Annotated in this window: 117 protein-coding genes, 1 tRNA gene, 1 pseudogene and 1 riboswitch (1 of these 120 only partly in view); of the genes and pseudogenes, 70 read left to right on the top strand and 49 right to left on the bottom strand. The window is 34.9% G+C overall.

The features are described from left to right. The 3 genes from TAGGR_RS10725 to TAGGR_RS08910 all read right to left on the bottom strand — a co-directional run. Positions 1-248: transposase (locus TAGGR_RS10725; protein WP_173636701.1), on the bottom strand; the 248-nt coding region annotated here is incomplete at its 3' end. A gap of 94 nt (positions 249-342) precedes the next feature. Beyond that, complete coding sequence (locus tag TAGGR_RS08905; RefSeq protein WP_059177019.1) at positions 343-1287, bottom strand: ketopantoate reductase family protein; 945 nt, start codon at positions 1285-1287, stop codon at positions 343-345. 12 nt (positions 1288-1299) lie between these two features. Further along, positions 1300-3507 carry a penicillin-binding protein 1A gene (locus TAGGR_RS08910; protein WP_059177020.1) on the bottom strand — a complete coding sequence of 736 codons (2208 nt, stop codon included), beginning with the start codon at positions 3505-3507 and terminating at the stop codon, positions 1300-1302. Positions 3508-3599: 92 nt separating this feature from the next. On the opposite strand from TAGGR_RS08910, the gene rd reads away from it, so the two are divergent. Both rd and TAGGR_RS08920 read left to right on the top strand, forming a co-directional pair. Next, a complete protein-coding gene (rd, locus tag TAGGR_RS08915) occupies positions 3600-3761 on the top strand; it encodes a rubredoxin (RefSeq protein ID WP_059177021.1) in 162 nt (53 codons plus the stop codon). 14 nt (positions 3762-3775) lie between these two features. Further along, positions 3776-4261, top strand: coding sequence for a ferritin family protein (locus tag TAGGR_RS08920; protein WP_059177022.1), 486 nt, complete (start codon positions 3776-3778; stop codon positions 4259-4261). 24 nt (positions 4262-4285) lie between these two features. On the opposite strand, the gene dapB is transcribed toward TAGGR_RS08920, so the two are convergent. Continuing rightward, complete coding sequence (dapB, locus tag TAGGR_RS08925; protein ID WP_059177023.1) at positions 4286-5089, bottom strand: 4-hydroxy-tetrahydrodipicolinate reductase; 804 nt, start codon at positions 5087-5089, stop codon at positions 4286-4288. Then, positions 5043-5261 carry a DNA gyrase inhibitor YacG gene (locus TAGGR_RS08930; protein ID WP_059177024.1) on the bottom strand — a complete coding sequence of 73 codons (219 nt, stop codon included), beginning with the start codon at positions 5259-5261 and terminating at the stop codon, positions 5043-5045. The genes dapB and TAGGR_RS08930 overlap by 47 nt, the downstream gene beginning before the upstream one ends. A 56-nt stretch (positions 5262-5317) precedes the next feature. Here TAGGR_RS08930 and TAGGR_RS08935 point away from each other — a divergent pair, with 56 nt between their 5' ends. From TAGGR_RS08935 to TAGGR_RS08965, 7 genes are all read left to right on the top strand, one after another. Further along, complete coding sequence (locus TAGGR_RS08935) at positions 5318-7072, top strand: adenosylcobalamin-dependent ribonucleoside-diphosphate reductase (RefSeq protein WP_059177256.1); 1755 nt, start codon at positions 5318-5320, stop codon at positions 7070-7072. Continuing rightward, positions 7069-7914, top strand: a complete 846-nt coding sequence (locus tag TAGGR_RS08940; protein WP_059177025.1) for an ABC transporter ATP-binding protein — start codon at positions 7069-7071, stop codon at positions 7912-7914. The genes TAGGR_RS08935 and TAGGR_RS08940 overlap by 4 nt, the downstream gene beginning before the upstream one ends. A 2-nt stretch (positions 7915-7916) precedes the next feature. After that, entirely contained in the window at positions 7917-8660 is a 744-nt protein-coding gene (locus tag TAGGR_RS08945; protein WP_059177026.1) for an ABC transporter permease, read from the top strand. Positions 8661-8701: 41 nt separating this feature from the next. Next, positions 8702-10405 carry a sensor histidine kinase gene (locus tag TAGGR_RS08950; protein WP_082673643.1) on the top strand — a complete coding sequence of 568 codons (1704 nt, stop codon included), beginning with the start codon at positions 8702-8704 and terminating at the stop codon, positions 10403-10405. Then, positions 10380-11153 carry a LytR/AlgR family response regulator transcription factor gene (locus tag TAGGR_RS08955; RefSeq protein WP_059177027.1) on the top strand — a complete coding sequence of 258 codons (774 nt, stop codon included), beginning with the start codon at positions 10380-10382 and terminating at the stop codon, positions 11151-11153. Before TAGGR_RS08950 ends, TAGGR_RS08955 begins: the two co-directional genes overlap by 26 nt. Before the next feature lie 126 nt (positions 11154-11279). Continuing rightward, positions 11280-13103, top strand: coding sequence for a carbon starvation CstA family protein (locus TAGGR_RS08960; protein WP_059177028.1), 1824 nt, complete (start codon positions 11280-11282; stop codon positions 13101-13103). A gap of 131 nt (positions 13104-13234) precedes the next feature. Next, the gene (locus tag TAGGR_RS08965) at positions 13235-13825 is read left to right on the top strand and encodes an NUDIX hydrolase (RefSeq protein WP_082673644.1); all 591 of its coding nucleotides are present in this window, start codon (positions 13235-13237) and stop codon (positions 13823-13825) included. Here TAGGR_RS08965 and ndk read toward each other — a convergent pair. The 6 genes from ndk to TAGGR_RS08995 all read right to left on the bottom strand — a co-directional run bounded on the left by ndk (position 13805) and on the right by TAGGR_RS08995 (position 18676). Then, on the bottom strand, positions 13805-14218 hold the full coding sequence (ndk, locus tag TAGGR_RS08970; RefSeq protein ID WP_059177258.1) for a nucleoside-diphosphate kinase: 414 nt from the start codon (positions 14216-14218) through the stop codon (positions 13805-13807). The two genes, TAGGR_RS08965 and ndk, sit on opposite strands and share 21 nt — an antisense overlap. Next, the gene (mdh, locus tag TAGGR_RS08975) at positions 14218-15156 is read right to left on the bottom strand and encodes a malate dehydrogenase (protein WP_059177029.1); all 939 of its coding nucleotides are present in this window, start codon (positions 15154-15156) and stop codon (positions 14218-14220) included. The genes ndk and mdh overlap by 1 nt, the downstream gene beginning before the upstream one ends. Continuing rightward, on the bottom strand, positions 15153-16070 hold the full coding sequence (fabD, locus tag TAGGR_RS08980) for an ACP S-malonyltransferase (protein ID WP_059177030.1): 918 nt from the start codon (positions 16068-16070) through the stop codon (positions 15153-15155). The genes mdh and fabD overlap by 4 nt, the downstream gene beginning before the upstream one ends. Further along, positions 16067-17278 (bottom strand): electron transfer flavoprotein subunit alpha, encoded by a 1212-nt coding sequence (locus TAGGR_RS08985; protein WP_059177031.1) that lies wholly within the window; start codon positions 17276-17278, stop codon positions 16067-16069. The genes fabD and TAGGR_RS08985 overlap by 4 nt, the downstream gene beginning before the upstream one ends. Then, positions 17269-18051, bottom strand: a complete 783-nt coding sequence (locus TAGGR_RS08990) for an electron transfer flavoprotein subunit beta/FixA family protein (protein ID WP_059177032.1) — start codon at positions 18049-18051, stop codon at positions 17269-17271. The genes TAGGR_RS08985 and TAGGR_RS08990 overlap by 10 nt, the downstream gene beginning before the upstream one ends. Before the next feature lie 88 nt (positions 18052-18139). Then, on the bottom strand, positions 18140-18676 hold the full coding sequence (locus TAGGR_RS08995) for a DUF996 domain-containing protein (RefSeq protein ID WP_059177033.1): 537 nt from the start codon (positions 18674-18676) through the stop codon (positions 18140-18142). A gap of 126 nt (positions 18677-18802) precedes the next feature. On the opposite strand from TAGGR_RS08995, the gene trpB reads away from it, so the two are divergent. From trpB to TAGGR_RS09060, 13 genes are all read left to right on the top strand, one after another. Continuing rightward, positions 18803-19987, top strand: a complete 1185-nt coding sequence (gene trpB, locus TAGGR_RS09000; protein ID WP_059177034.1) for a tryptophan synthase subunit beta — start codon at positions 18803-18805, stop codon at positions 19985-19987. Next, on the top strand, positions 19984-20760 hold the full coding sequence (gene trpA, locus TAGGR_RS09005; RefSeq protein ID WP_059177035.1) for a tryptophan synthase subunit alpha: 777 nt from the start codon (positions 19984-19986) through the stop codon (positions 20758-20760). Before trpB ends, trpA begins: the two co-directional genes overlap by 4 nt. After that, a complete protein-coding gene (gene accD / locus TAGGR_RS09010) occupies positions 20761-21690 on the top strand; it encodes an acetyl-CoA carboxylase, carboxyltransferase subunit beta (RefSeq protein ID WP_082673645.1) in 930 nt (309 codons plus the stop codon). A gap of 12 nt (positions 21691-21702) precedes the next feature. Continuing rightward, on the top strand, positions 21703-23010 hold the full coding sequence (locus TAGGR_RS09015) for a bifunctional folylpolyglutamate synthase/dihydrofolate synthase (RefSeq protein WP_059177036.1): 1308 nt from the start codon (positions 21703-21705) through the stop codon (positions 23008-23010). Beyond that, positions 23007-25100 carry an LPS-assembly protein LptD gene (locus TAGGR_RS09020; RefSeq protein ID WP_059177037.1) on the top strand — a complete coding sequence of 698 codons (2094 nt, stop codon included), beginning with the start codon at positions 23007-23009 and terminating at the stop codon, positions 25098-25100. The genes TAGGR_RS09015 and TAGGR_RS09020 overlap by 4 nt, the downstream gene beginning before the upstream one ends. Then, positions 25078-25977 carry a tRNA pseudouridine(55) synthase TruB gene (truB, locus tag TAGGR_RS09025; protein WP_059177038.1) on the top strand — a complete coding sequence of 300 codons (900 nt, stop codon included), beginning with the start codon at positions 25078-25080 and terminating at the stop codon, positions 25975-25977. The genes TAGGR_RS09020 and truB overlap by 23 nt, the downstream gene beginning before the upstream one ends. After that, positions 25974-27266 carry an adenylosuccinate lyase gene (gene purB, locus TAGGR_RS09030; protein WP_059177039.1) on the top strand — a complete coding sequence of 431 codons (1293 nt, stop codon included), beginning with the start codon at positions 25974-25976 and terminating at the stop codon, positions 27264-27266. Before truB ends, purB begins: the two co-directional genes overlap by 4 nt. 22 nt (positions 27267-27288) lie before the next feature. Continuing rightward, positions 27289-29385, top strand: coding sequence for an elongation factor G (gene fusA / locus TAGGR_RS09035; RefSeq protein ID WP_059177040.1), 2097 nt, complete (start codon positions 27289-27291; stop codon positions 29383-29385). 82 nt (positions 29386-29467) lie between these two features. Further along, positions 29468-30844: an argininosuccinate lyase gene (gene argH, locus TAGGR_RS09040; protein WP_059177041.1), complete on the top strand. Its 1377-nt coding sequence runs from the start codon at positions 29468-29470 to the stop codon at positions 30842-30844. After that, entirely contained in the window at positions 30841-31800 is a 960-nt protein-coding gene (locus tag TAGGR_RS09045) for a fibronectin type III domain-containing protein (protein ID WP_059177042.1), read from the top strand. Before argH ends, TAGGR_RS09045 begins: the two co-directional genes overlap by 4 nt. Next, positions 31793-32791, top strand: a complete 999-nt coding sequence (hypE, locus tag TAGGR_RS09050; RefSeq protein WP_082673646.1) for a hydrogenase expression/formation protein HypE — start codon at positions 31793-31795, stop codon at positions 32789-32791. Before TAGGR_RS09045 ends, hypE begins: the two co-directional genes overlap by 8 nt. Positions 32792-32811: 20 nt before the next feature. Beyond that, positions 32812-33765, top strand: coding sequence for a peptidylprolyl isomerase (locus tag TAGGR_RS09055; RefSeq protein ID WP_161936214.1), 954 nt, complete (start codon positions 32812-32814; stop codon positions 33763-33765). Positions 33766-33768: 3 nt separating this feature from the next. After that, positions 33769-34506 carry a pseudouridine synthase gene (locus TAGGR_RS09060; RefSeq protein WP_082673647.1) on the top strand — a complete coding sequence of 246 codons (738 nt, stop codon included), beginning with the start codon at positions 33769-33771 and terminating at the stop codon, positions 34504-34506. Here TAGGR_RS09060 and TAGGR_RS09065 read toward each other — a convergent pair. After that, positions 34487-34942, bottom strand: coding sequence for a RidA family protein (locus tag TAGGR_RS09065; protein ID WP_059177044.1), 456 nt, complete (start codon positions 34940-34942; stop codon positions 34487-34489). The two genes, TAGGR_RS09060 and TAGGR_RS09065, sit on opposite strands and share 20 nt — an antisense overlap. Before the next feature lie 17 nt (positions 34943-34959). Between TAGGR_RS09065 and truD the strand changes: the two genes are divergently transcribed. Together truD and TAGGR_RS09075 are read left to right on the top strand one after the other, a co-directional pair. Continuing rightward, on the top strand, positions 34960-36135 hold the full coding sequence (truD, locus tag TAGGR_RS09070; protein WP_059177045.1) for a tRNA pseudouridine(13) synthase TruD: 1176 nt from the start codon (positions 34960-34962) through the stop codon (positions 36133-36135). An 8-nt stretch (positions 36136-36143) separates the two neighbouring features. Beyond that, the gene (locus tag TAGGR_RS09075; protein WP_059177046.1) at positions 36144-36560 is read left to right on the top strand and encodes a DNA polymerase ligase N-terminal domain-containing protein; all 417 of its coding nucleotides are present in this window, start codon (positions 36144-36146) and stop codon (positions 36558-36560) included. On the opposite strand, the gene hslO is transcribed toward TAGGR_RS09075, so the two are convergent. The 17 genes from hslO to TAGGR_RS09160 form a co-directional block, all read right to left on the bottom strand. After that, complete coding sequence (gene hslO, locus TAGGR_RS09080; RefSeq protein ID WP_059177047.1) at positions 36547-37410, bottom strand: Hsp33 family molecular chaperone HslO; 864 nt, start codon at positions 37408-37410, stop codon at positions 36547-36549. The genes TAGGR_RS09075 and hslO overlap by 14 nt on opposite strands. Next, positions 37403-38185, bottom strand: a complete 783-nt coding sequence (locus TAGGR_RS09085) for an SAM hydrolase/SAM-dependent halogenase family protein (RefSeq protein ID WP_059177048.1) — start codon at positions 38183-38185, stop codon at positions 37403-37405. Before TAGGR_RS09085 ends, hslO begins: the two co-directional genes overlap by 8 nt. Beyond that, positions 38157-39071 carry a dihydroorotate dehydrogenase gene (locus TAGGR_RS09090; RefSeq protein WP_059177049.1) on the bottom strand — a complete coding sequence of 305 codons (915 nt, stop codon included), beginning with the start codon at positions 39069-39071 and terminating at the stop codon, positions 38157-38159. The genes TAGGR_RS09085 and TAGGR_RS09090 overlap by 29 nt, the downstream gene beginning before the upstream one ends. Next, positions 39068-39814 (bottom strand): dihydroorotate dehydrogenase electron transfer subunit, encoded by a 747-nt coding sequence (locus tag TAGGR_RS09095; protein ID WP_059177050.1) that lies wholly within the window; start codon positions 39812-39814, stop codon positions 39068-39070. Before TAGGR_RS09095 ends, TAGGR_RS09090 begins: the two co-directional genes overlap by 4 nt. Continuing rightward, positions 39807-40280 (bottom strand): transcription elongation factor GreA, encoded by a 474-nt coding sequence (greA, locus tag TAGGR_RS09100; RefSeq protein WP_059177051.1) that lies wholly within the window; start codon positions 40278-40280, stop codon positions 39807-39809. The genes TAGGR_RS09095 and greA overlap by 8 nt, the downstream gene beginning before the upstream one ends. A 95-nt stretch (positions 40281-40375) precedes the next feature. Beyond that, on the bottom strand, positions 40376-42079 hold the full coding sequence (locus TAGGR_RS09105) for a DUF2207 domain-containing protein (protein ID WP_059177052.1): 1704 nt from the start codon (positions 42077-42079) through the stop codon (positions 40376-40378). 9 nt (positions 42080-42088) lie between these two features. Further along, a complete protein-coding gene (locus TAGGR_RS09110) occupies positions 42089-42637 on the bottom strand; it encodes a LemA family protein (protein WP_059177053.1) in 549 nt (182 codons plus the stop codon). An 84-nt stretch (positions 42638-42721) separates the two neighbouring features. Further along, positions 42722-43072, bottom strand: coding sequence for a holo-ACP synthase (acpS, locus tag TAGGR_RS09115; protein ID WP_059177054.1), 351 nt, complete (start codon positions 43070-43072; stop codon positions 42722-42724). Continuing rightward, positions 43069-44088: a deoxyguanosinetriphosphate triphosphohydrolase gene (locus TAGGR_RS09120; protein WP_059177055.1), complete on the bottom strand. Its 1020-nt coding sequence runs from the start codon at positions 44086-44088 to the stop codon at positions 43069-43071. The genes acpS and TAGGR_RS09120 overlap by 4 nt, the downstream gene beginning before the upstream one ends. Positions 44089-44092: 4 nt before the next feature. Then, entirely contained in the window at positions 44093-45475 is a 1383-nt protein-coding gene (gene selA / locus TAGGR_RS09125) for an L-seryl-tRNA(Sec) selenium transferase (protein WP_059177261.1), read from the bottom strand. A 19-nt stretch (positions 45476-45494) separates the two neighbouring features. Beyond that, complete coding sequence (locus TAGGR_RS09130; RefSeq protein ID WP_059177056.1) at positions 45495-45806, bottom strand: phasin family protein; 312 nt, start codon at positions 45804-45806, stop codon at positions 45495-45497. A gap of 16 nt (positions 45807-45822) precedes the next feature. Further along, a complete protein-coding gene (alaS, locus tag TAGGR_RS09135) occupies positions 45823-48444 on the bottom strand; it encodes an alanine--tRNA ligase (protein WP_059177057.1) in 2622 nt (873 codons plus the stop codon). Between the two features lie 3 nt (positions 48445-48447). Continuing rightward, on the bottom strand, positions 48448-48783 hold the full coding sequence (locus TAGGR_RS09140) for a hypothetical protein (RefSeq protein ID WP_059177058.1): 336 nt from the start codon (positions 48781-48783) through the stop codon (positions 48448-48450). 2 nt (positions 48784-48785) lie between these two features. Then, a complete protein-coding gene (locus TAGGR_RS09145; protein WP_059177059.1) occupies positions 48786-49271 on the bottom strand; it encodes a regulatory protein RecX in 486 nt (161 codons plus the stop codon). Beyond that, positions 49252-50277, bottom strand: a complete 1026-nt coding sequence (gene recA / locus TAGGR_RS09150; RefSeq protein WP_059177060.1) for a recombinase RecA — start codon at positions 50275-50277, stop codon at positions 49252-49254. The genes TAGGR_RS09145 and recA overlap by 20 nt, the downstream gene beginning before the upstream one ends. 39 nt (positions 50278-50316) lie before the next feature. Further along, entirely contained in the window at positions 50317-50877 is a 561-nt protein-coding gene (gene thpR, locus TAGGR_RS09155; RefSeq protein ID WP_059177061.1) for an RNA 2',3'-cyclic phosphodiesterase, read from the bottom strand. Between the two features lie 6 nt (positions 50878-50883). After that, positions 50884-51318, bottom strand: a complete 435-nt coding sequence (locus TAGGR_RS09160; protein ID WP_059177062.1) for a phosphatidylglycerophosphatase A family protein — start codon at positions 51316-51318, stop codon at positions 50884-50886. Positions 51319-51440: 122 nt separating this feature from the next. On the opposite strand from TAGGR_RS09160, the gene TAGGR_RS09165 reads away from it, so the two are divergent. Then, complete coding sequence (locus TAGGR_RS09165) at positions 51441-51956, top strand: chemotaxis protein CheW (RefSeq protein WP_059177063.1); 516 nt, start codon at positions 51441-51443, stop codon at positions 51954-51956. On the opposite strand, the gene TAGGR_RS09170 is transcribed toward TAGGR_RS09165, so the two are convergent. The 7 genes from TAGGR_RS09170 to TAGGR_RS09200 all read right to left on the bottom strand — a co-directional run bounded on the left by TAGGR_RS09170 (position 51946) and on the right by TAGGR_RS09200 (position 57664). Beyond that, positions 51946-52371 carry a MamS/MamX family magnetosome protein gene (locus tag TAGGR_RS09170; RefSeq protein ID WP_161936215.1) on the bottom strand — a complete coding sequence of 142 codons (426 nt, stop codon included), beginning with the start codon at positions 52369-52371 and terminating at the stop codon, positions 51946-51948. The genes TAGGR_RS09165 and TAGGR_RS09170 overlap by 11 nt on opposite strands. 41 nt (positions 52372-52412) lie before the next feature. Then, positions 52413-52763, bottom strand: a complete 351-nt coding sequence (locus tag TAGGR_RS09175) for a Spy/CpxP family protein refolding chaperone (RefSeq protein ID WP_059177065.1) — start codon at positions 52761-52763, stop codon at positions 52413-52415. 52 nt (positions 52764-52815) lie between these two features. Further along, on the bottom strand, positions 52816-53199 hold the full coding sequence (locus TAGGR_RS09180; RefSeq protein ID WP_059177066.1) for a hypothetical protein: 384 nt from the start codon (positions 53197-53199) through the stop codon (positions 52816-52818). 133 nt (positions 53200-53332) lie between these two features. After that, positions 53333-54103, bottom strand: coding sequence for a 16S rRNA (adenine(1518)-N(6)/adenine(1519)-N(6))-dimethyltransferase RsmA (gene rsmA, locus TAGGR_RS09185; protein ID WP_059177067.1), 771 nt, complete (start codon positions 54101-54103; stop codon positions 53333-53335). After that, positions 54096-54734, bottom strand: a complete 639-nt coding sequence (locus tag TAGGR_RS09190; protein WP_059177068.1) for a hypothetical protein — start codon at positions 54732-54734, stop codon at positions 54096-54098. Before TAGGR_RS09190 ends, rsmA begins: the two co-directional genes overlap by 8 nt. Beyond that, positions 54706-56064, bottom strand: a complete 1359-nt coding sequence (gene radA / locus TAGGR_RS09195; protein WP_059177069.1) for a DNA repair protein RadA — start codon at positions 56062-56064, stop codon at positions 54706-54708. Before radA ends, TAGGR_RS09190 begins: the two co-directional genes overlap by 29 nt. A gap of 22 nt (positions 56065-56086) precedes the next feature. Continuing rightward, positions 56087-57664: an L-lactate permease gene (locus TAGGR_RS09200; RefSeq protein WP_059177070.1), complete on the bottom strand. Its 1578-nt coding sequence runs from the start codon at positions 57662-57664 to the stop codon at positions 56087-56089. A gap of 108 nt (positions 57665-57772) precedes the next feature. Here TAGGR_RS09200 and TAGGR_RS09205 point away from each other — a divergent pair, with 108 nt between their 5' ends. The 20 genes from TAGGR_RS09205 (at position 57773) to TAGGR_RS09300 (ending at position 77209) form a co-directional block, all read left to right on the top strand. Continuing rightward, positions 57773-58753: a DUF128 domain-containing protein gene (locus TAGGR_RS09205; RefSeq protein ID WP_059177071.1), complete on the top strand. Its 981-nt coding sequence runs from the start codon at positions 57773-57775 to the stop codon at positions 58751-58753. Then, positions 58753-61365: a CBS domain-containing protein gene (locus TAGGR_RS09210; RefSeq protein ID WP_059177072.1), complete on the top strand. Its 2613-nt coding sequence runs from the start codon at positions 58753-58755 to the stop codon at positions 61363-61365. The genes TAGGR_RS09205 and TAGGR_RS09210 overlap by 1 nt, the downstream gene beginning before the upstream one ends. A gap of 27 nt (positions 61366-61392) precedes the next feature. Beyond that, positions 61393-62460, top strand: coding sequence for a PD-(D/E)XK nuclease family protein (locus tag TAGGR_RS09215; RefSeq protein ID WP_059177073.1), 1068 nt, complete (start codon positions 61393-61395; stop codon positions 62458-62460). 83 nt (positions 62461-62543) lie between these two features. Beyond that, positions 62544-63374, top strand: a complete 831-nt coding sequence (gene aroE, locus TAGGR_RS09220) for a shikimate dehydrogenase (RefSeq protein WP_059177074.1) — start codon at positions 62544-62546, stop codon at positions 63372-63374. A 25-nt stretch (positions 63375-63399) separates the two neighbouring features. Continuing rightward, positions 63400-64335 (top strand): pilus assembly protein PilM, encoded by a 936-nt coding sequence (pilM, locus tag TAGGR_RS09225; protein WP_059177075.1) that lies wholly within the window; start codon positions 63400-63402, stop codon positions 64333-64335. Then, on the top strand, positions 64332-64886 hold the full coding sequence (locus TAGGR_RS09230) for a PilN domain-containing protein (RefSeq protein WP_059177076.1): 555 nt from the start codon (positions 64332-64334) through the stop codon (positions 64884-64886). Before pilM ends, TAGGR_RS09230 begins: the two co-directional genes overlap by 4 nt. A gap of 1 nt (position 64887) precedes the next feature. After that, a complete protein-coding gene (locus TAGGR_RS09235) occupies positions 64888-65475 on the top strand; it encodes a type IV pilus inner membrane component PilO (RefSeq protein ID WP_059177077.1) in 588 nt (195 codons plus the stop codon). After that, positions 65475-65954, top strand: coding sequence for a pilus assembly protein PilP (locus TAGGR_RS09240; RefSeq protein WP_059177078.1), 480 nt, complete (start codon positions 65475-65477; stop codon positions 65952-65954). The genes TAGGR_RS09235 and TAGGR_RS09240 overlap by 1 nt, the downstream gene beginning before the upstream one ends. After that, positions 65951-67903, top strand: coding sequence for a type IV pilus secretin PilQ (gene pilQ / locus TAGGR_RS09245; protein ID WP_059177079.1), 1953 nt, complete (start codon positions 65951-65953; stop codon positions 67901-67903). Before TAGGR_RS09240 ends, pilQ begins: the two co-directional genes overlap by 4 nt. Further along, positions 67903-68547, top strand: a complete 645-nt coding sequence (locus tag TAGGR_RS09250) for a response regulator transcription factor (protein WP_059177080.1) — start codon at positions 67903-67905, stop codon at positions 68545-68547. Before pilQ ends, TAGGR_RS09250 begins: the two co-directional genes overlap by 1 nt. Continuing rightward, entirely contained in the window at positions 68544-69353 is an 810-nt protein-coding gene (locus TAGGR_RS09255) for a histidine kinase (protein ID WP_059177081.1), read from the top strand. The genes TAGGR_RS09250 and TAGGR_RS09255 overlap by 4 nt, the downstream gene beginning before the upstream one ends. Positions 69354-69438: 85 nt before the next feature. Next, positions 69439-69864, top strand: coding sequence for a prepilin-type N-terminal cleavage/methylation domain-containing protein (locus tag TAGGR_RS11095; RefSeq protein ID WP_059177082.1), 426 nt, complete (start codon positions 69439-69441; stop codon positions 69862-69864). A 62-nt stretch (positions 69865-69926) separates the two neighbouring features. Continuing rightward, a complete protein-coding gene (locus TAGGR_RS09265; protein ID WP_059177083.1) occupies positions 69927-71822 on the top strand; it encodes a glycosyltransferase family 117 protein in 1896 nt (631 codons plus the stop codon). Next, a complete protein-coding gene (locus TAGGR_RS09270; protein ID WP_153000520.1) occupies positions 71809-72435 on the top strand; it encodes a hypothetical protein in 627 nt (208 codons plus the stop codon). The genes TAGGR_RS09265 and TAGGR_RS09270 overlap by 14 nt, the downstream gene beginning before the upstream one ends. A gap of 3 nt (positions 72436-72438) precedes the next feature. Further along, complete coding sequence (locus TAGGR_RS09275) at positions 72439-73470, top strand: glycosyltransferase family 9 protein (protein WP_059177085.1); 1032 nt, start codon at positions 72439-72441, stop codon at positions 73468-73470. Positions 73471-73498: 28 nt separating this feature from the next. Next, on the top strand, positions 73499-74230 hold the full coding sequence (locus TAGGR_RS09280) for a class I SAM-dependent methyltransferase (protein WP_059177086.1): 732 nt from the start codon (positions 73499-73501) through the stop codon (positions 74228-74230). Then, complete coding sequence (locus TAGGR_RS09285; protein ID WP_059177087.1) at positions 74227-75291, top strand: glycosyltransferase family 4 protein; 1065 nt, start codon at positions 74227-74229, stop codon at positions 75289-75291. The genes TAGGR_RS09280 and TAGGR_RS09285 overlap by 4 nt, the downstream gene beginning before the upstream one ends. A gap of 6 nt (positions 75292-75297) precedes the next feature. Next, positions 75298-75663, top strand: a complete 366-nt coding sequence (locus TAGGR_RS09290; RefSeq protein WP_059177088.1) for a nucleotidyltransferase domain-containing protein — start codon at positions 75298-75300, stop codon at positions 75661-75663. Further along, positions 75620-76036: a HEPN domain-containing protein gene (locus tag TAGGR_RS09295; protein WP_059177089.1), complete on the top strand. Its 417-nt coding sequence runs from the start codon at positions 75620-75622 to the stop codon at positions 76034-76036. The genes TAGGR_RS09290 and TAGGR_RS09295 overlap by 44 nt, the downstream gene beginning before the upstream one ends. Next, complete coding sequence (locus TAGGR_RS09300) at positions 76037-77209, top strand: oligosaccharide flippase family protein (protein ID WP_059177090.1); 1173 nt, start codon at positions 76037-76039, stop codon at positions 77207-77209. It abuts the gene before it with no gap. Positions 77210-77252: 43 nt separating this feature from the next. On the opposite strand, the pseudogene hepT reads toward TAGGR_RS09300, so the two are convergent. Both hepT and mntA read right to left on the bottom strand, forming a co-directional pair. Then, positions 77253-77675, bottom strand: a pseudogene (gene hepT, locus TAGGR_RS10960) (type VII toxin-antitoxin system HepT family RNase toxin). Then, on the bottom strand, positions 77659-78099 hold the full coding sequence (gene mntA, locus TAGGR_RS09310; protein WP_161936216.1) for a type VII toxin-antitoxin system MntA family adenylyltransferase antitoxin: 441 nt from the start codon (positions 78097-78099) through the stop codon (positions 77659-77661). The pseudogene hepT and the gene mntA overlap by 17 nt, the downstream one beginning before the upstream one ends. Before the next feature lie 138 nt (positions 78100-78237). Here mntA and TAGGR_RS09315 point away from each other — a divergent pair, with 138 nt between their 5' ends. From TAGGR_RS09315 to TAGGR_RS09405, 19 genes are all read left to right on the top strand, one after another. Beyond that, complete coding sequence (locus TAGGR_RS09315; protein WP_059177093.1) at positions 78238-78939, top strand: polyprenol monophosphomannose synthase; 702 nt, start codon at positions 78238-78240, stop codon at positions 78937-78939. A 2-nt stretch (positions 78940-78941) separates the two neighbouring features. Continuing rightward, positions 78942-79388 carry a YacP-like NYN domain-containing protein gene (locus tag TAGGR_RS09320; protein ID WP_059177094.1) on the top strand — a complete coding sequence of 149 codons (447 nt, stop codon included), beginning with the start codon at positions 78942-78944 and terminating at the stop codon, positions 79386-79388. A 74-nt stretch (positions 79389-79462) separates the two neighbouring features. Further along, on the top strand, positions 79463-80275 hold the full coding sequence (locus TAGGR_RS09325) for a phosphatase PAP2 family protein (RefSeq protein WP_161936217.1): 813 nt from the start codon (positions 79463-79465) through the stop codon (positions 80273-80275). Continuing rightward, positions 80250-80513, top strand: a complete 264-nt coding sequence (locus TAGGR_RS09330; protein WP_059177096.1) for a DUF167 domain-containing protein — start codon at positions 80250-80252, stop codon at positions 80511-80513. The genes TAGGR_RS09325 and TAGGR_RS09330 overlap by 26 nt, the downstream gene beginning before the upstream one ends. Beyond that, on the top strand, positions 80510-81361 hold the full coding sequence (locus TAGGR_RS09335; RefSeq protein ID WP_059177097.1) for a YicC/YloC family endoribonuclease: 852 nt from the start codon (positions 80510-80512) through the stop codon (positions 81359-81361). The genes TAGGR_RS09330 and TAGGR_RS09335 overlap by 4 nt, the downstream gene beginning before the upstream one ends. Then, entirely contained in the window at positions 81358-81618 is a 261-nt protein-coding gene (locus TAGGR_RS09340; protein ID WP_059177098.1) for a DUF370 domain-containing protein, read from the top strand. The genes TAGGR_RS09335 and TAGGR_RS09340 overlap by 4 nt, the downstream gene beginning before the upstream one ends. Then, on the top strand, positions 81584-82219 hold the full coding sequence (gmk, locus tag TAGGR_RS09345) for a guanylate kinase (RefSeq protein WP_236698934.1): 636 nt from the start codon (positions 81584-81586) through the stop codon (positions 82217-82219). Before TAGGR_RS09340 ends, gmk begins: the two co-directional genes overlap by 35 nt. 13 nt (positions 82220-82232) lie before the next feature. Beyond that, positions 82233-82649, top strand: a complete 417-nt coding sequence (gene rpoZ, locus TAGGR_RS09350) for a DNA-directed RNA polymerase subunit omega (protein WP_059177100.1) — start codon at positions 82233-82235, stop codon at positions 82647-82649. A gap of 6 nt (positions 82650-82655) precedes the next feature. Continuing rightward, positions 82656-83855 carry a bifunctional phosphopantothenoylcysteine decarboxylase/phosphopantothenate--cysteine ligase CoaBC gene (gene coaBC, locus TAGGR_RS09355; protein WP_059177101.1) on the top strand — a complete coding sequence of 400 codons (1200 nt, stop codon included), beginning with the start codon at positions 82656-82658 and terminating at the stop codon, positions 83853-83855. After that, positions 83845-84909: a M24 family metallopeptidase gene (locus TAGGR_RS09360; RefSeq protein ID WP_059177102.1), complete on the top strand. Its 1065-nt coding sequence runs from the start codon at positions 83845-83847 to the stop codon at positions 84907-84909. The genes coaBC and TAGGR_RS09360 overlap by 11 nt, the downstream gene beginning before the upstream one ends. A 10-nt stretch (positions 84910-84919) precedes the next feature. Continuing rightward, positions 84920-85483 carry an elongation factor P gene (efp, locus tag TAGGR_RS09365; RefSeq protein ID WP_059177103.1) on the top strand — a complete coding sequence of 188 codons (564 nt, stop codon included), beginning with the start codon at positions 84920-84922 and terminating at the stop codon, positions 85481-85483. Between the two features lie 3 nt (positions 85484-85486). Further along, positions 85487-85933, top strand: coding sequence for an acetyl-CoA carboxylase biotin carboxyl carrier protein (accB, locus tag TAGGR_RS09370; RefSeq protein WP_059177104.1), 447 nt, complete (start codon positions 85487-85489; stop codon positions 85931-85933). Next, on the top strand, positions 85933-87282 hold the full coding sequence (accC, locus tag TAGGR_RS09375) for an acetyl-CoA carboxylase biotin carboxylase subunit (protein WP_059177105.1): 1350 nt from the start codon (positions 85933-85935) through the stop codon (positions 87280-87282). The genes accB and accC overlap by 1 nt, the downstream gene beginning before the upstream one ends. A 66-nt stretch (positions 87283-87348) precedes the next feature. After that, entirely contained in the window at positions 87349-87903 is a 555-nt protein-coding gene (locus TAGGR_RS09380; RefSeq protein WP_059177106.1) for a DUF8082 domain-containing protein, read from the top strand. Then, positions 87904-89034 (top strand): cache domain-containing protein, encoded by a 1131-nt coding sequence (locus tag TAGGR_RS09385; protein WP_059177107.1) that lies wholly within the window; start codon positions 87904-87906, stop codon positions 89032-89034. It begins immediately after the preceding gene. Between the two features lie 14 nt (positions 89035-89048). Then, entirely contained in the window at positions 89049-90314 is a 1266-nt protein-coding gene (locus TAGGR_RS09390; protein WP_059177108.1) for a response regulator, read from the top strand. Positions 90315-90338: 24 nt separating this feature from the next. Continuing rightward, positions 90339-90704: a response regulator gene (locus TAGGR_RS09395; protein ID WP_059177109.1), complete on the top strand. Its 366-nt coding sequence runs from the start codon at positions 90339-90341 to the stop codon at positions 90702-90704. Continuing rightward, a complete protein-coding gene (locus TAGGR_RS09400) occupies positions 90689-91096 on the top strand; it encodes a chemotaxis protein CheW (RefSeq protein WP_059177110.1) in 408 nt (135 codons plus the stop codon). The genes TAGGR_RS09395 and TAGGR_RS09400 overlap by 16 nt, the downstream gene beginning before the upstream one ends. Beyond that, a complete protein-coding gene (locus tag TAGGR_RS09405; RefSeq protein WP_059177111.1) occupies positions 91089-93329 on the top strand; it encodes a hybrid sensor histidine kinase/response regulator in 2241 nt (746 codons plus the stop codon). Before TAGGR_RS09400 ends, TAGGR_RS09405 begins: the two co-directional genes overlap by 8 nt. On the opposite strand, the gene TAGGR_RS09410 is transcribed toward TAGGR_RS09405, so the two are convergent. The 11 genes from TAGGR_RS09410 to metE all read right to left on the bottom strand — a co-directional run bounded on the left by TAGGR_RS09410 (position 93326) and on the right by metE (position 107515). Next, positions 93326-94750 (bottom strand): methyl-accepting chemotaxis protein, encoded by a 1425-nt coding sequence (locus TAGGR_RS09410; RefSeq protein WP_059177112.1) that lies wholly within the window; start codon positions 94748-94750, stop codon positions 93326-93328. The two genes, TAGGR_RS09405 and TAGGR_RS09410, sit on opposite strands and share 4 nt — an antisense overlap. A gap of 127 nt (positions 94751-94877) precedes the next feature. Continuing rightward, complete coding sequence (locus tag TAGGR_RS09415) at positions 94878-96647, bottom strand: formate--tetrahydrofolate ligase (protein ID WP_059177113.1); 1770 nt, start codon at positions 96645-96647, stop codon at positions 94878-94880. 31 nt (positions 96648-96678) lie between these two features. After that, positions 96679-96861 carry a hypothetical protein gene (locus tag TAGGR_RS09420; RefSeq protein WP_059177114.1) on the bottom strand — a complete coding sequence of 61 codons (183 nt, stop codon included), beginning with the start codon at positions 96859-96861 and terminating at the stop codon, positions 96679-96681. 14 nt (positions 96862-96875) lie between these two features. Continuing rightward, complete coding sequence (locus TAGGR_RS09425; RefSeq protein ID WP_059177115.1) at positions 96876-97220, bottom strand: Mth938-like domain-containing protein; 345 nt, start codon at positions 97218-97220, stop codon at positions 96876-96878. Positions 97221-97242: 22 nt separating this feature from the next. Beyond that, positions 97243-97340: transfer RNA gene (locus TAGGR_RS09430), tRNA-Sec, on the bottom strand. A 12-nt stretch (positions 97341-97352) separates the two neighbouring features. Further along, complete coding sequence (locus tag TAGGR_RS09435) at positions 97353-97961, bottom strand: hypothetical protein (RefSeq protein ID WP_059177116.1); 609 nt, start codon at positions 97959-97961, stop codon at positions 97353-97355. A gap of 2 nt (positions 97962-97963) precedes the next feature. After that, positions 97964-98974: an anthranilate phosphoribosyltransferase gene (gene trpD, locus TAGGR_RS09440; protein WP_059177117.1), complete on the bottom strand. Its 1011-nt coding sequence runs from the start codon at positions 98972-98974 to the stop codon at positions 97964-97966. After that, positions 98971-99534 (bottom strand): anthranilate synthase component II, encoded by a 564-nt coding sequence (locus tag TAGGR_RS09445; RefSeq protein ID WP_059177118.1) that lies wholly within the window; start codon positions 99532-99534, stop codon positions 98971-98973. Before TAGGR_RS09445 ends, trpD begins: the two co-directional genes overlap by 4 nt. Beyond that, positions 99531-101021: an anthranilate synthase component I gene (gene trpE / locus TAGGR_RS09450; protein WP_059177119.1), complete on the bottom strand. Its 1491-nt coding sequence runs from the start codon at positions 101019-101021 to the stop codon at positions 99531-99533. The genes TAGGR_RS09445 and trpE overlap by 4 nt, the downstream gene beginning before the upstream one ends. Positions 101022-101067: 46 nt before the next feature. Next, positions 101068-105291: an anaerobic ribonucleoside-triphosphate reductase gene (gene nrdD / locus TAGGR_RS10835; RefSeq protein ID WP_201783845.1), complete on the bottom strand. Its 4224-nt coding sequence runs from the start codon at positions 105289-105291 to the stop codon at positions 101068-101070. After that, positions 105284-107515, bottom strand: coding sequence for a 5-methyltetrahydropteroyltriglutamate--homocysteine S-methyltransferase (gene metE, locus TAGGR_RS09460; protein WP_059177120.1), 2232 nt, complete (start codon positions 107513-107515; stop codon positions 105284-105286). Before metE ends, nrdD begins: the two co-directional genes overlap by 8 nt. A gap of 30 nt (positions 107516-107545) precedes the next feature. Next, positions 107546-107736, bottom strand: a riboswitch (cobalamin riboswitch). Positions 107737-107810: 74 nt separating this feature from the next. Between metE and TAGGR_RS09465 the strand changes: the two genes are divergently transcribed. The 6 genes from TAGGR_RS09465 to TAGGR_RS09490 form a co-directional block, all read left to right on the top strand. Then, positions 107811-108392 (top strand): TetR/AcrR family transcriptional regulator, encoded by a 582-nt coding sequence (locus TAGGR_RS09465; RefSeq protein ID WP_059177121.1) that lies wholly within the window; start codon positions 107811-107813, stop codon positions 108390-108392. Beyond that, positions 108389-109519 carry an efflux RND transporter periplasmic adaptor subunit gene (locus tag TAGGR_RS09470; protein WP_059177122.1) on the top strand — a complete coding sequence of 377 codons (1131 nt, stop codon included), beginning with the start codon at positions 108389-108391 and terminating at the stop codon, positions 109517-109519. The genes TAGGR_RS09465 and TAGGR_RS09470 overlap by 4 nt, the downstream gene beginning before the upstream one ends. Continuing rightward, positions 109516-112644, top strand: coding sequence for an efflux RND transporter permease subunit (locus TAGGR_RS09475; protein WP_059177123.1), 3129 nt, complete (start codon positions 109516-109518; stop codon positions 112642-112644). Before TAGGR_RS09470 ends, TAGGR_RS09475 begins: the two co-directional genes overlap by 4 nt. Further along, entirely contained in the window at positions 112641-114035 is a 1395-nt protein-coding gene (locus tag TAGGR_RS09480; protein ID WP_059177124.1) for an efflux transporter outer membrane subunit, read from the top strand. Before TAGGR_RS09475 ends, TAGGR_RS09480 begins: the two co-directional genes overlap by 4 nt. Position 114036: 1 nt before the next feature. After that, positions 114037-114978, top strand: coding sequence for a universal stress protein (locus TAGGR_RS09485; RefSeq protein WP_059177125.1), 942 nt, complete (start codon positions 114037-114039; stop codon positions 114976-114978). Between the two features lie 93 nt (positions 114979-115071). Further along, positions 115072-115343: the 5' portion of a pyridoxamine 5'-phosphate oxidase family protein gene (locus TAGGR_RS09490; protein WP_059177126.1), read on the top strand. Its footprint extends 172 nt past the window's final position; 272 of the gene's 444 nt are visible here — the first part of the coding sequence; it begins with the start codon at positions 115072-115074; its stop codon lies off the right edge, out of view.

The following is a 115343-nucleotide window of genomic DNA, read 5'->3' on the forward strand; positions in this document are numbered from 1 at the left end:
TTTCCATCTTTCAGGATTATGTATCTCTTCCAGTATCCATTCCTACGGTAAACTCTCTCTGGGGTTCTTTCATATTTTTGAGCCCCTGTAAGTGCTGTTATCTCCTCTTGTAATGCTAATTCAATAAACTTTTTCTTCATTAACTTCATTTTTTGTTCAAATTCTTCCCAGAAAGATTCATTAAAATTACTGTTGAATTCTTTCCATAAATCTGGTAATCTTAAATTAGTTAAAGGTTTTTCTTTCATGGATGTATTCCTCCTTTCTTTGTTTGATTTTTGGTTAATTTAATGGAGGATACACCCTCTTTTATTGCTCTGTCAATTTTACACATAAAAAATTTTACACTACCCTAAATAAATTTTCTTTTGCCTTCATAAGATTTGTTATGGTCTCATTTACAGGTACCGGGACATTACATTCTTTTGCAAGTTTCACTATTGCACCATTTAATGCATCTATCTCTGTTTTTTTCCCCTGTTTTATATCATAATACATTGAAGGAAAATGCTTTGCAGTTGGAGGTACAAGTCTTTCATAAAAATGCTGAAGATAATCTTTATAGTCATTCCAATTTAGCTTTATTTTCCTTATTTTTGCAACATTGAAGATTTCTTCAACAATTTTATTCATTATTTTCCTTGTTTCCTCATGCTCTGCCAGTGTACCGTAACTGCATTCAAGAATTGCGCCCAGAGGATTTAATGCAGAATTATAAAGAATTTTATCCCACAGTATTGCATACACATCCTGAGATACCCTCGTTGGAAGTCCTGAATCATTGAAAATTTTTGCAATTTCAATTAGTTTTTCTTCAGAGATTGCATTTTCAGGTTGTCCAATAATTATGTCATCGGCAATAACAGTTACCTCAGCAGTGCCAGGTTCAATAACTTTTGCACCAAAAATTACTCTTGACAGAATTACTTTTTCCTTTCCAAGAACAGAAGTTGCTGTCTCATAATTTCCATATCCATTTTGAGCAAGTAAAACTAAAGTATCCTTTCCAACTACAGGTTTAATCTGATTAATAACTGATTCAGTATCATAAGCTTTTACTGAGACAATTATAAGGTCTAAGTTTTCTTTAATTTGTTCAGTACTTGCAAAAATGCCGTCAATCTGAGCTTCTTTTTGTCCAAAAAGTCCTCTTATTCTCAATTTTCTGTCTTTAAAATAATCAATATATTTTTGTTTTGTTAATCCAAAGACATTATTCCCATGCGATTTAAGGCATGTAGCAAAAACTGTTCCTAATGCGCCAAGCCCAACAATAAGTATTTTCATTTTAAACTCCTCTTATCTTGGCATTATATTAATTGGTTGATTAGCAGAATCTTTCGATGATTCAGGATTTTTTGAACTTTCTTTAGATTCCTGAGCAGTTGATGGTGCAGTAAAATCCTGAACTTCTTTGTTAGCAAGAGCTTCTTTCATAAACTGAGCCCAAATAGGTGCTGACACCCTTCCACCTGCCTCTCCAGAGCCAAGACTTCTTCTCATATCATCATAACCAACCCAGACACCTGTAACAAGCTGCGGTGTATATCCTATGAACCAGGCATCTTTAAAATCATTGCTTGTTCCTGTTTTACCTGCCACGGGTCTTCCAATGTTTGCTCTTGTTCCTGTTCCATAAGTGACAACATCTTTAAGCATATCTGTAATAGTATATGCAACTTCTGATGAAACTGCTTCCTGTAGTTCAGGCTCATTCTGAAGCAAAATTTTACCTGAGTTATCGGTTACATATTTTATTGCGATTGGCTTAATTCTTTTACCTCCATTAGCAAATACAGCAAAGGCTGAGGTTAACTCTAAAGGAGACACACTGAGACTACCAAGTGCCAGAGTCAAATCTGCAGGCATTTCTGAGTTAATACCAGCTCTTCTGGCAAGATTAATTATTGAATCAACTCCAAGCATCTCAGCAAGTCTTACAGTGGGAACATTTCTTGAGAAAGCCAGCGCTCTTCTCAGGGTTATCTCTCCCCAGAATTCACCATCATAATTGGAAGGTGACCATTCTTTTAGTCCTGTTCTGTAGCTGATTGGCTCATCAAGGATGGTGTCTTCTGGCTTAAATCCCTTTTCTATGGCTGTGGCATAAACAAATGGTTTAAAGCTGCTTCCCGGTTGTCTGCGGGCATAGACTGCTCTGTTAAATTCTCCTCTCTGGAAACTGTATCCACCAACCATTGCTCTTATATATCCTGTTTGAGGCTCTACTGCAACCAGAGCTCCTTCTATCTCTGGCTCCTGCTCAAGGGAAAATTGAATTTCCTTTCCAATTGATTTGATTTTTACCATTATTATATCGCCTGGCTGTAAAATATCTGTAAGACGAAAATTTTTTATAACTTTAGCTTTTCCTGAAGAATCAACAACTTTACTTGCCCATAGAGCATCCTGCAAATTCAGTTTGCCCTTTATGCCTCTTGCCTTAACAATCGCCTGATTTGATGAAACCGATATAACAACTCCTTTTGCAATATCACCAACTGCTGGGCTAAAGGCAGTTTTATCCTCTTTTTCTTCATTATTTTTTATAGAAACCTTACCAATTGGACCTCTCCAGCCAATTCTTTTATCCACATCTCTAAGGCCTTCCTGTAGAGCCCTCTGAGCGGCCCTTTGAGCATTGGGATCAAGGGTTGTATAAACTTTTAAATTACCTTTGTAAATTTTTTCAATATCAAAATGTTCCTCAAGCTGTTTTCTTACATACTCAAGAAAATAGTTGTAATTTTCAGTTGAAATTCTCAATGAACTCAAATGAATGGGCTGTGAAGATGCTCTTTTTCTTTCCTGAGGAGTGATTAATTCTTCCTTTTCCATTCTTTCAAGCACTGTTTCCTGACGCTGTTTTGCTTTTACAAGATCATTGTATGGAGAATATGTATTTGGCGCTCTTATCAATCCTGCCAACAAGGCTGCTTCAGGCAATGTAATAGCATGAACTGATTTTCCGAAATATATTCTAGATGCCATCTCAACTCCATAAGCTCCGTGTCCAAAATATACATTGTTTAGATAGAGTTCAAGTATTTTTTCTTTGCTTAGTTCCTTTTCAATTTTCATTGCAAGATAGGCTTCTTTCAGTTTTCTTGATACGGTTTTCTCTGGAGTAAGAAACATTATTTTTGCCAGCTGTTGGGTTATTGTACTTCCACCTTCTTTAATACTCATATGTAAAATATCAGTAATTAATGCTCTTCCTATACCAATGTAGTCAATTCCTTTATGTTTCCAGAAGCGACTATCCTCAGTAGCAACTACTGCATCTATAAGATGTTTTGGAATTTGCTTTAGCGGAATATATATGCCTTTTTGAATTTTAAACTCTCCAATCAGAGTTCCATCCTCTGCGTAGACTTTGGTGCCCTGAGCAGGTTTTACCTTTTCAAAATCCTTTATTGATGGTATATCTCTAAATAAAGCAAATCCTGCACCTGCAAGAAATGCAAGCAGTATAATAACTGTAATTAAAATAAACTTAATTTTCATAAAAATTATTATAACATTGACTTTGACATATTAAAAAGATATAAATTAAAATAATTTTAAAATAATCATAATCTCAAAAAAAGGGGGAAGTCATGAAAAAGTACAAATGCAGTGTATGTGGCTATGTTTATGATCCTGCTCAGGGTGATCCTGACAATGGAGTTGCTGCAGGAACAGCTTTTGAAGATTTGCCAGATAGCTGGGTATGTCCAATTTGCGGTGCCACAAAAGATATGTTTGAACCAGAGGAATAGCTGAGGGGGATATTATGAAATCCGTTGAAATTGCCTTAAAGATGGAAACTGATGCGGTAAAGTTTTATACTGAAGCTGCAGAAAAAGTTTCACATCCTGTAGGCAAAAAAATGTTTCTTACTGTAGCAGAAGATGAAAAAAATCACATCAAAATGTTAGAAGAGGTTCTTAAGGGTCTTGAACTTACGATAAGAGAGGCTCATCCTATCAAAACAGTGAAAACAATCTTTGAAGAAATGAAAGACAAAATGATGGATAGGGTAAAAGCACTGTCCGATGAGCTTGAGGCTTTCAGAATTGCTATGGATATGGAAAAGGAAGGGATTGAATTTTACAAGAAAGTTATAAACGAAGTTACAACAGAAAAGGAAAAAAAGCTTTTTGAAAGACTAATATATGAAGAGGAACAGCATCATAAAATATTTGCAGAAACTTACAACTTCTTGAATGACACAGGAAATTGGTTTATGTGGAAAGAGTTTTCCATTGTGGAGGGATAAATTTGGGAGGGAATTCCCTCCCTTTTATTTAATTCCAAGAACATCTCCCATATCATAAAGACCTGCCGTTTTTCCATAAAGCCAAAGCACAGCTCTCAAGGCACCCCTCGCAAAAGTATCTCTACTTGATGCTTTATGAGTTATTTCAACTCGTTCTCCCAATCCACCAAAAATCACTGTATGCTCTCCAACAATATCTCCTGCTCTTACTGTCTGAATTCCTATTTCCTTTTTTGTTCTCTCACCAATTATTCCCTTTCTTGCATATACAGCAACCTCATCAAAATTTCTTCCCAATGCCTCGGCAATTACTTTAGCCATTTTTATTGCTGTTCCACTTGGTGCATCCTTTTTCATTCTATGATGAGCCTCAACAATTTCAACATCGTATTCATCTCCAAGAACTTTTGCTACATCTTTAAGAATTTTGAATAAAAGGTTTACGCCAATGCTCATATTTGGCGAAAAAACTATAGGGATTTCTTTTGCTGCCTCTTGAATAACAGCAATTTGTTCATTGCTAAATCCTGTTGTTCCAATAACTATTGATTTTTTATATTTTTTTACTACTTCAAGATGCTCTAGGGTTGCTTCTGGATTCGTAAAATGAATGACAACATCAGTATTATCAATGACTTTTTCAATATCATCAACTATTTTTACTCCCAATTCACCGATTCCTGCCACTACTCCAGCGTCTGAGCCTAATTTTGGATTATTTTTTGATTCCACTGCTCCAACAAGCTTTATCTCTGAATAATCCTTACTGAGGGCAATAATCCTACTGCCCATTCTTCCTGCTGCGCCACATACTGCTATTTTTATCATCTTCTTCCTCCTCTATGTTTATTTTTTCATCAACTTCTTCAACTTTTATGGAATACTGTTCATGAAACCAATTCCAAAGGTCAATAATCTTACAACTTTTTGAACAAAATGGTCTCCATGGATTATTTTCAAGAGTTGTTTCTTTACCACATACTGGGCATTTAATTTTCATGTCTAATTTTAATTATTCATACCATAAAGTTGCAACCCAATATGATAAACTATAATATGACTTTTACAGATAGAGCAAAAACAGTTCTTGAAATAAGATATCTTTTAAAAAATGAAAAAGGTGAAGTTGTTGAAACGCCTGATGAGATGTTTCAAAGGGTTGCTAATTATGTTGCCTCTGCTGAAGAACTCTATGGAGAAAATCCCTCTGAGTGGTCAGAAAAGTTTTATGAACTCACAAGTTCTTTAAGATTTCTTCCCAACTCCCCTGCTTTAATGAATGCAGGAAAGCCAAAGGCTCAGCTTGCAGCATGCTTTGTCCTTCCTATAGATGACTCTATTGAATCAATATTTAAAACATTAATGAATGCAGCTTTAATTCTTCAAAGTGGTGGTGGTACAGGATTTAATTTTTCCCGATTAAGACCAAAGGGAGATGTTGTTCGTTCAACAGGCGGGATTGCAAGCGGTCCTGTTTCATTTATGAAGATATTTGATAAGGCTTCAGACATAATCAAGCAGGGTGGTGCAAGAAGAGGTGCAAATATGGGTATTCTCAGAGTTGACCACCCTGATATTTTTGAGTTTATAAGAATTAAAAGAATAGAAACTCTCAGCAATTTCAATATATCTGTAGCTGTTACAGACTCTTTTATGGAAGCTCTATTCAGAGATGACTATTTTCCACTTGTAAATCCACGAAATGGTGAAGTAGTGAGAAAAGTAAAGGCAAAAGACATATTCAATGAAATTGTTGAGGCAGCATGGGAAACTGGAGACCCAGGAATAATTTTCATAGACACAATAAATAAACACAATCCAACTCCTCATATTGGTCAGATTGAAAGCACAAATCCCTGTGGAGAGCAGCCTCTTTTACCTTATGAAGCCTGTATTCTTGGCTCACTTAATCTATCAAAGTATGTAAAGGATGGTAGCATTGATTTTGAACTTTTAGGCAATGATATTAAGGTTGCGACAAGATTTCTTGATGATGCAATTGATGTTACCCATTATCCTGTGCCTGAGGTTGAAAAAATGCATAAGGGAAACAGAAAAATAGGGCTTGGAATAATGGGCTGGGCAGACTGTCTTGTAGAACTGGGGATTCCCTATAATCATAAAAAAGCCTTTGTCCTTGCTGAAAAACTCATGCATTTCATAAGTGAAAAATCCCATGAAGCATCGCATGAGCTTGCTCAGAAAAGAGGTGTTTTTCCAAATTTCAAGGGTTCTGTATGGGATAAAAAAGGAATACCTATGAGAAATGCCACCACAACAACAATTGCTCCAACAGGAACAATATCAATAATTGCTGACTGTTCAAGTGGAATTGAGCCTTACTTTTTACTTGCTTACAAACAGAGGATTCTTGATACAGAGTTTGAGATAGTAAACAGGTATCTTATAGAGATTGCTAAGAAAGAAGGCTTTTACAGTGAAGAGTTTATAGATAAACTAAGACAGAAGGGAACCCTGAGAGGAATAAATGGAATACCTTCAAGGATTAAAAGACTTTTTAAAACAGCCCTTGAAATCACTCCTGAGCAACATATTGAGATGCAGGCAGTATTTCAGAAATACACAGACAATGCTGTATCAAAAACCATAAATCTTCCTCAAAGGACAAAAAAAGAGGATGTTGAAAAAATATTTATTCTTGCCTATAAAAAAGGACTCAAGGGAATAACAATTTTCAGGTATGGCTCAAAAAGAGGAACACTTCTTAAGGTAAGCGATGCCCATCTTGCTGAGTGCTGTGAAATTAAAGGAAGAGTTCCAAGAGTAACAAAGCTTCACGATGCTGTATGATAAAGCTTGAGAATATCTCAAAGAGTTATGGAAGTGTAAAAGCATTAGAGTCTCTGAGCTTTGAAATAAGGAGAGGTGAGATCTTTGGGCTTCTTGGCCCAAACGGAGCAGGAAAAACAACAACTGTTAAAATTCTTACAACACTCACAAAACCTGATAAAGGAGAATGTTTTATTGATGGAATTGATGTAGTAAACAACTCTTTTGAAATTAAAAAAATCATAGGAGTTGTTCCTCAGGAAAATAATCTTGAAAGAGAACTTACTGTTTATGAAAATCTTCTGATTTATGGAATGCTTCACAGAGTAAAAGAGATTCAGAAAAAAATTGATAATATACTTGAAGTAATGGAACTTAAAGAAAAAAAACACTCTATTGTATCCACTCTTTCCGGAGGGCTTCAGCGCAGAACTTTGCTTGCAAGGGCATTACTGCCTGAGCCAAAAGTCCTGTTTCTTGATGAGCCATCAATAGGGCTTGACCCCCATATAAGAAGAGAACTCTGGCAAATTATAAGAAGGATAAAGTCTGAAGGTAGAACAGTACTTCTTACAACCCACTATATTGAAGAAGCAGAGGCACTTTGTGACAGAGTGGGTATTCTGTCTCACGGAAAGTTAATTGCACTTGGAACACCTTCAGAGCTTAAAAAAGATGTTGGTGAGTATGTGGTTGAGTTCACAGATAAAGATGGAAGGCTACTTAGTGAGATATGCCATAGCAGGGAAGAGGCTTACGAGATTGCCAGAAAAAGAGCAGATGGAGTAATGATAAGAAAATCCAATCTTGAAGATGTCTTTGTAAAGCTAACCGGTGAAAGAATTAAGGAGATTAAGGAATAAATATGACAGGATGGTATCCAATTTTTCTTAAAGAGATGCTTCAGTTTAAGCGAAAGCTTCTTAGACTGGGATACATATTCTCAGCCATGATGGCTCCAATTATTTATCTTGTTACATTCGGGCTCGGACTGGGAAGAACTGTAAGGCTGAGCGAAGGCACTGATTATTTAACATTTTTACTTCCAGGTCTTGTTGCAATGAGTTCAATGAATAACTCATACTCATGGGTCGCAAGCTCACTTAATCTGAGCAGGCTTTATTTTAAGACATTTCAGGTTTATATTCAGTCACCAATAAAGCCTTTTTCTATAATGATTGGAGAAGTTCTGGCTGGTATGGTAAAAGGGCTTTTTGCATCTCTGCTCATACTTATAGTTGGTTTTGTGGTGCCTTCAAAATTTTCCATAAATCTTATTTTTGTTATAACCCTCCTACTTAATTGTTTTATGTTTGCCAGTCTTGGGGTAATAACAGGAATGATAACAAAATCTCATGAAGACACTGCTACTTATTCCAACTTTTTTATAATGCCTATGGCTTTTTTCAGCGGAACATTTTTCTCAGTTGACCGAATACCAATGATTTTTAAACCGATAATTTATGTAATGCCACTTACACATACAAATATAGTTATAAGAAAAAATTGTCTTGATACTGAAGGAATTGTCTCTTTACTTGTAATCATATTTTACTGCCTTTTCTTTTTTCTTGTTGGTTCAAATTTAATGAAAAAATACAGTGAGTAAACAGTAGTCAATAGCCATGATTTTATTTTATACTTTAACAAATGGATATACTTGAATTAACTCTCATACTCTCCCAAAGGCTTAGTATTATAGCAACAGTAGCTTTTATCCTTTCAAGAATGCCTGCTCTGGGAAGAGTTCTTTCAAGAAAACCTTCAACTAAAGATAAATTAATTCTTACGATTGTATGTGGTGGTCTTGGGATACTTGGTACTTTCGGAGCAGTTGAGATTCACGGAGCACTTGCTAACTCAAGAGTTGTCGGAGTAATGGTTGGAGGTCTTCTTGGTGGACCCTTAGTAGGAGCTGGAGCAGGACTTATTGCAGGTGTTCACAGATACTTTGTTGGTGGATTTACAGCTTTTTCATGTGGACTTTCAGCAGTTGTTGAAGGTTTTCTTGGTGGAGTTGTTTGCAGATACTGGAAAAAAGGATTAATTCCATGGCATGTGGCATGGTTAGCAGGTTTTGCTGGAGAGATAATTCAGATGCTTATTATTCTTACCTTTGCAAAGCCTTTTTCAGAAGCGGTAGAGCTTGTCAAAATTATCGCAATTCCAATGATTACTGTTAATTCCATGGGTGTTGCAATATTTATGCTTATAATAAAGTCTGCAGTAGAGCATCAGGAAAGAGTGGCTGCCATGCAGGCAAAGGCTACATTAAACATTACAAATCTTATTCTTCCTCATCTAAGGCAGGGGCTTAATGAAAACTCAGCACACAAAATTGCAAAAATTATACTTGATACTCTTGGTGTTGCAGCTGTAGCAATTACAGACAGAAAAAAAATTCTTGCTCATGTTGGAATTGGGAGTGATCACCATCTTTGTGGGGCACCTTTGCTTACAAAGGCAACACTGAATGCAATTAAAACAGGGGAAATCCAGATTGCCAATAAAAGAGAGGAAATTGGTTGTAGCAATCCCAAATGCAGATTAAGCTCTGCTGTAATTGTGCCTCTGAAAAGAAGAAAGGAGGTCATAGGCACTCTTAAACTTTATCATGAAAGGGAAAACAGCATTACTTCTGTTAACCTTGAGGTTGCCAGAGGTCTTGCCCACATATTTTCAACGCAACTTGAGATAGTTGAGCTTGACACGCTTGCAAGACTTAAAACAGAGGCAGAATTAAAATCACTTCAGGCACAGATTCATCCCCATTTTATATTCAATGCCCTGAATACGATAATCTCTCTTATAAGAATTGAACCTGCAAAAGCAAGAGATTTACTCCTTAATTTGGCAACATTTTTAAGATACAGCTTGAAAAAGGAAAAAGAAATACCATTAAGAGAAGAGCTTGCCTATGTGGAAGCTTATCTTTCCATTGAGCAGGCTCGCTACAGAGATAAGCTCACTGTTAATTACTACATAGAGCCAACAGTGGATCTTGATATATCTGTGCCCCCATTTACAATTCAGCCACTGGTGGAAAATGCTGTAAAACACGGATTAAAGCCAAAAATTGAAGGTGGTGAAATTTTAATAAAAATTCTTGACAAAGATGATAGTATCATAATTTCAGTTGAAGACAACGGTGTGGGAATAAGTAATTCTTTTCAGAGATTATCTGAAAAAGGCTCTGGACTGGGCTTATACCTTGTAAATGAAAGATTGAAAAGATTTTATGGAGAAGAAAGCACTCTTAACATACAAAGTTTTCCGGGCATCGGCACAGAGGTTACCTTTAAAATCCCTAAAAAATATGCTTTAAAAGATGTTGTTTTCAGCTATAGTAGTTGATGACGAACCCTATGCCAGGGAGGAATTGCTTTACATTCTTTCCCATTTTGATTCCTGCAGGGTAATAGGGCAGGCTGGTAATGCAAAGGATTGTATATTTCTGTATTCAAAATTCAGACCTGATGTAGTCTTTCTTGATATTGAAATGCCTGATATGTCTGGAATTGAGGTGGCAAGACAGCTTGCAAAGTTTGACAATCCCCCACTTATTGTTTTTGCAACCGCTTATGATGACTATGCAATTGAAGCCTTTGAGCTCGGAGCAGTTGATTACATTCTTAAACCCTTTGAAGAGAAAAGAATTGCTAAAACAATTATGCGAATAGAAAATCTCAAAAGAAATCAGGCTGAATGGAATGAAGCTGTTGGAAGACTTTCTCAGTTTCTTGAAAAGAAAAAGATTTTTAAAAAACTTCCTGTCCGGCAAAAAGCAGGTGTTATCAGTTTTGTTCCATTTATGGATATCTTATACTGCGAAGCAAGTGAAGGAGGAGTGAAAGTTATTACAGTAAAAGATGAATACTATTTTGATGGTACGCTTACAGAGCTTGAGACAAGACTTAAAGAAGAAGGTTTCATGAGGGTTCATAAAAGTTACATTGTAAATTTAAAAAGAATAGAAGCAGTGCTGCCATGGTTTAAAGGAACATACTGGATCGTGATTGAAGGTAAAAAAAATCAAATACCTGTGAGCAAATCAATTGTTAAAGAACTTAAAGAAGTTCTCGGGATAAAGTGTAGCAGTTAATTTCCATTCAATGCCCTCAGTTTCCACTCACATATAAAATTTTTCCATTCATAGAGTTTTTATTGTTCAAAGCTTCAATTCCTTATAGAATTATTATCAAAAACACAAAAAAGGAGGTGCCTTTTCATGCATGCACTGGTGCTTGTAATTATTGCAGCATGCGTATTTGTGCTTGCCTACAGGTTCTACAGTGCCTTTATTGCTGCAAAAGTTCTTGCCCTTGATGCGAATCGTCAGACTCCTGCAGTGAGACTTAATGATGGAAGAGACTATGTTCCAACAAATAAGTGGCTTATTTTCGGACATCATTTTGCAGCAATAGCTGGTGCTGGACCATTAATTGGACCTGTTCTGGCAGCACAATTTGGCTATCTGCCAGGGTTTTTGTGGATCCTGATAGGAGGTGTTCTTGCAGGTGCAGTTCATGATATGGTTGTTTTGTTTGCCTCTGTAAGGCATAATGGAAAATCTCTTGCAGAAGTTGCCAAAGCTCAGATAGGACCTGTTTCTTACTGGCTTGTTCTTGTAGCTACCCTGTTTTTATTAATAATTGTTCTTGCCGGTGCTTCCATTGCCGTTGTTAATGCACTATTTAACAGTCCATGGGGTGCTTTTACTGTTGGAGTAACAATTCCAATTGCCATTTTTATCGGAGCCTATCTTAAGTGGCTAAGACCTGGAAAAATTGTTGAAGGAAGTATTATTGGTGTAGCTTTAATTATTCTTGCTGTTGTTCTCGGTCCGGTAATTAAAGAGTCTGCTTTGGCACCATATTTTACTCTCAGCAAAAAGGAACTTTCAATTTTAATTCCTGTTTATGGATTCTTTGCTGCAGTGCTTCCTGTATGGTTGCTTCTTGTTCCAAGAGACTATCTAAGTTCCTACATGAAATTCGGAACGATGTTTTTGCTTGCTATTGGCGTAATTCTTGTTAATCCAATAATTCAAATGCCTGCTACCACACAGTTTATCGCTGGTGGAGGACCTGTAATACCCGGTAAAGTCTGGCCCTTTATGTTTATTACAATTGCCTGCGGTGCTATTTCAGGTTTTCATTCTCTAGTGTCATCAGGAACAACACCAAAGATGGTGGAAAATGAAAAGGACATCAGAGTTATTGGCTATGGTGCAATGCTCACAGAGTCATTTGTTGCATTGATGGCATTAATAGCTGCAACAGTGCTTCCAACAGCAGACTACTTTGCAATAAACAGCCCTCCAGCAGTTTTTCAGAAACTTGGCATGCAGGTTCAGGACCTTCCATTTCTTTCAGCACTCGTAGGTGAGGAACTTGCCGGTCGCCCAGGTGGAGCAGTTTCACTGGCAGTTGGAATGGCTGATATTTTCTCAAGAATTGGTGGATTAAGACATTTGATGAGTTACTGGTATCACTTTGCAATTATGTTTGAGGCTTTGTTCATTCTTACACTGATTGATGCTGGAACAAGAGTTGGAAGATATCTCATGCAGGAAATAGGCGGAGCAGTTTATCCAAAACTCAGGGACTATAAGTGGTGGCCCGGTGTAATTGCAACGAGTGCAATATTCACATTCTGCTGGGGATATCTTCTCTACACAGGAACAATCTCAACAATATGGCCACTGTTTGGAGTGAATAATCAACTTCTCGGTGGAATGGCACTGGCAATAGCAACAACATTTCTTCTTAGAATGGGTAAAGCAAAATACATCTGGGTAACAATGATTCCAATGGCATTTTTACTTGTTACCACCATTGTTGCCGGTTATCAAAATATTGTGAATAATTACCTGCCAAAGCATAATTATCTACTTGCTGTACTTTCTGCAGTAATGATTGTAATGGTCATATTAATTGTGGCAGACTCAGTAAGGGTTTGGATAGGTATCTTAAATGGCAAAATGCCGTTAATTAAAGAGACAGAAGAAACATCCATGAAAGAAGCTCCTACAAGATATCTATCTGAATAATCTCATGGAGAATCGGGTGCTGATTCATTCAGCCCCGATTCCAACTTTTGATAGAAAAAATATATTGAAAAATATCCCGACAATAGGTAAAATATTTGAGTTTCAACATAGGTTTATTTAAAAGGGGCGCGATGGAAGAATTTCTTGAAATTGTTGACAAAGATGGCAGAATTCTCTCAATAGCTCCAAGAAGTATTATACACGGCAATCCTTCTATGCTTCATAAAGTTATTCATGTTCTTGTTTTTAATTCAAAAAGTGAGTTACTCCTTCAAAAAAGAGCCTCTCATAAAGATGTTGCACCCGATAAATGGGATACCTCTGTTGGTGGACATATCATGCCCGGAGAAGACATTTTAACTGCAGCCAAAAGAGAGATGCTTGAAGAACTTGGCGTTGTGTCTGAAAATCTTAAATTTCTTTATACATATATTCATTCAAACGAATATGAAAGTGAACTTGTCTATACATACTGGACAGTTCATGAAGGACCTTTTAATTTCAATAAAAATGAAATTCAGGAAGTTGCGTTCTGGAGTATTGAAGAAATTCACAAATCTTTAAAATCTGACTTATTTAGTGATAATTTTAAGCACGAGTTCTTCAGATATATTTCAACCTACCCATTTATGCCTTTTAATTTTAACTATTCCATTCAGGAATTGGCAGGGTCTCCTTATTTATCCGGAGACCCGATTTTTTTAAAGAATTTCTATCGCTGAGAAAAAGTAAGGAATTTCATAGGCTGCTGATTGAGGTGAATCAGAACCATGTACTGCATTTCTTTCAATGTTTTCAGCAAAGTCTTTTCTAATTGTACCTTCCTCTGCCTGAGCAGGATTTGTTGCTCCCATAATTTTTCTTACCCTTGCTATTGCATCATCGCCTTCAATCACCATCACTACAACAGGTCCTTCAGACATGAAATCAGTAAGTGACTCATAAAAAGGTCTTTCTTTGTGAACAATGTAAAAGCCCTTTGCCTGCTCCTTTGTCATCTTGATCTTCTTAAGAGCTGCAATTCTCAATCCTTGCTTTTCAAATCTTGAAATTATCTCTCCAATAAGATTTTTTTTAACCGCATCTGGCTTAATTATTACAAGAGTTTTCTCCATCATATCTTACCCTCCTCTCTTAGAATTTGTATCATGCTTTTTACTTCTTCTGTAGAGTTTGCAAAAGCTGCTCTTTCCTCATCAGTAAGCTCAACTTCAACTATTTTTTCAACTCCCTGTTTGCCAAGCACAACAGGGACTCCGTTGAATACATCTTTTACTCCATATTCTCCATCAAGATAAACAGAACAGGGTAGAAGTCTCTTTTCATCAAGAATTATTGCTTTAATCATCTCAAAGGTTGATTGAGCGGGTGCATAATAGGCAGAGCCTGTTTTAAGGAGAGAAACAATTTCAGCACCACCTTCACGAGTTCTCTGAACAAGGGCTTCAATTTTCTCCTGTGAAAGCCATTTTGAAAGGGGTATACCTTTTACAGTTGTAAATCTTACAAGTGGAACCATGTAAAGACCATGTCCGCCAAGAACAAGAGTTTCTATATCACGGGGAGAAACTCCGAGTTCCATTGAAATGAAAGTCTTAAACCTTGATGAATCAAGAATTCCTCCCATTCCAATAACTCTCTTTCTATCAACGCCTGATAGAGCAAGTGTTAAATAAGCCATTACATCCATAGGATTTGTAACAACTATATAAATTGCCTGAGGACATTGAGGGGCAAGTTTATTTACAATGCCTCCAACAATATCTGCATTAGCCATCAACAAATCCTTTCTTCTCATGCCAGGTTTTCTTGCCAGGCCTGCAGTTATTACAACTATATCTGAGCCTGCAAGATCATCAAGGCTGTTTGTTCCTGTAATTGATGCTTCTATGCCCAATACAGCGGTGTTTTGCAAAATATCAAGAGCTTTGCCCTGTGGCATACCTTCAACAATATCATAGAGAACAACATCAGCAAGCCCGCTGTTTACAGCAAAGAGTGCAAGGGTTGCACCGACATTTCCTGCTCCGACAATACCTACTTTTTTTCTCATCCTGAAACCTCCTTTTTAACATTGTTCAAATCTTCTAAGTTTTCTATGTTGTAAATCTTTACTGAAGAATCAATCCTTCTTATAAGTCCTGAAAGAACTTTACCGGGTCCAATTTCTATAAATGTATTAACTCCCTTTGAAATCATGTATTTTACACAATCCTGCCATCTTACAGGGCTATAGAGCTGCCTTACAAAAGCATTCAAAATAGCCTCTGCTTCCTTAACCTCTACTGCATCAACATTGCTAACAATTGGTATTTTTGAGTCATTAAAATTAAAACTTCTCAAAAATTGCCCAAACTCCTGCGCCACCTCTTTCATAAGCATACAATGGGAAGGGATACTTACCTGAAGAGGAACGACCTTTTTAGCACCCTTTTGCTTTGCCAGCTCTGATGCTTTTCTAACACCCTCTGCCTCTCCAGATATTACAATCTGTCCTGGACAGTTTAAATTCGCAAGATCAACATAGAAATTTTTTATGCTCTCACAGATTTGTTTAAGAGTCTCTTCATCAAGTCCTAAAACAGCAGCCATTGCACCCTTACCCTCTGGTTGAGCACTCTGCATAAGCTGTCCTCTTTTTCTTGTAATTCTAATAGCATCACTAAAAGAGAAAACCTCTCCACAAAGTGCTGCTGTGTACTCTCCAAGTGAGTGTCCTGCCACATAAGCCGGTGAAATCCCTGAAACTGAAAATTCTCTCAGCAATGCATAGGATACAGTAAGTATTGCTGGCTGGGTATTTTCTGTTTTATTTAATTCAGTTTGAGGTCCTTCAAAGCATAACTTTGCAAGATCAAAACCCAAAATCTCACTAGCTGTTTCAAATAAATCCTTTGCACATACGGATAAATCTTTAGCCATTCCAACATATTGTGAGCCCTGTCCTGGAAAAACAAAGGCAATCATTCAGAAACTCCTTCCTTTAATTTTTTAATCATAAGAGGAACAATTACCTTAACATCTCCCACAATTCCATAGGTTGCCACATTGAATATTGGAGCATTAGGGTCCTTATTTATTGCAACAATTATATCGCTGGATTGCATTCCCACAAGATGCTGAACTGCACCTGAAATTCCGCAGGCTATATAAAGCTTTGGGCATACTGTTTTACCTGTCTGTCCTACCTGATGGGCATAAGGAATCCATCCTTCATCAACTGCTGCACGGGATGCTCCCACAGTGCCACCTAAGAGAGAGGCAAGTTCCCAGAGCATGCTGAAACCCTCAGGACCACCAATTCCTCTGCCACCTGAAACAATAACCTTTGCATCCTGAAGATTTACCTTACAGAAGGATGTTTCTTCAACTCTTTCAAGAACTTTTACCTTTCCTGTTGGCTCAAGAGGTTCAATTTTTATTATCTCACCTTTCTTATCAGGATTATATTCACCTCTCTTCATTACACGGGGTCTTACTGTGGCAATCTGTGGCCTGCTTGTTGGAGAAACAATAGTTGCCATAATATTTCCTCCAAAAGCTGGACGAATCTGAAGAAGATTTCCTGTTTCCTTATCAATTTCAAGTCCTGTGCAGTCTGCTGTTAAACCAACCCTCAATCTTGCTGCAACTCTTGGAATAAATGAACGACCTATGGCAGTGGCACCGGCAAGAAGTATTTCAGGTTTGTGCTGATTTATAAGCTTTACAAGAGTTCTGGCATATAATTCATCATCCAGGTAAGCATATTGAGAAGCATCAGCATAGTAAACTTTGTCTGCTCCCCATTTAATAAGCTCCTGAACTTCATCTGATGGTCCGAAAAGGACCGCAGAAAGTTCAGATTTAAGCTCCTCTGCAAGTTTTCTTCCTATCCCGAGTAATTCATAGGCAACAGAGGCAATTTTGCCCTGTGATTGTTCTGCAAATACCCATACTCCCTGAACCTTGAACTTTGAATCTTGCATATCTTCCATGGTTGCCTGTTTTGCTTCTTCTTTCCCTCTTTCATCAATTATTGCAGACTCGGGGCAGGATTCCACACAGGCACCACAGAGTGTACAGGCTTCTGTTATGAAAGCTTTGTATTCTTTGATTATTATTGCACCAAAGGGGCATACATTTAGACAGGTACCACAACCTGTACATTTTTCTATATCAATTCTTATAAGCATCCTAACCTCCTTAGCTCTTTAAGAAGTGTGTGAACCTGTTCATCAGGTGTGCCTTCAAGAATTCTTCTTTCTCCTCTTGGTGGAGGTGCAAATATGTTTTTAACCATTGTAGGAGAACCTTTAAGCCCGATTTTATCTTCTTCAGCTTCAATATCATCGGCATTCCATCTGGGAATTGTTGCTTTTTTAGCTGCCATTTTGCCTCTTATTGAAGGTGGACGGGGATTGTTTAATTCTTTCACTACAGTTATCAATGCTGGTAGACTAACCCATATTTTTTCATAACAGTCATCCATGAGTCTTTCAATGATCATCTCGGAAGACTCTATTTTATCAATTTTTCTCACATAGGATACATGTGGAATCTCAAGAAATTCAGCCATTTCAGGTCCTACCTGGGCAGTATCTCCATCAATTGCCTGTTTTCCACATATTATCAGATCAAACCCTATCTTTCTTGCTGCACGGGAAAGAGTATAGGCAGTTGCCCATGTATCTGCTCCTGCAAATCGCCTGTCTGTAAGCAAAATCGCATCATCAACGCCCATTGAGATGGCTTCCCTGAGAACTTCCTCTGCCTGAGGTGGTCCCATTGTAATTGCTGTAACTTTACCACCTGTAGATTCTTTAATCTGAAGGGCAGCTTCAACAGCGTGTAAATCGTAAGGATTCATAATACTTGGAACACCTTCTCTTATAAGAGTATTTGTTTTTGGATCAATTCTTACTTCTGTAACATCTGGAACCTGTTTAATGCACACAATAATCCTCATTAGCCCCTCCAAAAAATTTTTGACAGAGAGACCTCTGCCTGAGCAACTTAAATTGAAATTATACCTTACAAATTAAAAGTCTTTCAAATTAAACAGTTTTTTCATAAGTTTCGGGAAGCCCGAAAAAGGCTACGGCAAGCAATATCCATCCTACAAAAATCCCAATAGCACCAAGACCAAAAACTATAACTCCGATGGCACCCCAGAACATAAAAGTTCCTGCAAGCTTGAAAAGATTTATTCCAGTATAGTTATGGATAATGTTAAAACATTGACGGTAAAAATACATGCCAGCTATATTTAAAGCATAAACAATAAGAAATGTAAATACTAATCCAAAACCAGATGGCATACTGTGGTAAGAACCATTCTTCATCATTGGCAACATTGAAAATAATCCAAAAATAACGCCAAGAAGTATACCTGCCAAGCTAATCAGAAACCCTGTTAAAAATTTATTGAATATGTTCTTATCCGAAAATATCTGGGAAAGCTTATTCATAGCAATAAATAGCAAAACAATGCCTGCAATGCTCAACAACCAACCTATCCACGGAATAAAACCAAGAATCACAAAAATAGAACCAAGCCCTCCTAAAATTTTTACATTACCTGTCTGTTCCATTTTTAACCCCCATTAAAAATTTTTTATAGATTATACACAATTTTTTACTAAATTACATCTCAAAAAACTCCCGATGATTATTGGTTTTTTAGCCAAAGCTCTTATCTTCATGCTATAATACTTTTCATGGGTAAAAGGAAAGGATACTTTGGGGAATACGGAGGTTGCTTTGTCCCTGAAACTCTCATGCCAGCCCTTGAAGAACTTGAGAAAGCATTTTATAGAGCAAAGATTGATAAAAATTTTAATGAAGAATTTGAGTCACTACTTAAAGATTATGTTGGTCGGCCTACTCCTCTTTACTTTGCTCAGAGATTAACTGAACATCTTGGTGGAGCAAAGATTTATCTTAAAAGAGAAGACCTTGCCCATACAGGTGCACATAAAATCAACAATGCTCTTGGTCAGGCATTACTTGCTAAAAGACTTATGAAAAAACAGAGAATTATAGCTGAAACAGGAGCAGGACAGCATGGTGTAGCCACTGCAACAGGTGCTGCTTTGGTAGGACTCAGCTGTGACATATATATGGGAACTGAAGACATAAGAAGACAAAAGCTCAATGTTTTCAGAATGAATCTACTCGGTGCAAATGTCATTTCTGTTGATACAGGCTCAAAAACCTTAAAAGATGCTATAAATGAAGCATTAAGAGACTGGACAACAAATGTTCGCACAACTCACTATGTATTGGGCACTGTATTTGGTCCACATCCTTATCCACTTCTTGTAAGATATTTTCAAAGTATTATCGGTAGAGAGGCAAAAAAGCAGATAATACAAAAAGAGGGAAAACTTCCTCACTGTTTAATTGCCTGCGTTGGAGGCGGGAGTAACTCAATAGGTCTCTTCAGTGCGTTCTTAAAAGATAATGTAAAGATGATTGGTGTTGAGGCAGGAGGCAAAGGAATTCAAACAGGATTCCATGCAGCAAGATTTGCAGGTGGTGCAAAGGGAATTTTTCAGGGTTGTCTTAGCTATGTTCTTGAAGATGAGGATGGGAACATTCTTGAAACCCACTCTGTAAGTGCTGGACTTGATTATGCCTCTGTTGGACCTGAACATGCCTATCTAAGAGATACAGGCAGGGTAATCTATACTTATGCAACAGATGAGGAAGCTTTGGAAGCTTTTGAACTTTTAAGTAGACTTGAAGGTATTATTCCTGCCCTTGAGTCTGCTCATGCATTAGCTGAAGCAATAAAAATTGCACCTAAAATGTCAAAAGATTCAATCATTATCGTTAACCTCTCAGGAAGAGGAGACAAGGACGTTCAGGAAGTTGCAAGAATAAAAGGAATTTCTCTATGAAAGGTTTTGCTGTAAGAAAAAAACTTGAAGAGGTAAAAAAACAAGGTAAAAAAGCATTTATACCCTACATAATGGCAGGTGATCCATCACTTGAAGAGACTGCCAGAAGGCTAAAACTTTTAAGTGAAGCAGGAGCAGATCTCATTGAACTTGGAGTGCCTTTTACAGACCCCCTTGCTGATGGACCTACAATACAGAGAGCTGCAGAGAGAGCTCTTAAGTCTGGTACAACTTTGAGGAAAATACTTAATTTTCTTAACGAAATAAAAGAAGAAATAACAACACCCATAATTCTCATGACCTATCTAAATCCTGTTTTCTGCTATGGCATTGAAAAATTCTTTAAAGATGCAAAAGAAGCAAAGGTTGCAGGAGTTATTTTCCCTGATCTTACCGTGGAAGAATCAGAAAAATATAGAACCTTTGCAGGAAAATATTGTATTGACACCATCTTTCTTGTAGCACCAACATCAACTTCTGAGAGAGTAAAAAAAATTGTGAAAGCTTCAACAGGTTTTGTTTACTATGTATCAATAACAGGAATAACAGGTTCCCAGCTCAAACTTGACAACACTTTCATGGAACACATAGATTTTGTAAAAAGTCTCGGTAAACCTGTATGCGTTGGCTTTGGTGTAAGTAAACCAGAGGAAGCCTCTTATGTAGCTCAGTTTGCCGATGGAGTAATTGTAGGAAGCGCGATTGTAAAAGTGTTTCATGAAACCCCTGAAAAAGCCCTTAACTTTATCAAATCTTTAAGAGAGGCGATATAAATGGCATGGTTTAAAAGAAAAGAACCAAAAATAGAAAAAAAAGTAAAAATTCCTGAAGGACTATGGGTTAAATGTGAAAACTGCAAGGAAATAATATATCGCAAAGAACTTGAGAACAATCTTAAGGTTTGTCCAAAGTGTAAGTATCATTTCAGGATTTCAGCAAAAGAGAGAATCAATCTTATGACAGACAGTGGGAGTTTCGTTGAATTGGATGCTGAACTTAAAAGTATTGATCCACTTGAGTTTAATGATACGATTTCATACAAAGAAAGACTTCTTGAAAATGAAAAAAAGACAGGTCTTAAAGAAGCAGCAATATATGGAGATGCAAAGATAAATGGAAGAGATGTAGTAGTTGCTGTTCTTGATTTCTCCTTTATGGGTGGAAGCATGGGAACAGTTGTTGGAGAAAAAGTAACAAGAGCTGCGGAAAGAGCATTGGAGCGCAGAGTTCCCCTAATTATTGTATCTGCATCTGGTGGTGCAAGAATGCAGGAAGGAATGTTTTCCCTTATGCAAATGGCGAAAACTTCTCAGGCAATTGGAAGGCTAAAGGAAGCAGGAATTCTATATATTTCTGTACTGGCAGATCCAACCTTTGGAGGAGTGACAGCCTCTTTTGCGATGCTTGGTGATATAATTATTGCAGAACCTCGTAGTCTTATAGGTTTTGCAGGTCCAAGGGTAATTCAAGAGACAATAAAACAACAACTTCCAGAAGGATTTCAGAGAGCAGAATTTTTACTGGAACACGGAATGATTGATATAGTTGTAGAGAGGAAAGAACTAAAAAATACTATTTACAGGCTAATCGAAATTATTATGCCAGAATCTGGTTCTGATAACTCCGAAACAAGTGATTCTTTGTCTCGAAATGGCAAAGAAAAAAGTTCCAAACCTCTAATCATCTCTCAATCTTCAGGATAGGTTCCTGAAAAGATGAAAAAACCAGAGTATAGAGAGTTAATAAATGAACTATATAGCAGAAGAACCAAAGGTATTAAATTGGGACTTGAAAGAGTCTTTTCAGTTTTGGAAAAACTTGACAACCCCCATAAAAGCTTTAAATCAATTCATATAGCTGGCACAAATGGAAAAGGCTCGGTTTCAAAGATAATTTATAATCTGTTAAGAAATCATGGAGTAAATACAGGAGTTTTTACATCTCCTCATCTCACACGATTTACAGAGCGAATAGTTGTTAATGATTGCGAAATCTCTGAAGATGAAGTGATAGAATTAGTTAAAACAATAAAACCATTTGCAGATGAACTTACTTTTTTTGAATATGTTACTGTGATGGCTTTTGTTTTTTTTAGACAAAAAGGAGTTGACTATGCAGTCATTGAAACAGGAATGGGTGGAAGACTTGATTCTACGAATGTAGTAACACCTGTTGTTTCAGTAATTACAAGTATTGGGCTTGATCATCAGGAATTTCTTGGAAATGACATAAAATCCATTGCCAAAGAAAAGGCTGGAATTATAAAAAAGGGAGTTCCTGTTGTTTTATCAAAACAGGAAAAAGATGCTGAAGAGGTGATTTATGAAAAAGCCAGGGAGCTTGACTGTCCAGTTTTCACATATGGTAGAGATTTTTTTGCTCAACTTAAGGCAATGGATTTAAATGGAATTACTTTTATTTTTAACTCTTCAGAGTTCGGTTCTCAGTCTTCAGAATTTTTTTTACCCCTTACAGGATTTCATCAACTTGAAAATGTAGCGGTGGCATTGAAAGCTTTTTTAACCGCTTACTCTGACTGGAAATTTAATTTAATAAAAGAAGGTCTTAAAAATGTCAAAATTCCAGGCAGACTTGAAGTTGTATCGAACCATCCTCTTGTAATTTTTGATATTGCCCATAATTCACATGCTGCAAAAAATCTTGTAAAATCACTAAAAACTCTAACAGACAAAAAACCTGTGGTTGTTTTTGGAATGATGCGAGATAAAGATATAGAGAGCTTTGTTAAATATTTTGAAAATTACGCTCATAAATTGATTTTTACAGTACCCCACTATGAAAGGGCATTAACAGTGAAGGAATTAGATATGAGAATTCCTCAAAATAGTTCGGGCATGATTAAAATAGATGAACCATTAGAGGCTTTCAAAGAAGGGCTCTCTTTTTGCGAAAAAAATGACAACCTATATCTTCTTTGTACAGGTTCAGCCTATCTTATTGGTGAACTAAAGGAGTATCTTGGAGATAAAACTTTGCATAGAAGTCTTGGAGAATTAATATGAGACATAAAACTATGACAACTGTCTTGTTAATTGCTCTAATTGTTATTTTAAAAGCATCTATTTCATCAGCTGTAGAGATAGTTTCCGAAACTTTAGAACGATTTGAAAAAGAAAAAAAACTTATTGCAATCGGTGATGTTTATATGAGTGATGGGACATTTGATCTTAAGGCTCAGAAAGTGATTTATTATGAAGATACGGCTGATATAGAGGCATTTGGAGATCTTTATTATGACGATGATGAGATTACTGTCTGGGCTGAAGAAGGAAAGTTTAATAGAGATAAAAAAACAGGGTTTTTAAAAAATGCTCTTCTTCATATAAAAAAGCAGGATATGTGGATAAAAGCATCTGAGATTGAAAGATTAAATGAGATTAAATATAAAGCTAAAAAGGCAACTTTCTCCACCTGTGAGCCAGAGCCAGACAGTGCTCAACCGTGGTGTTTTACAGGTGAGTTTGTTGATCTTGTGGTTGATGATACATTAACATCCAAAATTACCACATTTAAAGTAAAAGATGTGCCTATTCTTTTTTCGCCTGTATTTTGGGGACCAGGAGGCACCACAAAAAAATCAGGATTTTTACCCTTTAAATTTGGAAACTCAAACACTCGCGGAATTCGTTTAAGTCCTGCCTATTATCTTGTAATAGATAGCAATAAAGATGCTACATTTTATATTGATTATTTTTCAAAGGTTGGCCTTGGCAAAGGAATTGAGTACAGATATATGGATTTTGATACAAAAGGAATGTGGTATGGATATCAGATTAAGGACAGAAAACTTAATAAAAATTATATGGAGTTAAGGGGAATTCATCTTCAGAAATTTAAGGGAATTGACCTTCTTGCAGATATAAACTATGTCAATAAAAATGACTTTTACAGAGAGTATGGAGATGTTCGTTCAGCTTCGAGCACCTACCTTTTTAAAGAATACAGTAAGGACCTTTCAGCAAGATATGATAGATTTTTACAGTCTTCTGTAGAAGTTTCTCTACCGGGAGTTCAGTCAAGATTTTATTTACTCGGACAGGGATGGAAAGATTTAAAAGAAGGAGGTACAAGCCCACCGGTAAAAGCAGAGCTTGGATATGTTGTTTATCCGTACAGACTTGGACAATTCAATGTAAACTTTAATACCAATGTGGCTGAGTTTTATAAAGAAGACGGACTGAAAGGGCAGATATTTGAAATAAATCCTCAAATAAGTTATAGCACAGGAGACAGCATTAAGCTATCACAAACTCTGGAATTAAAGGAAATATTTTACAATCTTGAAAAAACCGCTCCCTATGAAGATGTCTCTCATAGAGAAATGCTTCAATACAATGCAAAAGCCTTTATGAGATTTTATAAAAGAACAGCAAACTTCTCTCATCTAATTGAACCATTTATGGAAGGAGTTTTAATTGGAGTAAGCGGTAAACCTCCTATTTTAACAAGTTCTGAAATAATTGATGACACAGCATTAATTAGAGCGGGAATTTACAATAAATTGAATTTCAGAAGTTTTACAACAGAAGCAAGAATTGCAGAAGTATATGACTTCAGGGCAAAAAATGAATGGGATAAACTATATCCTGTTTTGCTGGAGGCGAGGATATCATTCTGGAAAATTAACTTGGGATTTGATACATATCAAAATATATCAAAAAAAAGGATGGAAAGATTTAATAGCTACATAGGCTTTTCTCCAGATGAGACAACATCTCTGTCATTAAGTCAGAGATATACAAAATATGGCGCACTTTCTCCTGCCTATATCTGGTCTCCAACATTGAGAGATCAGTACAATTCACAGGAAACAGAGGATGGCATAAAAACATATGCCATAACAGTAGCGAAAAAACTATCGGAAAGATGGTCTTTTACAGCAAATTTAAATTACGATGCTAAAGGTGCTGGATTGAGAGACAGTTCATTAAATCTGAGATATGCTGAGAAATGCTGGGCAGCTAATGTTTCGATCACAAGAAGACCTGTGGAAATCGAGGGAAGGCAAACCTCTGAATTTAGCTTTCTTGTAATTTTTGAACTAAAAGGATTGGGACCAATAAGAGTTTATGAACGCAGTAGTAGTTCTTAATAAAACAAAAGGAATTACAAGCCAGGATGCTGTTACAACTGTAAAAAGGATTTTGAAGGTTAAAAAAGCCGGACATGCTGGCACACTTGACCCCATGGCAACAGGCATTCTGATTGTGTGTCTGAATGAAGCAACAAAAATTGCACCAATGCTTATGGAACTTGAAAAAGAATATGTTTTCAAAGCAAGATTTGGAATAGCAACAGATACCCATGATGCTGAGGGAAGAGTCATAAGAGAAGTTGATAGTTTTGAACTTAATAGAACTAAGTTAGAGGAAATACTAAAAAAATATACAGGTGAGATCATACAAACTCCACCAATGTATTCGGCAGTCAAATTAGAGGGACAACCTCTCTATAAGCTTGCAAGAAAGGGAATTGAAGTTGAAAGAAAACCAAAAAAAGTTTTTATTCATCTGTTTAACATTGAAGAGTTTAACCCACCTTTTGTTACATTTAGAGTAGTATGCAGTAAAGGAACATATGTAAGAGCATTATGTCATGACATTGGTGAAGAACTGGGTATGGGTGCCCATATAGTAGAACTTGAAAGGACAAGGGTGGGAAAATTCACAGTGGAAAATTCAATTGATTCTGAAAGATTAAAAAAATTATATGAGAAAGGATTAGAAAATAAGCTCTCAGTTTCAGGCATCTTAAACATTGACAGTGCTTTATACTTTATCCCGTCTGTAACAATAAATGATACACTGATTAGAAGATTTATTAACGGTAACTCTATTAAGATACCCTCAGGAATTGTTCCTGCAGGATGGGTGAAAGTAAAAGACAAAACAGGCAGAATACTTGGAATAGGTTTTGGTAATGGTGTGATCATAAAACCAGAAAGAATTATATGGGAGGAGGTATCATGATAGAAAGATATACAAGAAAAGAGATGGGTGATATATGGAGCATGGAAAACAAATTCAGAAAGTGGCTTGAGGTGGAGATTGCTGTCTGTGAAGCGTGGGCAGAGCTCGGAAAAATCCCACAGGACGCATTAAAGGAAATAAAAGAAAAAGCAGACTTTGACCTGAAAAGAATTGATGAAATTGAAGCCACTGTTAAGCACGATGTAATAGCCTTTTTAACTGCTGTGGCTGAGAAGGTTGGACCTGTATCCCGTTATATTCACATGGGGCTTACATCTTCTGATGTGGTTGATACAGCTCTGGCTTTACAGATGAGAGAAGCTGCTAACCTAATTATGGAAGATTTGAAGAAAATAAAGGAATTATTCAGACAAAAGGCTTTTCAGTACAAAGATACAATATGTATGGGTCGCAGTCATGGAGTACATGCTGAGCCAACTTCATTCGGATTGAGATTTGCCCTCTGGTATGAAGAGGCAGGAAGGAACATTGAAAGGCTTGCATCTGCAATTGAAAGAATCTCTGTTGGAAAAATCTCAGGTGCTGTTGGAACATTTTCAAATATACCACCTGAGATTGAAGAGATTGCTCTCAAAAAACTTGGACTTAAGCCTGAACCTGTGGCAACTCAGGTTGTACAACGTGACAGACATGCTGAATTCTTAAGTGTTCTTGCATTGATTGCTGCAATGGTTGAAAAAGTTGCAGTTGAGATAAGGCATCTTCAAAGAACAGAAGTTCTTGAAGCTGAAGAACCTTTTACAGAGGGACAGAAAGGTTCATCTGCCATGCCCCATAAAAGAAATCCTGTAGGATGCGAAAACCTGAGCGGACTTGCAAGACTTGTACGCAGCAATGCCTTTGCATCCTTTGAAAACATCGCCCTCTGGCATGACAGAGACATATCCCATTCATCAGTAGAAAGAGTAATAATTCCTGACAACTGCATTTTAGTTGATTATATGCTTAACAGGCTTTATGGGATAATAAAGGATTTAAGAGTTTATCCTGAAAGAATGCTTAAAAACATTGAACTTAGCTATGGACTTTATAATTCTCAAAGAGTGCTTCTTGCCCTCGTTGAAAAGGGACTTACCCGAGAGGAAGCATATAAAATAGTTCAATCAAATGCAATGCAGAGCTGGAAAGAGGGAAAGCCTTTTATGGAACTTTTGCTTAAAGATGAAACTGTCAGGAAATATTTGAATGAAGATGAAATAAAGAGTATTTTTGATTTAAACTATTACACAAGAAACATAGACCACATTTACAGAAGAGTTTTTGAATAAAACTTAAAGAGGAGGGGCTCTTATGAGTAGAGACATCACCAAGATTAGAAACATTGCAATTGTCGCTCATGCAGGTGCAGGCAACACAAAGCTTGCAGAGCAAATACTTTTTAAAACAGGGCAAATTGACAGAGTAACTACAGGAGAGACCACAGGCAAAGTAATTGATTATGAACCTGAAGAACTTGCCAGAAACATGACTCTCAGTTGCAAAGTAGCTTACTGCGATTATAAGGATTACAGAATTAACATTATAGATACACCGGGCTTTGTTAACTTTCTTGAAGATACAAAGAATGCTTTAAGAGTTGTTGATGGAGCAGTGGTAATTGTAAGTGCCATCTCTGGTGTTAAGGCTGAAACAGAAAGAATCTGGAAATACTGCGATGACTATGACCTTCCAAGAGTTGTCTTTGTAAACAAGCTTGACAAAGAAAATGCCTCTTTTGATAGAGCTGTTGCTGAGATTGAAAAAGTTTTCGGACAGGAAGCCATTCCTCTTACTTTGCCCATAGGAGAAGGTCCGGGACTTGAGGGAATTGTGGATTTAATTTCTCTAAAAGCATATATTCAGGATGGAAAATCAGTAAAAGAAGTTGAAATTCCCTCTGATTTAATGGGTAAAGTTGAAGAATACAGAAAAAAATTCGTCGAAAAGATTGCAGAGCTTGATGATAGCCTTCTTGAAAAATATCTGGAAGGAGGAGAGCTTACTGAAGAAGAGTTAAGAAAGGGGTTACATGATGCTTCTTTAGCAAGAAGATTCATACCTGTGCTCGCAGGTTCAGCACTCCTGGGAGTTGGTGTGGAAGCTCTGCTTGATAGCATTATTTTAACCCTGCCAGATCCAAAGGAAAGAGCAAATATTTATCCAATCAAGGGAATTAATCCTAAAGATGGAACTGAAGTTACAAGAAAACCCTCTGAAGAGGAGCCACTTGCTGCCTATGTTTTTAAAACATCAGTAGACCCATTTGCAGGGAAAATATCATATATAAGAGTTTTTTCAGGTGTTCTCAAAGCTGATTCCACTGTGCTCAATCCAAACACAGGGACAAAAGAAAGAATTGGACAGATTTATTATGTGCTTGGTAAAAACCACACACCCTGCCAGAAAGCAGGACCTGGAGAGATTGTGGCAACAGTAAAACTTAAGGATACCATTACAGGACATACACTGTGTGACGAAAATAATCCTATACAACTTCCAGAGGTAAGATTCTCTGAGCCAATCATTTCCTATGCAATAGCACCAAAAACAAGGGGAGACGAAGAAAAGGTTAGTGCAGGACTTCATAAACTACTTGAGGAAGACCCTACTCTTAAATTCTCAAGGGATGAAGAGTCAAAAGATATGATTTTAAGTGGAATGGGTCAGGTTCACATAGAGGTTGCCCTTGAAAAACTAAAGAGAAAATTCGGAGTTGAAGTAAATCTCATGGCACCAAAAGTTCCATACAGAGAGACTATAAAGGGAACTGCGAAAGCTCAAGGTAAGTATAAAAAGCAATCAGGTGGAAGAGGTCAGTATGGTGACTGCTGGATACAGATTGAGCCACTTCCAAGAGGTGGTGGATATGAATTTGTTGACAAAATAGTTGGTGGAGTAATACCTCAACAGTATCGTCCTGCTGTTGAAAAAGGAATTATTGAGACGATGAAAGAAGGAATTTTAGCATACTATCCCATAATTGACATAAAGGTAACACTCTATGATGGCTCCTATCATCCGGTAGATTCCTCTGAAATGGCATTCAAAATTGCTGGAGCTCTTGCTTTAAAGAAAGCTTTCATGGAGGCAAAACCAGTGCTACTTGAGCCAATTATGAAAGCTGAGATAATTGTTCCTGAGGAAACTCTTGGAACAATCATTGGAGACCTCAACTCCAGAAGAGGAAAAGTTCAGGGTGTGGAGCCTCAGGCAGGAGGAAATCAGAAAATTATTGCCCTTGTGCCAATGGCAGAGATGCTTACATATGCCAACCAGCTACACAGCATGACATCAGGAAGGGGAATTTATTCTATGGAGTTTTCCCATTATGAGGAGGTTCCATCTCATATAGCACAGAAAATAATTGAACAAAGACAGAAAGAGCGTCAGGCAAAGGCAGAGGAGTAAAGATAGAGATGTATTTCGCTTTCATAAAATTTGCTCAATACATTCTCTATCAACGGTATTTAAGTAAAAAAAGGAAAAAACTATGAAAAAACCTTGGGGTGGAAGGTTTAGGGAAGGTACAGCTAAGACACTGGAGAAATTTTCCCAATCTGTATCTTTTGATAGCAGACTCTGGAAGGAAGATATAGAAGGTAGCAGAGCACATGCCAGAATGCTACATAAACAGGGTATTATCAATGAAAAAGAACTCAAGCAGATTTTAAAAGGGCTTTCTGAGATAGAGAAGGAAATTAACGAAGGCAAGTTCCAATTCAAAGAAGAGCTTGAAGATGTTCACATGAACATTGAAAGAGCTCTGATTGAAAAGATCGGCTCTGCTGGTGCGAAACTTCATACTGCCCGTTCAAGGAATGATCAGGTTGCCACTGACCTGAGATTTTATCTTAGAGCAAAGGTCCAGGAACTTATAGAACAGATAACAGAGCTTGAAAAAAACTTCCTCACCCTTGCTGAAAAAAATATTGATACAATAATGCCGGGATACACCCATTTACAGAAGGCTCAACCTGTGCTTCTTTCTCACCATCTTTTAGCCTACGCATGGATGTTTGAAAGAGACAGACAAAGACTCATTGAGACATTGAAAAGAATAAATCAGTGCCCTCTTGGTGCCTGTGCCATAGCAGGAACATCACTTCCAATTGATAGAGAATTCACAGCAAAAGAACTTGGCTTTGATGGAGTAATACCAAACAGTATGGATGCTGTCTCAGATAGAGATTTTGTACTTGATGTTTTATACTGTGGTGCGGTGATAATGATGCATCTAAGCAGATTGGCTGAAGAGATAGTACTATGGGCAACAGATGAGTTCAAGTTCATAGAACTGCCTGACAGATTTTCAACTGGCTCAAGCATGATGCCTCAGAAGAAAAATCCAGACCCCGCAGAACTTATAAGGGGTAAAACAGGAAGAGTTTATGGAAACTTGATTTCTTTGCTTACAACAATGAAAGGACTTCCTCTTACATACAATAGAGACATGCAGGAAGACAAAGAACCTGTGTTCGATACAGTTGATACAGTAAGCATGAGCCTTAAGATAATCAACGAGATGCTTCCTGAAATCAAGTTCAACAACGAAGTAATGAGAGAAGCTTCCCAGAAGGGTTACACAACTGCCACAGACTTTGCAGAGTATCTTGTAAAAAAAGGGATTCCATTCAGAAATGCTCATGAAATTACAGGTAAAATTGTTCTTTACTGTATTGAAAAAGGGAAAAGTCTTGCAGACTTAAGTATAAAGGAGTTTAAGAAATTTTCCGATAAAATTGACAGAGATGTCTACGAGATATTGACACCAGAAGGCTCAATTGATGCAAAAATCTCCTATGGAAGCACTTCAAAAAAGAGTGTAAAGGAACAAATAAAATTGCTAAGGAAGAAATTGAAGGAATGAAATATATCAGAACATTGGTAAAATCTTTTATGCCAGCATATGTCTTAATTTGTCTTCTTATCTTACTATCTCTCACAGCCTGCGGAAGAAAGTTGGATCCTACACTTGAAGACTATCTTCAGCCAGAGCCTGTTAATGAATTAAATCTAACAGCTTATTATGATAAAATCGTAATCTCATGGAGTTATCCTGAAAAAAATAGAGCCAAACTTAGCAGTTTCCTCATTGAAAGAGAAAATTCAGGACAGATTAAATCCCTGCATCTAAATCCTGAATTAAACTCTTTTGAAGACAGAGATTTTATATTTGGTCAAACATACCGATACAGAATATTTGCAATTAATAAAAAAGGAATTTACAGTAAGCCAATTGAAAACAGTATAACTCCCAAAAAACTCCCTGAAGTAAGTGAAATTCAGTATAAAATTACACAGGATGGTGTATTGCTTTCATGGAAGTCAGAAAATTCAGTAATGTATAACATCTATAAAATCGATGGACAAAAACAAAAAATTGGAACAACTGACAAGAAGTCACTTTTAGTCGAAGAAAATTTCAAAAATCAAGCTATTCAAGAATCCTTAACCTACCTTATTACTCCATACATCGCTGAGTCCAATATTTACATTGAAGGTGAAGGAAGTGAAATAAAAGTGCCTGTAGCAGAGTTTATTCCATCAAAACCTGAAGAAGTTTTCTGGACAGTTAATGAAAATGGTGTTTACATCTCATGGAGAGAAGTACCTGAAAAATGGATTAAAGGTTATAAGGTTTATCGCAAAACAGCCAGTGATTCAGATTTTATCCTGATCGGAGATACAATGATTCCATTGTTTTTTGATGTAGAGTATAATATTAATAACTTGAAATCACCTGTTTTTTATAGAATTTTATCAGCAGGTCCTTTAAAGGAAAGCGAACCTTTTGAAATAAAAGTGGAGGTGCAGAGTGGATAGAATTCTTCTTGGACATGGAAGTGGTGGAAAACTAATGCATGAACTTATAAAAAATTACATTGCACCTGTCTTTGAAATTCCTTCACTGATGGATTCAGCAGTAGTCTCCATTAATCATTCAAACAAATTAGCCATAACCACTGATTCCTACACTGTCTCTCCCATATTCTTTCCAGGTGGTAACATTGGAGAATTAGCAATAAATGGTACTGTGAATGATCTTGCCGTTGTCGGTGCCATACCTCTTTATTTAACAGTAGGTTTTATTCTTGAGGAAGGGTTTCCAATATCTGACTTTGAAAAAATTTTGAAAAGTATTGCTGAATCAGCAAAAAAAGCAGAGGTAAAAATAGTTGCAGGAGATACAAAGGTTGTTGATAAAGGAAAGGGAGATGGAATTTTTATAAATACTTCAGGAGTTGGAGTTTTACCTGAAGGAGTTGAACTTTCGCCTCTTAAGATAGAAGTTGGTGATAAGGTTATAATAAGCGGATCTGTTGGCAATCATGGTATTGCTGTGATGAGTGAAAGAAATGGTTTTGTCTTTGAGCCTCCAGTTTTAAGTGACACAAGAGCTTTAAATGGTTTAATTTCAGAAATACTGAAAGAGTTTGCTCCCTATGTGAAAGTAATGCGTGATCCAACACGAGGTGGGGTGGCAACAACTCTAAAAGAGCTTGCCCTTGACTCGGGTAAAGATATTCTAATCTATGAAAATGCAATTCCTATTCATGATACAGTACGGGGAGCATGTGAACTACTGGGACTTGATCCTCTTTATGTTGCAAATGAAGGTATTTTTATTGCCATTGTAAAATCAGAAGTAGCAGAAGAGATGCTGCAACTTATGAAAAAACATCCCTTTGGCTTAGAATCTGCCATAATAGGTGAAGTAACGGGACCAGGAGGCAAAGTATTACTTAAAACATATATTGGAGGCACAAGAATAGTTGATATGCTTCCAGGAGAGCAGTTACCGAGAATATGTTGAAATTTAAGGAGGGATTAAAATTGTTCAAAAATTTTTTATTGTTTATTTTGTCAATAATTTTTTTTACTGTGTCAGCAGAGGCAGAGGAAAATAAATTTTTTGTTGACAAAGTTGTAGCTGTAGTTAACAGAGAAGTGATTACATGGAGCGAACTCTACAAATTTATGGAGTTCAATGCAAAGGATGAAATTAAAGCTCTAAATCCTGATGAAAAATTTAAGTACTTCAAAGCCCATGAGGAAGAATTCCTTGAAAAACTAATTGATACAAAACTTCAGATTGAAGAAGCAGAAAAATATGGAATTTTTGTCTCTGATAGTGAGATAGAGGGAGCAATAAATGAAATAAAGAGAAAATACAACCTCACTGACGAAGGTTTCATGGAAACTCTTAAAAAAGAGGGTATGAGTCTTAGTGATTACAAAAAAATGCTCAAAGAACAGATAATAATCGGGAGAGCATTGAACTCACTTGTAAGAAGCAAAATTGTTGTTACCGATTCAGAAATCAATGGATACATCTCAGCTCATCCTGAGTTAGTTTGCGATGATGAAGGATACTATGTTAGTCAGATATTTATCAAAAAAAGAGAAAGTTCTGAGGAGTTAAAAGACAAAATAAATGAAGTGTATAAAAGACTTATTCAGGGTGAGTCTTTTAGCAAAGTTGCCTCTCAACTTAGTGAGGATATATCAGCTAAGTCTGGAGGAGCAATTGGGCTTTTGAAAAAGGGTGAAATTGCTAAAGAACTATCTAATCTTTTTTCAAAGATGAATGTAGGACAAATAAGTGAACCAATGATGACAGACAGGGGAGTGTTTATATTTAAACTTGACGGAGTTTGTTTCAGAAAAGACTCAACAGAACTTATAAACTATGTTAAAGGCCTTTTAGAAGAGGAAAGATTCAAAAAAGAATATAAGCTCTGGACGAGAGGACTTCGTCAGAGAGCTTATATTGAAATTATGGATTAGACTATGATGAAGAGACTACAAAAAATTCTTGCCGAATTTGGGATTGCTTCCCGCAGAAAAGCAGAGGAATTAATTAAAGAAGGAAGGGTTACTGTAAATGGTCAAGTTGCTCAGCTTGGACAGAAAGCTGATCCTGAAAAAGACTATATCAAAGTTGATGGAAAACTTCTAATTAAACCAGAACCCAAAGTTTATTATGCCTTTCATAAACCAAGAAAGGTTATAACTTCACTTATAGATCCTCAAGGAAGACCTACGATAAAAGATTTTCTTAAAGGAATAAAATTTCGGGTTTATCCTGTTGGTAGACTTGATTATGACTCTGAAGGACTGTTACTTCTTACTAATGATGGGGAATTTGCTTACAAAATAATGCATCCGAGTGCCAAGATAGAGAAAACCTACTTGGTAAAAGTTGATGGAATAATAGAGCCTGAAACAATTGAAAAACTCAGAAAAGGTATAAAAATTGATGGTAAACTTGCTGTTCCTGTAAGTGTTCACTTTGTTAGAAAACTTAAAGCTAATTCATGGATAAAAATAACTCTTCATGAAGGTAGAAAGCGTCAGATTCGTAAGATGTTACAAAGAGTTGGTCATCCTGTAATTAGACTCATAAGAATTTCTATTGATGGAGTCAAACTTGAAGGTCTTAAACCTGGCCAGTACCGAGTTTTGACAAAAGAAGAATTAGAGGAATTAAAAGAAAAAGCAGGATTAATCAAAAAATCTCGAAAATAAAATCCATTTCAACCGAAGCATCAAGAGGAAGGCTACAGACACCTACTGCCACCCGACAGTGTTTTCCTCTTTCACCGAATATCTTTACTAAAAGTTCAGAGGCAGGATTAAGAACAATATGCTGCTCTGTAAAATTTTCTGATGAGGCTACATATCCTGTAATCTTTATACATTTCTTTACTCTTTCAAGACTTCCCAAATAATCTTTTACAATTGCCAGAGCATTTATAACAACTTGCAGTGCTTCATCTGATGCCTCTGCAACTGAAATATCTTTACCAACTTTCCCCTTTCTTATAAGCTTTCCATCCCTGAAAGGAAGAATTCCACTTAAGAATAAAAGATTTTCTGAAAGTTGAGCAACTGTATAGGCACCAACAGGTTTTATTGGCTGAGGAAGTACTATTCCACAATCTTTCAACTTTTCCTCAATCATAGTGGTATAATTTTAACATGTCCTACAAAGTTAAGACAAAACCTGAAGATTTTATAGTTAAAGAGATAAGTTCAATACCTTTGAGACAGAAGGGTCAATACAATGTTTTTCTTCTAAAAAAAACAGGATGGAATACTGTTGATTTACTAAAAAAAATTGCCCATAAATTGAAAATTCCATTTAACAACATCTCCTATGGAGGAAAAAAAGACAGACATGGCATTACAGAACAGTTCATAACAATAAAAAACTTTTATCGAAAAATTAATCTGAAGGAGGATCACTTTGAACTTATCCATCTGGGTTTTTCAGTTCAACCAATGACGCCTCAATTAATTGAGGGTAATGCATTTAAAATAACCGTAAGAGCTCTCTCGGAAAAAATGATTGATTTAATCAAAAAGACTATAGAAAAAATTAAAATCCATGGATTCGTAAACTACTTTGATGACCAGCGTTTTGGAAGCTTTGATCCAAAACAAGGATTTATTGCTGAAAAAATACTTAAAGGTCATTACAATGGAGCGCTTAAAATATATCTTACTCACATATATCCTGAGGATAAAAAATTAGCAAAGGAGAGAAAAAGAAAGATCTTTGAAAACTGGGGTAACTGGAGTATCTGCCTCAGTTTAGCGAAGACAAAGTTTGAAAAGTTTACATTCAGCTATCTTATAGAAAATCCTAAAGATTATCTATTACCTTTACAGAAAATTACCAAAGAAGAAATGTCAATGTTTTTTTCAGCCTATCAAAGTTTCATATGGAATGAAACTGTAAAAAGACTTATTAAAAATCTGCTTCCCGATAAAAATTTACTCTATCATAAAGGGATTACAGGAGACTATATCTTTTTTGATGAAATTGATAAACAAAATTTTGCATATCTTAAGACTCTGCAAATTCCTTTAGCCTCATCAAAAGCAAAAATCTCAGATGCTACCGTTGAGAGAATATATAATGAAATTCTCAATGAAAGACAAATAAGACCTGCCCAGTTTAATCTTAAAAAGATAAGACAGGCATTCTTTAAATCAACTCAAAGGGCAGTCATTGTTATTCCAAAAATAAACTATAAAATTGAAGATGATGAAATTTATCAGGGGAAAAAGAAACTTCTTCTTGAATTTGTTCTTCCAAGAGGCTCATACGCAACAATGGTTATTAAGAGAATCTTTGCAAAAAATAAGTAGGAGGTCCTATGCCATATTTTGTTGTTCATGAACATCATGCAAAAAGACTTCATTTTGATCTAAGACTTGAAAAAGATGGAGTTCTTAAATCATGGGCAATTCCTAAAGGTCCTTCGATGAATCCACAGGACAAACGTCTTGCAATTCAAGTCGAAGATCATGCGCTTGAGTACGGCAATTTTGAGGGTATCATACCTGAAGGACAGTATGGTGCAGGAGAGGTATATATCTGGGATAAGGGAAACTACACCACAGTAAAAGGCTCTCTTGAAGAGGGACAGTGGGAGATTTTTATGGAAGGTGAAATCTTAAAGGGAAATTTTGTTTTACTGAAACTTAAAGGAAAAGCTGATGAGTGGCTTTTTATCAAGAAAAAAGACAAATATGCTGACTATAACTTTAAGCTGAAACTCAGATCTCCCTGAATAGAATCTGTAATTCATCAACTGTTACATTATATTTTTTCTTGCAGAAGTAACATTCAACCTCAACTGTTTCACCTTCTTCAATCATTTTTTGAATTTCCTCTTTACCGAGAGTAATAATTGCATTTATGACTCTTTCTTTTGAACATGGACAAAAGTATGAAACTGAACCTCTATGGAGAACTTCTATTGGAAGTCCTACAACTTCTTCAAGTATTTTAAGGCAATCCATTCCCTGAAGTATCATTGATGATGCCGGTTGAACAGTAGAAAGCTTTCTTTCCAGGAAATCAATTATCTCAGGCTTTGTATCTGGCATTGTCTGAATCATGAATCCACCGGCAGCTTTAACTGAGTTGTCTGTGTCCACATAAACTCCGAGAGATACTGCTGAAGGAATCTGTTCAGAAACATTGAGATAATAGGCAAGATCCTTAGCAATTTCGCCTGTTTGAAGTTCCACACTACTTTGATAATACTCCTTTAAACCAAGATCTCTAATTACATTTAGAAAGCCTTTACCAATTGCTCTTCCAACATCAATTTTCTCATTCTTCAATCCCATGTAAATATGAGGTCTTTTTACATATGCACGAACTCTATATAGAAAATCTGCTTCAGCTACAACCTCTTTAAGAGGTCCTTCCCCCTTTATCTGAATCATTACTCTTTGCCTATCTTTCAGTGTTGATGCAAGAAGAAGACTTCCAGCAATAACTCTTCCCATGGCAGCAGTTGCAGTAGGCCAGGTATCATGAATTTTTCTCGCATACTCAACTGTTTCTGTGCATACTGTTGCCACAACAAAAACATGCTCATCCTTTATTAATCCCTTTACAACTTCATCCATCTAAAAAAACCTCCACTGTTTGATTTTTCTCTAATTTTAAAGCGTTAACTGCATTCCCCATGTAAATAAATATCTCAATAAATCCATCACTGTTTATCACTGCTGCAGGCTTATAAGGAGATTGAGAATAAAAACTTACTATTGGAAGTGTCATATCCTTTACTTTAACCTCTCTTACCTTTTTGTCTTTCGGTCTGATATTTGTTATTGCATTTCCGAATCTATCAATATAGATTATCTTGCCAATGATTCTGTCACTGAGTTCCTTAATCTCATAAAGAGTTTTGCATAGTTTAATATCTTTAACTGGACTTCCAAATTCGCTTAAACCAATACCTTTTGAAAGCCATGCAGATACAGGTGCAAAAACATCTCTTCCCTGAAAAGTTGAAGTTTTTGCTATAAAATATCTTTTATTTTCAATGGAAACAGCATCAAAGGGCTCTTTAAGCACATAGCTTAAAATACCATTGTCTGGTGCAACAAAGTAGTGTCCCTGAGATTTAACTATTAGAGCTCTTCTCTGAGAACCAACTTCTGGATCAACAACTGCTACATGTATACTTCCTTTAGGAAAGTATTTAAAACTCTCATTCAGAACAAATGCGGCATCCTCAACTGCCTGAGGTTCAATTTCGTGTGTAATATCAACTATCTTTGCATCTGGATTAATACTTAGAATAACTCCCTTCATCTGAGCAACAAAAGAGTCTTTTAGACCGAAGTCTGTTAAAATTGTAATTATTTTACTGGATGAAACTTCCGATGAGTTCATTTATATCTTTTATGTTTTCTTCAATCAAAAACTGTTTAATTCCTTCAATTATCTCAACTGTTGCCCTCGGATTTATAAAGTTAGCTGTTCCAATCTGGATAGCTTTTGCTCCGACGATTAAAAACTGTAAAGCATCCTCTGCACTTACAATACCTCCTATTCCAATGACAGGAATTTTTACAGCCTGTACGGTTTCCCAAACTGCTCTTAATGCTATAGGCTTTATTGCAGGACCTGATAGACCTCCAGTAGGAGTTCCTAACATGCTTTTACGGGTTTTTATGTCAATAACCATCGCAGGAATCGTATTAATAAGAGAGACAGCATCTGCTCCTTCATCTTCGCAAATCTTTGCCATTAAGGCAATATCCGTAACCTGTGGAGAAAGTTTAACTATTAAAGTCTTTTTAGTGACTGCCCTAACCTCTTTCACTGCCTTTCTAAGAAGTTCTGGCTCTAATCCCATTTTTCTCCATTCAGTTGTTTTATTAGGACATGATACATTCATCTCGAGAGCATGAACATCTTCTAAAGAATCAAGTAAATAGGCTATCTCAATATATTCATCAAGATTTTCACCGAAAAAGTTAACTATTATGTTTGTTTTATACTTTCTGAGAAATGGGAGTTTTTCATTCTTAAAAGCTTCAAAACCAATGTTCTGAAGCCCTATTGAATTTATCATTCCACATGCAGTTTCATAAATTCTTGGTGGAGGATTACCCTGCTTCGGTCTTAATGAAAGCCCTTTGACAACAACTCCACCTAAAAGATTAAGATCAACAAATTGTGAATACTCAAGACCATATCCAAAAGTGCCAGAAGCTGTCAGTACAGGATTTTTAAATGTAAGATTTCCTATTTTAACTTCTAAAGAAGGTATCATAACAGAAGTTCCCTAATATCAAAAACAGGTCCATCAGTGCAGACTCTTTTAAACCCCTCTTTTGTCTCTATTACACAGCCAAGGCAAGCTCCTACTCCGCAAGCCATTCTCTCCTCTGTAGCTACATAGCACACCTGAGATTCTTTTACCACTTTTTTAAGTTCCTTAAGCATTACCATAGGTCCGCAAGCATAGATAGGTAAGGATAGATTTTTACATTTTTCTTTAACTAACTCTGTAACAATACCCTTGTAAGTGTATGGGCATTCCATTTCAGTCGATATGTACATTTCTTTTGTAATTTCTCTCAATTCATCGTAAAAGAGTATCTCCCTTTCTTCTCTCACTCCATAAAAGAGATAGGCTCTCTTTGGAAATCTTTTCATAAGATAATAGACTGAAGCAAGACCAATACCGCCTGCAATCACTATAAAATCACCTTGGGGAAAGGGATACCATCTTCCAAAAGGACCTGACAAAGTTATGTAGTCGTCTTTTTTAAAGGTGCTGAGAATCCTTGTTCCCTTCCCTTTTACCCTGTACAAAAACTTTATTTCACCTGAAACATGGTCAAATATGCTAAAAGGTCTTGAAAGCAGAGGATCAAGTCTTTGATTTAGCTTTAAAAGGCAAAACTGTCCTGGTTTTGATTGAATCTCATCAGGAGATTCAACGCAAAGTAAATAGATATCCTTTGTTAGTTGTTCGTTTTTAATTATTTTTGCCCTAAATAGCTTATTCAAAGCTTATTGATATGATTTCGTAGTTAATTACTCTTGCAGGAGCTTTTATTGTGACCTGATCACCAACTTCTTTACCTATAAGAGCTTTTCCTACTGGCGAAGTAATTGAAATTTTTCCATTTTTTACATCTGCCTCTTCAGGACCAACAAGATGAAACTCTTTTTCTTCTCCTGTATCAATGTCAACAACTCTTACCTTTGCACCGAAAGCAACTTTATCCTGATTTATTTTTGCTGGATCAATCACATAAGCACGGGAAAGCTTTGCCTGAAGTTCCTGAATTCTTCCTTCAATAAATGATTGCTTTTCCCTTGCTGCATGATATTCTGCATTTTCTGATAAATCTCCATGAGCCCTTGCTTCTGCAATTGCCTTTATTATTGCAGGGCGCTCAACTTTTATAAGTCTATCAAGCTCTTCTTTCAGTTTTTCGTATCCTTCAGGTGTCATTGGAATTCTATCCATCTTTAGTCTCCTCGCCTCCTTTTTTCATCTCATGCATTATTTAATTTAGCAGAATTTTAGCTTTTCAGTAAAGTTATAATGACTTCTTATTAAACTTACCATGATCCACCACCCCCACCTCCTCCACCACCTCCAGAAAATCCTCCACCTCCGCTACCACTTCCTGAAGACCGAGGCGCAGAGGAAAGTATTTGAGTTGCTTCACTTGTAAAGGTATTAATAGCATAAGCAAAAGAAGAAGGGGAAAAGCTTCCTTTACCATAATACCAATTTGGTGGCTCTGTAAATAATCCTTCAAAGGCAGTTGCCCATTTTTCAGCTTCTCCAAAGGCAATTGCAAAGGGAAGGTTTCTCTCAAAAACCTCAGGTATTTTTTCAGGTGGGAAAAGCTTTTCTATAACACTTTTCTCAACTCTACTTATAAACTCCTCATAACCTTTAAGATATTCCTTCATTTGAGTTCCTTTAGAAGTCTTTCTTGGCATGAATTGACCTACTATAAAAAGAGAAATGGCAGTAACTATACCTGAGACCAAAAGAGGAAAGGGAGGAGTAACTTGCGATGCACCAAAAGCAATGCTGAGAAAGATTGTTAAGATGAATACGATGATAGCAAATAGGGCATATTTATTTTTAACGCTCATTGGATTTTCTGTAAAAAATCCCTTCCTTGTTAAACTTGAAAAAGCTGATTTTGTAATTCCAGGTATGAATCTGTAAAACTTCTTTTTAAGCTCAGATAGTTTACGCATCTTTCTTCCTTCAAAAATGGCATTAAGAATTTTAAGGTCAAAATCTTTTGACTGTATCTCACTATCTAAATCCTTAATCTTTTCAAAAATATAATCCCTTCTCTTACCCAAAAGAAATCCTTTCTCTTCAGTTTCTGTGATTTTTATATAACCTCTTCTTGCCAGATCTATAATCTCTGCTACAATATCTCGTGTATCTGTTTTTTCATCAATTAAAGTACCTGCCTCAAGAGGAGTCATATCCTCAGGCGGCTCATACTGAACCTGTACTACTCCTCTTCCTCCAACATCTCTACCTTTTCTATACCATAGCCAATATAAAAATATAAAAAGTGATGGAATATAAACAGCCACATAAATCCATGGATTTTTCCACCATGGAGGACCTGTCTGTATTGGTATAAGACCAGCAGGCCAGCCAACAGCTATGGTCATTCCTTCATGGGGAGAAAGAGATCTTGTAAGAATAAAAGTTAGTTGATTTCCCTCTTTCCTGACTCTACAGTCCTTCCCTATACTGCCAAAGGCACCAGTATAGCAGGCATATTGAAGAGAGGGATTATCAAAGGGAAGATAAACTGTTGTAATTCCTGATTTAATTGGAACTGCCCATCCTGTTCCAATTGAATTCCAGTATAACTCGTCAATGTTGCCAAGACTGTAAAGGGCATATTTTACTTTATAACGAATAACATAATTCTGTATACCACTTACATAAGTTTTCGGATCACCTATCCGAATTCTGAGATTATTACCCCAACTAGAAATATTAATTACATAAGGATTGAATCTCTCATCAGTAACTGAAATTTCCTTAATTTCAATTTTATGCTTTTTACCACTTGGATCAATAAAATCTATAGGAATATCCCTGTATATACCATGTTTATTTTCATAAGCAAAATCAACGGTTATTCTTTCGGTGATTTTAAGGTCTCCATTGGTCTCGACTTTTATATCTACATCATAGTTATTTATTAACCAGCAATAGCCATTTGAAATGAAAAGGAAAAAAACAAATAGGCACAAAAAAATATTCTTTCTCACAACTTTACCTCAAAACTTTACCTGAGGTACAGCTCTTTGCTCTTCCTCTGTCTCAAAGAATATCTTGGGAGAAAATCCTAAAGGTCCTGCAATTAAATTATTGGGGAATACTGAAATTGCCGTATTATAATCTCTTACTACTGCATTAAAATATCTTCTTGCCTGACTTATTGTCTCCTCAATGCGGGCAAGCTCATCTTGAAGTTTTTGGAAATTAGCACTTGCCTTAAGATCAGGATAGTTTTCTGCTAAAGCAAATAACTGTCTAAGTGCTCTTGTGAGCATGTTTTCTGCTTCTATTTTTTCTTGAGGTGAAGTTGCTGATGTGGCAACATTTCTTAATTTTACAACTTCTTCAAGAGTCTTTCTCTCGTGCGAGGCATAGCCTTTTACAGTCTCTACAAGATTTGGAATAAGGTCATGTCTTCTTTTTAGCTGTACATCAACATCAGCCCATGCTTGTTCAGTCAGAATACGTAGCTTAACTAAGCGATTGTAGATTAAGATTAACCATGCAATTATTAATAAAACAATAAGCAAAGCAATAAGGTAAAACATTCTGTCCTCCCCTGAATTTTTCTATAACAAATATTACCTTGTAAAACAAAAACTGTCAAATAAAATCTACATCCCTTACTTTCGTCACAGGATATTTTCTACAATAACCATTGCTACAGTGTAGTTTTTTTCATGGGAGAGGGATACAAGAATTCTTTTATTCACTCCATTTATTTTTATCTCCGGTGAGCCGTCGGAGTTATTTTTTAATTCAATTTGTTTAAGGCTCAAACCTGAAGGTTTTTTAAGTGCTTTAATCACTGCTTCTTTTACAGCAAAACGAGCTGCCAGATGAGGGAAAGGATTTGAATGGCTGAAACTATAGGATATTTCTTCCTCAGTGAAAATCCTATTTAAAAATTTTTCTCCAAATTTTTCATAAATTTTTCTTATTCTTTCTACTGAAACAATATCAACTCCAACTCCTTCAATCATGGTACTGCCCAGCTTTTTGGTATGAATATTTTTTCAAAAGTATAAAGTGCGTATCTGTCTGTCATTCCTGCAATAAAATCACATATTTTTCTGTGAAGTTCCTGTTCTGAAAGTCCTTGAGCATCAATTATATGAGGATTTTCAAGATAGTAATTGTAAAGATTCTCAAGTATTTTTTTTGCCTTCTCAGACTCCTGTATAACTCGCTCATTGTAATAAACTTTTTCGAAGAGAAAATCTCTAAACTCATAAACCATTTCTTCCATCTCTGAAGACATGGAAATTCTTGTATAGTCTTCTCTTATTGTGGTAAAAATCACATCTCTCACCATTCTATCAATTCGTGTTGAGTGTCTTTCTCCAAAAAACTTTAAAAACTTCTCTGGAATGTCCCTTTTTTTTATAATTCCTGCTCTCAATGCATCATCAATATCATGATTGAGATAGGCAATTATATCTCCTATTCTTACAATCTGACCTTCAAGAGTAGTTGGCTCATCACTTAAGATTTTTCCCTTACCCTTTGAATGCTTGAGTATTCCATCTCTCACTTCAAATGTGAGATTAAGTCCTTCTCCATTTTTCTCAAGAACATCAACCACTCTTAAACTCTGCTCATAGTGCTCAAAACCTCCTGGATGAAGTTGTCTCAGTATTGCCTCGCCAGCATGCCCAAAAGGAGTATGTCCAAGATCATGTCCAAGGGCTATAGCTTCTGTAAGGTCTTCATTCAGTCCTAATGCCCTTGCAATTGTTCTTGATATTTGAGAAACTTCAAGTACATGTGTTAGTCGGGTTCTGTAGTGATCACCCTGAGGAGAAAAGAAAACTTGGGTTTTATGCTTTAATCTGCGAAAAGCCTTGCTGTGAATTATTCTATCTCTGTCACGCTGAAAAGGAGTTCTTATATCATCTTCCTGTTCAGGTCTAAGTCTTCCCTTTGTTTGAGAGCTTAAACAGGCTTTTGGATGGAGAACTTTGCTCTCTAACTCCTGATACTGCTGTCTAATATTCATAGTTCTAATACTCAGAACTAAAAAAAACCTGTTCTAAAGCCTTTCCAAGCAGAGGTATCTCTCTTTCCTGAATTGTTCTTGCATCAAGAACAAAAGAGTCATCCTTTATTCTTCCAATGACTGGAGGTTGAGTGTATCTCAGCCTTTTTGCCAATTCTTCTGGTTGAGCTGTCTTGATTGCTACAACATAGGTTTTAACTCCTGCTTCAGGAAGAGAACCTCCTCCTGGCATTGATAAATCCTCTTTCAAATTTGCCTCAATCCCTTTGTTTTTAAGCATTTTCATTATTCTAACTGCCCTTTTTCTGATTTTTTCTGGAGGTTCAAGAATCATGCGAAGAGTGGGAATTTTTTCAATAGCTTCTTTTTCATCAAGATAAAGCATTAAAGTTGCCTCAAGAGCTGAAAGAGTGAGTTTGTCAACTCTTAAAGCACGCATTAGAGGATTTTTTGATATTTTTTCAACGAACATAGATTTACCGATTATAAATCCAGCCTGAGTTCCTCCAAGAAGTTTATCTCCACTAAAAGTAACAATATCTGGACCTTCATTTATTACTTCCTGAACTGAAGGTTCTTCATAAAATCCATACTTTTTTAAATCAATGAAACATCCGCTACCAAGGTCAACCATTACTGGAATGCCTTTGTTTTTTCCGAGTTCGCATAACCGTCTTATTGAGACCTCTTCTGTAAATCCAATGATTTTAAAATTTGACCTATGAACCTTCATAAGAAGTGCGGTGTTTTCAGTTATTGCATTTTCATAATCACTTAAGCGAGTTTTGTTTGTTGTTCCAACTTCCTTTAAAATCGCACCTGATTGAGCCATAACATCAGGAATTCTAAAAGAGCCACCTATCTCAACAAGTTCACCGCGCGAGACTATCACCTCTTTTCCATGAGCAAGTGTATTAAGAGTGAGAAAAACAGCAGCAGCATTGTTGTTTACTACAATAGCTGACTCTACATTCACGATTCTTTTAACTGCCTCAACAATGTGGGTATATCTCTTTCCTCTTTTACCTTTTTCAAGGTCATACTCAAGATTTGAGTAACTTTGAGCAATCTCGACCATATGTCTTATTGCTTCCTCTGGAAGTATTGCTCTACCAAGATTGGTATGAATCACCACTCCTGTTGCGTTTATGACAGGTTTAAGAGAGTATCTTTTGCTTATCTGCCTTTTTATCTCTTCAACAATACTTTCTTCATCAATAACTGAAAACTTTTCATTTAAAAGTTTCAATCTTAATCTATCAAGAACTTTCCTTACGGATTCACGAACCTGAGAGTATGAGTATTCAGTAATAAGGGCTTTTATCTTTTCATTCTTTAAAATCCTGTCAACTGACGGAATATTTCTCAAAAGATTGACTTTTTCCAGATCCATCTTATGTGTTCGTCTATTCTTTTAATTTCTCTTCAATCTTGGAAATCCTCAGATTCATCTCATTTATTGTAGATTTTAGATTTTCAAGATCCTGTCTTGTTGCCAGATTCATTCCCTGAATTGCTTTCTCAATCATCTCTTTAAAGTTTTCCTTAAAGCTTTCTTTTGCCTCTTCAGATTTAGAAATAAATTCATTAACTATTTTTGCTGCCTCAGATTCACTCATCTTCCCTCTCTTTACAAGATCATTAAGAAAATCCTTAAGTACTTCTTGCATCCCCAGACAGGCAAAGATCATGTTTTTGAATATATCCTGCAATGCCATTCCTTACTCCTCCTTATCACTTTTTTATAAGTTGATAAAATATCTCGACTGCTTTATCAATGCTTTCACCATCAGGGCATCCACCCTGAGCAGAATCAGCTCTTCCTCCACCTTTGCCCCCAACAGCCTGAGTTATCTCTTTTAAAAGTTTTCCAGCATCATATGTATTTGTAGCATCTTTTGTAACTGAAAGAACTAAAACTCCCTGTCCATCAGTTTTTGAGGCAAGTAAAATAACTGCTGGATGTAGTTTCTCTCTGATTTTGTCTGAAATTATTCTTAAAGATTTAATATCAACACCTTCAAGTTTTACTGCCAGAGCTTTAACTCCATCTATCTCTTTAGCCTGCTTAATATAATCATCAATACTGAGGCTGAAAAGTTTTTCCTTCAGTGTTTCAACTTCCTGTTGCTTTAGTTTTAATTCATTGATGACTTTTTCTACTGCTTTAACCGGGTCTGCTGATTTAAGAATCTGAGAAATCTCTCTTATCTGCTCCCTTTGTCTGTTGGCATACTCAAAGGCATACATGCCTGTGAGAGCTTCTACTCTTCTTATTCCCGATGCAACAGAGCCTTCTGAGGTAATATAGAAACTTCCGATCTCACCGGTAGCTCTGCAGTGAGTACCGCCACAGAGTTCTTTACTGAATCCAAGAATTTTTACAACTCTTACAGTATCTTCATACTTATCTTCAAAGAGAGCTATAACTCCCTCATTTAGTGCCTCATCAAGGGATTTTATCTCTACTGTAACAGGCAGATTTTCAACTATTTTTTCGTTAACAATGGTCTCAATTTCCCGTATCTCATCTTCAGTTAAAGCTTCAAAATGTGTAAAGTCAAAACGAAGTCTGTCAGGTGCAACAAGACTGCCAGCCTGTTTTACATGTTCTCCAAGAACAGCTCTTAAAGCACTATGCAGAAGATGAGTGGCTGTATGATTTCTTGCAATTGCTTTTCTTCTTTCTATGTCAATTTTCGCAAAAACACTGTCACCTTCTTTTAAGTTTCCTTCAATTACTCTTACTTTATGACAATGAACTCCTGCTATTTTTTTTGTATCAAAGACCTCTGCTTTACCTGAATTTGAAATTATTATTCCTGTGTCTCCTATCTGTCCACCAGATTCAGCATAAAAAGGAGTTTCATAGATAAAAATCTCTCCCTCTTCGTCTTTTTCGAGTGTTTTAACAATTTTTTTATCTTTTACAATTGCATAAATAGTTGTTTGTACTTCGTAGTCAGTATAACCTGTGAATCTAAATTTTTCTGGAGCAAGCTCTAACTCTCTATATACTTCATCCATTCCTACTTCCTGAGCTTTTAAGGCTGCCCTGGCACGCTCACGCTGTTTATTAAGCTCACGGTGAAAACCTATCTCATCAAGTTCCAACTCAGAGTCCCTTACCATTTCTCTTATCAAATCAATCGGTAAACCAAAGGTATCATATAGTCTAAAAATCTCTTCTCCGGGAAAGACATTTGAACCTGATTTCTTAATATTGTTAACAGCTTCATCAAAGATCTGCTGAGCTCTCTCAAGAGTTTTGATAAATCTCTCTTCTTCTATTTTTATGACTTTTTCAATTCTTTTTCTTTCAGAGACAATTTCAGGATATACTGCCCCTAAGGTTTCACTAACAGGCTCAACAAATCTATAAAAAGTAACACCATCATACTCAAGTAGCTTAATATGTCTTAGTGCCCTTCTTATGATTCTTCTTAAAACATAGCCTCTTCCTTCATTTGATGGGATAAGTCCTTCAGCTATCAAAAATGTGGAAGCTCTTATGTGATCTGCAATAACTTTTATTGATATATCTGTTTTTCTTTCTTTACCATAGTTAACATTTAGTACTGAACAAATCTTTGAAATAATCGGCTCAAAGAGATCTGTGTCAAAATTTGTTTTCTTCCCTTGCAAAACTGCTGTAATTCTCTCCAATCCCATACCTGTATCAATGCTTGGTTTTGGCAGAGGAGTCAGAGTTCCATCTTCATCTTTGTTGTATTGCATAAAAACAAGATTCCAGAGCTCAAGAAATCTATCACAGTCACATCCAACAGAGCAATCTGCTCTACCACATCCAAAATCTTGCCCTTGATCAATTATTATCTCTGAACAGGGTCCGCAAGGACCAGTGTCTCCCATCTGCCAGAAGTTATCCTTTTCACCAAGCCTAACTATTCTTTCCGTTGGAATTCCAATTTCTTTTTCCCAGATATGAGCAGCCTCATCATCTTCTCTGTAAACTGAAACCCAGAGTTTTTCCTTTGGAAGTTTGAAGTGTTCTGTTAAAAGTTTCCAGGCAAAAAATATTGCCTCTCTCTTAAAGTAATCACCGAAGGAGAAATTACCGAGCATCTCAAAAAAAGTATGATGTCTTGCAGTGAATCCAACATTTTCAAGGTCACTGTGCTTTCCACCTGCACGCATACATTTCTGACAGGTTGTAGCTCTACTGTAAGGCCTTTGTTCTTCTCCGAGGAAAACTTTTTTAAATTGAACCATTCCTGCATTTGTAAATAACAATGAAGGATCGTCCTTAGGAATCAGCGGAGAACTTTTCACAAGTTCATGACCGTTGTTGACAAAGTAATCCAGAAAGAGACTCCTTATTTCAGAACTCTTCATCTATTACTCCTCACTTATTATTCTCTGTTCATTGCTAATTATATAAGTAAGCTTACCATCAACAAAAATAAGCCTTGATTTCAAGAGTCCTAAAGATGAGGAATAAATCCATTCCTCTCTTGGCTTTCCTTTCTCAGGAGTAAGAACCCTTACAGAGGAAGGATTACCCCATGACAGTCTTACCTGTTCCTTTGTCATTCCAAGTGCTATTTCTCCCTTTGCAATTTTCTCCTGAATATCTGGTGGATAATTTTTAATCTCATCATAAGTATATCTGACGCCCTGAGAGGCACATCCAAAAATAAATAATACAATAATTAAGGTGATTATAATTCTCATGCTCAATCCTCCCTGAAAATTTTATCCTCAGGAGACTCAATGTCTCCTAAACTGTCATTTATACATTTATTTACAGTCTCCCATGAAAAGCCTCTTCTGAGAAGATATCCTGCTATTTTAGCCTTTTTTTTGTTAAATGAGTTATTTTTAATTAAATGAAGTTTTCTCTGAATCAGTTTTTTAGCTATGGCGAGTTCATCTATTTGAGGAATACTCTCAATCAATTCTTTGTCAATACCCTTTCTTACAAGATAGTTTTTTAACCCCATAGTTCCAAGAAATCTATCTTCTGCGAGTTTTTCCGCCTTCTGGATAAATTTAGTGTCATCTATGAATCCATTTTGCTTTAGATATTTAACTACTTCATCAATCTCTGTGTCCGAAAATCCTTTTCTATGAAGTCTATTTCTTAACTCAGCCTCTGTTCTATCTTTTTTAGTGATTAACATTAATGCATATTTCAGTGTTTCACTGTTCTGCTTTTTCACCTTCCATGACCTTTGGTTTCAATCCATAGGCATCCAGAACCTTGGAGTAAATTTCATTAAAAATCTCCGGATGAGTTTTTAGATACTCTTTAGCATTCTCTCTTCCTTGAGCAAATCTCGTTCCGTTGTAGTTATACCACGCACCCGATTTTTCTATAATTCCCTTTTCTACAGCAAGATCAAGAATCTCACCGGTTTTTGATATTCCCTCATTAAAGTAGATGTCAAAGTGAGCCTCTTTAAATGGGGGTGCCACCTTATTTTTTACAATCTTTACCCTTACTCTACCACCTGTTGTTTCCTGTCCTTCCTTCAATACATCTGTTTTTCTTATGTCTAATCTCATTGAAGCATAAAACTTAAGTGCTGTTCCTCCAGGTGTTGTCTCGGGATTTCCGAACATTACACCAATTTTCTGCCTCAGTTGATTTATAAATATCACAACTGTATGCGACTTTGATATAGCTGCAGTGAGCTTTCTCAATGCCTGACTCATAAGCCTTGCCTGAAGACCTGGAAGACTGTCTCCCATTTCTCCCTCTATTTCTGCTTTTGGAACAAGTGCAGCCACTGAATCAATTACAATGATATCTACAGCTCCGCTTCTTACAAGTGTTTCTGTCACCTCTAAAGCCTGCTCACCTGTGTCAGGCTGGCTTATTAGTAAATTCTCAACATCAACTCCCAATTTTGAAGCATAATTAACATCAAGAGCATGCTCTGCATCTATAAAAGCTGCAATACCACCAAGTTTCTGAGCTTCTGCAATGGCATGAAGAGCAAGAGTTGTTTTCCCTGATGATTCGGGACCAAATATTTCTATTACTCTTCCACGGGGATATCCTCCTACACCGGTTGCTATATCTAAAGAAATTGAACCTGTTGGAATTACACTTATTCCTTCTGCCTGTGCTTTTGTTCCAAGACGCATTATAGCGCCTTTGCCAAAATTCCTCTCAATCTGGGATATGGCTACTTCCAATGCTTTTAATTTTTCCTTATTCATAAAACACCTCTTAAAGCTTTTATTTATTATACCATTAATTTATTTAAGCAAAGGAAACATCTCAAGAACCGAATAAATTGAGCCTTTTGGAGTTAATGTGCTTTTCATTAAAGCAAACTCTTTAACCTGAAACTCAAAATATCTGGGATGGTCAGAGAATTTTTTCGAAATTTTTTCAAAAAAGTACTTTCCATTCCTTTGATTCTTTACTCTTGCTAAAGTTATATGAGGCTTAAACTCTCTTTCTTCTCTTTGAAAACCAAGGCAGGAAAGTTCCTCATCAATCCTTTTTGCTAATAGCTTGAGTGTATCTGAATTTTCTGTCCCTATCCATATAACCCTTGGTTTGACTCTGTCTGGAAAAACTCCAGGATGTGTAGTTTTTATTTTAAAATTAGAAAACTCACCTGCAACAACTCTTAATACATTGATTAAATGGGGTATAACTTTTTCCTCAACCTCACCAAGAAATTTTAATGTAATATGAAAGTTTTCTTTCTGAACAACATTGATTCCTTCCATTGGTAGTTGAAATTTGGTAAGTTCTGCAAGAAACTCTCTAACTTCCATTGGAAGTTCTATTGCTAAAAAAAGACGCATAAAATATCATACCAGAAGAAAGATTCTTATTAAAAGATTGCTTATGAATCCTGCCAACAAATCATCAATCATAATACCTAATCCACCGCCAATTCTTTCAGCCTGCCTTATCGGAGGAGGTTTGATTATATCAAAAAATCTAAAAATCAAAAATCCTGCAAGCAAAATTTTCCAGTCCATTGGAAGAAAAATGACTGCTGTAAGACAACCTACAAACTCATCTATAACTATCCAGTTAGGGTCTTTAACTTTATAATGTTTTGCCAACATTTCTGAAGAAACTATTCCTACAAACAAAGCAACTATGAGTATTGCCAATAAAATCATATTGTCAGGTTTAAAAATCAATAAAAAAGTAATTACAAATGCAGAAGCCATTGTGCCTGGTGCAACAGGAAAATATCCAATAAAAAAAACAGTAGCAATAATCTTGGAAAGCATTAAAGTCTTCACTGTTCTATTATGCTTTGCAAAATTAGTTTAGTCAAGAATATGGACATAATTGAATTGTTCCTGAAAAATAGGTTACACTTCATTATAATTTAAGATTTTAGGGGGACAAGATGGATACAGCATTGGTAGTAAGTGAGAAAAAAACAGGTAAAGATTCAAAAATTCTTCAACTTGTTACATTTACTCTTGGTGGAGAGGAGTACGCAGTTGACATTCTTAAGGTTCAAGAAATAAATAGAATGAAGGAAATAACAAGAGTTCCCAATGCTCCATACTATGTTGAAGGAGTCATAAATCTCCGTGGAAAAGTAATTCCCGTGGTTAGTCTTAGAAAAAAATTCGGTCTTCCCGAGGAAGAGGAAACTTCAAAACAGAGAATTATGATTATGGATATTCAGGGTATTACTATTGGACTTATAGTGGACTCTGTTTCTGAAGTTTTAAGAATATCCACTGATATAGTAGAACCACCACCTCCAATGACCTATTCTGTGAGCTCAGAATTTATTTGGGGGATTGCAAAACTTGAAGACAGACTTATTATACTTCTTGATATGGATAGACTTATTGGCAAAGAAGAAAGCGCAGGAATGGTCGAAGCTGCCGAAAAAGTGGCTATTGAATAATAGAGTTCCAATATTTTTTTCGGTGCTGTCTTCCTCCTCTCCAGCGGGGCTTCATGTTTTCATCACGAAACAAGTAAATTTTACCTGTTGATATATTGTGAATTGCCCTTGCAATTAAGAAAAGTTCTCCTTTTTTTGAAAAAAACTTTGAACCATGGACTACTACTTCATCTCCCATATTTAAATTTATTTTTTCCTGTTCAATATACCATCCAGGCGCTGTAATAACATGATAAATTCTGTCATTCTTTACAATGCCAATAACTACAGGTCCATGGTTTCTCTGGATAACTTCAGCAATTTTTCCCTTAATGGCAATTTCTGTGTTTGGGTCATAACTTTCCTCAAATTCTTGAGACCATGAAGAAGTAGTCAGGGTTATTAAAAAAATCATTATGAATACACTCCATTTCATCATTTTAATCCTTAAGAAGGGGGCTTGAGCCCCCTTAATTTTTACCATCCACAGATTCTTCTGATGTTTAATCCTTTTTTACCACCCGGAGCATAGGGAAGCCCCATTTCATAAGCCTTCTTGTGCATTTCAACTCTTAAGTTTGCTCTTTCCTGTTCTTTCTGTTTAATAGCATTCCAGTCTGGATTTGGTTGTGCCCACAGGGTAAGAAGTTCACCTCTCAGTTGTAGATCTTTCTGGTAAAGTGGCTGAACTTCTTTACAGTACTGCTGTGCCTTGGCTGGATCAACTCCTATCGGATACTGTGGACCCATTCCTTTCTGAGCAAAAGAAACACCGGCAAATACTGTTAATGCAGCTATCAATGTAAACACTGTTAAAAACTTTTTCATTTCTCATACCTCCTTAAATAAAATTAATAAGAGAGGCAAAGCCCCTCTTATTTTACCAGCATCTTCCACAATTTCCAAAGCCGTGCATTCTGCCAAATCCATGACCATATCCAAAGCCGTATTCCTGTGCCTTTTTCTGCATTTCTACTCTAAGTTGTGTCAGTTCCTGTTCTTTCTTTGTGATTGCATTCCAGTCTGGATTGGGCTGTGCATAAAGCTGTGCAAGCTCTCCTCTTATCTGAAGCATCTTCTGTCTGAGTGAGGCTGTGTCAGTGTAAAATTTTTGAGCTTTTTCAGGGTCAACACTACCATAACCAGGACAGTTGTAACCGTATCCACCATAACCAGGTCCTGCACCTTTCCATGCATAAGATGTTGCACCAATCAAAGCAACTGCAAAAAGAGCAACCAGAGCTATTATAAATGTTTTCTTCATCCTCCTTCACCTCCTTTTCTGTTTTTTATTTACTTAAATATCAATTTATATGCCAGAACTGAAATATATTGATTTTATTAGATTTTATAGGGAATGGTTGATAAATATTGTCTTTAGTTATGCAAAATTTGCATTAATTTTTGCAAAATTTGCAAAGTTCATTAGTAATATAAGCAAAATCCTCTATTGAAAGTTCTTCTGCTCTTTTCATGGGATTTATGCCGATTTTAGTTAAAAATTCTTTAGGCTCATCAATAACTGATTTTAAAGAGTTGGCTATCATTTTTCTTCGCTGACCAAAGGCTGATTTAACAATTTTAAAAAACATTTTTTCATCAGCTACTTTTACAGCTGGATGGAGTCTTCTGTCCATCTTTATCACTGCCGATTCAACCTCTGGTGGAGGACTGAAAAATTTCGGAGGAATATAAAACTTTATTTCAGGTACTGTCCAGTATTGAACAATAATACTCAGAGCAGAGTATTCTTTTGAACCTGGCTTTGCAACAATTCTTTGAGCAACCTCTTTCTGAATCGTTAAAGTCATTGAAACAAGATTCTGAGCTTCAATTAACCTAAAAATTATAGGCTTTGTAATGTAATAGGGGATATTTGCCACTACTTTGAAGTTTCCAATTTCTTCGTAATGGAACTTCAACGCATTTTGATTTATGAGTTTTAAATTTTCCCTTTGAGCAAATCTCTCCTTTAAAATTTTAAAAAGAGCAGGATCAATCTCAATTGCTATAACCTCTTTTGCATGCTGAATCAAGAACTCTGTTAAGTCTCCCATCCCTGCTCCAATTTCAACAACTCTATCATGGAAGGTTATTTCTGATGCTTTAATAATTCGTTGAAGAATTTCAGGATTTCTTAAAAAATGTTGCCCGAGTTTTTTACCCATTTAGAAGTTTTAATTTCTCTATACTAATTTTTAAAGTTCTGTCCTTGTAGTAAACAACAATTTTAGAAGGCATTAAAAGAGAAGTTCTGTCGTCAGCTTGAATTTTTTTAAAATCATCATAAATTATTAAAATTTTCTGATTTTCAAAAACAAAAGACTGGCTTAATGGCATGAATCCATTTTTATCCAAAAAAACTGTTCTTTCATCACTCTTTTCTTTTAAAATAAATTTTTCTCCCTCTTCTTTAATCTCAAACTCACCAATCCACCACATAAAGCCTTTTCTTATACCAGTTAAAATTTGCTTTGCCCTGTCATTTTCAATTAATAAATTTGATGAGACTTCCTCATCCTTTTGGTAAACCTCACCAACAGGAAAGCCCATGTAGTAAACACGAAGAAGTGTTTCATCTTTGTTAATTTTAAGGAAAGCATCACCATTAAGCTGTTTTCCTTTGCTTTCATAATCAATAACCAGAGAACCTTCTATACCCTGATAGTTTTGCATTTTCCTTATGAAATCCTGCACATCTTCAGCATAAAACTCTTTTATAACTTCAACTCTTTTTTCTGCACAACCGTAAATAAGAAAAATAAACAAACTAACTGCAAATAATCTCAAGAAGTTCATTTATTGAGCTCACTCCTTTTATGTTTAAGTTATAGTTTTCCTTAATCCTTTCAAAATTACCTTTAGGAATAATTGCCTGATTCATACCTATTCGGTATGCTTCTTTCAGTCTTAATTCAGGCTGGCTGATAGCACGTACTTCACCACTTAATCCGACTTCACCAAAAATTACAGTTCTCTCTGGTAAAGGTATATCTCTAAATGAGGAAACTATTGCTGAAATTACAGCTAAATCTGAAGCAGGTTCTGTAATTTTAAGTCCTCCCACAACATTTACAAATATATCTGCACCTGCGAGATTTACTCTGCCTCGCTTCTCAAGCACAGCAATCAAAAGATTTACCCTATTATAATCAACTCCAATAAAGTTTCTTCTTGGCATACCAAATTGGGTGGGCGCAACAAGTGCCTGTATCTCAGTTAGAATCGCCCTTGTTCCTTCAATGGTTGCTGTAATAGCTGAGCCACTAGAGGCTCCATGCTCAGAGAGAAAAATTAAGGAAGGATTCTCAACCTCTGTAAGCCCCTGAGAAGTCATCTCAAATACGCCTATTTCATTTGTAGGTCCAAAACGATTTTTTACGCTTCTTAAGATTCTGTATGCATACCCTCTATCGCCTTCAAAATAAAGAACTGTATCAACAAGATGCTCAAGCACACGGGGTCCTGCAATTGCTCCTTCTTTTGTTACATGACCTATAAGAAAAACGGCAGTTCCAGTTGTCTTTGCAAAATTCATAAGCTTTGTAGCAGTCTCTCTAATTTGAGTTACAGAGCCTGGTGCTGAAACTGCCTCTTCTGTATAGACTGTTTGAATTGAATCAACAATTAATACGACTGGCTGAATCTCCTTTGCACATTCAAGAATTCTCTCAACAAGAGTTTCACTTAGAAGTAAAATTTCATCTGAAGCTATTCCAAGTCTTTCCGCTCTTAACTTTATTTGAGTTAGAGATTCTTCCCCTGAAACATAAAGGACCTTACCATAATTTATTGATAGATTATAAGATGTTTGCAGTAGCAATGTTGATTTTCCAATTCCAGGGTCTCCTCCAATAAGAATAAGAGAGCCTTTGACAACTCCACCACCAAGAACCCTGTCAAGCTCAGCAATTCCAGTTGAAAACCTATCTGATAAAGTAACTTCAATTAAACTTATGGAGACAGGTTGAACGATTTCTGATAAAACTTTTTTTTCAGCCTTTGTTTCCTCTACAGTTTCCTCAACAAAGCTATTCCAGGCACCACAGTCAGGACATCGGCCAGTCCATTTGGGTGATATATATCCGCAACTCTGGCATTGAAAAACTCTCTTTAGCTTTACCTTCATCCATTAATGATAATTTATTTTGCTATAAATAAACAATTATCATAACCATCAAACCTGTTATAGCACACATGAGTAAAACAGGAACTAAAACGGCTTTTATAAACTGTGCTTCCTCTTTTCCTCCAACACCAATTGTAGCAGCAGCATTTGTAATCTTGGAAGGAGTTATTGCAGAAGCTATTCCGCCACCAACTGCATGGGCTGCATAGATCCACATAAAGGCATTTGCTCCAACTGTTGAAAGAGTTGCTTCCCATTGAATTTTTGCAAAAAGAACATTTGATGCTGTCTCACTTCCACCAACAAATGCTCCAAACAAACCAAGAAATGGGGCAATAAATGGATAGGCAGGTCCGAAAACATTAGCAAGAGTTATTCCGATAATTCTGTCCATGTTGTACTGAGCAAAATACTGGGATGGAACAAGTTTTCCATTTACAACCTCCATTGCAGACCATGCCATAATAAATGCAACAGCAAAGAAGAGAGAGTATGCAAGAAATGGTCCCCAGATTCTTGTTATCCAGAGTTTGAAAACATTTTTTAGTTGTTTGCCTGTTGGCTTTAGTATAAATATTGAAATAAAGGAAACAACCATAATCCAGAACCAGACATTTCCAAGAATGTTAAGGTCTTCTTTTTTATCGGCAATAACTCTGATTACTTCTGTTTGTCCAAGCATGTTTTCCAGATTCATTTTTATTGATGGAATATTTACGATGAGAGATATTATTACAAGCAAAATAAAAGGCAGGCAGGCTTTAAAAATTTCTTTATTAAAAGGGATTGTTGCTTTATTGTTATGTTTTTTATAAATAAAATAAACTGTTATCATTGTTAATAATCCTGATATAATTCCTATTATCTCTACGGGAAGAATTCTGAATCCAGCGATTACTAAAGCAGAACCTGATAGAACAAGTCCTGAAATAAGGGCTGCTTTCCAGTTTTTCTTTATAGCTTCTTTACCACCCACAACTTTTAACATTAAAAAGGCAAAAATTATGGATATAACAGGTAAAAGAACTGTTACTTTAAAAGTATAATCCCATATAAATTCATTAAGAGAATCAATGCCTGGAGGCTTGATACCAAATGCCATTGCTACTTTTGAAGGCAGTGTTAAAGGAATCGTAAATAGAGCGAACGAAGTAAGAGGATCATAACAGAGTATGCTTACACCAATGGCTGCAATGGGAGAAAAACCCAGCAATAGAAAAATTGGTGGAAACATCGCAGGAGTTACCATACCAAGAGATGTACTTAATGAACCAAATCCCATTCCGATAAAAAGAGTTTGCTCTTCTTTATTACTTGCAATTCCTTTTACATACTCAATAATTTTCTTTAATGCTCCTGTTTCTCTCATTAAAAATATCAAAAACATCGTAAAAACAACAGCGAGCGAGATACCAAATGCTTTAATAACTCCTGTTAATGTAGCTCCTAATACGACATTCAATGGAGTTTTAAAGTAGTAAACTGCTACAATTACTGCAAGAATCCATCCTATCACAGAAACGAAACTTCCTGAACGATAAAAAACAAGCATACCTATTAAAACAACGAGAATTGGAAAAATAGATAATAAAAAGTCCATGCCTACCTCCCGTTCTATAATTAAAAAAAGTTTAATATTTTAAATAATTTTTCACTATAAAAATCAATCGTGGTATAATTTTTAAGTATACAAAAAACAGGAGGATTTATGAATCGCACCCTATTAGCTATTTTAAAAATTCTTGCAAAGGAAAATAAGATAATTGGTTCAAAAGAAATTGCAAAAAAATTAAAAATGTACGGCGTAAATTTGTCAGAAAGAACTGTTAGATATCACCTAAAAATTCTTGATGAAAGAGGACTTACAAAAGTTTTTGGAAAAGAAGGCAGAATTATAACTGAAAAAGGCAGACAGGAACTTGAGTCTGCAAGTACAGTTGAGAAAGTCGGATTTATAATAAACAAAATTGAAACTCTGAGTTATCTCTCTGATTTTGATATAGATTCCTGTAAAGGTAAAATTATTGTAAATCTTAGCTATATTCCAAAAAACAAGCTCAAAAAAGCTTTCCAAGCGATGGAGTATGTTTTTAACTCTCCATTTGTAATGAGCAACAAGATCCTTTTTATTGAAGAAGACAATAACAATATTGTTGTCCCTGATAATCATGTTTGTTTAGGAACAGTATGTAGTGTCGCTTTAAATGCTATTTTATTAAAACATGGAATACCTGTTATTTCAAGATTTGGAGGTGTTCTTGAGATAAGAGATGGACAGCCTTACAGATTTAATGCTCTTATAAGCTACGATGGAACATCACTTGATCCCTTAGAAATATTCATAAGAGGTAAAATGACCGATGTTTCAGGGGCTATCAAAAACGGCTACGGAAGAGTTCTTGCAAGCTTTAGAGAGATTCCAACAGTTTGTTTAGAGAAAGTTAAAGAGATTTACTCAGAAATGCAGAAAAAAGGATTCCAGGGGATTCTCATGTTTGGGCAACCAAATCAGCCTCTACTTGATATTCCTGTTGGAATAGATCGGATTGGTATTATAGTTGTAGGAGGATTAAACCCTGTTGCTGCAATTGAAGAGACCGGAATTAAAACATATACTTCAGCCATTTCCACTCTTTATGATTATCAAGCAATGGTTGATTTTAAAGAAATTAGTGACAACTTGAAATAATGCAAATAATAACCACTCATCTTAACGCTGATTTTGATGCTCTTGCATCCTGTATGGCGGCAAAAAAGCTTTATCCAGAGGCAGTTGTTGTTCTACCAGGCTCAATGGAAAAGAAAGTTAAACTTTTTTTTGAAAGTTTTAAACCATTTGAAGTAAAAAAATTAAAAGAAATTGATTTAGATGAAGTAAAAACTTTGATAATTGTTGATACAAGAAGTAGACAAAGAATTGGAGAAGTCGCTCAATTATTGAAAAAACCAATAAAAGTTCATCTCTATGATCATCATCCTAAAGGAGAAGACGATATAAAGGCAGACTTTGAAATAACAGAGCAAATTGGTGCACTAGCATCACTTTTTACAGAAATTTTTCGTAAAAAAAATATTACAATAACTCCTCTTGAAGCCACTCTCATGTGCCTCGGGATTTATGAGGAAACTGGATATCTTCTTTTTCCATCAACTACTGAAAGAGACGTTCTTGCTGTTGCATATTTGCTTAAAAAAGGTGCAAATTTAAATATAGTATCTCAATTTCTCAAAGAAGAACTTTCCCGACAAGAAGTATCTCTACTTAATGAACTTCTCAATTCCTTGCAGGAACATTTAATCAATGGAATAAGAATTAACATCGGGCATGCTGTAAAAGAAGAACCTCAGGATATATCTCACATTGCCCATAAAGTAATGGATATAGTTGATACAGATGCTCTTTTTCTACTCATTGAAATGGAAGATAAAATTCTAATAATTGGAAGAAGTAATACTCCGCAGGTAGATGTAGGTCTTATTTTAAGTGAATTTGGAGGAGGCGGACACTGGGCAGCAGGCAGTGCAACTTTAAAAGAACAGCCTGTAAATTTATTGATTGATGAACTTGTCAAAGTAATAAAACAAAACATAAAACCTGAAAAAGTTGCCAGAGATCTAATGACAACTCCTGTAATTTCCATACAATGGGATAAACCAATAAAAGAAGTGGAAAAAATAATGACAAAATATGGTATCAATGCTATGCCTGTAATTAAAGACAATAAATACATTGGAATAATAACAAGAGGTGTTGTTGAAAAAGCAATCTTTCATGGACTTAAACAATCAAGAGTTGGAGATTTTGCCACAACAGATGCTTATACTGCAGAAGAGGACACTCCAATATGGGAAATAGAAAAAAATATGGTTGAACTTAATCAGAGATTTGTTCCAATTTTGAAAGATGATGAGGTTGTTGGAGTTATTACCAGAACTGATATACTGCGCAATTTATATGAAGAACTAATCAAAAAATTAAAGATTTCACAACCTGCGGAAACTGAGGAATCAAAAAAAAATGTAGCGAAATTAATAAAAGAGTTTTTCTCTCAGGAAATCTATGAAATTCTTATTACTGCTGGAAAGCTTGCTGAAGAAATGGGATATGGAGCTTATCTGGTAGGGGGGTCAGTAAGAGATCTTCTCATGAGAAGACCAAGCCCTGATATAGATATTGTAGTTGAAGGGGATGGTATAGCTTTTGCCAATGAACTTGCAAAAAAAATAGACGGTAAAGTAACCCCTCATCCAAGATTTGCCACTGCCAAAATTTTAAAAGAAATAAAGAAAAATGGTGAAATACAAAGTTTTCACATAGATATCGCAACTGCAAGAACAGAATACTATGAATCACCAGCATCTCTACCAAAAGTTGAAACTTCCTCTATTAAAAAAGACTTATACAGAAGAGACTTTACGATAAATGCTCTTGCTGTCAAACTGAATTTAAAGGACTTTGGTTTGCTCATTGATTTCTTTGGCGGGCAAAGAGATATTAAGGAAAAAAAAATAAAAGTGCTTCATAACTTAAGTTTTGTGGAAGATCCTACAAGAGCTATAAGAGCTATAAGATTTTCAGAAAAGTTAGAATTTAAAATATCAAAACACACCGAAAACCTAATAAAGCTCGCAGTGAAAATGAATATCTTTGAAAAACTTAAAGGACCAAGACTATACGAAGAAATCATCTTACTTTTAAAGGAGACACTACCTCATCAATCAATAAAACGGCTTGCAGATTATGGTTTACTTAGAGTGTTTCATCCTTCATTAGATGAAAAAAAACTTTTATCAGATCTTGCAAAAGCCTATGAAACTGTTCAGGGGATTGAGATTCTTTTTTTGCGGGAAAAATATAGAAAAGAACTCATCTATTTAATGGTCATACTGTGGAATTTGAAAGAAAATGAAAGGCACGAGTTTCTTCAAAAAATATGCGTACCTGAAAATATAAAAAAAGAAGTTATTGAAAACATCTCTTTAGCTGAGAAAGCTCTACAGAACTTACCCTCTGAAGAATTTCCTGCAGAAATATATAAACTTTTAAATAACTTAAATTTAGAAACAATAATTTTGATGATGATCTATGCAAAGGAGCAGCAAAAGAAAGCTATTTCTCTTTATCTTACAAAACTGAAAGAAATAAAACCATTGTTAAGAGGGGAGGATTTGAAAAACCTCGGAATTCCACCAGGACCTGCCTATAAAAAAATTTTTGATGAAATATTAAAAGAAAAACTTCATGGCAGCCTCCTTTCAAAGGAAGAGGAAATAGAGTTTGCAAAAAAATTTGTAAAATGAAAAAATTTATATGTTATTATTAAATTGATGACATCAATTAGTCTTGAAGAAATAAAAAAGATAATTAAAACTGAATTGCCATCAATTCTAAAAACAGATCCCTCTTTTCGAAAATTTATTCTTCAGATAACAAAATCCCATTATCCTCCGAAGAAAAAAACAGAAGACAGAATAGAGCAACTTTATCAACAGATTTTACAGATGCAAGAACAGTCTGAGAAAAGATGGCAGGAATGGATAAAAAGATATGATCAAACTCAGGCTGAATGGAACAAAAAATGGGAAGAGTATGAAAAAAGATGGCAGGAGTGGAACAAAAAATGGGAGGAAAATGAAAAAAGATGGAAAGAAAACCAGCAAAAGTGGGAAGAATGGATAAAAAAATATGATCAAACTCAAGCTGAGTGGAACAAAAAATGGGAAGAGTATGAAAAAAGATGGAAAGAAAACCAGCAAAAGTGGGAAGAATGGATAAAAAGATATGATCAAACTCAGGCTGAGTGGAACAAAAAATGGGAAGAAAATGAGAAAAGATGGAAAGAAAACCAGCAAAAATGGGAAGAATGGATAAAAAGATATGATCAAACTCAAGCTGAGTGGAACAAAAAATGGGAAGAAAACCAAAAAACAATAAATGAAATCCTTAAAAGATTAGAAAAAATTGACAGAAGACATCTTTATACAATTGGCGCTCTTGGAGCCAGATGGGGACTTTACTCTGAAGAGTCTTTTCGTAATGGACTGAAAGCAATAATTGAAGACTCTTTCGGTGTGGAAGTTATGAGATATGTTGACTACGATCGCGATGGAGAAGTATTCGGGCATCCCGACCAGATAGAACTTGACTTAATAATCAGAAATGGGATGGTAATTGCCTGTGAAATAAAATCCTCCATAAGCAAATCTGATATGTATTCCTTATGGAGAAAGAAAGAATTTTATGAGAAAAAACATCAGAGAAAAGTTGATAGAGTTATTGTTATTTCGCCAATGGTTGATCCTCGTGCAAAACCTGTAGCAGAAAAACTTGGAATCGAAATTTACACTCATTCAGATGAATTCATAGAAAATGAACAAAAAAGCTTAAACGATTAGAATTTCATAAAATCATTTAATGCTTCATCTACGAACAACCCTTTTTAATAAATTTTCACTTTTTGTTAAAATACATACCATCTATGATTACAGGAAAAACAAAAATAATAGGAATATTTGGGGATCCAGTTGAACATACCCTTTCTCCCATAATTCATAATGAAGCCTTTAAGTATCTCGGACTTGACTACTGTTATGTACCATTTCATGTGAAAAAGAAAGATTTAAAAAATGCTATCATTGCAATCAAAGCCTTAAATATAAAGGGAGTAAATATCACAGTCCCACATAAAGAAGCAGTAATTCAATATCTTGATGAAATTTCAGATGAGGCTAAATACATTGGAGCAGTTAACACAATTTTAAATAATGAAGGAATCCTGAAAGGTTTCAATACAGATGCACAGGGTTTTATTTTATCCCTTAAAGAAGAAAGTATATTAATTAAAGAAAAAAACATTTTGATTCTTGGTGCTGGCGGTGCTGCAAAGGCTATTGTTTACGGAATATTAAAAGAGGGTGGTAAAGTTTACATTTACAACAGAACCCTATCAAAGGCATTGGAAATAAAAGAAAAATTTGCTAATTTAGGATTTATAGAGGTCATACCACACATTGAGCAATCTATTAATGAAAAAGTTGATATCATAGTGAATGCTACTTCTCTTGGATTAAAAAAGGATGACCCTTTACCTATCAATCCAGCATTTCTATTGTCAAAGCATATTTACTATGATATTGTTTATCCTGAGACTCTTTTAATGAATGAAGCAAAAAAAATTGGATGTAAGGTTGTAGGAGGTATTGGAATGCTTCTGTGGCAGGCTGTAGAGGCTTTCAAAATTTGGACTGAAGTTGAACCTCCAGTTGACGTCATAAAAAAAACTCTAAATAAGGTATTGACAAAATATTAATTTTTTAGTATAAAACTAAGAAACAATGCTTGGGATAGAAATAGAAACTTCCTCTATTAAAGTTGCCTATATAGGTAAAAAGTATGAACTTACTGAATGGGAAATTTTTGAAGTTCCAGAAGGAGCAATTGGACCTGAAGGCATAATTGATTTCGACAGTGTTATAAATACACTCCTCAAAATTCCTCCAAAATTTAATATGAAAAATCCAAAAGCAGCCTTTGCAATCTCAGGCCCAGCCTATACAGCAGTAAGAGTAATTCAAGTTCCTTATATAGATAAAGAAGAAATTGCTTTGAATCTCCCTTTTGAACTTGACAAACATATACCTTTTAATGTGAAGGAAGTATACTTCGACTTTCACATTCTGGAAAAATTAAAAAAAGAAAACTCAACAGAAGTCCTTGTAGCAGTTGCAACTAAGCAAATAATTAATGAATATGTTAACATTTTTGAAAAAGCAGGTATAATTCCTCAGGTGGTAGACGTGGGAGCTTTAGCTCTTTATAACGTCTATGAATTTAATTACAAAGAGCCCGAGCCTACATTAATTGTAAATGTGGGAGAGAATTTCATTAACTTTGTCATCGCTCAAGATAATAAACCTCTCTACATAAGAGATAGCACAATTGCTTTAAATATAGACATTCAAAAAGCACAAGATGAAGAGATAAGGAATTTTGCAGATGATGTTTCCGCAGAAATTTACAGGCAAATTGAATACGTTAAATCCTTTTTACCGGAAAAACCCGTAAAAAAAATCTATCTTACAGGTTTTCCAGTAATTTATCCAACTTTTATTTCATCAGTTGAAGAAAGACTTGACCAGGAAATATTTATATTTGATCCCTTTAAAAAAATCAAAATAAACAAAAAAATTTCAGCCAAAATGCAAAAATATTTACATATATCTTCCATATCAATTGGATTAGCTCTAAGGGGAACGGAGAAGATAAAATGATAAAAATAAATCTATTACCAGAAAGAAAGGTTAAGAAAGAGAGAAAGAAGGTTGAAATAAAATTATCTGGGGAAATCGGTAAAAAACTTGCAATTCCTATAGTTATAACTTTAGTTATTCTCTTAGCTATTTTTGCCTATTGTGAAAGTACAAAATCCTCTCTTGAAAAACAGATTGATGAACAAAAAAAGAAATTGGAATTGCTTCAGAAAAAAATACAAGAAGTTAAAAAATTTGAAGCAATGAACAAGGATATTGAAGAAAAAACAAAATTAATTGAAAACCTCAAGAAAATGCAGTCTGCGCCTGTTAGCATTCTTAGTATAGTTGTTAAAAAACTTCCAGATGGAGTATGGCTTACAGGACTTAGTTTTAACGATGTAGTTACAGTTGAAGGAATGGGGTTTTCAAACTTGAATGTTGTTCAGTTTGTTGAAAATCTTAAAGCAACTCAGGAGTTACAAGATGTTTATCTTGTAGAATCCCAACAAACTGAGTTTGAAAAACAGAATGTTTATAAATTTACTTTAAAATTTAAATTGAAGGTATAAGATGGATTGGGAAAAACTTTCAAAAACCAACCGAATTTTATTAATGATTTTACCACCCATTGTTTTAATTGTACTTTTCAGCTCTATATATATGTTGCCAACCCTTGATAATATTAAAAAACTAAAAAATGACCAAAAAAATATTCAGGAAGACATAGAAAAAGCAAATATAATTGTCAGTAAATATGAAGACTTAAAGGCTTTAAATGAAAAACTGCAGAAAAAAATGGAGTTTTTAAAAACACTGCTTCCTAAAGAAACAGAGGTTACTGATGTTCTAAAAATGGTCTCCCAAATAGGACTCAATAAAGGTCTTGTCGTGACTTCATGGAAACCAAAGGAAAAAACAGTACATTCATCAAATGAAATTTATGAAATTCCTGTAGAAGTTGGTATGAAAGGTAAATATCATACATTTGGAACATTTTTCGCCGATATTACAAGAATAGAAAGAATCGTTAATATAAAAAAGATGGAAATAAAAAAGGGTGACAAAGATCCAACAATGTTAAATGCGAATTTGACTGCTGTTACTTATTCACTGATACCTGAAGAAGAAAAGAAAAAAATACAACAAAAGAAAAAGTAATGGAAAGAAAGAGAATTTTAATCATAGTCGGAGTTTTTTTACTAATTACGCTACTTGTAGTTAGTTACTTTTTACTCAACAAAACAGAGAAACCTCAACAGATACTTACAACCACTCAAAAAAAACAACCAGTTCAGGTAGTTGAACCTACCATAGTATTTCCTACATATACCTATGATGCTCAACAAATGAGGGATCCCTTTGTCCCTCTAATTTTAAAAAGAGATGAAAGAAAAAAAGGAGTATCACCTCTTGAAAGTTATGAAATAGAAGAATTAAAGCTTACAGGAATTGCGATTGACAAAAAAGGAGCTTTTGCACTTCTTCAAGCAACAGATGGAAGATTTTATATTGTAAGAGAAAACGATAGAATAGGATATAGCGGAGGCAAGGTAGTGAAAATCTTAAAAGATGGCATCAAAATCATAGAAAACAATAAAGTTAAATATTTAAAACTCAGGCCGGAGGAAGAAAAATGATAAATATAATTGTTTTTATTTTAATGTTTTTATTTATTTCCGTAAATACTGTTTTTGCAGGTGAGGTCATCAACGTAATACCTGAAGGAGATACTTTAAAAATAAAGCTCACAGAAAAAACTGAGTTCACTCTTCTTCCAAGTGAGGATCCATTTAAAATAAAAATAGAACTTAAAAATACAAAACCTGGAATCTTAGATAAAAAAATATTTTTCAGAGAAGGTATAGTAAGTGAAATCTCAGCTCAGGCAAAAGACAACAATACAGAACTATTACTCCTTATAAGTGAACCTGCAAAAGCTGAAATAGCAATGGAAAATGGCATAATGACAATTTCCTTTAACTCTACCCCTGCCAAACCATCTAAAACAGTAAAAATTATTGAAATGGCAATGGATAAAAATGATGAAGGCTTTGAAATATCAATTCAGGCAGATGATGAACTTCCTGTGCCTTCGGTAAGTAAGATTGACGACTATATAAATGTAAGTTTTCATGGAGTAAGTTTTGAAGCAGAAACTCAGGATATTCCTGTTTCTGTAAAAAGAGAAGGAGATGAACTCACATTGAGCTTCTTCTTTGGAAAAGATTTTAATGCTGAATCTGTTTATCTTGGTGATGAAGTAATCATTAATGTAAAAAGAGCTAAAAAACCACAGGTTGTTACATCAGAGGAAAAAAAAGTTACTGAATCCCCCATGCCTAAAATAGATACTGAAAAAACTGTTTCTCTTGACTTACAGGATGCTGACATAGTAGGAGTTTTCAGACTTCTTGGAGATATTGGAGGATACAATATTGTCATACATCCTGAGGTAAAAGGTAAAATTACTGTTAAACTTATAAATGTTCCCTGGATCCAGGCTCTTGATGTAATATGTAAAACCTTTCAACTTGAAAAAACTTTTGATGGAAACATAATTAGAGTTGCTCCAGTTAAAGTCTTTCAGGAGGAAAAAAAGCTTGAAGCTGAGACAAAAGATCTTTTCAAAAAGGCAGAAGATGAGCAAATTCGTATCTTTGTTTTAAAATACGCATCGGTGGATAAAGTAAAAAGCACCATAGAGTCAGCAAAAATTCTTTCACCAAAAGGTAACATATCAACTGATGAAAGAACCAGAACAGTAATTGTGAGAGATATTCCATCAGTACTTAATCAAGTGACTTCTCTTATTCAGGATCTCGACAAACCTACAAGACAAATACTTCTTGAAGCGAGAATTATAGAAATATCAAGTAGTTTTGCTAAAGCTCTCGGTTTTGAATGGGGTATTGCATGGAGACCTCCTGATACAAGAACAACAATAGGTGGTTCATTAGGAGGCAATGTACCGGGTGGAAGTACTCCATTGGCAATAAATTTACCTGCATCATCAGGTACACAGGCACCAACAACAGCTTTTACTATTGGTTATCTTAATGCGTCCAGAACTTTTGCTCTTGATTTAAGAATTTCAGCACTTCAACAATCAGGCAAGGGTAAAGTCATCTCAAATCCAAAGGTTATCACTCTTGATAATCAGAAGGCAAAAATAGTTCAAGGAGCAAGCATTCCCTATGGAGAAAAAGATGTTCAGAGTGGTCAAATATCAACAAAATTTAAAGATGTTGCTATAACTGTTGAGGCGACACCTCATCTTATTGATGATAAATCAATGCTTCTTGATGTAAACATTATAAAAGAGGATCTTGTTGAGTTTGTAAACATTGGCGGTGTCTATGCTCCAAGAACTCAAAAAATAGAGGGAAATACAAAGGTTTCTCTCAGAGATGGTGAAACTTTAGTTATTGGTGGAATTTACAAAAAAACAGATACAACAACAGAATCTAAGGTTCCAGGGCTTGGAGATATTCCTCTGGTTGGTGAATTATTCAAAAGTCGTGGTAGAGATGAGAGCCTTTATGAGGTTATGATCTTTATAACACCAAGGATAATGCATTATGAATAATGAGGATTTTACTTATAGAAGATGATAGAGTTTTGGGAGAGACACTTAAAGACTATCTCAAGATACATGAGATAGAGACAGTATGGGTTTGGGACGAAAGACAACTTCCAAAGTTAATTACAAAGTACGAGTTTGATGTATTGGTTATTGATTTAATCCTCAATTTTGTTCCAGGCGAAGAAATAATCGCTAAGTTAAGACAGGCAGGCATTGAAACCCCAATTTTAGTAATCACTGCTAAGAAAACTTTAGATGACAAAGAAAAATGTTTCTTAAAAGGGGCAGACGATTATCTTACAAAACCTTTTGATTTTAAAGAATTTTTATTGAGGGTCAAAGCATTAAGTAGAAGAAAGCACATGTCAACAATTGTCAATATTGGCGATTTAACTGTAAACATAGATGCTAAAACAATTTACAGAGGCGGTGAAGAAGTCAAGATTTCAAAAAAAGCATGGCAACTGCTTGAACTTCTTCTAAAAAATAGAGGAGAAATTGTTAGCCAAGAAACCATTCTCAACTATGTATGGCCCGGGAAAAATGTTGGTGATGAAGTTGTAAGAGCTTATATTAAAGAACTGAGAAAAATACTTCCACCTGACAGCATAATAACATATCCAGGAAGGGGATACAGGCTCAGTTGAAGTTTCAGATTAAGATAATCATAATTTTTTCTACCGTGTTAGCTTTAATTCTTTTTTATTTAAACACAGTTGTAATTAGTTTTATGGACTCTCTCAAAGAAGAATATATTTTTTTTAGTAACAAAAGATTTATTGAACAAAAGTTTCAGGAATATGTAAAAGATGTTCTGCTTTGGGAATTCTTGCTTGTTTTGAGTTTAATGCTGATTTTATATAAAATCATAGACAGAATGCTTAAACAGGAAAGAGATTACAGAGATTTTTTAGAACTGATTCTTTTGACTATCTCCCACAAATTTGGCAATTTTTTAGCAACGCATAAAGGCAACATAGAGATTTTAAAAATCCGATATGATGAGAGAGCTATCCAGAGACTTGAGAAAAGTTATAACTACATTCAGAATGACTTTCAGAAGATTTTAGAAACTATAAGACATTTCAAAGACCTTTCATCCAGCAAAGACAGAGTTAATTTAAAAGAAGTTATAGAGAGAAATCTTTCAATGTTTGAAATCAATAATAGAAAGTTGATATTGAATCTTAAGGATGTCTCTATTTATACAAACAGGCAGATAATAGAAAACATTGTCTATTCACTCATTGAGAATGCAATTAAATATTCCAGTGAAAAAATCCATATAAGGTTGTCCAAAAATAGTGTGGCAATAATAAACGATATTTCTGAAAAACAAAAAGGCTCTGGTGTTGGATTGAAAATCACAGAAGCACTTGCGAAAAAACAGAGATTTAAACTAAAATACAGGGCAAAGGAAAATAGATTTATGGCTCTTTTAAAATTCACATGATTTTCACGCTAATTTATAAATTTTTGTTTATAATTTAAACAGAGGTTTCCTTTGGAAACCTGAATAAGTTTTAGGAGGTAAAATTATGAAACTTTTAAGGGAACAGAAAGGATTCACACTGATTGAGCTGCTAATCGTCATTGCAATTATTGCAATTCTTGCATCAATCGCAATTCCTCAGTACATGAAGTATCAGCAAAAGGCAAAGGTATCATCCTATGCAGAACCTATGGCGAGAGCATGTATGATGGATGCTGTTGCTTATTGTGTTGAAAATCCAGATGGAACAATACCGGTGAATGCAATATCAGTGACATTAAAAAATTGCAGTACAAATACTGATATTACAACGCCTGGTGGGACGGTCAGATTAACAGTTGGTACTGATATAATATGTGATTCTACTGGCTCAATTACTTCAGGTGTTGTAACAGGATCTTTAGCTGGTGTAGATAGCTATACAGCATTCTGCTTTGTTGCTGGCGGTGGATTTAAATGTGAGATTAGGTAACTCTTTTATGGGCAGGTTTTTGCCTGCCCTTTCACATTTCAATAATTTTTAAAAAATTGTAAATGAATTTTAAAATACTTTCCCTTTTAATTCCTTTACTCTTAATTTCATCAGTTTATGTTTTCTCTCTTCCACCTGTTCTTTCAACAGGTGATGGAGGAGAACTCATAACAGCCTCTTACGGATTTGGAATTCCCCATCCATCTGGTTATCCCCTTTATGTTCAGATAGGTAAACTGTTCAGTTTCTTACCATTTGGAAATATTGGTATCAGAGTTGAGTTAATCTCAGTTTTTTTCTCAATATTTACACTTTCTGTTGTATATTTTATTATTTTTAAAATTTCAGGTCAAACCCGTGAAGCTCATTTAGCTGCAATTGCTTCAATTGTTTTTCTTGCATTTTCTTATTCATTTTTCGGACAGAGTATTGTTGCAAAGTTTTATACTTTAAATTCTTTTCTTGTCATGTTTTTATTACTTTTGGGGATAAAAATAATTTTAAATGGATATGACAGAAGAATTCAGTTTCTTACATCATTTATTCTGGGACTCACTCTTTCAGCACATCATACAGGATTTATGATGATTGTTCCTCTTGTTCTCGTTGGAATTTTTTATTACAGAGATTTTTTAAAAAATTTGCCATTGAGTATTGTATTTTTTCTATTAGGTTTCTCATTAAACCTTTATCTTTACATAAGAGGCATTAAGGAGAATCTTTTCAGCATGATACCTGTTACTGATTGGGATTCTTTTTTGACAGTTTTCTTAAGAAAAAACTATGGAGCAGGCTCGTCTATCGATGTTACATCATCGGGTTTTGTTAATTTTTACGGTTATATCTATGCTTTTAAAAACTATCTTTATCTTATTGAAAAAAATTTTACTCTGTTTTCCATACCTTTTTTCATTCTTGGTATTGTCTGGCTTTTTAAAAAGTCAAAAAAACTTTTTGTATTTATTTTAACATCCTTTTTTATCTACTCTATCTTTCTTGCAAAACTTACATTTTCACTACAAAATCCTGATAACCATGAGCTTTATGTTATAGGGCATCAGTATTTTATTCCTTCCTATTCTATTTACTGCACCGTAATAGGCGCAGGATTATACTTTATTTACACCATCTTTGAAAAATTTGGCTTTTATTTTCTTAAAAGAATTGTGCCAATTATTTTAATTTTTTTCCCTTTATTAATGATTCTTGATAGACTTACTGATCAGCATCAGAGATACAACTATGTTCCCTATTCCCATACAAAGGAAATTTTCACATCTCTACCAGTTTCCTCCATTTATATGACCTATGGAGATAATCATGCCTTTCAGGGATGGTATTTAAAACTTGTTGGAAAATACAGAGAAGACATATGCCAAATAGTTCTCGACGATTACAAGACAATGCTCTGGGCACTTCAGGGATGTAAACCTTACAGACTTTACAAAGGACTTTTCCCTGAGTTTTTTGGTGGAGACTTGATAGAGCTTACTAATAAATATCGATATTACTCAATTCTTGCTTTATCAGAAAAACATCCACTTTACACTGTGGTTGACAGTTATCCTTATTTTAGCTCTTTTATATATATAAGTAAATCAAATAATAAAAAAGAGTTTGATGAATTTTTCATTGAAAGAATGAAAAAAATCGAGCCCTTTATTAACTATAAAGATTGCCTAACTCACCGAACAGATGATTTATTCACTATCAAATTATGTAATTTTTCTACGATTGCATATCTTAGCATAGCAAAGGCATTTGAGGAATTATCTAACAACAGAGGAGATTTGACTTTCGATCAAAAAATAACTTACGGAGATATCAAAGCAACGTTTAGGATGAAAATTAAAATTAATAATGAAAATGAAAGATATATCAACATTTATAATGCTATCAGGAAATATAACAAAGAGGATAAATTTTATCTATCAGGAAAGGGAAATGAAAAAAATTAGTTTATTCTTCACTACAACAATTTTGATAATGGTTCTACTTTTTTGCCTCAGACTTATTTTGCAGCAGAAAAATTTTATTGCAGAAGCAAAGAAAGCTGAAAACCCTATTGAATCAATCAGATATTACGAAAGAGCTATTTTATCATACACGCCTTTAAGTCCCTACAATAAAAAAGCTATAGGCGGAATCCTTGAGCAGTGTAAAAAGATTGAAAGTGATGAACAGAGACTTTACTGTTATGAAACATTAAGAAGTTCTCTTTATCAGATAAAAAGTTTTTATCAGCCATACAAAGAAGAAATTAGAAGAATAGAACCTTTAATTGCAGATCTTAAAGCATCTGAAATGATTAAATGGAAGTATAATAAACTTTCTGAAAAAGATTATAAAACTTTATATAGTTACCATATGGAAATTTTGAAATATGATGGCTCACCATCTATATTCTGGAGCTTTGTCTCTGTTTTCTCTCTTTTTGCATGGATTGGCTCGGTTTGTCTGATAATCATAAAAGGACTCAAAGTCCCCTTTGACAGGAAATATTTGATAACAGGTTCTGCAGGCTTCATAATTTTTTTCAGCCTCTGGGTTATAGGGCTTTATTTTGCATAGGCTATGAAAGTTCTTATTCTACCTCTTTATGGGATAGGTGATACACTCATGACAACCCCAGCAATTGAGGTTCTGAAAAAATCAATTGATTGCTGGATTGTGAATCTCTGCATGTTTAAAACTACCTATGAAGTTCTTAAAAATAATCCTTATATTGATGAACTTCTTTACTTTCCATTTCTTGAACGAGGTCTTTTAAATTCATTGAAATTTATTTCCTCTTTAGATAAATTTGATATGGCAATAAACTTTTATCCTTCAAATAGAAAGCAGTATAACATTCTAAGTTTTCTTACAGGAGCAAAATTCAGAATTGGACATAGATATATCAAGAGAGATCTTATTGAACTTAACTTTCTGAAGAATAAAACTATAAAGGAAGATCCAAATCTTCATAATGTAGAGGAAAATCTGAGACTTCTTGAAATTCTGGGAATAAAAATAAACAAATATCCTGAAATGAGAATCTACCTTCAGGAAGAAGAAATCAGTCAGGGACAGTTATTGGTAGAAAATCTTTCAAAAAGAGCAATCAAGGTTGGCATTCATACAGGGACAAGCAGTTTTAAAGGACACAGAGAGAGGAGATTGCCAGTACAAAAATTTCTGGAATTGATAAATAGTATGCCAGATATTGATTTTTTCCTCTTTGGCACCGATGAAGAAAAGCAGGAAAATGAATTTATATCTAAAAATGCAAAATACGGAAATGTAATTCTCATTCAAAATAAACCTATTCGTATGGTTGCATCAATAATTAAACAGATGAATGCTTTTGTGTCAAATGACTCAGGACTCATGCATCTTGCAGCAGCTGTAGGCATACCAGTAGTAGCAATTTTCGGTCCTACGAATCCTGTTTGGGTAAGACCGTGGAAAGTGAAACATAAAATTGTCAGAATCGAACTTCCATGCTCACCCTGTTTTTATTATTCACCAAAACCTCTTAAGTGTGTTGCCGGATTAGATTTTAAGTGTTTGAAAGATATAGATGTTTCAATGGTTAAAGAGGCATTAATTCAGGTTATGATATAATTTAAAGCTACTGAATTAGGAGAATTCCATGAATAAAAGAGGATATCAAAAGTATTTAGAGGAGATTTATGATGGATATGGAATTAAAGGACTATTTACGAAAATAGCAAGAAAACACAAAAAATTGTTTAAGTTATATCTAAGATTGACTAACATTTCTGTAAAAAAGCTTACTGCAATTGATAATATTAATGAAGATAATTTAAAAGTACTTGATATAGGTTGCGGTACAGGAAGCACCTTATTGTATATACATGAGTTTATCAATAAAAATGCTAAATTTTATGGTGTTGATCTTGAGAAAAATCAGTATTTACCAGACTTTGTTAAATTTGAAATATGTGATATAGAGAATCAAAATTTACCTTTCGAAGATGAAAGTTTTGACATCGTTTTGTCAAACTTTGTGATAGAGCATTTACGAAAGCCTGAAAGATTATTTGAAGAAGCAAAAAGAGTCTTAAAAAAAGGAGGCTCTTTTTACTGTTCTACTGAATATTATGTTTCATTATTTACCCCAGATTACTGGAATTTCTTTTCAGATCCTACCCATATCAGACCATGGACGAAAAGAGGTTTTTATGCATTAGCAAAAATAACGGGATTTGAAGTCTGTAGAATTGGAGTCATAAGATGGTGGGAGTTTCTACCTTTACTACCCTTTTTTCCATTCCTAAATCTTGTTTCAAAATCCAATTTTTCATTTATACCTTACGAAATACCTGGTAGAACAGTTTATATTATTGCAAGGAAACCATGAAAATCCTTCATCTTATCTATGACCACATAAACAACCCCTGGGTGGGCGGTGGAGGTGCTGTAAGGACTTATGAGATTAATAAGAGGCTTGCAGAAAAAGGGCATGAGATTACCATAGTTTCAGGAAAATATCCAAAAGCAAAGGATTATGAAGAGGGAAATCTCAAATTTAAATTTGTTGGATATGATAAAAATTATGTTATAAGTGTGTTTTCATACGCATTTAAAGCTGTTAAATTTTTAAAGAAACATGCGAAAGAATACGATATTATTATTGAAGATTTTGCACCGTGGAATCCTGTTTTTTCTAATTTTTTTCATAAAAAAGCAATATTACAGATTCATCATAAGGAGGGAATTAATATTTTTAAAAAATACTTTGTGGCAGGTCTGCCATTTTATTTGATTGAAAGTTTTTATCCTAAAAATTTTTCGTATGTAATTTCTGTATCTGAGGAAACTAAAAACAAATTCAGAGTTGATGCAAAAGTTATCCCAAATGGAATCTCAAGTCATCTTCTCCACAAAGAAAGCAAAATATACGACTACATGGCCTTTATTGGAAGAATTGATATTTATAACAAAGGATTAGATCTCCTCTTCGAAGCCGTAAGGCAGATAGAAGTTAACTTACTGATAGCTGGTAAAGGTAAAGATGAAAATAAACTTTTTGAAATTATTAAAGATTTGAATCTCACTAATGTCAAGTACATCGGTTTTTTATCTGAAGAAGAAAAAATACTGTTCATATCCAATGCAAAGTTTCTCATTATGCCATCTCGTTTTGAAGGACAAGGCATTGTTGCACTTGAAGTTGCCGCCCTGGGTAAACCTCTTATTGTCAGCGATATCCCAGAACTTCGATATGTTGTTGAAAATGGCTTCGGAATTAGTTTCCGGTCTGGAGATGTAAAATCATTGAAGCAAGCAATTGAATATATGCTCAGTAATGAGACATTGATCATTGAAATGGGCAAAAAGGGAAGGCAGTATGCAAGGCAGTTTACATGGGATAGAATTGCAGAGGAGTATGAAAGGTATTTGACAGAAAATCTGTTATAATTCATTATGTTTAAATATGAACAAGATTCATTGATTAGGATAACAGAAAAACTAAAAAGAGTTTTATCTCATAGACTTAAAGCTGTTATTGCCTTCGGCTCAAAAGTAAGAGGAGACTTTAATGGAGAGTCTGATTTTGATGTTTTAGTCATTGTTGATGGTTTAACCATAGATGATGAAGTCAAAATTATTCAAATTTTTAGCAAAGAAGAGGACTTAACCGGAATTCCTTATGCACCAGTAATAAAATCTCTTGGAGTTTTTGAAAAAGAGAGAGAGTATAATACAGGTTTTTTTAGAAGTATTATGAGCGAGGGGGTATTTTTATATGACTCTATCAGCAGAGGAAAAGAAAGCACTTGCAGAGTATAGGCTAAAAAAGGCAAAAGATATTTTTGAAGAAGCAAAATTCAATTTTGAAAATGATAGATATGGTACGTCTGTCAATAGGAGTTATTATGCAGTTCTTAATGCAGCAAGAGCCCTTTTGATTCTTAAAGGAGTTGACCCTGTAAGTCATAGTGGTTGCAAAACAATGCTTTCTCTTCACTTTGTAAAACCAGGGTTTATTGATGAGAAATTCATTGAGTATTTCAAAATTTTACTATCCAGACGAACTGATGTAGATTACGGAGACTTTGAAGAGATTAATAAAGATAAAGCTAAAGATTCCCTGGAAAAATCTTACGAATTTTTAACCATGGCTGAAAAACTGGTAAATGAGTTTATATCTCAACTAATATAAATGCTTAAAGACATCTCCTCTGTTACACTTGCCTTTGTTTATGTGAATATTCTTGGCTATGTTTTTCATTCTGTTGTAAGCAGAAGTCTTGGACCTGCCGGTTATGGAGAGTTTATGGTTTTCTATTCATTTTTATTAACAATTGGCAATGTTACTGTTCTTCTTACAACTGTAAGTATAAAAACCATAATTGAAAACTATGAACGAAAGTATGATTTTTTAAGATCTCTGAGATTAGTTGCCATAGTTACTGGTGCATTGGTTGCTTTAGGTGTCTGCGCTTTTTCAAATTTTCTTAAAGATTTTTTGAATGTAACAAATTATTCTTACTTTTTTATTATTGCCCTGGCATGGTTTTTTATGTCTTTGCTCGCTGTGGAAAGAGGCTTTCTTCAGGCAACTGGCAGATTTCCAATTTTCGCCTTCTCTGGAGCATTGGAGCTAACAGTTAGATTAATTGCAGCATTGGTGGCAATTTATGCTGGATTCAAAGTAGGAGGAATTATCTTTTCTACGGTTATTGGAGCACTCGTTGTATTAGTGATTCTTCTTAAGATTAATAAAAACATTATTGGTGAGAAAGCCCGATTAAATATAAAAAAAATGCTAACAATAGCTCTATATGCTTCTCCAACAGGTTTTTTTCTCTACGCTGATACAATTTTTGTAAAGAGAATCTTTGATGAACAAACTGCAGGACTTTATTCGGCAGTATCAATTGTAGGAAAAGTGCTTTTATGGTTTGTTCTGACAATTCTCGGGGTTTATTTCCCAAAATTTGTCCATTCAAAAAAAACAGAGTCTTTTAAAAAATTTGTATTGCAAATGTTTGGCATAGTAATCATATCTCAAGTAGCAGCTCAGATAATCTGTTTTTTAATTGGTGAGCCTTTATTTTTGATGCTTTTTGGATCAAAGTTTGAACCTGCTTTAAAATTTCTCCCCATCTACTTTATCTCTCTTTTACCTCTTCTCTTTAATATGGTTTTTATAAGTATTGCTATTGCTTTAGAACGAGGGTTTCATATAATCTATGCACATCTTTTATTTTTTTATTCTGGATTTTTAGTATTACCTTTAAAAAACATCTCTGACTACTTAGCTTATATTTTTGGCATAAATGGAATTTTTGTTTTATTATATTTCTTGAATTTTAAGAAAGAATTGAAATGAATGCCGTTGTAATCTTTATCAACTTAAGTACATGAGCAGGACGTTAATTATTGTTTTTAATAATTGAAAGAAAATGATTTTTGATTTTCTCTATATCTTTTAAATTTTTCTTCAAAATACCATAAATGATATTATCGTCAATTTTGTCATAGCTGTGAACAATGATATTTCTCAACCCAATCATCTTGTCAATTATTTTTAAAAAATCTGAGGGAAATAAATTATTTTCATGGAGTATCTCAAAAACTTCTCTATTTGTTGATGGCTCTTTAAGTTTTTTCCTGGATATCAAAATCTAAGCTATATCAATTATAGCTTCAATTATTTTATGCAGATTCCTCTCTACTATGTCTTTAGCTCTCCATGAGGATTTATATTGTTTTAAATTACTGATCTCTGAGTTAATTTCTCTTAATCTTTTTAAAGATTCTTCTATAAGTTCAATCTTTTTAATATATAATTCCATATTTTTCAGCTCTAAATTTTTTAAGGAATGGTTTAAAATCTGAATACTCACGTATCACGAAGTTTTTGAATTCAAAATGTTCAACTTCTGACTTTTCATATATGCACACACCATTCAAAATTATATTATGAAGAAGTTCTATAGAGACATATTTACTTCGCATATTTAAAACGCTTACCTCATTTGAAATTCCAAATTTTTTAAAAATTTTTGTGAATACGGATTCAATCTTTGAGATAAGTTCAAGAGCTTTCATTTCATCAACCCTGTGATTGGGAAGTATTGCTATGTCTATGTCACTTTCAGTTCTCAATTTGCCTTTCAGTATAGAACCATATAAATATATTGCCTCTATTTCAGTAGGAATATCATTAGGGGCTAATTCAGCAGGAATTTTTTCAATAATTTCCTCTAACACTATCATTTTTTTCATATTTTAATTATAGCAAAATTATTGAATTTGACTTTCAAATCAATTTCTTTTTTATGCTTTATCTCGTGTTTTTGGCATAAATGGAGTTTTTGTTTTATTATATTTCTTAAGTTTTAAAAAGGAGTTTAGATGAGTGCTCTTGTAATTTTGCCGACTTACAATGAAGCAGAAAATGTAGAAAAGATAATTCCGAAACTGCTTAAACACGATGTGGACATACTCTTTATTGACGATGCCTCTCAGGATAAAACAGCAGAAAAAATACGAAACTGGATGAATCAGTCTGAAAGAATTAACTTAATAGAGAGACCCAAAAAACTAGGGCTTGGTACAGCCTATGTAACAGGCTTTAAATGGGCTTTGAAAAGGCATTATGAGTATATCTTTGAGATGGATGCAGACCTCAGTCATGACCCTGCCGAAATCCCGAATTTCATAAAAAAATGCAATGAAGGATATGATCTTGTAATTGGCTCAAGATATACTCGAGGAACAATAAGCGTTGTTGGATGGGATTTTAAGAGACTACTGCTTTCAAAATTGGCAAATAAGTATGCAACCACTATACTTGGACTTGGATTTCTTACTGACGTAACAAGCGGATATAGATGCTACAGGAAAGGAGTACTTGAATCAATAGACCTTGATAATATAAAGTCAAATGGATATGCCTTCCAGATAGAGATGGTTTACAGAGCCTACAAAATGGGATTTAAAATTACTGAAATTCCTATAATTTTTTACGAAAGAAACAGCGGCTCATCAAAGATGAGCAAAAAGATTATCAGAGAAGCAGCAATCATGGTCTGGAGATTAAGATTGGGTAAATAGAGATGAGCAAGCTTTTAATTGATGGATATAATCTTATCGGAATTTTTCACAAAAATTTAAAGAAAGCAAGGCAGGAACTTATACAGCAACTTATTGAATATCGAAATAAAAAAGGACATGATATCACCGTTGTTTTTGATGGATACAAAGAAGGACCTGGAAAAGAAACAATTGATTTTCAGGGCGGAATAAGGATAATCTACTCTGGAGCAAATGAAAAAGCTGATGATATAATAAAGAGAATACTTAAAACTGAAAAAAGCTTCTGGATTGTGATATCCTCTGACAGAGAAATAGAAAGAGCAGCGTGGGAAGAAAACTGTGTTAGTGTTGATTCGTCAATTTTTTTTGATATTCTTAATGGAGAAGAGTTTTACTTTGAACAAAAAAAAGGTATGACTCTGTCAAAAAAACAAAAAGCAATTCTCAGGGCAATATCAAAACTCTAATGCTAAAGAGACTTTTTAGTATTCAGCCAGCATTTCAGTTAAATATTATTTTTTTTGCAGTTATGAGCGCTGTTGTGTTTATTTTTTCCGATAAAATTTATTATTTTTCTAATTTTTTCGTACTTTACATCTCTATGGTTATCTTCCAGTTCTTTCTAATTAGAGTTCCCGAAAATGCTCTCACCTCTTTTATAAAAAACATTGGATTCCCTGTTCTTTCTGTATTGATAGCCTTTGATACAGTTGGTGAGCTTATACCTTACATTAATCCAGAAGATATAGATATGGTCCTACTAAAGATAGATTATTCAATTCTGGGATTTTACCCCTATCTCTACTTTGACAAAATAGCCAACCCTTTATTAACTGAAATCATGCAAATCTCATACTGTTTTTATTATTTTCTTCCATTTATAATTGGCATCTATCTCATTAAAAATGGTGACAGAAAAGAATTTTACAGAGCTCTCTTTATCGTTCTCTTATGTTATTACCTTTCATACATTGGTTATATACTTTTTCCAGCACTTGGTCCAAGATACAGCATTGCTCATGTATTTAAAAACGAATTAAATGGTTTGTTTTTAGCAGACAAAATCAGAGATTTTTTAAACTCTCTTGAAGGAATAAAAAGAGACGCCTTCCCAAGTGGACATGTAGCAATATCCTTAGTTGTTCTATTTTTAATGTGGAAATATAGTAAAAAACTTTTTTTATTGTGCAGTATTCCGGTATTGTTTTTAATAATTTCCACAATTTACTGTAGATATCACTATTTTGCGGATGTTCTGTCTGGAATTTTTCTATCTGTTGTAACTTTTATTGCAGGTAATTTATACTATAATTTTTGGTTATCAAAAAATGGAAATACCTTTATCAAAAGATAGAGATGGATTTTTATTGAAAGTAAATGTTAAAACTGGAGCAAAAAACTCTGGTGCTGAAGGAGTTGAAGGAGATGTATTAAAATTAAAACTTAAGGCTCAACCACACAATGGATTGGCAAATAAAGAGCTTATTGAGATACTTTCTGAGATACTGAATGTACCAAAATCAAAAATTGAGATAATAAAAGGTAAAACTTCAAGAAATAAACTTATCAAAATAAAAGGAGAATTAGATTGATAGAAAGCCTTACTGGTTATGGATATTCTGAAAAAGGAATATTTAGAGTTGAGGCAAAATCTCTAAATCACCGATTTCTTGAGATAAATCTTAAATTACCCCAAATACTTTCAAAATATGAAATTGAGATAAGAAACCTCATAAGAGAAAAATTCCTTAGAGGCAAAATAGATATTACCGTAACGATTAATTATAGAGCAAAAACTGGTAAAATCTATCTAAATAAAAATCTTGCTAAACAACTTTATGAAGCTTTTATTGATTTAAAAAAAGAGTTAAGTATTCTTGGCTCTATTGATATTTCTATGTTTGCAAACTTTAGAGAAATCTTTGTATATGAAGAAGAGGAACCTGATTTAAATACCCTTATGCTTGCTCTGACAGAAGCTCTTGACTCACTCCATGAGATGAGAAAAAGAGAAGGAGAATTGATAAAACAAACTCTAACAGAAATTAGCGACAATCTTGAACAGGATTTGGCAAATTTAGAAACTTTGGTTGATATAAGTTATAATAATTATATTAATTCTTTGAAAAATAGAGTAAAACAGTTAATAACAGAAAATAATCTTGATGAAAAACGAATTTTTGAACAGATTTTTCTTTATGCACAGAAAGTAGATATAAAAGAGGAAGTTGATAGACTTCGTAGCCATATCATACAGTTTAAAGAAAGTATTTTAAAAGGTGGAGCAATGGGAAAAAAGCTGGATTTTTTACTTCAGGAGATGAATAGAGAGATTAATACAGTTCTGTCAAAAACAGAGGATTTTCAAGTTAAAACTCTGGGCATTGAAATAAAAACAAAAATTGAAAGACTAAAAGAACAGATTCAGAATATTCAATGAGTTTCATAAATATAGGTTTTGGCAATATAGTATCTCTATCAAGAATTGTTGCAGTAGTAAATCCTGGGTCTTCTCCTATGAAAAGAATAAAGGATGAAGCAAAAAAACGAGGAAAACTCATTGATGTGACTGAAGGGAGAAAAACACGTTCAATTATAATTACTGACAGTGACCATGTAATACTGAGCGCATTACAGGTTGAAACAATTTTGCAGAGAATTAATGAGACAAACAGGACAGAAGATGAATCTCTATAAAAGAGGAAATATTTTTGTTATTTCTGCTCCTTCTGGCTCTGGTAAAACAACATTGTGCAATAAACTAATTAAAGCATTACCTGATTTAAAGATGAGCATTTCGCATACGACAAGAAAGCCTAGAGCTGGTGAAATAGAGGGTGTAGATTATTTTTTTGTAGATAAAGAGACTTTTGAAAAAATGATATCTAATAACGAATTTATTGAATGGGCAGAAGTTTACGGAAACTTCTATGGAACTTCCAAAAGTGTTTTACAGCAGTTGATGGAAAAAGGATATGATATATTACTTGATATTGACACAGAGGGCGCAAAAAATATGAAAAAACTCTATCCTGAAAGTATCTTAATTTTTATTCTTCCACCTTCTTTAGAAGAACTCGAGAGAAGACTTTTAAATAGAAATGAAGATAAAGATATAATAAAAAAAAGATTGAGCAAAGCAAACGAAGAAATTTCTAACTATAAATTTTATGACTATGTTGTAATAAATGATAACCTTGAAAAAGCTTTTAATGAGTTGCTTTGCATTGTTTGCGCTGAAAGACTTAAAACAAAAAAAATAAAAGACGATGAAATAGAAAAAATCTTTAAAAAATAAGGAGGAAAAAGAAATGGAAAAAAAAGATCAAATTTTTGATATTATTTCTCTGCCAATAGAGATTGACAGGACAAAAATTGATTCCAGATATCGCCTTGCACTTATAGCAGCTCAAAGGGCTGCTGAACTTTCTCTTGGCGCTACACCAAAAATGGAAAAAAAAGTAAAAAAAGTTACAACCCTGAGTTTACTTGAGGTCTTATCAAATAAAATAGAATACATTACCGGTGAAGAAGCCTTAAAGGCTAAAGAAAAAATTGAACATATTAATGTTAAAAAACTTCTTGAAGAAAAAAGAAGAGCAATTCCTGATCTAAGCGAGCTTGAGAAAGATCTAAAGGTTTACCTGAATGAGAAGGAATCCGCTGAAAAAATGCTTGAAGAACTGTTTTCAGACCATTCAGAACAACAATCTGATGAGCAAGAATAAACAAAGGTGAAACAACTCTTAAAAGATAAAAAGATTCTACTGGGCATAACTGGCAGTATTGCAGCCTATAAAGTATACGATATAATTAAGCTCTTGAGAGATGCTGGTGCAGATATTTTCCCTGTGATGACTCAAAAGGCAACTTATTTTGTTACCCCTCTCAGTATTGAAATATCCTGTGGAAATAGAGTTCTAATTGATATGTTTCAAGAACCTCTCTCTCACATTGAACTTGCAAAAAAGTGCGATGTCTTTTTAATTTCACCGGCAACAGCAAATTTAATCAATAAATATGCCTGTGGAATTGCCGATGACCTTCTTACTACTACTCTTCTTGCGTTTCGTGGTCCTGTAATTATAGCTCCTGCTATGAACTGGAGAATGTATGAAACTCCACAACTAAAAAAAAGCATCGAGTTTCTGAAAAGCATTGGAGTTGAGTTTGTAGGACCTGAACAGGGCTTGCTTGCATGTGGAGAAGAAGGTACCGGTAGACTTTCCAGAGCAGAGAAAATTTTTGAAGCTGTTTTGTCAGTTTTAACTGAAAAAGATTTAGAAAAAGAACATATATTGGTAACTGCAGGACCTACTCGGGAACACCTTGACGCAATAAGATTTATAACAAATAAATCTTCCGGGAAAATGGGATATGCCCTTGCAAGAATTGCAAAAAGAAGAGGTGCAAAAGTAACCCTGATAAGCGGACCTTCAAATATTGAACCTCCAGAGGTGGATAAATTTATCAGAATTGAGACAACTGAAGAAATGCTTGATAAAGTCATGGAAAATATAAATTCTGCCACAATTCTTCTAATGGCATCGGCACCACTTGATTTTAAGCCCGCGAAACTTTTTAATACAAAAATCGATAAGAAACTATTAAAATCAATACCGCTTAAGCTGTGTCCTGACATACTTAAAGAAGTTTCAAAACTCAAAAGAAAGCCATTTACTGTAGGATTTTCTGCTGAAGCAGGGCTCAATATAGAAAGAGCAAAAGTAAAGCTCAAAGAGAAAGCTCTTGATATGATTGTTCTCAATGATATTATGCAAAAAAATACAGGAATGCAATCAGATACTAATCAGGTAATAATGATTTACAAAAAAGGGAAAAAATTTTTTGAAGAAAAAACTGAATTGCTTCCAAAAGAAGACATAGCAGGTTTGATTCTTTCTAAAGTTAAGGAGTTAAAATTTGGCAAATAGATATGAAGAGAGAATCAATAAGGTTTTTGATAAAATCAATTCAACTTCTGAGGCTTTATTAGTAACCAATCTTAAAAATATTAGATATTTAACTGGCTTTAAGGGCTCTTTTGCCGTAGGTATTTTAACTTATAAAGGACTTTATCTTCTTGTTGACTTTCGTTATTTTGAACAGGCAAGAAAAGAAGCCCTTGCTGAAATTGTACTTTTTAAAGATTCCTGGATTAATGCCTTAATGAAATTTATTGATGAGTTGAAAATAAAAAAACTATCCTTTGAAGTTACCTGTACTGTTGATATTTTTTTAAAACTTAGCAGTAATAAAAATATCGAGCTTGTTCCACAATACTATGTTATTGAGCAACTCAGAGCAATAAAGGAAGAAGAAGAGATTGAAAAAATAAAGGTAGCTGTAAAAATTGCTGAAGAATCTTTTTTAAAGATTAAACCTATTATAAAGGAAGGAATTACAGAAAAAACTATAGCAACGGCTCTTGAAAATGAAATAAAAAAGCAGAGTGATACTCTACCCTTCCCTGTAATTGTAGCATCTGGCTCAAATTCTTCAATGCCCCATTGGCGAAACTCTAATAAAAAACTAAATCGTGGTGATTTTGTTATAATTGATTGGGGCGCAGAGTATGAAGGTTACTTTTCTGATATGACAAGGACCTTTATAATAGGAGAAATTAATAATAAAAAGAAAGAAATTTATGACATCGTAAATGAAGCAAGAAGACAGGCAATTTTGAGTTGTAAAGCTGATGTTCCTGCAAAAGATATTGACCTATCAGCAAGAAATTTGATAAAACAATCAGGTTATGAAGAATATTTTGGACATGCCACAGGACATGGAGTAGGACTTGATGTGCATGAATTTCCAAAGATAAATCATAACTCTGAAGATGTAATTAAACCAGGTATGGTTTTTACTGTAGAGCCTGGAATTTATATTGAAGGCCTGGGTGGAGTGAGAATAGAAGACATGGTTGTTGTAAGAGAAAATACAGTGGAGACTTTAACAACGCTTTCAAGAGATTTAGAAATTTTATAGGAGGTGGAATATGATTTCTACATCAGAATTTAAAAAAGGCTTAAAAATTGAATACAAAGGAGAACCATACGAAATAATTGATTTTCAACATGTAAAAATGCAGCAAAGGGCACCAATTGTAAGAACAAAAATAAAAAATCTAAAAACTGGAAGAGTTCTTGAAGAGAATTTTCCTGCAGGAGAAAAATTTGAAAAACCAGAACTTGAAGAAAAACAGATGCAGTATCTTTACTCTCAGGGAGACTCATATGTCTTTATGGATATGGAAAGTTATGAACAGATTGCCATACCTGCTGAAAAAATTGGAGATGCCCTTTACTATATAAAAGAGGAAATGATTGTAGATGTAATTTACTACAAAGGTGAACCTCTCTTGATTCAACCTCCAATGTTTGTTGAACTAAGAGTTGTTGAAACCGAACCAGCTTTTAAGGGTGATACAGCCTCTGGAGGAACAAAACCGGCAAAACTTGAAACAGGTCTCACAGTAAAAGTTCCTTTTCATATTCAGACAGGTGATTTATTAAAAATTGATACAAGAACAGGTGAGTACATTGAAAAGGTAAAGGAGTAAATAATGGAACTTGAAGAAATAAAAGAAATAATATCTTTTTTAAAAGATACTGATGTAACCGAATTAAACATTGAAAAAGAAGGATTTAAAATCAGAATTAAAAGAGGTTATGTTTATGCACCTGTAGAAATAACTAAAACAGTTAAAACATCTGTTGAGCCTTCACAACCTTCTTATCAGAAAGAAGTTTTAAAGGAAGAAGAGACTCTTCACACAATTACTTCTCCACTGGTTGGAACATTTTATAGAGCATCCTCTCCGGATGCTCCACCATTTGTTGAGGTTGGCTCACAGGTAAAAAAGGGACAGGTTTTATGCATAATTGAGGCAATGAAAATTATGAATGAGATTGAAAGTGATGTTTCAGGTATTGTGAGAAAGATACTCGTTGAAAATGGTCAACCAGTAGAATATGGAGAACCTCTATTTTTAATTGAGGTAACTGAGTGATGGAGTTATTTAAGAAAATTCTTATTGCAAATAGAGGGGAAATAGCTGTAAGAATAATTCGTGCCTGTAGAGAGCTTGGCATAAAAACCGTTGCTGTTTATTCTGAAGCTGATAAAGATTCTTTACATGTAAAACTGGCAGATGAAGCAGTTTGCATTGGTCCTGCAAATCCTGCACAGAGTTATCTAAACATTACATCAATTCTCTCTGCAGCAGAAATAACAGATGCTGAAGCGATCCATCCAGGATATGGATTTTTATCCGAAAACGCGCAATTTGCAGAGGCTTGCATCAACTCTGGAATAGTGTTTATTGGTCCTACTCCTGAAAATATCAGAGTTGGAGGAGATAAAGCAAAAGCAAGACAGATACTTAAAAGGAAAGGTATTCCTGTAGTACCAGGAAGTGACGGACCTGTAAAAGATGAAGACTCCTGTATGAAAGTAATCAAAAAAATAGGACTGCCAGTAATATTTAAAGCTTCTGCAGGCGGTGGTGGAAGAGGGATGAGAATAGTAAATGACGAAAAAGAAATTGAACAAGCTTTTTTTATAGCTCAAAGAGAAGCTATTGCAGCTTTTGGTAATGGTGATCTCTATATTGAAAAATACTTTCCGAAAATAAGACATATAGAAGTGCAAATACTTGCTGATAAAAATGGTAATATTATTCATCTTGGGGAGAGAGACTGTACTATACAGCGCAGACATCAGAAACTGCTTGAAGAAGCTCCTTCTCCAGTTTTAAACGAAAAATTAAGAAAAAGGATATGTGAGTATGCTGTAAAAGCAGCAAAGGCTTTAAAATACAGAAATATAGGCACCTTTGAGTTCATTGTTGATGAAGAGTTAAATCCCTTCTTTATTGAAATAAATACAAGAGTTCAGGTAGAACACCCAGTGACAGAGGAAATCACCAACATTGATATCATTAAGGAGCAGATAAAAGTTGCTAAAGGTTATCCTTTATCTCTTAAACAATCTCAACTTAAGTTTTATGGACATGCTATAGAATGTAGAATTAACGCAGAAGATCCTGAAAAGTTTATTCCGTCTCCGGGTATTATAGAATTTTTACATCTTCCGAGCGGACCAGGCATAAGGGTTGATAGCTATCTTTATCAGGGATGTAAAGTATCTCCCTATTATGATTCCCTGGTAGCTAAAATTATTGCAAAAGGAGCAAATAGACAGGAAGCAATAAGTAGAATGAAAAGAGCTCTTCAGGAAACAGCAATAAAGGGAATTCAAACAAATATACCTTTATTTTTAAATATTTTTGAGCATCCCGATTTTATTAAGGGCAAATTCTTTACAAATTTTATCCAGTTGATGCAAAATAATACCTAAAAATTAAATCTCTTGGTAGGGTCTTGATATGAATAATTACTATTTGCTATTCTTTTATAAAGTCTTATGAAAAAAAATCTTGCAGATGTTGTGGACAGTCTATTTAAAGCAAAAAGTACAGGTTTGCTTACTATCAGTTTTTCTTCAGAAAAAAACCTCCTTAAATTTTATCTAAGAAATGGAGAAATATACCACATATCTTTTGGATTTAAAAAAGGTATAGAATGTCTAAATGAAATAGCTTTAAGACAGCCAGTTTCATATAATTTTATTTCTCAAATTTCAATCGACATTACAAGTAATGATATTCCCTCAACTGAAGATATAATAAAAAATTTAAAAGGTATGAATAAATTTGTCACTTCCTCAGACTCTTCTATTATTCAATCTTCAGATTTTCAGAAGATAAAAGAAGGCATTAAGACAGCTTTAATAAGACAAATTGGTCCTATAGGAGGAAAAATTACTGAAAAATATATTACTGAAAAATGGATTCCTTCCGAGCCTCCATCAAAAGAAGATTTTCTCAGATTGGTTGATATGTTAAAGGATGAAATAGAAGATCCTCAATCAAAAAAAGAGTTTTTACAGGAAGTAAATAAAATTTTAGGAGGTATATAAATGAGAATAGAACTTGGATTAAGAGCAGGAATAGCACTGCCACTTTTGGCAACTTTGATAGCAGGAATGAGTGTTTTAATTGTTTTTAATTATTTTATGCAAGTAAGTACTCTGAAGGATGAAGAAAATCGTAGTATTGAAGCATCTGTAAACACCGCTCAAGTTTTGCTTGAAACAGCAACAATTCATTATCAACAGATGGCACATTTGGTTGCAAATATGCCAGATGTTCAGGAAGCTGTTAGTAAAAAAGATAGAAATCGCCTACTTGATAAATTTCTGCCAGTTTTTAATTCTTTAAAAGAAAATTTTGGTATTGCTCAATTTCACTTTCATGTCCCTCCTGCAGTCTCTCTTGTAAGACTTCATGATCCTGTTCATTTTGGTGATGATATTTCAAAAGAACGTAAGACTGTTGTTCAGGTAGAAGCAACCAAAAAAGGTGTAAGAGGTATTGAGATTGGATTAGGCGGAGTTGGCTTAAGAGGAGTTGAACCAATTTTTTATAAAGGTAATTATGTAGGAAGTATTGATTTTGGTGGGGGTATAAAATCTGAGATAGATCAAATTAAAAAAGCAATATTTGCTGATGTTGGAATTGCTATTTATAAAGATTTACTTTCTGGTTGGCAAGGCTTAAAGGATGTAAAATATGTCTTTGGGCAATGGGTTTCTCTTTATTTCACACAGCAAGATCCTAAGTTATTCATCTCTGAAGCATCTTTAAAAAGAGCTGCTCAATCCAAAAATACTTATTATACTGAAATTGTATCTTATGCAGGTAAAGAATATATTGTAATCTACACTCCTGTTAAAGATTTCTCAGGCAAAGTAATTGGTTTTATCTATATTGTTAAAGAAAGGATTCTTAGCCCCTATAAAGTTTTTACAATTCTTGGAATAAATATTTTAGTTTACATTGTAATGCTCATAGTTATAGCTCTTTTAATAGGATATGGTATGAATAAATATGTAATAAATCCAATAATAGCTCTTACAAAGGTTACTGATGAAATATCTATGGGGAAAACATCACAAAAAGTAGAAATTAAAGATGCTCGTGGAGAGATAGCTATTCTGGCAAAGGCAATTGAAAGAATGCGTATAACGATGAAAAAACTTCTTGAGTAAGGAAGGAGTAAACAATGTCTAAAGGAAAAATTTTAGTATTGGATGATAGTCCTCTTGTAAGAAAACTTGCAGAAGTCTCTCTACAGGAAGCAGGATATGACGTTTATACGGCAGGTGATGGAGAAGAAGGACTGAAAATTGCTGAGGAAGTTAAACCCGATTTAATTTTAGTTGACTTTATAATGCCCAAGATGACAGGTGCTCAAGTATGTAAACTTATAAGGGAAAATGAGGTTCTTAAGGAAATTCCTATTATTTTGATTACTGGAAAAGGTGAAACAGTTGGAAAGACATTTATTGAAAAATACGGAGTTCTTGATTATTTCATAAAACCCTTCAAATCAGAAGAATTGGTAGGTAAAATTAATCAAGTTCTTGGAAAAATTCCCCAGATTAAAGAAACTACTGAGGAAATCCCTGCTTTTAGTTTTGAACCTTCAGGAATAGAACTAAAAAGTGAGGAAGAAACAGAATCTTTCGAACTATCTGAGAGTGAATTACAAGAGTCTATTTCACTACCTGAAACTGAAGAAATATCATTGTCAGAAGAAAAAGAAATTAATTTAACAGAAAAAATTGAATTAGAAGAAATTGAATTAAAAAAAGATACCCTTGAACAATTAGAGCCATCTCTTCCAGTAGAGGATCTGATTGAACCTGGAGAGTTGGAAATATTAGAAAAATCAGAAAGTTTTGAAATAGAAGAATTAAAAGTACAAGATATTAAGCCTGCTGAGGACTTAATTGAAGAATCAACAAAAACAGAGATTGAAGAAACAAAACTTGCCTTCGATTTAACTGCTCTTGAAAAAATAATAGATAATAAATTAGATAACTTTTATGAAAAAATAACCTCTCTATTTGATAGCACAGTTGAAGCAACACTAAAAAAATATGGATTGATAAAAGATTATTCTGTTATTTTATCGGGAAGTTTAAATTTCTTCAGAATTTCTGAAATTTTTGATTTAATCAATTCTAAAAACCTAAATGGTATATTCTATGCTTTTGGTAATGGGGTTGCTTACGAATTTTTATTTATAAATGGAAAAGTTATATATGGAATCTCAAATTTACAAAAACAAAAAATTGGTTCCAAACTATTAAAAGAACTCTCTGATGAGGAAATAAAGAATTTTACTGTGGAAACTTTAAGTTACTTGAAAAATATTACGAACGGAAGTTTTATTTTTGAAAAAAAAGATTTTTCAGAAGCATGGTTGTTGAATAAACCAGGTTATACACCTTTAGAACTTTTTAGTGAAAATATTATAAAATGATATAATATAATCAAAGGAGAGAAAATGTATAAAGTTCTTGTTGCAGAAGATTCAAATGTAGATGCTAAATATATAGAGTCTATCCTCAAAGAAGGAGGATATGAACTTTTTTTTGCAAAAGATGGAGAAGAAGCTGAAGAATTGATAAAACGAGAAAATTTTGATTTAGTTATTTTAGATGTTGTCATGCCTAAAAAAAACGGTTTTCAAATATGCAGAGAAATGAAAAAAAATGAAAAAACAAAAAATATACCTGTAATTATTGTTACTTCCAAAAAAGAGGAAGCTGATAAATACTGGGGTAAGATGCAAGGAGCTGATGAATATATTACAAAACCTTTTGAACCAATTGATCTTTTGGTAGCGGTGAAGAAATGTCTGAAGAAATAAAAGCTGAAAAATCATATTTTGTTTTAGGAGTAGGCGAGAGAGAGTTTATTGTTCCCAAAGAATATGTTGTTCAGGTTTTGGATGTTACAAGAATATTTCCAATTCCAGGGTCTCCTGACTACATTATTGGAGTTATACCTGTAAGAGGAAAAATTATACCAGCAGTAGACTTAGCAAAAGTTTACAATATTGAAAGATTAAACTATTCTGATAACAAATTGTTGGTTATTGAAGTAAAAGGTGAAAAAATAGGAATCTTGTCCGATATAGCACCTTTCCCTGTTAATTTTGATCCTGATATAGAGGTAGAAGATTTAATTGATCCTGAAAAGTTATTTGAACAACTGAAAGTAAGCGCTCAAAAACCTGTTGATACTAAGGCTGATGGATAAATCCGAGCTAATAAGATATTTTTTACTTGAAGCAGAAGAACATATAAATACTTTAATTGAAGGGATAGAGGAGCTTGAAACTAAGGGATACGACAAAGAAACCATAGAAAGTCTTTTCAGAACAACTCACACTTTAAAAGGTTCTGCTTCTCTTTTTAATTTCAACAAAACAGCCACAATTTCTCATCGCCTTGAAGATTTTTTTGAATCTATCTTGAATGAAGAAATAAATTATAACGATTCTTTTCTCTACTGGATAAAAAAAGCCATTGATGCAATACTCTTATTAGTAAATGAAGTACGCGAAACAGGGGAAGAAAAAAGTGAGATTGATGAGGAAGTCATAAAATCAATTGACAATATCATACATAAAAAGCAAATTCTTTCCATTGAACAATACAAAACTTCTGTTTTTAAAACCTCTCCTATGATTAATACTGTTAGAGTAGAAATTGAGGCAATTGATAGTATTATTGCGTCTTTGGGAGAAACTCTCGTTCACAAAAATACAATTTTAGACAAGGAAAAAGAATTATTTAACATTATAGAGGAAATACAAAATAGTGGTAAAAGACTTATAAAAGAAATAACTGATTTTTCAGATAGATATTGGTTATCCACACAAAATAAAAATGAAAAAGTATTTGATAGCTTCTTTACAGATTTCAGTGATCTTGAATTTGACCGATATGATGAATACCATATTTTTTTAAGGAAGATTCAGGAAATAACTAATGATATAACGGAGGGTATAAATTCGCTATTCATTTTTTCTGAACATCTCTCATCCAATTTAAAATCTCTAAACAGAGAGATCAACCATTTAAAAAACAGCCTAATTGAAATAAGAATGCTACCGATTGGAAAACTTCTACATAGACTTTCTGAAGCTATAAAAAACATAGCAAAAACCCATGGGAAAATTATTGAAATAGAGATTAAAGGAGCGGAAGTTAAAATTGACAAGCCTATTTTTGATGCACTATATGAACCAATGCTTCATATTCTTAGAAATTCTATTAAACATGGGATTGAATACCCTGAAGAAAGAATAATAAAAGGTAAAGAACAAACAGGTCATATAAAAATCTATGTAAGAAAAGAAGGTAAACATATAATTATAACCATCCAAGACGATGGTAAAGGGATAGATATTGATAAAGTAAAAGAGATCGCTATACAGAAAAATTTCATTACTCCTGAGCACGCTTCATTCATTTCAAAGGAAGAAATTCTTTCCTATATCTTTGCCCCTGGTTTTTCCACATCAGAAGAAATAGATTTCCAAAGTGGTAGAGGTATGGGGCTCACTATTGTTAAAACAACCATTTCAAAACTTAAAGGAACAATTGAAGTGTTTTCAAAACCAGATAAAGAGACTTCTTTTATAATAAAAATCCCTCAATCATTGTCTATAAGCAATCTTTTGACTTTCAATGCTCACAATTTAAATTTTGCCATACCCATTAACTATGTTGAAGAAATCTTAACTTTAGAAGACTTTCCTCAAGCTATAACAGAAAGAAATATCAACCATAAAAATAGAACTATCCCTGTTAAAGTTTTTTCAGAAATTTTATTCTCTACGAATGGCAAAAAAATTGAAAAGGGGTATGTCATTGTCTTTAATTTTTCAGGTATAAGAAAAGGACTTATTGTTGATGAAATTTCAGGTTATGAGGAAGCAACAGTTCACAGTTTCGGAAAATTTCTTGAAGGATTAACTCAATATCTTGGTTATTTTATATCTGGTAAAGGTATTCCAATATATGTCATTGATCCTTTAAAGTTATTTGAAGAAGAGTTTATGTTCATAACCATTTCGCCCAAAATTTCAGAATCTTTTACATATAAGGGTTCTGTCCTTGTCGTTGATGACTCTATAAGTGTAAGAAAGACTCTACAGAGTGTACTTGAAAATAAAAAACTAAAAGTATATACTGCAAAAGATGGAGTTGAAGCATTAAATTTACTTGAAAATAACAAAGTTGATCTTATAGTAACAGATCTTGAAATGCCTGTAATGCATGGTTATGAATTCATAAGTAGAGTCAGAAAAGATCCAAGATTCAAAAATTTACCAATAGTAGTTCTTACCTCAAGAGGGACAAAAAAACACGAAGAAAAGGCTATTGCAGCAGGAGCAGATGGATTTATTGTCAAGCCCTTTGATGAAAAATCCATAGAAGAACAGATTATTAATCGCCTATCACAGCCAGAACTTCATTATTAAACTTTAAATCTTTCAGTTACATTAACAAATTCCTTTGAAGTATTGGATAGAGAATCAGAGATATCTGTAAGCTGTTTAGTTATTTCGTAAACATTCTCAGTTATTTCTTTTACTGTTTGAGCTGAATTTACCTGTTTATCTGTTATTTCTTTCTGTTTCAAGGTATACTCATTAATGTCACTTATAACCTCTCCTATTTTCTTTATAATTAAATCAATCTTGTCAAATATTTGAGTTGTTTGATTTACCATGTCGGTTCCTATTTCAACATAATTAGTTTCTTCTTCAAGATTTTTTGTAACAACAGTTGCTTCCTCCTGAATTGCTGCAATAATCTCACCTATATTTTTAGATGATTTAGCTGTTTTTTCAGACAAACCTCTTATTTCTTCAGCGATAACAACAAATCCTTTTCCTTCCTCACCTGCTCTAGCTGCTTCAATTGAAGCATTGAGAGCAAGAAGATTTGTTCTGTTTGCAATATCACTGATTATTGTAGAAATTGTTCCAATCTCCATCAATTTTTCTGAAAGAAGTTTCATTCTTCTGTTTATTCCCTGAACAGCTGTTCTAATTAATTGCATACTATTAAATGTTTCTGACACAATCTCATTCCCTTTAACTATTGCATCAATGGCTTCTTTTGAAACATCTGTTGCAGTGGCAGTTTTTTCTTTTGTACGCAAAGCAATTTCAGAAGCATTTTCAATAAGAGATACTATTTTTTCAATTTCCTGTTTTTGTATTTCAGCACCTGACTGTAATTTTTGAATTATTTCATTAAGAATATTACTGTGCTGTCCCACATCCTCTGCTCTAATCTTTACTTCTCTAACAAGTTCGCTCAATCCATCAATCATGAGATTAAATGCATCAGCCAAGGAACCAAAAATATCTGGAGTTACTTCTGCTTTCTGAGTAAGGTCTCCTTCAGAGGCCTGAGTCATAATCTGTAAGAATTTTATAATGTTTTTTTGCATCTCTTTCCTCTCTTCTTCTGTCTGAATTAGCGTAGAAAGCTTATCCATCATTTGATTAAAGGCATCAGCAATTTTTTCAAATTCATCACCTGTGCTTAACTTTATTCTCTTTTCAAAATTACCTTTTCTTATAGCTTCTACTGCTTCTTCAATTAATGAAAGAGGGACTATGATCTGCTTTCTAAACCAAAAAACATTCGCTGTTGATATGGCAATTAAAGCTAAAGCAAATATTCCAAGAATAGGAGAAAATTTTAAAAATGTGTTTAAAATTCCCATTTTTTTCATGATAAATTCTTCACCATAAATTTCATATCCGGTAATAATAAGTCCTGCAAGAAGAATAATAGTTGAAAGAATAATTGACACATTGAATACAATAAGAAACTTTTTATAAAGACCTGCTGGTTTTTTAATTTTGGGTTTGGAAATTTCTGGCATGTAAATCCCCTCCTTTTTATAAAATTAAACTTATAAAGTATGTAGAAAAAATATAGTAATTGTCAATAGCAGAGTAGGAGGAAAGGATAAGACCCAAATTCATAGTTAAAATTTATTTTCTTAATAACTATATTCCGATTATCTTACCACTCTTTAAATCAATATCTATTCTCCTAAAATTCGGATCTGAGGCAGTTCCTGGCATTAGATTTATCTGTCCTACTACAGGAACAATGAGTTTTGCTCCTGTAAAAACTAAAATATCTCTTATAAATAACTGCCATCCTTTAGGAACTCCTCTTAATTCTGGATTGTCCGACAGACTCAAATGGGTTTTTGCCATACAGATTGAAAAATCAGAAAAATCAGTATTTGAGTTAATATTTTTAAGTTTTTCTAAAGCCAAAGGAGAAAATTCAATGGAGTCTGCTCCATATATTTCTCTTGCTATTAACTCTATCTTTGAGATATGAGGAAGATTAATATCATAAAGAAATTTAAATTGTGATTTATTTCTGCAGACATCTATAATTATGTCAACAAGTTCAAGTGCTCCCTCACCTCCTTTCTCATAGTGATCAGCAACTGCCGCAGGAATTCCAACCTCTTTACAAGTTTTTTTAACAAATTCCAATTCATCAATGTCATCTATTTGGAATTTATTTACACAAACAACAGGATTTATACCAGCTTTTCTAACAATTTTTACATGATGAAATAAGTTTTCAAGTCCCTTTTCAAGCCATTTAAAATTTTTTAAGACATATTCTTCTGGAAGAGGATTACCTGGAATGATCTTCGGAGCATCTCTATCAGCTCCATGATATTTTAATGCTCTTAAAGTAACTACAATAACTGCTGCGTCTGGTTTCAATCCCGAAATCCTGCATTTTATGTTCCAGAATTTTTCAAAACCAATATCTGCTCCAAATCCACTTTCTGTGATGTGATATTCACTGAGTTTAAGTCCTATTCTGTCTGCAATAATTGAGGATTGACCTATCGCTATATTAGCAAAAGGAGCTGCATGAACAAATACGGGCTGTCCTTCAATTGTCTGAATTAAATTGGGATTTATTGCTGAAACCATAAATGCTGTCATAGCTCCAGCAACTTCAAGGTCTTCTGTTGTTATAGGATTTCCTGATTTCGAGTATGCTACAACAATTTTACCAATTCGCTCTCTCAGGTCTTTTAAATCCTTTACCAGTGACAGTATAGCCATTAATTCTGAAGAAGTGGCTATATCAAATCTTGATTCCATTGGTATTCCGTCTTTTTTACCGCCAATTCCAATGATAACTTTTCTCAATGCCTGAGCACAGAAGTCAATCACCCAGCCCATCTGTACTCTTTTTGGATCAATATCAAGCCTTTTCAATCCTTTTTTACAGAGGATCTCATCTGAATAGTTAGATTCATGAAACATTCTGGCAGTCAAGGCAACCATTGCAAGATTATGAGCATTCATTACTGCATTTATATCACCTGTGAAACCAAGTGAAAATTCTGTTCTTGGAATGCATTGAGAAAGCCCTCCACCTGCTGCACTCCCTTTTACATTCATTAATGGACCTGCAGAAGGCTGTCTTATTGCACAACTGACTTTCTTGCCTCTTTTACCAAATCCTTGAGTTAATCCTATGGTTGTTGTTGATTTTCCCTCACCAAAGGGGGTAGGAGTTACTGCTGTGACAACAATGTATTTGCCATTGTTATTATTCTTAATTCTTGAGTAAAGCTTTTGATAATCCACTTTTGCCATATAATAGCCATATGGAATTATTTCATCCTTTGCAATGCCAAGCTCGTCGGCAAGCTGAAATATCGTTTTCATTCTTTTTTCAGCTTCTTGAGCAATTACCCAATCTGGACAGGATACAGTCCCTGCAAGCATAAACTCTCCTCGGATTGTTAATTTTTTTATTTTACTCTGATGGATTTTCTATATCTGCAAGATAATCTTTAAGTTTTTCTAATAATGAATCAGGTAAGACTTCATCATAAAGTAAAGCATTCATCTCTTCTACAGTCAACTGTTCTTTGATATCTCTTGGAAGCATCTTTACTATAGCAATCCTTTCCTGCAAAGGTTTTTTCTTTTCATCCATTTTTTCTCTCCTTTCTAACAGGTTAAATGAAAAGCACCGGCAACAGCTTTGCCCTCAGATAAAAGCTGATTAAATAATGCTACGGCTTTTTCTGTAGCACTTACAATAGTTTCAATTCCCCTTTGTTTGAGCTCTTCTATTAAACTCTGGGGCACCTGCATTCTTTCATAAGCTCCTGTCCCAACAACAAGTATTTTGATATCCTTTGTAAATACTTCATTAAGATCCTCAATACACAAGGAATGCCCCTCTTTTCTCCACCATGATGGAATAACAGCGTCTGGGAATACTATGAGATCTTTAGTATATTCTGTCCCATCAACAACAATTTTTCCAAATGAATAATGAGTGATTTTCATACTTATACCCCCAAATAAAAGATGGCGGGAGTGTGTGGGAATCGAACCCACCTTGCCCGCTCCTCACAGGCAACACTGGATTTGAAGTCCAGGGGGGACACCAGAGCCCCATACACTCCCAATGAACATGTTTTAAAATAAAAATTTATCTCGTAAATATTTAAGTATATCATCATATACGGAGGGAACAACAAGAAAAATTTCAATATCTTTTGCTAAAGAAAGTTTAATTCTGTCTTGATCTCTTAAAATTAAAACTGCTGACTCTCCCTCCTTTAGGGTATCTGAAATTTTATTGCTTATTTCCATTATTCTTCTCTCTGTAGCTTTACTGAAATAATCAAAAACTCTCTGCATTACAGAACTTGTTTTAACAACTCTTAAACAATTTCCCCAATCAATAAATTCCCCAAAAACTGCAGGATCTTCAATCCCTATAACAATTGCTCCTTCAGATACTTTTTTCTCTATGAAAGGATATAAGTAAGGATTGGTCTCTCTTATTACATTAACTGCTTCTTCGCCTTCAATAAATATTGTTTCAACAAATATTTTAGTAACAAAACCTAACTTTTCAAGTTTTTCTACATGAACAATCGCCTCTTCCCAATATTTCTCAACCAACTCTTTCAGTTTTTCATCTTCTTCATCGGCAACAAAAATATTGGGAATACAAAAAAGTCTCCTTTTGCCTTTGAATTCTTCTACGCTAAGTCGCTGTATTTTACCTAATTCAGCCATGATTAATTTAAATTTGAAAAGGCTTTAAACTCTTCAAATTTCCTGTAAGCCCTGCCACTGTAAATAGATTCCTTTGCTATCTCAATTCCTTCCTTAAAATCTCTAGCAATTCCTGCAACCTGAAGTGCTCCAGAAGCATTCATTAAAACCATATCCAAACAGGGAGTTTTCTCCCCTTTAAGAACACTCAAAAATATTTCTGCACTATTTTTTCTGTCAACACTCTTAATATCTTTCAATAATGCTCTTTTAATCCCCAGATCTTCTGGACAAATAAAGGTTGAGCTGACCTCACTATCTTTTGCTCTTACAATATGTGTTTTTTCAGTAACTGTAATCTCATCAAGTCCGTCTTCACTATGGACAACCATTATATCCTCTGAACCAAGTTTCATCAAAACTTTAGCAATTGTATCCATATATTGTTTTGAAAAAACACCTAAAAGCTGACGTTTAACCTGAGCAGGATTAAGCATCGGACCAAGAATATTAAACATTGTTCTTATTTTTAGCTCTTTTCTGACAGGAGCTACCCTCTTCATGGCAGGATGATAAAGGGGTGCAAAAAGAACTGTAACTCCGCATTCAAAAAGAGCTTTCTCAGCCCTCTCAGGCGTCATATTAACATTTATTCCAAGCTCTTCCAAAACATCAATGCATCCACATTGACTTGAAGCAGAGCGATTTCCATGTTTTGCCACAGGAACTCCTGCTGCAGCAACAACAAAAGTTGTGGCAGTTGATACATTAAATGTTCCAGAGTGATCTCCACCTGTTCCTACTATATCAATGGCATTCTCAGGAGCTCTTATCTTTATTGCATACTCTCTAAAAAGCCTTACTGATTCAAGAATCTCCTCTTCTGTCTCCCCTTTCATGGAAAGTCCCATAAGAAAAGCTGCAATCTGAGCCTCTGATGCTCTGCCTTCAATAATATCAATAAAACTCTTCCTCAGAAGTTCTGCTGATAAATCTTCTTTTTTACTCAGTTTAATTATTGCTTCAGTTATCATAGTTTTAAAAAATTTTTCAGTAAATCCTTCCCAACTTTTGTTAATATGCTTTCAGGATGAAACTGAACACCTTCGATTATGTATTCTTTATGTCTTATACCCATAATTATACCATTTGAAGTCCATGCTGTGACAGTCAGACAATCGGGTAAACTTTCTTTATCAATAATAAGAGAGTGATACCTTGTTGCCTCAAAAGGATTTGGAAGGTCTCTAAAAATTGTTTTACCATCATGGTAAATAAGAGACGTTTTACCATGCATTATCTCTGGACAGCGAACTATTTTTGCACCAAAAGCTGCACCAATTGCTTGATGACCGAGACACACTCCAAGAATTGGTACTTTTCCTGCAAAATGCATTATCACATTACATGAAACTCCAGCTTCTTTTGGAGTGCATGGACCTGGCGAAATTATTATCCTTTCAGGATTGAGCTTCTCAATCTCTTCTATAGTAATCTGATCATTTCTGTAAACAACAATATCTGGATTAATCTCTCCAATGTATTGATAAAGATTGTAAGTGAATGAGTCATAGTTGTCAATTAAGAGAATCATTTCTGCTCCTTTGACTCTAAAAAGCTCACTGCTTTTAGCATGGCAGTTGCCTTATTGACTGTTTCAAGATACTCTCTTTCAGGAACTGAGTCTGCCACTACTCCCGCTCCTGCCTGAACATATACTTTTTTATCCTTTATAACAAGCATCCTTATACCAATGCACATATCCATATTCCCACTAAAACCGAAATACCCTATTGCTCCTGCATATGGACCTCTACGGGTTGGTTCAAGTTCTTCAATAATCTGCATTGCCCTTACTTTTGGAGCTCCGGTAACTGTTCCAGCAGGAAAACAGGACATAAATACATCAAAAATATCAAGCCCTCGCCTGAGTCTACCTTCAACATTACTTACAATATGCATTACATGACTGTATCTTTCAATTGTCATAAGCTCTGTAACATTGACTGAACCTATTTCTGCCACTCTACCCACATCGTTTCTCCCAAGATCAACAAGCATAATGTGTTCAGCTATTTCTTTCTCATCGCTAAGTAAATCTCTCTCAAGTGCGATATCTTCCTCTTCAGTTTTTCCCCTTGGACGGGTTCCAGCAATTGGTCTTAGGGTAATTTTTTCATCTTCAACTCTTACAAGAATTTCAGGAGATGAGCCAACAATATGCCCTTCACCTATATCAATATAAAACATATATGGTGAGGGATTTATTATTCTTAGTGCTCTATAAATATCAAATGGATGGACATCTGAAGTTGTTTCAAATCTCTGAGAAATAACCACCTGAACAATATCACCGGAAAAAACATAATCTCTTGCTTTTTTTACAGCATTGATAAAATCTTCTTTTTTAAAATTTGAGACAAACCCATGTAATGGTTCTTTATCGCTGTTTTTTGTAACATATAAATAGGATCTGAATCTTTCATCCTTGTGGTTTTTCAGTTCTTTAATTATTGTCTCTATCTTATCCTGAGCTTTTTCATAAATCTCTTTAGCATTCCCTGAGTTTAGAAAAGCATTGTAAACAATCTTTATTGACTGTTTGAGATTGTCAAATATTAAAACTGTTTCTGGAATCATGAGAAATATATCAGGCATGTCAATGGATGGCTTTTCAAGATCAGGAACCTTTTCAAAAAGTTTTACAGTATCGTAAGATATGTAGCCAACCATGCCTCCGAAAAATCTTGGAAGCCCGGGCTCTAAATAGGCTTTGAATTTTTTGAAAAAATTCTTTAGAAAATCAAATGGATTTGCATTATCAAAACTGTTTTGCTCCAAACCATTTAAAACTATATTTCTACCTTTTGATTTTATTATAAAAGCAGGATCAAATCCAATAAAAGAATACCTTCCCCATTTTTCACCACCGACAACGCTTTCAAGAAGAAAAGAGGGCTTTTTATTAAGCTTTAAAAAAGCACCAACAGGAGTATCAAGATCAGCAATTATCTCCCTGTAAAGTGGAATAACATTGTATTTCTCGGATAAAGATAGAAAGTCCTTTTCACTTAGATTCATAGAATAGTTTAAATAATCAGTTTTAAAAAAGGCAAACCAAAGCTTTTTAATTCTTCATCTGTAAGTATTTTCTATCTTTGAATTCCTCTTTTTTACCTTCATTCCAGTTATCAACAGGTCTAAGATAACCGACCACACGAGAATAAACTTCTGTTGTTCTTCCACATTTTGGACAACTCTGATGTTCTCCTTCTATGTATCCACATTCAGGGCAGATGCTGAATGTCGGAGTAATGCTTATGTAAGGGAGTCTATATTTTTCAAAAACTGCCTTTATAAAGTTTTTCAGCCTCTCAGGCTCTGGCTGTTCTCCTAAAAATAGATGAATAACTGTTCCACCAGTATATTTACTTTGAAGTTCATCCTGATGATCAAGAATATAAGTTATTGACTCTGTAAAGTTTACGGGTAACCATGTTGAGTTTGTGTAATAGGGATTTTCCCTGCCCTGTGTAATTATATCAGGATACTTCTGTTTATCAATCTTTGCAAGTCTATAACTTGTCCCTTCTGCAGGTGTTGCCTCAAGATTGTATAAATTGCCTGTCTCTTTTTGATATTCCATAAGTTTTTCACGCATGAAATCCATTACCTTCAATGCAAATGCTTTTCCTTCCTCTGTCCATATTCCTTTTGAACTTAACCATCTTGCGTTCGCAATTGCTTCATTCATTCCAATTATACCTATTGTTGAAAAGTGATTGCACCAGTATGCCCCTGTTCTTTCCTTTACAGAGCTGAGATAATGCTTTGAATACGGATACAGTCCTGCATCTGTAAATCTTTCAAGAACCTTGCGTTTAATCTCAAGGGAAGTTTTTGCAATATCCATAAGTCTTGTAAGATATGTAAAGAATTCTTCCTCTGATTTGCTTAAATATCCAATTCTTGGCAGGTTCAATGTAACAACGCCAATGCTATTACCGCACCAAGTTGATTTTCCTTTTCTTCTGACCATTATTATATGATTATGAACTTCTACACAATATACTTTTCCTTTATAATATTCTTTTCTTATATTATGCTTTCTGAATCTATAATCCTTAGACTTTTGTATACTTATTTCCCAGACCCCATTTGAATGAATTTGTCTTCCTTTTATTTTTGATGTTTTTTTAATCTTCTTAATAGTTGAAATATATCCTAATTTAAGCACTATTTCCTGAAAATCTTCAGCTAATTTATCAGATGCTGTCCAGTATATTATTTGTCCAGTTGATTTTCTTATATATCCATCTCCTTTGATCATCCAATCAAAAAGTAATTTTAGTTGTCTTTTACTTAAGTTTTTGATTTCTTTTGGGATGTATTTGGTATATTTGTCACCAAATTGGCGTAAATAACTCCAAAGTTGTTTATTACAAATTACAAAATTTGAGCCCTCTTCATAATAGTTAAATGGCAAAGAAGTTAATAGTTCTTTAATTTCTTTTCTTATTTTTTTATTTTTTTGAGTTATAGTTACTCTATATCCATGGGAAGGAGCAATATTTTCATTATCTGTTGAACCTTCTGCTAACCATATTCCAAAAAATTTTAACCAATCATCCATTTTTATTTTTAAATGCTGAGTTTCATATCTTAATCTTACTCTTTTTCTATTACCATAATTTTCCCTAGTGCATATGTTATGAATAGTTACTGAGTTACAATCAAATTCATTGGCTATTTGATAAATTGTTTTCCCTTCTTTTTTTAAATTTCTGATTTCTTCAATTTCAAAGTCAGAAAATTTTGTTTCTGGACCTGTACCAGACATTATGGGGACTGAAGGCAAAATAAAATATTCTTTTTCTTCTTCCTCCCATATACTTTGTTTAGGAATTCTGTCTCTGTTAGGATCAAAATCTTTAGCTTCTACAAATTTATAAACCCATTTTTTCCCATCCCATCTTTTAACAAACATCCTGTGATTTGGTGTTACTAACAAATCAAAAGATTTATGGTGAAATCTTATCAATTCTCCATCCCAATCATATTCAAAAATTCTAATTGGTTTATGTATTTCTATTTTTCCATCCATTGTACGAGTAAAGAGTTCATCATCTAGAGTTAATTCACTAAATTTTTTCCATCCAGATAGAGTCAAAACCTCAGTTTCTTCATCATAGCAACCAGTTAAAGGGTTTGAACCAAAAAGTCCACCACCACGGTGTTTAAGCTCTCTTGTCTCAAGCCTGAGCCTGCAACACATACTTCTTGCATCCTCAGGTTTTAGGTCAGAGTTTACATAGTTTGCAAAATAGGGAATTCCGTATTTTGCCGTTGCCTGCATGATTAAGTCAACAACAGGGCTCTGCCAGTCAAAATCTTTTGTAATGTTTATTGTAGGAATGGGAAAAGTGAAAACCCTTCCCTTTGCATCTCCTTCTGTGAGAACCTCAAAAAGTGCCCTGTTGAACATATCCATCTCTTTCTGAAATTCACCGTATGTAGCTTCCTGAGTTTTTCCTCCAATAATTACAGCCTGCGATGCAAGATGTTCAGGCACCTTCAAGTCAAGGGTAATGTTACTGAAGGGAGTGTTTCCTGTTATAAAAACCTGTCCATTTCTTCTTGCAATAACTGTCTCGTTTTCAGTGTGAACACTCCAGATAACACCTGTATAGTCAATTTTTTCTATTTTGCTTATATGATCATTTTTCGTCTCAGTAAGGGTAATTATGTATTGAATTTTCCTGGAGATCCCTCCTGCTTTTCTCTCTTTAACATTAAAGTTATATCCTGCAAGAACTGCCATGGCAGTGATGAAATCAACAGAATTTTTATCGGTGACAGTGATTCTTTTTCTAAACTTTTCATGCCAGCCATCACCTTTAATGTAGGTTTCCAGAAAAAGTCTTGCCTGAGGCTTGCTTAGTCTGTAAAGATATTCAGGGAATTTTTTAATTTTTGCTCCCATAAGTGTGTGAACTTTTTTACTTGATGAAGGAGAAAGTCTGATATGGGCACATAAACCGAGAGATTTCTGCTCTTTCACGGTGTATTCAAATCCGAGTTTTTCAAGAAGTTCTATAATCTCATTATAATTTTCAAAGTGACAGTAGGGAGACTGATAGATGCTAACTCTATGACTTCCATTGTTCTCTATGCTTCCTTCAGACATAATCCATGCAAGAAGCTTTATTTCTTCATCTGAGATTGGATAATCGGGATTTTTATTTTCTCCTGTTACAGGTATCACTACAGGAGAGTTTAATTTTAATATATCCTCAATGGGTTCAAGAGTGTTTTTTTTCGTATTGAAAATTTTTCTTACCACTCTGTGTCCTGGCGATATGAGCTGTTGTTGACTTCTATTTTTCAGGCAATACATGTATCCAGAGTATTCAGCCCTGAAAACATAGGTAACAGGTTTTGTCTCAATTTCTGAAGTATCTAAATTAAAAGTGTAGATTAAATCTCCGATCTCTACTTCGTTGTACTTCTTCCAACCTTCGGGTGTTAAAATTTCCGTATCCTGAGAAAGACATTGAAACCCCACCCTTGTAGGCACATTCAGGTTAAAAACCCACTCCTGCAAAGCCTGCTTTACCTGTTTATAATTAAGTTCATCATATGCTATGAATGGTGCAAGAAGGGTGTCAACATTGCTAAATGCCTGCGCACCTGCTGCCTCTCCCTGAAGTGTGAAAAGAAAGTTTACAATCTGTCCAAGTGCGCTTCTAAAATGTTTTGCAGGCTTTGATTCCACTTTTCCTGCCACTCCACCAAATCCACGAATTAACAAATCCATTAAATCCCAGCCCACACAATAGGGAGCAAGCACATTCAGATCGTGGATATGCAGACTCCCATCTATATGAGCTTTTCTTACCTCTGGTGGATAAATCTTATGAAGCCAGTAGCTTTTACTTATCTCACTTGATATGTAGTTGTTTAATCCCTGAAGGCTGAAGCTCATGTTGGAGTTTTCTCTTACCCGCCAGTCAACTTTGCTTAGGTAGTTGTCAATCAGCTCAAGCCCGCCCTGACGGGCAATCTCACGCATACGAGCGTGCTGATCACGATAAATAATGTAGGCTTTTGCGGTTTTACGATAGGGACTGCTTAAGAGTATCTCCTCAACAATGTCCTGAATCTCTTCCACATGGGGGTCACGGTCACGAATCAATTCCTCAGCAAGAAGTAAAACCTTAATTGTAAGCCTCTTTGCAGTTTCATAGTCAAACTCTCCTGTTGCCTTACCTGCCTTTGATATGGCTATGGTGATTTTTTCAGGGTCAAATGCAACCCGACGACCATCACGCTTTATTATGTTTTTAAACATCCTTTGCCTCCTTACGCATTATCTCTGCAACTTTAACCATGTTTTTAAGCGAGGAAATTGTTTCCTGCCATCCTCTTGTTTTAAGTCCGCAATCAGGGTTTATCCAGAAAAGTCTTTTGTCAATAAGCTTTATTGAGCGTTTTACTATCTCAAGCATTTCTTCCACTGTTGGCACTCTTGGAGAGTGAATATCATATACTCCAATTCCAATGCCTCTGTCATATTTAAATTTTTCAAAGGCTTTGAGAATCTCTCCTTTGCTCCTTGATGCTTCAATTGATATCACATCAGCATCCATTGCATAGATTTTTTCAATTATATCATTAAACTCAGAGTAGCACATGTGGGTATGAATCTGAGTCTCAGGTTTTACAGCTCCTGTAACAATTTTAAAGCTTTTTATAGCCCAGTCAAAATACTCATCAACCTTTGCTTTTTTAAGTGGCATTCCCTCTCTCAGGGCAGGCTCATCAATCTGAATGATTTTTATACCCGCTCTCTCAAGCTCCATTACTTCTTCCTTGAGAGCAAGAGCAATCTGATAGGCAACTTCTTTTTTTGAGATATCCTTTCTTGGATAGGACCACTGAAGAATTGTAACAGGTCCTGTAAGAATTCCTTTCACTGGCTTTTCAGTGAGAGACTGGGCATAAAGCGTTTCTTTAAAAATCAGAGGGTTTTCCCTCCATACATCGCCATAGATTATTGGTGGTCTTACACATCTTGAGCCATATGACTGAACCCATCCATTTTTTGTGACAGCAAACCCTTGAAGGCGCTCTGCAAAAAACTCAACCATATCAGTTCTTTCAAACTCTCCATGAACCAGGACATCAAGCCCTATCTGTTCCTGAATCTCTATTGCCTTTTTTATCTCCTGATTGATAAACTCTTCATACTGCTCAAGGGAAATTTTACCAGCCTTAAAGTCTGCTCTTACTTTCCTTAATTCAGCAGTCTGAGGAAAGCTTCCTATTGTGGTGGTTGGAAAAAGAGGAAGTCTGAGGATTTCCATCTGTTTTTCATATCGTTCACTGAAGTCCTGTTTTCTATCAAGGGCATTTTCATCAATTTGAGAGATCTTTTTCCTGACCTCAGGATTGGTAAATTTTATGGATAAATTCTGCTCTGGAGGCTCTTTCCCTTCATTTATTGCTGTTTTAAGCAGTGTAAGTTCTTCAAGCCTTTCATTGGCAAAGCTTAAAAGGCGCAGAATTTCCTCAGGTATGGATTCATTTTTCACAGTCACTGGAAGATGCATGAGAGGACAGGAGTTTGAAAGAATTATGTTTTTCGTAAACTTTGTGAGAGTTTCAATAAGTTTCAATGTTTCAGTAAAATCTGTCTTCCACGGATCTCTTCCTGAGACAACTCCTGCAATTAGGATTTTATCGTTGGGAAAACCGAATTTTGAGATACTGTCAAGATTTTCTCTTCCATCAACAAAATCAAATCCAATACCATTAACTGGCAGTTCATAAACTATTTTTTCATAGTGTGACAGGCTTTCATAGTAAGTTTGAATGTAAACCTTTATTTTGCTGAGCCCGGCAGTGATTTTCCTGTAACAATCAATGATTGCCTGAACAGTATTATTCTCTAAATCAAGAACCATTGCAGGCTCATCAATCTGAACTTCTTCAACATCAGATTCTTCAAGCTCTTTAAGAAGCCTCATGTAAACAGAAGCTATCCTGTCAAGAAAATATGCATAGTCCTTTACTTTGGCACAGTAAAGATAGGTAAAAGGACCTGTAAGCACAGGCTTTGTTTTAAGATTAAGGCTATTTTTAAGAAGTTCATACTCTTTCAATGGTTTATTCTCTTTGAGTTCAAACCCGGTTGTTTTTTCAATCTCAGGAACAATGTAATGATAGTTTGTGTTAAACCACTTTGTCATCTCTGAAGCAGGTGCATCTGCTGTACCTCTTGCTATTGCAAAGTATCTTTCCATTGGGTTTGAGATATTTTGAAATCTCTCCGGGATAACATTAAACATAATTGAGAGATCAAGAATAAAATCATAAAGAGAGAATTCATTTGATGGAACAATGTCAATTCCATGCTGGACAATGGTTTTTGCATTGTTGATAATTAATTTCTCAGCTTCTTGGGCAAGCTCCTTTTGAGAGATTTTTCCACTCCAGTAGGATTCAAGGGCTTTTTTTAGCTGTCTCTGAGGACCAATTTTGGGATAGCCAAAGACAGTTGTTTTAACGGTCATTTAATTCCTCCCGCGAGGTATTCTGAAAGCCAAAGGCTTTCAGGCTGGATAGGTCTTCCGGCTCTGGGCTCAGTGCCTACTTGCCCGCCTTCCCAGAGATTTCTCTCCAGTGGCTTACTGGGCTTTCGTTCCCAACACGGCTGCGGGGCAGCGGGGGATTCTCACCCCTCTTCCCTTACATCCAGCAATTTTGAAAATACATTAAGTAGAAAATTTTTGTCAAATCAGACAATAAGAATGTTTATTTTCTCTTGACAAATTCCTTCAATCTTTTATAAACTGAACATCAGTTCACATGAACAGGCGTTCAGGACATGAGTCAAGAAAGAGAATAGTAGATGCTGCTGTGAAGTTATTTTCGCAGAGTGGCTTCAATGGCACGACAATGAGAATGATTGCAAAGGAAGCAGGAATAAGCGTTGGAGGGCTTTATCTTTATTTCAAAAACAAGGAAGAGCTATCACTTTATTTAATAAAAGAAAAGCTTAACGAATTTTATAGCAAAGTTTTGCTACCCCTTAAAGAGATTCCCAGTCCCTCTCAGGCATTGAAGGAATATTTCACAAAAGCACTGGAATTTGCAAAGGAAAACAGAGAACTCATCATTATTCATGCAAAGCAACAGGGTTTTACTTTTGGAATTGAGATAAAAAAAGAGTTTTTTAAAAAAGAAAGAGAGATACTTAAAGAGATAATTACCAGAGGTATTGAATCTCGTGAATTTAAAGAGTGTGAGCCTGAAGAAGTGGCGAAACTACTCATGAATATCATAGGAGGTTATGTTCTTTCAGTTGTTGTTGAGCCTGAAAATCTTTTTAAGCCAGAAGTCTGTATTGATATCCTATTAAAAGGCTTATTGAAAAGGAGTAATTTATGATTGCTAAATTTAAAGCCATTTGTCTTTTATCTGTCATGTTTTTTATTCTTACAGCATGCGGTAAAAAACAGCCTCCAGCCCAAATTCCTGAAGTATCAGTAATAACTGTTCAAACACAGGAAGTTCTTCTTACAACTGAGCTTCCAGGAAGAACCAATCCCTACAGGATAGCTGAGATAAGACCACAGGTAAGCGGAATAATTCTTAAAAGATATTTCACAGAAGGAAGCAATGTAAAAGCAGGAGACCTCCTTTATCAGATTGATCCAGCACCTTATAAAGCAGCCTATGACAATGCTGTGGCAGCATTGAAAAGAGCTGAGGCAACACTTCAATCAGTAAAAGCAAGATATGAGAGATATCAAGAGCTTATAAAGGTTAATGCAATAAGCAAGCAGGAGTTTGACGATGTGAAAGCTCAGTATGAGCAGACTCTCTCAGAGATTGAGGCATTAAAGGCACAGGTAAGGAATGCTCAGATTAATCTTGGATATACGAAAATAACAGCGCCAATTTCAGGCAGAATTGGTAAATCAAATGTAACAGAAGGTGCGCTTGTTACTGCCTATCAGCCGATGGAGCTTACAAGAATTCAGCAACTTGACCCTATATATGTTGACATTCCTCAGTCAACAAAGGAATTAAGAGAGCTTGAAAGAAGACTTGCTGAGGGAAGGCTTAAATATGCCGGTAAAGAGCAGAACAAAGTAAAAATAATTCTTGAAGATGGAACAGTCTATCCAGTTGAAGGGACACTTCAGTTTAAGGATGTAACAGTTGATCCAACAACAGGCTCGGTTACATTGAGGGTTATAGTTCCAAATCCAAAGGGAGTGCTTTTACCGGGAATGTTTGTTAGAGCAATAGTTAAAGAGGGAATAAACAGGCATGCAATTCTTCTTCCCCAGCAGGCAGTGTTTCGTGATCCAAAAGGAAATCCTTTTGTCTATATAGTTGATAATGAAAACAAGGTTCAGATAAGACCAGTTAAGGTTGACCGTGCCATAGAGGATAAATGGCTTGTTTCAGAGGGAGTTTCAGAGGGACAGCAGGTTATAGTTGAAGGAGTTCAGAAAATTATGCCCGGAATGCCTGTAAAGCCTGTGCCTTATGGAAATAAGCAATGATATACAGATTTTTTCTTGACAGACCGGTTTTTGCATGGGTTATTGCTATTGTTATAATGGGAGCAGGCTGTCTTGCCATATACAGCCTCCCGGTGGCACAGTATCCTTCACTTGCTCCTCCATCAATTTACATTCAGGCGTTTTATCCGGGTGCTTCTGCTGAGACAGTTGAAAACAGTGTTACCCAGATTATTGAAGAGAAGATGACAGGACTTGACAGAATGATTTACATGTCTGCATACAGTGACTCATCTGGCAGCTCCCGCATTGAGCTTACCTTTGAGCCAGGAACAGACCCTGACCTTGCATGGGCAAAGGTTCAGAACAAGCTTCAGCTTGCAATGCCAAGTCTGCCCGAGGCTGTTCAGAGAACAGGAATAAAAGTTGGTAAAGCAACAAAAAACTATCTCATGGTAGTTGCTCTGATTTCAGAAGACGGTCGTCTTGATGCAAATGATTTAAGAGATTATATGCAGTCAAACCTTGAAAAGGTTCTTGCAAGAATAGAGGGGGTTGGAGAAGTTGAGACCTTTGGTTTTCCCTATGCAATGCGCATATGGGTTGAACCTCACAAGCTCGTAAGTTATGGATTGACAATTGATGATGTAATTGCTGCAATAAAAAGCTACAATGTGGAGGTATCTGGTGGACAGCTTGGAGGCGCACCGGCAAAGCCTGGTCAGCGGCTAAATGCACCGATAATTGTTCAGAGCATGCTTAAAGAGCCAGAGGAGTTTAGTTCAATTCCTGTAAGAGTAAATCCTGATGGCTCAACTGTAAAGATAAAGGATGTGGCAAGGGTTGAGCTTGGAACAGACTACTACGATATAAATGCCTACTATCAGGGAAAGCCTGCTGCAGCACTTGCAATAAGACCTCTTCCCGGAGCAAATGCACTTCAGGTGGCAAAAAAAGTTAAAGATAAAATGGATGAGCTCAGCAAGCACTTTCCATCAGGTGTAAAGGTTGTTTATCCCTATGACACAACTCCTTTTACAAAAGTTGCAATAAATGAAGTTGTAAAAACCCTTGTTGAGGCAATAATTCTTGTGTTCTTCATAATGTGGCTATTTATGGGCAGCCTTCGTGCAACTTTTATTCCCACAATTACTGTTCCTGTTGTTTTACTTGGCACATTTGCTGTTCTGGGAATTGCTGGTTACTCAATAAATATGCTCACAATGTTTGCGATGGTGCTTGCAATAGGGCTTCTGGTTGATGACGCAATTGTTGTGGTAGAAAATGTGGAAAGAATAATGCGGGAAGAAGGTCTTCCAGTAAAAGAAGCTGTAATAAAATCAATGGAGCAGATTACATCAGCTCTCATAGGCATCGGACTTGTTCTATCCGCTGTATTTGCTCCAATGGCATTTTTTAAGGGCTCAACAGGCATTATTTACAGACAGTTTGCAGTAACAATAATTTCAGCCATGTTACTTTCGGTTTTTGTTGCCTTGAGTCTTGCTCCTGTTTTATGTGTAATGTTTCTAAGACCACATAAAGCTTCAGAGGCGAAAAAAGGAATTCTTCACTGGTTTAACCTGATTTATGAGAAGTTTTACAGCATATTTTTTAAATCAAGGCATTTCTATACCAAAGCTGTTGAAAACTCCTTCAGAAAAGCTCCACTTTATATTTTGATTTATGTGATAATCATTGCAGCATTGGGCTTTATTTTAATGAAGCTTCCAACAGCCTATCTTCCAGATGAAGATCAGGGAATTCTTCTTGCCCAGGTAATACTTCCATCTGGCTCTACCCTTGAACAGACAGAGGAAGTTTTAAAAGAAGTTCAGAATTATTTTTTAACAAAAGAAAAAGATGCTGTGGATACTGTAATGACAGTCTCGGGAATAAGCTTTGCTGGAAGAACTCAGTCAAATGGAATGGCATTCATAAAGCTAAAAGACTGGCATTTAAGGGACAGGGCAGAATTAAGAGTTAAGGCAATTCAGGATAGGGCTATGAGATACTTCCTTCCGAATAAAAAAGCCATGATATTTGTTTTCCCGCCTCCATCAATTATAGAACTTGGGAATGCAACAGGCTTTGACCTTCAGCTAATGGATATAGGAGGTCTTGGGCATCAGAAGCTCATGGAAGCAAGAAATAAGCTTCTTTATATGGCAAATCAGGATCCGAGACTTAAAAATGTAAGACCAAATGGAATGGATGACATACCAGAATACAAAGTTGATGTGGACTGGGAAAAAGCAGGCGCACTGGGAGTTCCGATTACATCAATTAATAATACAATTTCAGCAGCTTTTGGAAGTGCCTATGTAAATGACTTCATAAAAGGTGGTAGGGTAAAAAGAGTTTTTGTTCAGGCAGACATTCCATACAGAATGCTTCCTGAGGATATGAACAGGCTCTATGTGAGAAACAATGAAGGCAAGATGGTTCCATTTTCATCCGTTGCTTCAGGCAGATGGATTTATGGCTCACCAAAGCTTGAGCGTTACAATGCCTTTCCTTCAATGAACATCTGGGGAGAGCCTGCAAAGGGATACAGCTCAGGTGATGCAATGAAAGCAATGGAGGAAATCATCTCAAAGCTTGGTAAAGGAATAGGTTACGCATGGACAGGATTAAGTTATCAGGAAAAGCTGGCAACAGGGCAGGCTCCAATTCTTTATGCCTTCTCTGTTTTTGTCATATTTCTATGTCTTGCAGCACTTTATGAGTCCTGGACAATTCCAATTACAAATTTAGTATTACTTCCTCTTGGGATATTTGGTGCAGCTGTGGCAACATGGATAATGGGACTTCATAATGATGTTTACTTCCAGATTGGATTTCTTGTAACAATGGGACTTTCATCAAAGAATGCAATACTTATAATTCAGTTTGCAAGAGACAGAATAAGGCAGGGTGGAGAGCTTCATAAGGCAACAGTTGAGGCTGCAAGAATAAGATACAGACCCGTTATCATGACTTCTCTGGCGCTCTTCTTCGGAGTTCTTCCTCTTGCTATTTCAAAGGGAGCCGGTTCTGGAGCAATGAATGCAATCGGCGTTGCCATTGAAGGTGGAGTTATAGCAGGGACATTTATAAACATTCTGTTTGTGCCACTGTTTTTTGTGTTGATTTTGAAATTTTTCAAAGTCAGGGAAGTAAAATGAGGAAGCTGATTATTCCCCTGATTCTTCTACTGCTTACATCCTGCACGATGATACCTGAGTATAAGAGACCTGAAGCACCAATCCCCAGGGAATGGCCTAAGGGTGAAGCCTACAGTTCATTAAAATACGAAGAACTTCCAAAATCTACACTCCTTAAATGGAATGATTTTCTCGTAGATGAAAAATTGCAGGAGATTGTTAAAAAAGCCCTTTCAAATAATCGTGACCTGAGGCTTGCAGCATTAAATGTTGAGAGAGCAAGGGCATACTATGGAATTCAAAGAGCAGAACTTATTCCGGCAGTTGATGCAATTTCCTCTGGATTAAGGCAGAGAGTTCCAGCAGAACTGTCAAACACGGCAAAAGCAGAGACTTTATCTCAATACAGTGTTACCTTTGGAATCACATCATGGGAGATTGATCTTTTTGGAAGACTTCAGAGTTTAAAGGAGATGGCTTTAGAGCAATACCTTGCACAGGAAGCCACGTACAGGGCTGTGAGACTTTCTTTTATTTCAACAGTTGCTATTGCCTATTATACTTATGCCATAGATAAAGAAAATCTGAATCTTGCAAAGCAAACTCTCAAAACTCAGCAAGAAAACTACGAATTAATTAAGAAAAGATATGAAGTGGGAGTTGCCTCAGAGATAGACCTTCACAGAGCAAAAACACAGGTTGACACAGCAAGAGAAGCGGTTGCAAGATATACGCAGGTTTTAGCTCAGGATAGAAACACACTGGAACTCATATCAGGTGAGCCTCTTAAAGATGAACTTTTACCTGAAGGATTGAGCAATATTAAACCACCTAAAGACATATCTCCTGGACTTTCCTCTGAAGTATTGCTAAATCGTCCTGATATCATTGCAGCAGAGCATACACTTAAAGCATACAATGCTCAGATAGGTGCTGCAAGGGCAGCATTTTTCCCGAGAATATCCCTTACAACACTTATTGGCACAGCATCCAGTGAGCTTTCAGGACTCTTTGAAGCAGGCTCAAAAACATGGACATTTCAACCGCAGGCAGTAATGCCCCTGTTTGATGCAAGAGTATGGGCTGCCCATGAGGCTGCAAAAGTTGAAAGAGAAATTGCTGTTACAAACTATGAAAAAACAATACAGACAGCTTTTAAAGAAGTTGCTGATGCACTGGCAGTAAAAGGAACAATTGACGAGCAGATAGATGCATTGAGCAGTCTTGTTAACTCTTTAAGAGAAACATATAAACTTGCAAAGATAAGATATGAAAGAGGAGTTGACAGTTACTTGAGTGTTCTTGATGCTCAGAGAGCACTTTTTCAGGCAGAACAGCAGCTCAACACCCTCATACTTTCAAAATATGCAAATTTATCAACACTTTATAAAGTCCTTGGAGGCGGGGAATAAAATGAAAGAAAATCCTTTTGAGAAAGTTTTAATGCCTGTTGACAGAAGTGAGCATTCAAAAAGAGCGGTTAATTTTGCCGGTTTAATGCTTTCAAATTGTGAAACATTGCCTGTAGTAACTCTTTTTTATGTGATGACTGGTAAACATTTAAGCGATTTTCTTAAAAACATTCATCTGAAAGAAAGAGATTTAAAGGATTATGAATTTTTGAAAAAGAGCAAAGAAAAACACATTAGGGAATTTATAGAACCTTTTTTGAATGAGTATGAAAACATACTGAAAGATGCTGGATTCAGGGGAGAAATAAACAAAAAGATAGAAGATGGAGATCCCGGTAGCAAAATAATTAAAGTTGCAGAGGATGAGAATTTTTCTACAGTAATTATGGCAAGAAGAGGCATGTCAGAACTTAAAAGTATTCTGCTTGGAAGTGTTTCAAGCAAAGTGATATACGGATTAAAAAATAAAAATATATATATCGTGGGACAAAAACTTGATATGGAAAATCAATGCCCGATTCCATATGCCCTCATTCCTGTTGATGGCTCAGTGTATTCTATGAAAGCATTAGAGCATGGTGTATTTCTTGCAAAGTTTGTTAAGGGAATTAAAAAATTCACGATTTTAAGAGTAATCAATATTTCTTTATATCTTGAAAGAATTAGACAGGGCATAGATCCTGAAGAGGAAGCCAATGAAATTCTTATGAAAGCTAAAAATAGCTTTTTAAAAGCAGGCATTCAAGACAGCTTAATTGAGACAAAAATTCGTGTGGGAGTTCCAGCAGAAGAAATAGTCAAAGACATAGAAGAAAATAATTACAATCTTGTAATCATGGGAAGAAAAGGTCGCTCTGCATTGAAAGACCTTGTTCTTGGAGGTGTGAGCTATACAGTAATAAATAGATGTTTTGAACCTGTAGTAGCAATTATAAATATTTGAGGTTGTTCAATGAAAAAGATACTTACAGCTTCTTGATTTTTTAAGAATTGTGAGTTTTTTAAAAGTCTCAATAGAATGAAAAGGAGGTTAGCTATGGAGATTAAAAAATGTATTGATTTTGCTAACAAGATTAAAATTTGCTTTGTAGCTACCTGTGACGGTGAGCAACCCAGGGTTAGGCCACTATTGATGTGGTTTGCTGATGAGACAGGTTTTTACTTTCAGACTCAAACAGTAAAAAATTTTTATAAACAACTACTTAAAAGTCCGAAAATTGAGCTCTGTTTCTGGGATCCAGACGAGGGAAAGACCTTAAGAGTCACAGGAGAAGTGGAATTTTTGGAAGATTTTGAACTTAAAAAAAG

Source organism: Thermodesulfovibrio aggregans (genome assembly GCF_001514535.1).
GTDB classification, from domain to species: domain Bacteria; phylum Nitrospirota; class Thermodesulfovibrionia; order Thermodesulfovibrionales; family Thermodesulfovibrionaceae; genus Thermodesulfovibrio; species Thermodesulfovibrio aggregans.

What these genes read in the sequence shown, in the direction of transcription:
- TAGGR_RS08905 (WP_059177019.1), bottom strand. Translation starts at nt 1,287, where the DNA reads ATGAAAATACTTATTGTTGGGCTTGGCGCATTAGGAACAGTTTTTGCT.
- TAGGR_RS08910 (WP_059177020.1), bottom strand. Translation starts at nt 3,507, where the DNA reads ATGAAAATTAAGTTTATTTTAATTACAGTTATTATACTGCTTGCATTT.
- rd (WP_059177021.1), top strand. Translation starts at nt 3,600, where the DNA reads ATGAAAAAGTACAAATGCAGTGTATGTGGCTATGTTTATGATCCTGCT.
- TAGGR_RS08920 (WP_059177022.1), top strand. Translation starts at nt 3,776, where the DNA reads ATGAAATCCGTTGAAATTGCCTTAAAGATGGAAACTGATGCGGTAAAG.
- dapB (WP_059177023.1), bottom strand. Translation starts at nt 5,089, where the DNA reads ATGATAAAAATAGCAGTATGTGGCGCAGCAGGAAGAATGGGCAGTAGG.
- TAGGR_RS08930 (WP_059177024.1), bottom strand. Translation starts at nt 5,261, where the DNA reads ATGAAAATTAAATGCCCAGTATGTGGTAAAGAAACAACTCTTGAAAAT.
- TAGGR_RS08935 (WP_059177256.1), top strand. Translation starts at nt 5,318, where the DNA reads ATGACTTTTACAGATAGAGCAAAAACAGTTCTTGAAATAAGATATCTT.
- TAGGR_RS08940 (WP_059177025.1), top strand. Translation starts at nt 7,069, where the DNA reads ATGATAAAGCTTGAGAATATCTCAAAGAGTTATGGAAGTGTAAAAGCA.
- TAGGR_RS08945 (WP_059177026.1), top strand. Translation starts at nt 7,917, where the DNA reads ATGACAGGATGGTATCCAATTTTTCTTAAAGAGATGCTTCAGTTTAAG.
- TAGGR_RS08950 (WP_082673643.1), top strand. Translation starts at nt 8,702, where the DNA reads ATGGATATACTTGAATTAACTCTCATACTCTCCCAAAGGCTTAGTATT.
- TAGGR_RS08955 (WP_059177027.1), top strand. Translation starts at nt 10,380, where the DNA reads ATGTTGTTTTCAGCTATAGTAGTTGATGACGAACCCTATGCCAGGGAG.
- TAGGR_RS08960 (WP_059177028.1), top strand. Translation starts at nt 11,280, where the DNA reads ATGCATGCACTGGTGCTTGTAATTATTGCAGCATGCGTATTTGTGCTT.
- TAGGR_RS08965 (WP_082673644.1), top strand. Translation starts at nt 13,235, where the DNA reads ATGGAAGAATTTCTTGAAATTGTTGACAAAGATGGCAGAATTCTCTCA.
- ndk (WP_059177258.1), bottom strand. Translation starts at nt 14,218, where the DNA reads ATGGAGAAAACTCTTGTAATAATTAAGCCAGATGCGGTTAAAAAAAAT.
- mdh (WP_059177029.1), bottom strand. Translation starts at nt 15,156, where the DNA reads ATGAGAAAAAAAGTAGGTATTGTCGGAGCAGGAAATGTCGGTGCAACC.
- fabD (WP_059177030.1), bottom strand. Translation starts at nt 16,070, where the DNA reads ATGATTGCCTTTGTTTTTCCAGGACAGGGCTCACAATATGTTGGAATG.
- TAGGR_RS08985 (WP_059177031.1), bottom strand. Translation starts at nt 17,278, where the DNA reads ATGCTTATAAGAATTGATATAGAAAAATGTACAGGTTGTGGTACCTGT.
- TAGGR_RS08990 (WP_059177032.1), bottom strand. Translation starts at nt 18,051, where the DNA reads ATGAGGATTATTGTGTGCATTAAACAGGTTCCAGATGTTACAGAAGTA.
- TAGGR_RS08995 (WP_059177033.1), bottom strand. Translation starts at nt 18,676, where the DNA reads ATGGAACAGACAGGTAATGTAAAAATTTTAGGAGGGCTTGGTTCTATT.
- trpB (WP_059177034.1), top strand. Translation starts at nt 18,803, where the DNA reads ATGGGTAAAAGGAAAGGATACTTTGGGGAATACGGAGGTTGCTTTGTC.
- trpA (WP_059177035.1), top strand. Translation starts at nt 19,984, where the DNA reads ATGAAAGGTTTTGCTGTAAGAAAAAAACTTGAAGAGGTAAAAAAACAA.
- accD (WP_082673645.1), top strand. Translation starts at nt 20,761, where the DNA reads ATGGCATGGTTTAAAAGAAAAGAACCAAAAATAGAAAAAAAAGTAAAA.
- TAGGR_RS09015 (WP_059177036.1), top strand. Translation starts at nt 21,703, where the DNA reads ATGAAAAAACCAGAGTATAGAGAGTTAATAAATGAACTATATAGCAGA.
- TAGGR_RS09020 (WP_059177037.1), top strand. Translation starts at nt 23,007, where the DNA reads ATGAGACATAAAACTATGACAACTGTCTTGTTAATTGCTCTAATTGTT.
- truB (WP_059177038.1), top strand. Translation starts at nt 25,078, where the DNA reads ATGAACGCAGTAGTAGTTCTTAATAAAACAAAAGGAATTACAAGCCAG.
- purB (WP_059177039.1), top strand. Translation starts at nt 25,974, where the DNA reads ATGATAGAAAGATATACAAGAAAAGAGATGGGTGATATATGGAGCATG.
- fusA (WP_059177040.1), top strand. Translation starts at nt 27,289, where the DNA reads ATGAGTAGAGACATCACCAAGATTAGAAACATTGCAATTGTCGCTCAT.
- argH (WP_059177041.1), top strand. Translation starts at nt 29,468, where the DNA reads ATGAAAAAACCTTGGGGTGGAAGGTTTAGGGAAGGTACAGCTAAGACA.
- TAGGR_RS09045 (WP_059177042.1), top strand. Translation starts at nt 30,841, where the DNA reads ATGAAATATATCAGAACATTGGTAAAATCTTTTATGCCAGCATATGTC.
- TAGGR_RS09060 (WP_082673647.1), top strand. Translation starts at nt 33,769, where the DNA reads ATGATGAAGAGACTACAAAAAATTCTTGCCGAATTTGGGATTGCTTCC.
- TAGGR_RS09065 (WP_059177044.1), bottom strand. Translation starts at nt 34,942, where the DNA reads ATGATTGAGGAAAAGTTGAAAGATTGTGGAATAGTACTTCCTCAGCCA.
- truD (WP_059177045.1), top strand. Translation starts at nt 34,960, where the DNA reads ATGTCCTACAAAGTTAAGACAAAACCTGAAGATTTTATAGTTAAAGAG.
- TAGGR_RS09075 (WP_059177046.1), top strand. Translation starts at nt 36,144, where the DNA reads ATGCCATATTTTGTTGTTCATGAACATCATGCAAAAAGACTTCATTTT.
- hslO (WP_059177047.1), bottom strand. Translation starts at nt 37,410, where the DNA reads ATGGATGAAGTTGTAAAGGGATTAATAAAGGATGAGCATGTTTTTGTT.
- TAGGR_RS09085 (WP_059177048.1), bottom strand. Translation starts at nt 38,185, where the DNA reads ATGAACTCATCGGAAGTTTCATCCAGTAAAATAATTACAATTTTAACA.
- TAGGR_RS09090 (WP_059177049.1), bottom strand. Translation starts at nt 39,071, where the DNA reads ATGATACCTTCTTTAGAAGTTAAAATAGGAAATCTTACATTTAAAAAT.
- greA (WP_059177051.1), bottom strand. Translation starts at nt 40,280, where the DNA reads ATGGATAGAATTCCAATGACACCTGAAGGATACGAAAAACTGAAAGAA.
- TAGGR_RS09110 (WP_059177053.1), bottom strand. Translation starts at nt 42,637, where the DNA reads ATGTTTTACCTTATTGCTTTGCTTATTGTTTTATTAATAATTGCATGG.
- acpS (WP_059177054.1), bottom strand. Translation starts at nt 43,072, where the DNA reads ATGATTGAAGGAGTTGGAGTTGATATTGTTTCAGTAGAAAGAATAAGA.
- TAGGR_RS09120 (WP_059177055.1), bottom strand. Translation starts at nt 44,088, where the DNA reads ATGAATATTAGACAGCAGTATCAGGAGTTAGAGAGCAAAGTTCTCCAT.
- TAGGR_RS09130 (WP_059177056.1), bottom strand. Translation starts at nt 45,806, where the DNA reads ATGGCATTGCAGGATATATTCAAAAACATGATCTTTGCCTGTCTGGGG.
- alaS (WP_059177057.1), bottom strand. Translation starts at nt 48,444, where the DNA reads ATGAAGAGTTCTGAAATAAGGAGTCTCTTTCTGGATTACTTTGTCAAC.
- TAGGR_RS09140 (WP_059177058.1), bottom strand. Translation starts at nt 48,783, where the DNA reads ATGAGAATTATAATCACCTTAATTATTGTATTATTTATTTTTGGATGT.
- recA (WP_059177060.1), bottom strand. Translation starts at nt 50,277, where the DNA reads ATGAATAAGGAAAAATTAAAAGCATTGGAAGTAGCCATATCCCAGATT.
- thpR (WP_059177061.1), bottom strand. Translation starts at nt 50,877, where the DNA reads ATGCGTCTTTTTTTAGCAATAGAACTTCCAATGGAAGTTAGAGAGTTT.
- TAGGR_RS09160 (WP_059177062.1), bottom strand. Translation starts at nt 51,318, where the DNA reads ATGCTTTCCAAGATTATTGCTACTGTTTTTTTTATTGGATATTTTCCT.
- TAGGR_RS09165 (WP_059177063.1), top strand. Translation starts at nt 51,441, where the DNA reads ATGGATACAGCATTGGTAGTAAGTGAGAAAAAAACAGGTAAAGATTCA.
- TAGGR_RS09170 (WP_161936215.1), bottom strand. Translation starts at nt 52,371, where the DNA reads ATGAAATGGAGTGTATTCATAATGATTTTTTTAATAACCCTGACTACT.
- TAGGR_RS09175 (WP_059177065.1), bottom strand. Translation starts at nt 52,763, where the DNA reads ATGAAAAAGTTTTTAACAGTGTTTACATTGATAGCTGCATTAACAGTA.
- TAGGR_RS09180 (WP_059177066.1), bottom strand. Translation starts at nt 53,199, where the DNA reads ATGAAGAAAACATTTATAATAGCTCTGGTTGCTCTTTTTGCAGTTGCT.
- rsmA (WP_059177067.1), bottom strand. Translation starts at nt 54,103, where the DNA reads ATGGGTAAAAAACTCGGGCAACATTTTTTAAGAAATCCTGAAATTCTT.
- TAGGR_RS09190 (WP_059177068.1), bottom strand. Translation starts at nt 54,734, where the DNA reads ATGAACTTCTTGAGATTATTTGCAGTTAGTTTGTTTATTTTTCTTATT.
- radA (WP_059177069.1), bottom strand. Translation starts at nt 56,064, where the DNA reads ATGAAGGTAAAGCTAAAGAGAGTTTTTCAATGCCAGAGTTGCGGATAT.
- TAGGR_RS09200 (WP_059177070.1), bottom strand. Translation starts at nt 57,664, where the DNA reads ATGGACTTTTTATTATCTATTTTTCCAATTCTCGTTGTTTTAATAGGT.
- TAGGR_RS09205 (WP_059177071.1), top strand. Translation starts at nt 57,773, where the DNA reads ATGAATCGCACCCTATTAGCTATTTTAAAAATTCTTGCAAAGGAAAAT.
- TAGGR_RS09210 (WP_059177072.1), top strand. Translation starts at nt 58,753, where the DNA reads ATGCAAATAATAACCACTCATCTTAACGCTGATTTTGATGCTCTTGCA.
- TAGGR_RS09215 (WP_059177073.1), top strand. Translation starts at nt 61,393, where the DNA reads ATGACATCAATTAGTCTTGAAGAAATAAAAAAGATAATTAAAACTGAA.
- aroE (WP_059177074.1), top strand. Translation starts at nt 62,544, where the DNA reads ATGATTACAGGAAAAACAAAAATAATAGGAATATTTGGGGATCCAGTT.
- pilM (WP_059177075.1), top strand. Translation starts at nt 63,400, where the DNA reads ATGCTTGGGATAGAAATAGAAACTTCCTCTATTAAAGTTGCCTATATA.
- TAGGR_RS09230 (WP_059177076.1), top strand. Translation starts at nt 64,332, where the DNA reads ATGATAAAAATAAATCTATTACCAGAAAGAAAGGTTAAGAAAGAGAGA.
- TAGGR_RS09235 (WP_059177077.1), top strand. Translation starts at nt 64,888, where the DNA reads ATGGATTGGGAAAAACTTTCAAAAACCAACCGAATTTTATTAATGATT.
- TAGGR_RS09240 (WP_059177078.1), top strand. Translation starts at nt 65,475, where the DNA reads ATGGAAAGAAAGAGAATTTTAATCATAGTCGGAGTTTTTTTACTAATT.
- pilQ (WP_059177079.1), top strand. Translation starts at nt 65,951, where the DNA reads ATGATAAATATAATTGTTTTTATTTTAATGTTTTTATTTATTTCCGTA.
- TAGGR_RS09250 (WP_059177080.1), top strand. Translation starts at nt 67,903, where the DNA reads ATGAGGATTTTACTTATAGAAGATGATAGAGTTTTGGGAGAGACACTT.
- TAGGR_RS11095 (WP_059177082.1), top strand. Translation starts at nt 69,439, where the DNA reads ATGAAACTTTTAAGGGAACAGAAAGGATTCACACTGATTGAGCTGCTA.
- TAGGR_RS09265 (WP_059177083.1), top strand. Translation starts at nt 69,927, where the DNA reads ATGAATTTTAAAATACTTTCCCTTTTAATTCCTTTACTCTTAATTTCA.
- TAGGR_RS09270 (WP_153000520.1), top strand. Translation starts at nt 71,809, where the DNA reads ATGAAAAAAATTAGTTTATTCTTCACTACAACAATTTTGATAATGGTT.
- TAGGR_RS09275 (WP_059177085.1), top strand. Translation starts at nt 72,439, where the DNA reads ATGAAAGTTCTTATTCTACCTCTTTATGGGATAGGTGATACACTCATG.
- TAGGR_RS09280 (WP_059177086.1), top strand. Translation starts at nt 73,499, where the DNA reads ATGAATAAAAGAGGATATCAAAAGTATTTAGAGGAGATTTATGATGGA.
- TAGGR_RS09285 (WP_059177087.1), top strand. Translation starts at nt 74,227, where the DNA reads ATGAAAATCCTTCATCTTATCTATGACCACATAAACAACCCCTGGGTG.
- TAGGR_RS09290 (WP_059177088.1), top strand. Translation starts at nt 75,298, where the DNA reads ATGTTTAAATATGAACAAGATTCATTGATTAGGATAACAGAAAAACTA.
- TAGGR_RS09295 (WP_059177089.1), top strand. Translation starts at nt 75,620, where the DNA reads ATGACTCTATCAGCAGAGGAAAAGAAAGCACTTGCAGAGTATAGGCTA.
- TAGGR_RS09300 (WP_059177090.1), top strand. Translation starts at nt 76,037, where the DNA reads ATGCTTAAAGACATCTCCTCTGTTACACTTGCCTTTGTTTATGTGAAT.
- mntA (WP_161936216.1), bottom strand. Translation starts at nt 78,099, where the DNA reads ATGATAGTGTTAGAGGAAATTATTGAAAAAATTCCTGCTGAATTAGCC.
- TAGGR_RS09315 (WP_059177093.1), top strand. Translation starts at nt 78,238, where the DNA reads ATGAGTGCTCTTGTAATTTTGCCGACTTACAATGAAGCAGAAAATGTA.
- TAGGR_RS09320 (WP_059177094.1), top strand. Translation starts at nt 78,942, where the DNA reads ATGAGCAAGCTTTTAATTGATGGATATAATCTTATCGGAATTTTTCAC.
- TAGGR_RS09330 (WP_059177096.1), top strand. Translation starts at nt 80,250, where the DNA reads ATGGAAATACCTTTATCAAAAGATAGAGATGGATTTTTATTGAAAGTA.
- TAGGR_RS09340 (WP_059177098.1), top strand. Translation starts at nt 81,358, where the DNA reads ATGAGTTTCATAAATATAGGTTTTGGCAATATAGTATCTCTATCAAGA.
- gmk (WP_236698934.1), top strand. Translation starts at nt 81,584, where the DNA reads ATGAGACAAACAGGACAGAAGATGAATCTCTATAAAAGAGGAAATATT.
- rpoZ (WP_059177100.1), top strand. Translation starts at nt 82,233, where the DNA reads ATGGAAAAAAAAGATCAAATTTTTGATATTATTTCTCTGCCAATAGAG.
- efp (WP_059177103.1), top strand. Translation starts at nt 84,920, where the DNA reads ATGATTTCTACATCAGAATTTAAAAAAGGCTTAAAAATTGAATACAAA.
- accB (WP_059177104.1), top strand. Translation starts at nt 85,487, where the DNA reads ATGGAACTTGAAGAAATAAAAGAAATAATATCTTTTTTAAAAGATACT.
- accC (WP_059177105.1), top strand. Translation starts at nt 85,933, where the DNA reads ATGGAGTTATTTAAGAAAATTCTTATTGCAAATAGAGGGGAAATAGCT.
- TAGGR_RS09380 (WP_059177106.1), top strand. Translation starts at nt 87,349, where the DNA reads ATGAAAAAAAATCTTGCAGATGTTGTGGACAGTCTATTTAAAGCAAAA.
- TAGGR_RS09385 (WP_059177107.1), top strand. Translation starts at nt 87,904, where the DNA reads ATGAGAATAGAACTTGGATTAAGAGCAGGAATAGCACTGCCACTTTTG.
- TAGGR_RS09390 (WP_059177108.1), top strand. Translation starts at nt 89,049, where the DNA reads ATGTCTAAAGGAAAAATTTTAGTATTGGATGATAGTCCTCTTGTAAGA.
- TAGGR_RS09395 (WP_059177109.1), top strand. Translation starts at nt 90,339, where the DNA reads ATGTATAAAGTTCTTGTTGCAGAAGATTCAAATGTAGATGCTAAATAT.
- TAGGR_RS09400 (WP_059177110.1), top strand. Translation starts at nt 90,689, where the DNA reads ATGTCTGAAGAAATAAAAGCTGAAAAATCATATTTTGTTTTAGGAGTA.
- TAGGR_RS09405 (WP_059177111.1), top strand. Translation starts at nt 91,089, where the DNA reads ATGGATAAATCCGAGCTAATAAGATATTTTTTACTTGAAGCAGAAGAA.
- TAGGR_RS09410 (WP_059177112.1), bottom strand. Translation starts at nt 94,750, where the DNA reads ATGCCAGAAATTTCCAAACCCAAAATTAAAAAACCAGCAGGTCTTTAT.
- TAGGR_RS09415 (WP_059177113.1), bottom strand. Translation starts at nt 96,647, where the DNA reads ATGCTTGCAGGGACTGTATCCTGTCCAGATTGGGTAATTGCTCAAGAA.
- TAGGR_RS09420 (WP_059177114.1), bottom strand. Translation starts at nt 96,861, where the DNA reads ATGGATGAAAAGAAAAAACCTTTGCAGGAAAGGATTGCTATAGTAAAG.
- TAGGR_RS09425 (WP_059177115.1), bottom strand. Translation starts at nt 97,220, where the DNA reads ATGAAAATCACTCATTATTCATTTGGAAAAATTGTTGTTGATGGGACA.
- TAGGR_RS09435 (WP_059177116.1), bottom strand. Translation starts at nt 97,961, where the DNA reads ATGGCTGAATTAGGTAAAATACAGCGACTTAGCGTAGAAGAATTCAAA.
- trpD (WP_059177117.1), bottom strand. Translation starts at nt 98,974, where the DNA reads ATGATAACTGAAGCAATAATTAAACTGAGTAAAAAAGAAGATTTATCA.
- TAGGR_RS09445 (WP_059177118.1), bottom strand. Translation starts at nt 99,534, where the DNA reads ATGATTCTCTTAATTGACAACTATGACTCATTCACTTACAATCTTTAT.
- trpE (WP_059177119.1), bottom strand. Translation starts at nt 101,021, where the DNA reads ATGAATCTAAGTGAAAAGGACTTTCTATCTTTATCCGAGAAATACAAT.
- nrdD (WP_201783845.1), bottom strand. Translation starts at nt 105,291, where the DNA reads ATGTTTAAAAACATAATAAAGCGTGATGGTCGTCGGGTTGCATTTGAC.
- metE (WP_059177120.1), bottom strand. Translation starts at nt 107,515, where the DNA reads ATGACCGTTAAAACAACTGTCTTTGGCTATCCCAAAATTGGTCCTCAG.
- TAGGR_RS09465 (WP_059177121.1), top strand. Translation starts at nt 107,811, where the DNA reads ATGAACAGGCGTTCAGGACATGAGTCAAGAAAGAGAATAGTAGATGCT.
- TAGGR_RS09470 (WP_059177122.1), top strand. Translation starts at nt 108,389, where the DNA reads ATGATTGCTAAATTTAAAGCCATTTGTCTTTTATCTGTCATGTTTTTT.
- TAGGR_RS09475 (WP_059177123.1), top strand. Translation starts at nt 109,516, where the DNA reads ATGATATACAGATTTTTTCTTGACAGACCGGTTTTTGCATGGGTTATT.
- TAGGR_RS09480 (WP_059177124.1), top strand. Translation starts at nt 112,641, where the DNA reads ATGAGGAAGCTGATTATTCCCCTGATTCTTCTACTGCTTACATCCTGC.
- TAGGR_RS09485 (WP_059177125.1), top strand. Translation starts at nt 114,037, where the DNA reads ATGAAAGAAAATCCTTTTGAGAAAGTTTTAATGCCTGTTGACAGAAGT.